The sequence below is a fragment of the Streptomyces sp. P17 genome (genome assembly GCF_032436805.1).
Taxonomy (GTDB): domain Bacteria; phylum Actinomycetota; class Actinomycetes; order Streptomycetales; family Streptomycetaceae; genus Streptomyces.
Window position 1 is genome coordinate 1 of record NZ_JAVRBF010000001.1, and the last position, 114,030, is coordinate 114,030.

106 protein-coding genes, 1 pseudogene and 2 riboswitches (1 of these 109 only partly in view) are annotated in these 114,030 nt (G+C 70.5%); of the genes and pseudogenes, 70 read left to right on the forward strand and 37 right to left on the reverse strand.

All coding sequences use genetic code 11. The annotated features are described in order from the left end of the window. The 3 genes from RMT89_RS00005 to RMT89_RS00015 form a co-directional block, all read left to right on the forward strand. A partial coding sequence (locus RMT89_RS00005) for a cbb3-type cytochrome c oxidase subunit I (protein WP_315881777.1) occupies positions 1–542 on the forward strand: 542 nt, incomplete at its 5' end. After that, complete coding sequence (locus RMT89_RS00010) at positions 539–937, forward strand: cytochrome c oxidase subunit 4 (protein ID WP_315881778.1); 399 nt, start codon at positions 539–541, stop codon at positions 935–937. The genes RMT89_RS00005 and RMT89_RS00010, both read left to right, overlap by 4 nt. A gap of 131 nt (positions 938–1,068) precedes the next feature. After that, the gene (locus RMT89_RS00015) at positions 1,069–2,331 is read left to right on the forward strand and encodes an Ig-like domain-containing protein (RefSeq protein ID WP_315881779.1); all 1,263 of its coding nucleotides are present in this window, start codon (positions 1,069–1,071) and stop codon (positions 2,329–2,331) included. Positions 2,332–2,347: 16 nt separating this feature from the next. On the opposite strand, the gene RMT89_RS00020 is transcribed toward RMT89_RS00015, so the two are convergent. Continuing rightward, positions 2,348–2,749, reverse strand: coding sequence for a hypothetical protein (locus tag RMT89_RS00020; RefSeq protein WP_315881780.1), 402 nt, complete (start codon positions 2,747–2,749; stop codon positions 2,348–2,350). A gap of 154 nt (positions 2,750–2,903) precedes the next feature. Here RMT89_RS00020 and RMT89_RS00025 point away from each other — a divergent pair, with 154 nt between their 5' ends. The 7 genes from RMT89_RS00025 to RMT89_RS00055 all read left to right on the forward strand — a co-directional run bounded on the left by RMT89_RS00025 (position 2,904) and on the right by RMT89_RS00055 (position 10,635). After that, positions 2,904–3,524 (forward strand): heme-copper oxidase subunit III, encoded by a 621-nt coding sequence (locus RMT89_RS00025; RefSeq protein ID WP_315881781.1) that lies wholly within the window; start codon positions 2,904–2,906, stop codon positions 3,522–3,524. A gap of 93 nt (positions 3,525–3,617) precedes the next feature. After that, positions 3,618–4,430: a c-type cytochrome gene (locus RMT89_RS00030; RefSeq protein ID WP_315881782.1), complete on the forward strand. Its 813-nt coding sequence runs from the start codon at positions 3,618–3,620 to the stop codon at positions 4,428–4,430. Then, positions 4,427–5,482, forward strand: a complete 1,056-nt coding sequence (locus RMT89_RS00035; RefSeq protein ID WP_315881783.1) for a Rieske 2Fe-2S domain-containing protein — start codon at positions 4,427–4,429, stop codon at positions 5,480–5,482. The genes RMT89_RS00030 and RMT89_RS00035 overlap by 4 nt, the downstream gene beginning before the upstream one ends. Further along, a complete protein-coding gene (locus tag RMT89_RS00040; protein ID WP_315881784.1) occupies positions 5,479–7,110 on the forward strand; it encodes a cytochrome bc complex cytochrome b subunit in 1,632 nt (543 codons plus the stop codon). Before RMT89_RS00035 ends, RMT89_RS00040 begins: the two co-directional genes overlap by 4 nt. Before the next feature lie 139 nt (positions 7,111–7,249). Continuing rightward, complete coding sequence (gene trpD, locus RMT89_RS00045) at positions 7,250–8,314, forward strand: anthranilate phosphoribosyltransferase (RefSeq protein WP_315881785.1); 1,065 nt, start codon at positions 7,250–7,252, stop codon at positions 8,312–8,314. A gap of 75 nt (positions 8,315–8,389) precedes the next feature. Further along, a riboswitch (SAM riboswitch) is annotated at positions 8,390–8,506 on the forward strand. A gap of 134 nt (positions 8,507–8,640) precedes the next feature. Then, complete coding sequence (locus tag RMT89_RS00050) at positions 8,641–10,002, forward strand: aminotransferase class V-fold PLP-dependent enzyme (protein WP_315881786.1); 1,362 nt, start codon at positions 8,641–8,643, stop codon at positions 10,000–10,002. Positions 10,003–10,332: 330 nt separating this feature from the next. After that, a complete protein-coding gene (locus RMT89_RS00055) occupies positions 10,333–10,635 on the forward strand; it encodes a PQQ-binding-like beta-propeller repeat protein (RefSeq protein ID WP_315881787.1) in 303 nt (100 codons plus the stop codon). Here RMT89_RS00055 and RMT89_RS00060 read toward each other — a convergent pair. Both RMT89_RS00060 and RMT89_RS00065 read right to left on the reverse strand, forming a co-directional pair. Continuing rightward, positions 10,632–10,913 (reverse strand): Lrp/AsnC ligand binding domain-containing protein, encoded by a 282-nt coding sequence (locus RMT89_RS00060; protein WP_250070320.1) that lies wholly within the window; start codon positions 10,911–10,913, stop codon positions 10,632–10,634. The genes RMT89_RS00055 and RMT89_RS00060 overlap by 4 nt on opposite strands. Continuing rightward, positions 10,910–11,647, reverse strand: coding sequence for a rhomboid family intramembrane serine protease (locus tag RMT89_RS00065; RefSeq protein WP_315881788.1), 738 nt, complete (start codon positions 11,645–11,647; stop codon positions 10,910–10,912). Before RMT89_RS00065 ends, RMT89_RS00060 begins: the two co-directional genes overlap by 4 nt. A 155-nt stretch (positions 11,648–11,802) precedes the next feature. Between RMT89_RS00065 and RMT89_RS00070 the strand changes: the two genes are divergently transcribed. From RMT89_RS00070 to RMT89_RS00090, 5 genes are all read left to right on the forward strand, one after another. Continuing rightward, entirely contained in the window at positions 11,803–12,042 is a 240-nt protein-coding gene (locus RMT89_RS00070) for a hypothetical protein (RefSeq protein WP_055541554.1), read from the forward strand. Positions 12,043–12,112: 70 nt separating this feature from the next. After that, positions 12,113–13,456: an NYN domain-containing protein gene (locus tag RMT89_RS00075; RefSeq protein WP_315881789.1), complete on the forward strand. Its 1,344-nt coding sequence runs from the start codon at positions 12,113–12,115 to the stop codon at positions 13,454–13,456. Positions 13,457–13,666: 210 nt separating this feature from the next. Further along, positions 13,667–14,704 (forward strand): NlpC/P60 family protein, encoded by a 1,038-nt coding sequence (locus RMT89_RS00080; protein WP_315881790.1) that lies wholly within the window; start codon positions 13,667–13,669, stop codon positions 14,702–14,704. Positions 14,705–14,932: 228 nt separating this feature from the next. Then, a complete protein-coding gene (locus RMT89_RS00085; protein ID WP_315881791.1) occupies positions 14,933–15,946 on the forward strand; it encodes an NlpC/P60 family protein in 1,014 nt (337 codons plus the stop codon). 43 nt (positions 15,947–15,989) lie between these two features. Further along, on the forward strand, positions 15,990–17,198 hold the full coding sequence (locus RMT89_RS00090) for a hypothetical protein (protein ID WP_315881792.1): 1,209 nt from the start codon (positions 15,990–15,992) through the stop codon (positions 17,196–17,198). Here RMT89_RS00090 and RMT89_RS00095 read toward each other — a convergent pair. Then, positions 17,171–17,716: a PadR family transcriptional regulator gene (locus tag RMT89_RS00095; protein WP_315881793.1), complete on the reverse strand. Its 546-nt coding sequence runs from the start codon at positions 17,714–17,716 to the stop codon at positions 17,171–17,173. The genes RMT89_RS00090 and RMT89_RS00095 overlap by 28 nt on opposite strands. 81 nt (positions 17,717–17,797) lie before the next feature. Between RMT89_RS00095 and RMT89_RS00100 the strand changes: the two genes are divergently transcribed. Further along, positions 17,798–19,087, forward strand: coding sequence for an MATE family efflux transporter (locus RMT89_RS00100; protein WP_315881794.1), 1,290 nt, complete (start codon positions 17,798–17,800; stop codon positions 19,085–19,087). Here RMT89_RS00100 and RMT89_RS00105 read toward each other — a convergent pair. After that, positions 19,048–20,283 carry a glycosyltransferase 87 family protein gene (locus RMT89_RS00105; RefSeq protein WP_315881795.1) on the reverse strand — a complete coding sequence of 412 codons (1,236 nt, stop codon included), beginning with the start codon at positions 20,281–20,283 and terminating at the stop codon, positions 19,048–19,050. The two genes, RMT89_RS00100 and RMT89_RS00105, sit on opposite strands and share 40 nt — an antisense overlap. A 119-nt stretch (positions 20,284–20,402) precedes the next feature. On the opposite strand from RMT89_RS00105, the gene RMT89_RS00110 reads away from it, so the two are divergent. Beyond that, positions 20,403–21,545 (forward strand): glycosyltransferase family 4 protein, encoded by a 1,143-nt coding sequence (locus RMT89_RS00110; protein ID WP_315881796.1) that lies wholly within the window; start codon positions 20,403–20,405, stop codon positions 21,543–21,545. A gap of 101 nt (positions 21,546–21,646) precedes the next feature. Next, positions 21,647–23,227, forward strand: coding sequence for a GMC oxidoreductase (locus RMT89_RS00115; RefSeq protein ID WP_315882001.1), 1,581 nt, complete (start codon positions 21,647–21,649; stop codon positions 23,225–23,227). 13 nt (positions 23,228–23,240) lie between these two features. Here RMT89_RS00115 and RMT89_RS00120 read toward each other — a convergent pair whose 3' ends face one another. Then, the gene (locus RMT89_RS00120) at positions 23,241–25,037 is read right to left on the reverse strand and encodes an AMP-dependent synthetase/ligase (protein WP_315881797.1); all 1,797 of its coding nucleotides are present in this window, start codon (positions 25,035–25,037) and stop codon (positions 23,241–23,243) included. A gap of 312 nt (positions 25,038–25,349) precedes the next feature. On the opposite strand from RMT89_RS00120, the gene RMT89_RS00125 reads away from it, so the two are divergent. The 6 genes from RMT89_RS00125 (at position 25,350) to RMT89_RS00150 (ending at position 30,270) form a co-directional block, all read left to right on the forward strand. After that, positions 25,350–26,165: a metallophosphoesterase gene (locus RMT89_RS00125; protein WP_315881798.1), complete on the forward strand. Its 816-nt coding sequence runs from the start codon at positions 25,350–25,352 to the stop codon at positions 26,163–26,165. A gap of 67 nt (positions 26,166–26,232) precedes the next feature. Beyond that, positions 26,233–26,670: an SRPBCC family protein gene (locus tag RMT89_RS00130; protein ID WP_315881799.1), complete on the forward strand. Its 438-nt coding sequence runs from the start codon at positions 26,233–26,235 to the stop codon at positions 26,668–26,670. Between the two features lie 39 nt (positions 26,671–26,709). Then, positions 26,710–27,864, forward strand: a complete 1,155-nt coding sequence (locus tag RMT89_RS00135) for an ArsA-related P-loop ATPase (RefSeq protein WP_315881800.1) — start codon at positions 26,710–26,712, stop codon at positions 27,862–27,864. A gap of 57 nt (positions 27,865–27,921) precedes the next feature. Further along, positions 27,922–28,410 (forward strand): DUF5304 domain-containing protein, encoded by a 489-nt coding sequence (locus RMT89_RS00140; RefSeq protein WP_315881801.1) that lies wholly within the window; start codon positions 27,922–27,924, stop codon positions 28,408–28,410. 121 nt (positions 28,411–28,531) lie between these two features. After that, a complete protein-coding gene (locus tag RMT89_RS00145) occupies positions 28,532–29,485 on the forward strand; it encodes an ROK family glucokinase (RefSeq protein WP_315881802.1) in 954 nt (317 codons plus the stop codon). Positions 29,486–29,550: 65 nt separating this feature from the next. After that, a complete protein-coding gene (locus RMT89_RS00150; RefSeq protein ID WP_315881803.1) occupies positions 29,551–30,270 on the forward strand; it encodes an endonuclease/exonuclease/phosphatase family protein in 720 nt (239 codons plus the stop codon). A gap of 154 nt (positions 30,271–30,424) precedes the next feature. Here RMT89_RS00150 and RMT89_RS00155 read toward each other — a convergent pair whose 3' ends face one another. Both RMT89_RS00155 and RMT89_RS00160 read right to left on the reverse strand, forming a co-directional pair. Then, positions 30,425–31,006 (reverse strand): hypothetical protein, encoded by a 582-nt coding sequence (locus RMT89_RS00155; protein ID WP_315881804.1) that lies wholly within the window; start codon positions 31,004–31,006, stop codon positions 30,425–30,427. Continuing rightward, the gene (locus tag RMT89_RS00160) at positions 30,999–31,778 is read right to left on the reverse strand and encodes an alpha/beta fold hydrolase (protein ID WP_315881805.1); all 780 of its coding nucleotides are present in this window, start codon (positions 31,776–31,778) and stop codon (positions 30,999–31,001) included. The genes RMT89_RS00155 and RMT89_RS00160 overlap by 8 nt, the downstream gene beginning before the upstream one ends. A gap of 149 nt (positions 31,779–31,927) precedes the next feature. On the opposite strand from RMT89_RS00160, the gene RMT89_RS00165 reads away from it, so the two are divergent. The 5 genes and pseudogenes from RMT89_RS00165 to RMT89_RS00185 all read left to right on the forward strand — a co-directional run. Further along, the gene (locus RMT89_RS00165; protein ID WP_315881806.1) at positions 31,928–32,689 is read left to right on the forward strand and encodes a lysophospholipid acyltransferase family protein; all 762 of its coding nucleotides are present in this window, start codon (positions 31,928–31,930) and stop codon (positions 32,687–32,689) included. 31 nt (positions 32,690–32,720) lie between these two features. Beyond that, positions 32,721–33,935: a MacS family sensor histidine kinase gene (gene macS, locus RMT89_RS00170; protein ID WP_315881807.1), complete on the forward strand. Its 1,215-nt coding sequence runs from the start codon at positions 32,721–32,723 to the stop codon at positions 33,933–33,935. Beyond that, positions 33,928–34,611 carry a response regulator transcription factor gene (locus tag RMT89_RS00175; protein ID WP_315881808.1) on the forward strand — a complete coding sequence of 228 codons (684 nt, stop codon included), beginning with the start codon at positions 33,928–33,930 and terminating at the stop codon, positions 34,609–34,611. The genes macS and RMT89_RS00175 overlap by 8 nt, the downstream gene beginning before the upstream one ends. Positions 34,612–34,719: 108 nt before the next feature. Beyond that, positions 34,720–35,748, forward strand: a complete 1,029-nt coding sequence (locus RMT89_RS00180) for a 6-phosphofructokinase (RefSeq protein WP_315881809.1) — start codon at positions 34,720–34,722, stop codon at positions 35,746–35,748. Between the two features lie 70 nt (positions 35,749–35,818). Continuing rightward, positions 35,819–36,374 (forward strand): annotated as a pseudogene (locus RMT89_RS00185) (NAD(P)-dependent oxidoreductase); the annotation flags it as partial. Here the strand turns inward: RMT89_RS00185 and RMT89_RS00190 are convergent. The 3 genes from RMT89_RS00190 to RMT89_RS00195 form a co-directional block, all read right to left on the reverse strand. Continuing rightward, positions 36,329–38,209, reverse strand: a complete 1,881-nt coding sequence (locus RMT89_RS00190) for an anthranilate synthase family protein (RefSeq protein ID WP_315881810.1) — start codon at positions 38,207–38,209, stop codon at positions 36,329–36,331. The pseudogene RMT89_RS00185 and the gene RMT89_RS00190 sit on opposite strands and share 46 nt — an antisense overlap. A gap of 117 nt (positions 38,210–38,326) precedes the next feature. Beyond that, complete coding sequence (locus RMT89_RS45820) at positions 38,327–38,389, reverse strand: trp operon leader peptide (protein WP_376395695.1); 63 nt, start codon at positions 38,387–38,389, stop codon at positions 38,327–38,329. Positions 38,390–38,399: 10 nt separating this feature from the next. Further along, positions 38,400–38,987: a TetR/AcrR family transcriptional regulator gene (locus tag RMT89_RS00195; protein WP_315881811.1), complete on the reverse strand. Its 588-nt coding sequence runs from the start codon at positions 38,985–38,987 to the stop codon at positions 38,400–38,402. A gap of 52 nt (positions 38,988–39,039) precedes the next feature. Between RMT89_RS00195 and RMT89_RS00200 the strand changes: the two genes are divergently transcribed. The 3 genes from RMT89_RS00200 to RMT89_RS00210 all read left to right on the forward strand — a co-directional run bounded on the left by RMT89_RS00200 (position 39,040) and on the right by RMT89_RS00210 (position 41,724). Next, positions 39,040–39,966, forward strand: coding sequence for a DUF2867 domain-containing protein (locus RMT89_RS00200; protein ID WP_315881812.1), 927 nt, complete (start codon positions 39,040–39,042; stop codon positions 39,964–39,966). Then, positions 39,963–41,315 (forward strand): class II 3-deoxy-7-phosphoheptulonate synthase, encoded by a 1,353-nt coding sequence (locus RMT89_RS00205; protein ID WP_315881813.1) that lies wholly within the window; start codon positions 39,963–39,965, stop codon positions 41,313–41,315. Before RMT89_RS00200 ends, RMT89_RS00205 begins: the two co-directional genes overlap by 4 nt. A 166-nt stretch (positions 41,316–41,481) precedes the next feature. Next, positions 41,482–41,724, forward strand: a complete 243-nt coding sequence (locus RMT89_RS00210) for a (2Fe-2S)-binding protein (RefSeq protein WP_315881814.1) — start codon at positions 41,482–41,484, stop codon at positions 41,722–41,724. Here RMT89_RS00210 and bfr read toward each other — a convergent pair. Next, on the reverse strand, positions 41,721–42,197 hold the full coding sequence (gene bfr, locus RMT89_RS00215) for a bacterioferritin (protein ID WP_015661040.1): 477 nt from the start codon (positions 42,195–42,197) through the stop codon (positions 41,721–41,723). The two genes, RMT89_RS00210 and bfr, sit on opposite strands and share 4 nt — an antisense overlap. Positions 42,198–42,383: 186 nt before the next feature. Between bfr and RMT89_RS00220 the strand changes: the two genes are divergently transcribed. After that, entirely contained in the window at positions 42,384–43,016 is a 633-nt protein-coding gene (locus tag RMT89_RS00220) for a sulfite oxidase-like oxidoreductase (RefSeq protein WP_315881815.1), read from the forward strand. Between the two features lie 198 nt (positions 43,017–43,214). On the opposite strand, the gene RMT89_RS00225 is transcribed toward RMT89_RS00220, so the two are convergent. The 5 genes from RMT89_RS00225 to thiO form a co-directional block, all read right to left on the reverse strand. Beyond that, complete coding sequence (locus RMT89_RS00225; RefSeq protein WP_315881816.1) at positions 43,215–44,084, reverse strand: deoxyribonuclease IV; 870 nt, start codon at positions 44,082–44,084, stop codon at positions 43,215–43,217. A 16-nt stretch (positions 44,085–44,100) separates the two neighbouring features. Further along, positions 44,101–46,026 carry a Stk1 family PASTA domain-containing Ser/Thr kinase gene (gene pknB / locus RMT89_RS00230; RefSeq protein WP_315881817.1) on the reverse strand — a complete coding sequence of 642 codons (1,926 nt, stop codon included), beginning with the start codon at positions 46,024–46,026 and terminating at the stop codon, positions 44,101–44,103. A 96-nt stretch (positions 46,027–46,122) separates the two neighbouring features. Continuing rightward, positions 46,123–46,917 (reverse strand): thiazole synthase, encoded by a 795-nt coding sequence (locus RMT89_RS00235; RefSeq protein ID WP_315881818.1) that lies wholly within the window; start codon positions 46,915–46,917, stop codon positions 46,123–46,125. 3 nt (positions 46,918–46,920) lie between these two features. Beyond that, the gene (gene thiS / locus RMT89_RS00240; RefSeq protein WP_250070350.1) at positions 46,921–47,121 is read right to left on the reverse strand and encodes a sulfur carrier protein ThiS; all 201 of its coding nucleotides are present in this window, start codon (positions 47,119–47,121) and stop codon (positions 46,921–46,923) included. Next, positions 47,118–48,275, reverse strand: a complete 1,158-nt coding sequence (thiO, locus tag RMT89_RS00245) for a glycine oxidase ThiO (protein WP_315881819.1) — start codon at positions 48,273–48,275, stop codon at positions 47,118–47,120. The genes thiS and thiO overlap by 4 nt, the downstream gene beginning before the upstream one ends. Then, positions 48,273–48,384: riboswitch (TPP riboswitch) on the reverse strand. Its footprint overlaps the gene before it by 3 nt. A 53-nt stretch (positions 48,385–48,437) precedes the next feature. Between thiO and RMT89_RS00250 the strand changes: the two genes are divergently transcribed. The 6 genes from RMT89_RS00250 (at position 48,438) to RMT89_RS00275 (ending at position 53,224) form a co-directional block, all read left to right on the forward strand. Next, positions 48,438–48,788 (forward strand): hypothetical protein, encoded by a 351-nt coding sequence (locus RMT89_RS00250; RefSeq protein ID WP_315881820.1) that lies wholly within the window; start codon positions 48,438–48,440, stop codon positions 48,786–48,788. Between the two features lie 86 nt (positions 48,789–48,874). After that, complete coding sequence (locus RMT89_RS00255; protein WP_315882002.1) at positions 48,875–50,038, forward strand: FAD-dependent oxidoreductase; 1,164 nt, start codon at positions 48,875–48,877, stop codon at positions 50,036–50,038. 52 nt (positions 50,039–50,090) lie between these two features. Beyond that, complete coding sequence (locus RMT89_RS00260; RefSeq protein WP_315881821.1) at positions 50,091–50,462, forward strand: Rv2175c family DNA-binding protein; 372 nt, start codon at positions 50,091–50,093, stop codon at positions 50,460–50,462. Between the two features lie 74 nt (positions 50,463–50,536). Continuing rightward, positions 50,537–51,184, forward strand: coding sequence for a thiamine phosphate synthase (thiE, locus tag RMT89_RS00265; RefSeq protein ID WP_315881822.1), 648 nt, complete (start codon positions 50,537–50,539; stop codon positions 51,182–51,184). A gap of 109 nt (positions 51,185–51,293) precedes the next feature. Next, a complete protein-coding gene (metF, locus tag RMT89_RS00270) occupies positions 51,294–52,217 on the forward strand; it encodes a methylenetetrahydrofolate reductase [NAD(P)H] (RefSeq protein ID WP_315881823.1) in 924 nt (307 codons plus the stop codon). Positions 52,218–52,273: 56 nt separating this feature from the next. Then, the gene (locus RMT89_RS00275) at positions 52,274–53,224 is read left to right on the forward strand and encodes a hypothetical protein (RefSeq protein ID WP_315881824.1); all 951 of its coding nucleotides are present in this window, start codon (positions 52,274–52,276) and stop codon (positions 53,222–53,224) included. A 74-nt stretch (positions 53,225–53,298) separates the two neighbouring features. On the opposite strand, the gene RMT89_RS00280 is transcribed toward RMT89_RS00275, so the two are convergent. From RMT89_RS00280 to RMT89_RS00295, 4 genes are all read right to left on the reverse strand, one after another. Then, positions 53,299–54,798 carry an NAD(P)/FAD-dependent oxidoreductase gene (locus RMT89_RS00280; protein WP_315881825.1) on the reverse strand — a complete coding sequence of 500 codons (1,500 nt, stop codon included), beginning with the start codon at positions 54,796–54,798 and terminating at the stop codon, positions 53,299–53,301. A gap of 448 nt (positions 54,799–55,246) precedes the next feature. After that, on the reverse strand, positions 55,247–55,876 hold the full coding sequence (locus RMT89_RS00285; RefSeq protein ID WP_315881826.1) for a TetR/AcrR family transcriptional regulator: 630 nt from the start codon (positions 55,874–55,876) through the stop codon (positions 55,247–55,249). A 23-nt stretch (positions 55,877–55,899) separates the two neighbouring features. Then, positions 55,900–57,984, reverse strand: coding sequence for a YhgE/Pip domain-containing protein (locus RMT89_RS00290; protein ID WP_315881827.1), 2,085 nt, complete (start codon positions 57,982–57,984; stop codon positions 55,900–55,902). Continuing rightward, entirely contained in the window at positions 57,956–58,687 is a 732-nt protein-coding gene (locus RMT89_RS00295; RefSeq protein ID WP_315881828.1) for an ATP-binding cassette domain-containing protein, read from the reverse strand. Before RMT89_RS00295 ends, RMT89_RS00290 begins: the two co-directional genes overlap by 29 nt. Positions 58,688–58,849: 162 nt before the next feature. On the opposite strand from RMT89_RS00295, the gene RMT89_RS00300 reads away from it, so the two are divergent. The 3 genes from RMT89_RS00300 to RMT89_RS00310 all read left to right on the forward strand — a co-directional run bounded on the left by RMT89_RS00300 (position 58,850) and on the right by RMT89_RS00310 (position 60,987). Then, complete coding sequence (locus tag RMT89_RS00300) at positions 58,850–59,407, forward strand: SAV_6107 family HEPN domain-containing protein (RefSeq protein ID WP_315881829.1); 558 nt, start codon at positions 58,850–58,852, stop codon at positions 59,405–59,407. Positions 59,408–59,550: 143 nt separating this feature from the next. Beyond that, positions 59,551–60,321, forward strand: coding sequence for a methyltransferase (locus RMT89_RS00305; RefSeq protein ID WP_315881830.1), 771 nt, complete (start codon positions 59,551–59,553; stop codon positions 60,319–60,321). A 276-nt stretch (positions 60,322–60,597) separates the two neighbouring features. Further along, the gene (locus RMT89_RS00310; RefSeq protein ID WP_015661060.1) at positions 60,598–60,987 is read left to right on the forward strand and encodes a DUF3040 domain-containing protein; all 390 of its coding nucleotides are present in this window, start codon (positions 60,598–60,600) and stop codon (positions 60,985–60,987) included. Between the two features lie 151 nt (positions 60,988–61,138). Here RMT89_RS00310 and RMT89_RS00315 read toward each other — a convergent pair whose 3' ends face one another. The 4 genes from RMT89_RS00315 to RMT89_RS00330 all read right to left on the reverse strand — a co-directional run bounded on the left by RMT89_RS00315 (position 61,139) and on the right by RMT89_RS00330 (position 66,704). Then, positions 61,139–63,520 (reverse strand): DUF3488 and transglutaminase-like domain-containing protein, encoded by a 2,382-nt coding sequence (locus tag RMT89_RS00315; protein WP_315881831.1) that lies wholly within the window; start codon positions 63,518–63,520, stop codon positions 61,139–61,141. Further along, positions 63,517–64,881, reverse strand: coding sequence for a DUF58 domain-containing protein (locus RMT89_RS00320; RefSeq protein WP_315881832.1), 1,365 nt, complete (start codon positions 64,879–64,881; stop codon positions 63,517–63,519). The genes RMT89_RS00315 and RMT89_RS00320 overlap by 4 nt, the downstream gene beginning before the upstream one ends. Next, positions 64,881–65,918 carry a MoxR family ATPase gene (locus RMT89_RS00325; RefSeq protein WP_315881833.1) on the reverse strand — a complete coding sequence of 346 codons (1,038 nt, stop codon included), beginning with the start codon at positions 65,916–65,918 and terminating at the stop codon, positions 64,881–64,883. The genes RMT89_RS00320 and RMT89_RS00325 overlap by 1 nt, the downstream gene beginning before the upstream one ends. Positions 65,919–66,155: 237 nt before the next feature. Beyond that, complete coding sequence (locus tag RMT89_RS00330) at positions 66,156–66,704, reverse strand: carbonic anhydrase (RefSeq protein WP_315881834.1); 549 nt, start codon at positions 66,702–66,704, stop codon at positions 66,156–66,158. A gap of 422 nt (positions 66,705–67,126) precedes the next feature. Between RMT89_RS00330 and rsmH the strand changes: the two genes are divergently transcribed. From rsmH to RMT89_RS00410, 16 genes are all read left to right on the forward strand, one after another. Then, the gene (gene rsmH / locus RMT89_RS00335; RefSeq protein WP_315881835.1) at positions 67,127–68,083 is read left to right on the forward strand and encodes a 16S rRNA (cytosine(1402)-N(4))-methyltransferase RsmH; all 957 of its coding nucleotides are present in this window, start codon (positions 67,127–67,129) and stop codon (positions 68,081–68,083) included. An 87-nt stretch (positions 68,084–68,170) separates the two neighbouring features. Further along, entirely contained in the window at positions 68,171–68,632 is a 462-nt protein-coding gene (locus RMT89_RS00340) for a septum formation initiator family protein (protein ID WP_315881836.1), read from the forward strand. 5 nt (positions 68,633–68,637) lie between these two features. Beyond that, complete coding sequence (locus RMT89_RS00345; RefSeq protein ID WP_315881837.1) at positions 68,638–70,599, forward strand: penicillin-binding protein 2; 1,962 nt, start codon at positions 68,638–68,640, stop codon at positions 70,597–70,599. A 163-nt stretch (positions 70,600–70,762) separates the two neighbouring features. Further along, positions 70,763–72,283, forward strand: a complete 1,521-nt coding sequence (locus tag RMT89_RS00350) for a UDP-N-acetylmuramoyl-L-alanyl-D-glutamate--2,6-diaminopimelate ligase (protein ID WP_315881838.1) — start codon at positions 70,763–70,765, stop codon at positions 72,281–72,283. 4 nt (positions 72,284–72,287) lie between these two features. Continuing rightward, complete coding sequence (gene murF, locus RMT89_RS00355) at positions 72,288–73,694, forward strand: UDP-N-acetylmuramoyl-tripeptide--D-alanyl-D-alanine ligase (protein WP_315881839.1); 1,407 nt, start codon at positions 72,288–72,290, stop codon at positions 73,692–73,694. Next, positions 73,691–74,764 (forward strand): phospho-N-acetylmuramoyl-pentapeptide-transferase, encoded by a 1,074-nt coding sequence (gene mraY / locus RMT89_RS00360; RefSeq protein ID WP_315881840.1) that lies wholly within the window; start codon positions 73,691–73,693, stop codon positions 74,762–74,764. The genes murF and mraY overlap by 4 nt, the downstream gene beginning before the upstream one ends. Further along, entirely contained in the window at positions 74,746–76,185 is a 1,440-nt protein-coding gene (gene murD, locus RMT89_RS00365; RefSeq protein ID WP_315881841.1) for a UDP-N-acetylmuramoyl-L-alanine--D-glutamate ligase, read from the forward strand. The genes mraY and murD overlap by 19 nt, the downstream gene beginning before the upstream one ends. Positions 76,186–76,282: 97 nt before the next feature. Then, positions 76,283–77,644 (forward strand): putative lipid II flippase FtsW, encoded by a 1,362-nt coding sequence (ftsW, locus tag RMT89_RS00370; protein WP_315881842.1) that lies wholly within the window; start codon positions 76,283–76,285, stop codon positions 77,642–77,644. Between the two features lie 6 nt (positions 77,645–77,650). Then, a complete protein-coding gene (murG, locus tag RMT89_RS00375) occupies positions 77,651–78,742 on the forward strand; it encodes an undecaprenyldiphospho-muramoylpentapeptide beta-N-acetylglucosaminyltransferase (RefSeq protein WP_315881843.1) in 1,092 nt (363 codons plus the stop codon). 25 nt (positions 78,743–78,767) lie between these two features. Further along, positions 78,768–79,562 carry an FtsQ-type POTRA domain-containing protein gene (locus RMT89_RS00380; RefSeq protein ID WP_315881844.1) on the forward strand — a complete coding sequence of 265 codons (795 nt, stop codon included), beginning with the start codon at positions 78,768–78,770 and terminating at the stop codon, positions 79,560–79,562. 285 nt (positions 79,563–79,847) lie between these two features. Further along, positions 79,848–81,038 carry a cell division protein FtsZ gene (gene ftsZ / locus RMT89_RS00385; RefSeq protein WP_315881845.1) on the forward strand — a complete coding sequence of 397 codons (1,191 nt, stop codon included), beginning with the start codon at positions 79,848–79,850 and terminating at the stop codon, positions 81,036–81,038. After that, complete coding sequence (gene pgeF / locus RMT89_RS00390; RefSeq protein WP_315881846.1) at positions 81,035–81,763, forward strand: peptidoglycan editing factor PgeF; 729 nt, start codon at positions 81,035–81,037, stop codon at positions 81,761–81,763. The genes ftsZ and pgeF overlap by 4 nt, the downstream gene beginning before the upstream one ends. Before the next feature lie 6 nt (positions 81,764–81,769). Continuing rightward, positions 81,770–82,489: a YggS family pyridoxal phosphate-dependent enzyme gene (locus RMT89_RS00395; protein WP_315881847.1), complete on the forward strand. Its 720-nt coding sequence runs from the start codon at positions 81,770–81,772 to the stop codon at positions 82,487–82,489. Positions 82,490–82,618: 129 nt separating this feature from the next. After that, positions 82,619–83,260 carry a cell division protein SepF gene (locus RMT89_RS00400; protein WP_315881848.1) on the forward strand — a complete coding sequence of 214 codons (642 nt, stop codon included), beginning with the start codon at positions 82,619–82,621 and terminating at the stop codon, positions 83,258–83,260. An 83-nt stretch (positions 83,261–83,343) separates the two neighbouring features. After that, positions 83,344–83,628: a YggT family protein gene (locus tag RMT89_RS00405; protein ID WP_007448661.1), complete on the forward strand. Its 285-nt coding sequence runs from the start codon at positions 83,344–83,346 to the stop codon at positions 83,626–83,628. Between the two features lie 53 nt (positions 83,629–83,681). Continuing rightward, positions 83,682–84,845, forward strand: coding sequence for a DivIVA domain-containing protein (locus tag RMT89_RS00410; RefSeq protein WP_315881849.1), 1,164 nt, complete (start codon positions 83,682–83,684; stop codon positions 84,843–84,845). Positions 84,846–85,021: 176 nt separating this feature from the next. On the opposite strand, the gene ileS is transcribed toward RMT89_RS00410, so the two are convergent. Continuing rightward, the gene (ileS, locus tag RMT89_RS00415) at positions 85,022–88,168 is read right to left on the reverse strand and encodes an isoleucine--tRNA ligase (RefSeq protein ID WP_315881850.1); all 3,147 of its coding nucleotides are present in this window, start codon (positions 88,166–88,168) and stop codon (positions 85,022–85,024) included. Positions 88,169–88,763: 595 nt separating this feature from the next. On the opposite strand from ileS, the gene RMT89_RS00420 reads away from it, so the two are divergent. The 5 genes from RMT89_RS00420 (at position 88,764) to RMT89_RS00440 (ending at position 93,617) form a co-directional block, all read left to right on the forward strand. Continuing rightward, entirely contained in the window at positions 88,764–89,828 is a 1,065-nt protein-coding gene (locus tag RMT89_RS00420; RefSeq protein ID WP_315881851.1) for a TraR/DksA family transcriptional regulator, read from the forward strand. Between the two features lie 60 nt (positions 89,829–89,888). Further along, positions 89,889–90,488 carry a signal peptidase II gene (lspA, locus tag RMT89_RS00425; RefSeq protein ID WP_315881852.1) on the forward strand — a complete coding sequence of 200 codons (600 nt, stop codon included), beginning with the start codon at positions 89,889–89,891 and terminating at the stop codon, positions 90,486–90,488. Positions 90,489–90,531: 43 nt separating this feature from the next. Next, complete coding sequence (locus RMT89_RS00430; RefSeq protein WP_315881853.1) at positions 90,532–91,476, forward strand: RluA family pseudouridine synthase; 945 nt, start codon at positions 90,532–90,534, stop codon at positions 91,474–91,476. Continuing rightward, positions 91,473–91,967 carry a GNAT family N-acetyltransferase gene (locus RMT89_RS00435; RefSeq protein WP_315881854.1) on the forward strand — a complete coding sequence of 165 codons (495 nt, stop codon included), beginning with the start codon at positions 91,473–91,475 and terminating at the stop codon, positions 91,965–91,967. Before RMT89_RS00430 ends, RMT89_RS00435 begins: the two co-directional genes overlap by 4 nt. A gap of 63 nt (positions 91,968–92,030) precedes the next feature. Then, positions 92,031–93,617, forward strand: coding sequence for a Na+/H+ antiporter (locus tag RMT89_RS00440; protein ID WP_315882003.1), 1,587 nt, complete (start codon positions 92,031–92,033; stop codon positions 93,615–93,617). Positions 93,618–93,627: 10 nt separating this feature from the next. Here RMT89_RS00440 and RMT89_RS00445 read toward each other — a convergent pair whose 3' ends face one another. Next, positions 93,628–94,740, reverse strand: a complete 1,113-nt coding sequence (locus RMT89_RS00445) for a mechanosensitive ion channel domain-containing protein (RefSeq protein WP_315881855.1) — start codon at positions 94,738–94,740, stop codon at positions 93,628–93,630. 95 nt (positions 94,741–94,835) lie between these two features. Here RMT89_RS00445 and RMT89_RS00450 point away from each other — a divergent pair, with 95 nt between their 5' ends. Then, the gene (locus RMT89_RS00450) at positions 94,836–95,426 is read left to right on the forward strand and encodes a dienelactone hydrolase family protein (protein ID WP_315881856.1); all 591 of its coding nucleotides are present in this window, start codon (positions 94,836–94,838) and stop codon (positions 95,424–95,426) included. Here RMT89_RS00450 and RMT89_RS00455 read toward each other — a convergent pair. From RMT89_RS00455 to RMT89_RS00475, 5 genes are all read right to left on the reverse strand, one after another. Beyond that, positions 95,408–96,397, reverse strand: a complete 990-nt coding sequence (locus RMT89_RS00455) for a zinc metalloprotease (protein WP_315881857.1) — start codon at positions 96,395–96,397, stop codon at positions 95,408–95,410. The genes RMT89_RS00450 and RMT89_RS00455 overlap by 19 nt on opposite strands. Before the next feature lie 245 nt (positions 96,398–96,642). Then, positions 96,643–98,304: an alkaline phosphatase D family protein gene (locus RMT89_RS00460; protein WP_315881858.1), complete on the reverse strand. Its 1,662-nt coding sequence runs from the start codon at positions 98,302–98,304 to the stop codon at positions 96,643–96,645. An 84-nt stretch (positions 98,305–98,388) separates the two neighbouring features. After that, positions 98,389–99,228 (reverse strand): thioredoxin domain-containing protein, encoded by an 840-nt coding sequence (locus RMT89_RS00465; protein WP_315881859.1) that lies wholly within the window; start codon positions 99,226–99,228, stop codon positions 98,389–98,391. A gap of 67 nt (positions 99,229–99,295) precedes the next feature. Beyond that, a complete protein-coding gene (locus RMT89_RS00470; RefSeq protein WP_315881860.1) occupies positions 99,296–99,991 on the reverse strand; it encodes a hypothetical protein in 696 nt (231 codons plus the stop codon). A gap of 68 nt (positions 99,992–100,059) precedes the next feature. Next, positions 100,060–101,385: a DUF2252 domain-containing protein gene (locus tag RMT89_RS00475; RefSeq protein ID WP_315881861.1), complete on the reverse strand. Its 1,326-nt coding sequence runs from the start codon at positions 101,383–101,385 to the stop codon at positions 100,060–100,062. A gap of 228 nt (positions 101,386–101,613) precedes the next feature. Here RMT89_RS00475 and dnaE point away from each other — a divergent pair, with 228 nt between their 5' ends. Next, positions 101,614–105,153, forward strand: a complete 3,540-nt coding sequence (gene dnaE, locus RMT89_RS00480; RefSeq protein ID WP_315881862.1) for a DNA polymerase III subunit alpha — start codon at positions 101,614–101,616, stop codon at positions 105,151–105,153. A gap of 86 nt (positions 105,154–105,239) precedes the next feature. On the opposite strand, the gene RMT89_RS00485 is transcribed toward dnaE, so the two are convergent. Continuing rightward, positions 105,240–105,404: a hypothetical protein gene (locus tag RMT89_RS00485; RefSeq protein WP_315881863.1), complete on the reverse strand. Its 165-nt coding sequence runs from the start codon at positions 105,402–105,404 to the stop codon at positions 105,240–105,242. A 222-nt stretch (positions 105,405–105,626) separates the two neighbouring features. Here RMT89_RS00485 and RMT89_RS00490 point away from each other — a divergent pair, with 222 nt between their 5' ends. The 4 genes from RMT89_RS00490 to RMT89_RS00505 all read left to right on the forward strand — a co-directional run bounded on the left by RMT89_RS00490 (position 105,627) and on the right by RMT89_RS00505 (position 109,577). Then, positions 105,627–106,844: an NYN domain-containing protein gene (locus RMT89_RS00490; protein WP_315881864.1), complete on the forward strand. Its 1,218-nt coding sequence runs from the start codon at positions 105,627–105,629 to the stop codon at positions 106,842–106,844. Positions 106,845–106,950: 106 nt separating this feature from the next. Next, positions 106,951–107,925, forward strand: a complete 975-nt coding sequence (locus RMT89_RS00495) for an ABC transporter ATP-binding protein (RefSeq protein ID WP_315881865.1) — start codon at positions 106,951–106,953, stop codon at positions 107,923–107,925. A gap of 100 nt (positions 107,926–108,025) precedes the next feature. Beyond that, positions 108,026–108,850, forward strand: a complete 825-nt coding sequence (locus tag RMT89_RS00500) for an ABC transporter permease (protein ID WP_315881866.1) — start codon at positions 108,026–108,028, stop codon at positions 108,848–108,850. Between the two features lie 34 nt (positions 108,851–108,884). Further along, positions 108,885–109,577, forward strand: coding sequence for a hypothetical protein (locus RMT89_RS00505; protein ID WP_315881867.1), 693 nt, complete (start codon positions 108,885–108,887; stop codon positions 109,575–109,577). A 115-nt stretch (positions 109,578–109,692) separates the two neighbouring features. Here RMT89_RS00505 and ybaK read toward each other — a convergent pair whose 3' ends face one another. The 4 genes from ybaK to RMT89_RS00525 form a co-directional block, all read right to left on the reverse strand. Beyond that, positions 109,693–110,214, reverse strand: a complete 522-nt coding sequence (gene ybaK, locus RMT89_RS00510) for a Cys-tRNA(Pro) deacylase (protein ID WP_315881868.1) — start codon at positions 110,212–110,214, stop codon at positions 109,693–109,695. Positions 110,215–110,222: 8 nt separating this feature from the next. After that, a complete protein-coding gene (locus RMT89_RS00515; protein WP_315881869.1) occupies positions 110,223–110,963 on the reverse strand; it encodes an LON peptidase substrate-binding domain-containing protein in 741 nt (246 codons plus the stop codon). An 11-nt stretch (positions 110,964–110,974) separates the two neighbouring features. Beyond that, entirely contained in the window at positions 110,975–111,988 is a 1,014-nt protein-coding gene (locus tag RMT89_RS00520; RefSeq protein ID WP_315881870.1) for a hypothetical protein, read from the reverse strand. A 118-nt stretch (positions 111,989–112,106) separates the two neighbouring features. Next, entirely contained in the window at positions 112,107–113,684 is a 1,578-nt protein-coding gene (locus tag RMT89_RS00525; protein WP_315881871.1) for an oxidoreductase, read from the reverse strand. A gap of 171 nt (positions 113,685–113,855) precedes the next feature. On the opposite strand from RMT89_RS00525, the gene hisD reads away from it, so the two are divergent. Continuing rightward, positions 113,856–114,030 carry the 5' end (the start) of a histidinol dehydrogenase gene (hisD, locus tag RMT89_RS00530; RefSeq protein WP_315881872.1) on the forward strand. The gene runs 1,151 nt beyond the window's last position, so 175 of the gene's 1,326 nt are visible here — the first part of the coding sequence; its start codon is at positions 113,856–113,858; its stop codon lies beyond the right edge, outside the window.

Consider the following 114,030-nt stretch of genomic DNA (forward strand, 5'->3'; position numbering starts at 1 on the left):
TGGCGCACTTCCACTACGTGGTGTTCGGCACCGTCGTCTTCGCGATGTTCTCCGGCTTCCACTTCTGGTGGCCGAAGATGACCGGGAAGATGCTCGACGAGCGGCTCGGCAAGATCACCTTCTGGACGCTGTTCATCGGCTTCCACGGCACCTTCCTGGTCCAGCACTGGCTGGGTGCCGAGGGCATGCCCCGTCGTTACGCGGACTACCTCGCGGCCGACGGCTTCACCGCCCTGAACACGATCTCGACGATCAGCTCGTTCCTGCTCGGCCTGTCGATCCTGCCGTTCTTCTACAACGTGTGGAAGACCGCCAAGTACGGCAAGAAGGTCGAGGTCGACGACCCGTGGGGCTACGGCCGCTCGCTGGAGTGGGCGACGTCCTGCCCGCCGCCGCGGCACAACTTCCTCACCCTGCCGCGGATCCGTTCCGAATCGCCGGCATTCGACCTGCACCACCCTGAGATCGCCGCTCTCGACCAGCTTGAGAACGCCCCTCACGGTGACAGGGCCCTGGCTGGCGGCAAGGAGGCCGGCAAGTGAAGATCCAAGGCAGGATGTTCATCTGGCTGAGCGTCTTCATCCTCACCATGGCGGTCGTCTATGGCGTGTGGTCGAAGGAGCCGGCCGGTACGACGGCCCTGTTCCTGGCGTTCGGTCTGTCCATCATGATCGGCTTCTACCTGGGTTTCACGGCCCGGCGGGTGGACGCCGGCGCGCAGGACGACAAGAACGCGGACGTCGCGGACGACGCCGGCGAGGTCGGCTTCTTCAGCCCGCACAGCTGGCAGCCGCTCTCCCTGGCCGTGGGTGGCGCGCTCGCCTTCCTCTCGGTCGCCATCGGCTGGTGGCTGATGTACTTCTCGGCCCCGCTGATCCTGGTCGGCATCTGGGGCTGGGTCTTCGAGTACTACCGCGGTGAGAACCGCACCCAGTAACACGCGCCGAGCGCTCGGGAGCCCGGACACTCCGTCAGGAGAGTCCGGGCTCCCTCTTTTGCCACGCCTTTTGTCCCTCGTACGGCTCACTCGGCGCGCCGCGCTTGACGCACCTTCCTAGCGTGAAGGGCATGAACCCAACTCCGCGCACCCGCACCGTCGTCGGCTGCACGCTGCTGGTGGTCGCACTCAGTGCGAGCGTCACCGCGTGCGGCAGCGACGGCAATCCGCTGTCGGCCGCGCCGTACGACGCGGCGGACCAGATCTCCTTCAACGGCCCCAAGGGCGACGGGAAGAAGGCCGACCCGGACAAGCCCCTTGAGGTCACCGCCGACGGCTCGGACGGCCGCATCACGGACGTCACGGCCATGGACGCCACAGGACGCTACGTCAGCGGCGAACTCTCCGCCGACGGCAGCCGCTGGCACAGCACCTCCCCGCTGGCCGCCAGCGCCCGCTACACGGTCCGGGTGTCCACCGAGGACGAGGACGGCGCCCCCGGCCGCCGTGTCCTCACCTTCGACACCGGCAAGCCGCTCACCAAGAAGCGGCTGGACGTCACCTTCGGCCCCAAGGCGGGCAAGTACGGCGTCGGCCAGCCCATCACGGCCGAACTGAGCAAACCAGTCAAGGACGAGGCCCAGCGAGCCGTCGTCGAACGGGCCCTCAAGGTCGAGTCCACGCCCGCCACCGAGGGCACCTGGAACTGGGTGGACGACAAGAAACTCCACTACCGCCCCAAGGACTACTGGCCCACCAACGCCACCATCCGGGTGCGCAGCAACCTGGAGGGCATCAAGGTCAGCGACCGCCTCTGGGGCGGCAGGGCCAAGCCGCTGACGATCACCACCGGTGACCGGATCCTCGCGGTGACGGACGCCTCGTCCTACTGGATGACGGTCTACAAGAACGGCGAGGAGATCAAGTCCATGCCGGTCACCACCGGCAAGCCCGGCTTCGAGACCCGCAACGGCGTCAAGGTCGTGCTGGGCAAGGAGTACTTCGTACGGATGCGCAGTACCAGCATCGGCATCTCGGAGGGCTCGGCGGAGTCGTACGACCTCCCCGTCTACTACGCCACCCGCGTCACCTGGAGCGGCGAGTACGTGCACGCCGCCCCCTGGTCCGTGGGCTCCCAGGGCTCCGCCAACGTCAGCCACGGCTGCATCGGCATGAGCACCGCCAACGCGTCCTGGTTCTTCAAGAACGTCCGAGAAGGCGACCTCGTCAAGGTCGTCAACTCCGACGGCAACACGATGGAACCCTTCGGCAACGGCTTCGGTGACTGGAACGTCGCCTGGAAGAAGTGGCGCAAGGGCAGCGCCCTGGTGGGCGGCAAGCCGGAAGGCCCCCGCCCGGAGGAAGCGGCAAGGCTCAGACCGGCGGCGGTCTGACCCCACCCACGTGCTCCTAGGCGCTCTGAAGCCTCTGGTTCCGCAGCAGAGAGGCCAACGCGGCCGCGAACTCCACTGGATCCACCGGCAGGGTCACCGCGGCCTCAGCCCGGCTCCAGGTCGCCAGCCACGCGTCCTGAGGCCGCCCGATGAGCAACAGCACCGGCGGGCAGTTGAAGACCTCGTCCTTGATCTGGCGGCACATCCCCATGCCCCCCATGGGCACGGCCTCGCCGTCCAGCACACAGACGTCGATCCCACCCTTGTCCAGCTCGCTCAGCACCGCCGCGGGCGTCGCACACTCCACGAACTCGACCAACGGGACATCAGGAGCCGGCCGCCTTCCGGAGGCAAGCCGCACCTGCTCGCGGGTGTTGGAGTCGTCGCTGTAGACCAGCACCGTGGCGGTCGGCTGCATTGTTCCTCCGAGACGTCAGCGTCGTACGGACCGGCCGGACAGGGCCGTTTGGGCGGATGTTACTCCCACGAACACCACGTCAACACCGGTTCGGACGCCCAAGACACTCCGAACGGCACCCCCCGGAGTGAGGGCGGGATAAGGGACCGACATAATGTCGGTCGTGGCGACAGCAACGACAGTAGAAACCGGGCACGCGCACCCGTCGGTCAATCGGCCGAACCTCACCAGCGTCGGAACCATCATCTGGCTGAGTTCCGAGCTGATGTTCTTCGCGGCCCTCTTCGCGATGTACTTCACCCTGCGATCGGTGACCGGTCCCGAGTTCTGGAGTGAGAAGGCAAGCGCCTTGAACTTCCCGTTCTCGGCGACCAACACCACGATCCTGGTGCTCTCCTCCCTCACCTGCCAGCTCGGCGTCTTCGCCGCCGAGCGCGGTGATGTGAAGAAGCTCCGGATGTGGTTCATCGTCACCTTCGTGATGGGTGCGATCTTCATCGGTGGCCAGGTCTACGAGTACACCGAGCTGGTGAAGAAGGACGGGCTCTCGCTCTCCTCCGACCCGTACGGCTCGGTCTTCTACCTGACGACCGGCTTCCACGGCCTGCACGTGACGGGTGGCCTCATCGCCTTCCTGTTCGTCCTCGGCCGCACCTACGCGGCCAAGAGATTCACTCACGAGCAGGCGACCGCCGCCATCGTCGTGTCCTACTACTGGCACTTCGTCGATGTCGTCTGGATCGGCCTCTTTGCCACGATCTACATGATCAAGTAGCTCGGGCCCGTTCCCGCGCGCTGCGAGCAGGCAAGCAAGCAAGCGCACATCCCAGAAGCATCGACGCAGAAGATCCTGACACCGGGGTAATCCGTGAAAAAGCTCTCCGCACGACGACGCCATCCGCTGGCGGCGGTCGTCGTCCTACTCCTCGCGCTGGCGGCCACTGGGGGGCTGTACGCCTTTGTCGCGCCCACGGGCAAGGCGCAGGCAGACGAAACCGCCCAGTCTCTCGCCATCGACGAGGGTAAGAAGCTCTACGCCGTCGGCTGCGCCAGCTGCCACGGAACCGGCGGTCAGGGCTCCTCCGACGGTCCGAGCCTGGTGGGCGTCGGCGCCGCGGCCGTGGACTTCCAGGTGGGCACCGGCCGGATGCCGGCCGCGACCTCCCAGAGCGCCCAGGCGCCGAGGAAGAAGGTCGTCTACACACAGGCCGAGATCGACCAGCTCGCGGCGTACATCGCCTCGCTGGGCGCCGGTCCGAACATCCCGACCGAGGCGGAGTACGGCCCCGACGGCGCCGACATCGCCAAGGGTGGCGAGCTGTTCCGCACCAACTGCGCGCAGTGCCACAACTTCACCGGCAAGGGCGGTGCGCTGACCGGCGGCAAGTTCGCGCCCACCCTCGAGGACGTCGACCCGAAGCACATCTACGAGGCCATGCAGACCGGCCCGCAGAACATGCCTTCCTTCCCCGACACCATCCTGTCGGAGCAGAACAAGAAGGACATCATCGCGTACCTCGACGCGGTCAACAGCGACGACACCGAGAACCCGGGTGGTCTGTCACTGGGCGGACTCGGTCCGGTCAGCGAGGGCCTGTTCGCGTGGGTCTTCGGACTCGGCGCGCTGATCGCGGTCGCCGTCTGGGTCGCCGCTCGGACCGCAAAGGCCAAGAAGTCATGAGTAGCCAAGACATTCCAGAAGAGAACCTGCCCGCAGGGCAGGACGCACACGGCGCGGTGAGCGTCGCGGACGACAAGGACCCGTTCGCGGACCCCGGCCTGCCGCCCCACGAGCCCCGGATCCAGGACATCGACGAGCGGGCCGCCAAGCGGTCCGAGCGCGCGGTGGCCATGCTGTTCACGGTGTCGATGCTGGCCACCATCGGTTTCATCGCCGCCTATGTGGCGATCCCGGCCGACAAGTCGGTCTACATCTTCCCGCTGGGTCACATCAGCGCGCTGAACTTCGCGCTGGGCATGACGCTGGGTGTCTCGCTGTTCTGCATCGGCGCGGGCGCCGTCCACTGGGCCCGCACCCTGATGTCGGACGTCGAGGTCGCCGACGAGCGGCACCCGATCGAGGCGTCGCCGGAGGTCAAGGCCAAGGTTCTGGCCGACTTCGCGGACGGCGCCAAGGAGTCCGCGATCGGCCGTCGCAAGCTGATCCGGAACACGATGTTCGGTGCGCTGGCCCTGTTCCCGCTCTCCGGTGTCGTCCTGCTGCGTGACCTCGGCCCGCTGCCCGGAACCAAGCTCCGCCACACCCTGTGGTCCAAGGGCAAGCTGCTCGTCAACATGAACACCAACGAGCCGCTGCGTCCCTCGGACGTCGCGGTCGGCTCCCTCACCTTCTGCAAGCCGGAGGGCCTGGAGGAGGACGACGAAGAGTTCCAGACCGAGATCGCCAAGGCCGCTTTGATGATCGTTCGGATCCAGCCGGACAACATCAAGGACAAGCGCGAGCTTGAGTGGTCGCACGAGGGCATCGTCGCGTACTCGAAGATCTGCACCCACGTGGGTTGCCCGATCTCCCTGTACGAGCAGCAGACGCACCACGCGCTGTGCCCCTGCCACCAGTCCACCTTCGACCTCTCCGACGGTGCCCGAGTGATCTTCGGTCCCGCCGGTCACGCCCTGCCGCAGCTGCGCATCGGCGTGAACGACGAGGGCTACCTCGAGGCGCTCGGCGACTTCGAAGAGCCCGTCGGTCCTGCATTCTGGGAGCGCGGATGAGTACCAACGAGAAGAACGAGCGGCGCGGTAAAGCGCCCGCCGGCGAGCGTGTCGCCGACTGGGCCGACGGCCGGCTCGGCATCTACGGCCTGGCCAAGGCCAATATGCGCAAGATCTTCCCCGACCACTGGTCGTTCATGTTGGGTGAGGTCTGCCTCTACAGCTTCATCATCATCATCCTCACGGGTGTGTATCTGACGCTGTTCTTCCATCCGTCGATGAACGAGGTGGAGTACACGGGCAGTTACGTCCCGCTGCAGGGACAGCTGATGTCCGAGGCGTTCAACTCGACCATGCGCATCTCCTTCGATGTGCGCGGTGGTCTGCTGATCCGGCAGATCCATCACTGGGCGGCGCTGATCTTCCTCGCCGGCATGTTCGTGCACATGATGCGCGTGTTCTTCACGGGCGCGTTCCGCAAGCCGCGTGAGATCAACTGGCTGTTCGGCTTCCTGCTGTTCGTCCTCGGCATGTTCACCGGCTTCACCGGTTACTCGCTCCCGGACGACCTGCTCTCCGGCACCGGTGTCCGCTTCATGGAGGGCGCGGTCCTGTCCGTGCCGATCGTCGGCACGTACCTGTCGTTCTTCCTCTTCGGCGGGGAGTTCCCGGGCGGCGACTTCGTGGCCCGCTTCTACTCGGTCCACATCCTGCTGCTGCCGGGCATCATGCTAGGTCTGGTGGTCGCCCACCTGATCCTGGTCGTCTACCACAAGCACACGCAGTACGCGGGTCCCGGCAAGACCAACAAGAACGTCGTCGGCATGCCGCTGCTGCCGGTCTACATGGCCAAGGCCGGAGGCTTCTTCTTCCTGGTCTTCGGTGTCATCGCGGCCGTCTCGGCGATCGCCACGATCAACCCGATCTGGACCATGGGCCCCTACCGTCCGGACCAGGTGTCCACCGGCGCCCAGCCCGACTGGTACATGGGCTTCTCCGAGGGTCTGATCCGTGTCATGCCGGGCTGGGAGATCAACTTCTGGGGTCACACGCTCGTCCTGGGTGTGTTCATCCCGCTGATGATCTTCCCGCTGGTCCTGGTCGCGATCGCGGTCTACCCGTTCATCGAGGCCTGGGTCACCGGCGACAAGCGCGAGCACCACATCCTGGACCGTCCGCGCAACGCGCCGACGCGTACGGCCTTCGGTGTCGCGTGGATCACCTGGTACATGGTCCTGCTGATCGGTGGTGGAAACGACCTGTGGGCCACCCACTTCCGCCTGTCGATCAACGCCATCACCTGGTTCGTCCGGATCGCGTTCTTCGTCGCCCCGGTCCTCGCGTTCGTCATCACCAAGCGGATCTGCCTCGGCCTGCAGCGCCGGGACAAGGACAAGGTGCTGCACGGCCGCGAGTCGGGCATCATCAAGCGCCTGCCGCACGGTGAGTTCATCGAGGTGCACGAGCCGCTCAGCCAGGAGCAGCTGCACACCCTCACCGCGCACGAGCAGTACAAGCCGGCCGAGATCGGCCCGTTGGTCGACGAGAACGGTGTCGAGCGCAAGGTGAAGGGCTCCGAGAAGCTGCGCGTCAAGCTCAGCAAGGCGTACTACGGCGAGGAAGCCCAGATTCCGAAGCCGACCGTCGAGGAGTACAAGGAGATCACGAGCGGCCACGGCCACCACTGATCGCTGCGCACGCCACGCCACGGCCGAAGGGCTCCGTCCGCTGTACGGACGGGGCCCTTCGCCGTGCCCCGGCCTGGATAGGGTGGGGGCACATCTTTCAGGTGCACACACCTCTGCTACGACACTCAGGAGCGGCCTTATGAGCGCTGTGACCCCCGCTGGAGGCGACACCGCGGCGGGCCGTTCCTGGCCCCGGTTGCTGAACGGCCTGCTGGAGGGGCGCGATCTGAGCGCCGACGACACGGCCTGGGCGATGGACCTGATCATGCGCGGCGAGGCGACCGACGCGCAGATCGCCGGGTTCGTGGTGGCGCTGCGGGCCAAGGGCGAGACCGTCGAGGAGATCACCGGCTTCGTCCGGACGATGTACGAGCACGCGAATGTGATCGAGGTGTCCGGCGACACCGTGGACATCGTCGGCACCGGCGGGGACGGCGCCAAGACCGTCAACATCTCCACGATGTCCGCGATCGTCGTGGCCGGCGCGGGCGCCAAGGTCGTCAAGCACGGCAACCGGGCTGCGTCCTCCGCCTCCGGCTCCTCGGACGTCCTGGAGAAGCTCGGGGTGAATCTGAACCTTCCCGTGCCCCGGGTGCCGTCCGTGGCCGAGGAGGCCGGGATCACCTTCTGCTTCGCGGCCAAGTTCCACCCCGCGATGCGGCACGCGGGCGCGGCGCGCGGGCAGTTGGGGATCAGGACGGTCTTCAACGTCCTCGGTCCGCTCACCAACCCGGCCCGGGTGCGGGCGCAGGCGGTCGGGGTCGCCGACCCTCGGATGGCGCCGATCGTCGCGGGTGTGTTCGCCGAGCGCGGCAACTCCTCGCTGGTGTTCCGCGGTGACGACGGCCTGGACGAGCTGACCACGACCTCGACCTCCCGGGTCTGGATCGTCCGGGACGGCAAGGTCACCGAGGAGTCCTTCGACCCGCGGGACGTCGGCATCGACCTCGTCCCGGTGGAGGCGCTGCGGGGCGCGGACGCGTCGTACAACGCGGATGTGGCGCGGCGCCTGCTGAACGGCGAGACCGGGCCCGTCCGGGACGCGGTCCTGCTCAACTCTGCGGCGGCCCTGGTGGCTCTCCACCCGACGGAGGCGCCCCTGGCGGAGCAGATCCGCACCGGCATGGCGAAGGCGGCGGAGTCGATCGACTCCGGCGCGGCCAAGCGGACATTGGAGCGCTGGGTGACCGCGAGCAACGCGTAGCGGTCACCGGTCGTCGTCCCGTAATCCGGACACGGGTTGCGGGGCGACGATCACTTCCCTTAAGTTCCTGTACCAGGTCATGAGTGACAGTCATGAGGCCCCGGCCGACTGTCCGGCAACCCTCCGTCCGTGGCGGGGTGCCCCGGGTGAAGACCAGGCCGTGAGCAGCAAGGCTCACGGCAAGCGCGGACCCCTCGCGATACACCAGGGGTCCTGGGTCGTTCGAGGGAGTCTTCCGTGAGCAAGCGAATGCGATAGGGCCGCCGAGCCCCGCCTCCGCACACCCCTTTTCGCTCATCTTCTCCGTCTGTCACGGGAGCTTCGCCATGTCTGTCTCCACCGCTGCCCTCGACCGTTCCGTTTGTTCCCCGCTGCCTGTTCTGGGCCGGGATGTCACCGTCCCGCTCGTCACCGGCGGCGAGGTCACGTACGCCGCGCTCGACTACGCCGCCAGCGCCCCCGCGCTCCAGCGGGTCTGGGACGACGTGGCCGCCTACGCGCCGTACTACGGCAGCGTGCACCGGGGCGCCGGGTATCTCTCGCAGCTGTCGACCGACCTCTTCGAGAACGCCCGCAAGACCGTCGCCGAGTTCCTCGACTGCCGCGCCGACGACCAGCTGATCTTCACCCGGTCCACCACCGACTCGCTCAACCTCCTCGCTGCCGCCCTCCCCGCCGACTGCCAGGTCTTCGTCTTCGAGACCGAGCACCATGCCTCCCTGCTGCCCTGGCGCGCCGCGAAGGTCACCTGCCTCAACGCCCCGCGCACCCCGCAGCAGGCCGTGGCGACCCTGGAGCGCGCCCTCGCCGACCGCGACCCGTACGGTCCGGCCCTGGTCTGTGTCACCGGCGCCTCGAACGTCACCGGGGAGCTGTGGCCGGTGCGGGAACTGGCCGCCGCCGCCCACGCGCACGGCGCCCGGATCGTCCTCGACGCCGCACAGCTCGCCCCGCACCACCCGGTCTCGGTCCAGGACCTGGACGTCGACTGGGTCGCCTTCTCCGGCCACAAGCTCTACGCCCCCTTCGGCTCCGGCGTCCTCGCCGGCCGCGCCGACTGGCTGCTCGCGGCCGAGCCCTACCTCGCGGGCGGCGGCGCCAGCCGTAAGGTCACCCGGCGTGCGGACGGGGGAGTGGACGTGGAGTGGCACGAGAGCGCGGCGCGCCATGAGGCCGGCTCGCCGAACGTCATCGGCGCCTACTCCATCGCCTCGGCCTGCAAGGCGTTGACGGACGCCGGATTCGACACCCTGGTCGCCCGGGAGCAGTACCTGATCGAGAAGGTCCGCGAGGGCCTCGCCGAGGTCCCCGAGGTCAGGATCCTCTCCCTGTTCGGCGACGACGCCCCGCGCGTCGGCGTCATCTCCTTCGTCGTCGACGGCTGGAACAGCTCCCACTTCGCCGCCGCCCTCTCCGCCGAGTACGGCATCGGCGTCCGCGACGGTCTGTTCTGCGCCCACCCCCTGGTCCGCACCCTGCTCGGCAGCGACCCGGGGACCCAGGGCGAGTGCGGCGCCCCCGAGGCGGCACCCGGCGAGAAGTCCCTGAACGCCATCCGGGTCAGCTTCGGCGCGGGCACCCCGGACGAGCACGTGGTGCGTTTCGTGACCGCGGTGCGCGAACTCGTCACCGACGGCGCGAAGTGGAACTACCGCACCGAGGACGGGCGTTGCGTCCCCGCGGTGTGATCCGCTGACGTACGCTCCGCGACGACGATCTGTCCCAGGTGCCCGAGGAGTTCCGGCCGCTGGTGGAGTCCTGTCTGCGCCCGGACCCGGCCGGACGGCCGGTGCCGGAGGCCGTCATGGCGGCCGTGGGACACACGGAGGCGTCGCTGCCCGCTGCCGTGCGACCGGGCTGGTTCACCGGCGGCGGTGCGCGGTGGGTGCGGGGGGACGACGCGGAGCGGATGAGCGGCGTCGAGTACGTGGCCCCGGTGACGGTGCCGGACGCGGTCGTATCGCCCGGCGGGGCGCCGCTGCCGCCGTCGCGCCGCGGTGTGCTGCGGGCCGTGGCCGGTGGGGCCGTGGTGGCCGCCGCCGGGGGCGTCGGCGGCTGGTGGTGGCTGCGGGATCCGGAGCGGGGCAAGAAGGTGGACTCGCCCTCGCGGCGGGGACTACGACCTCACCGAACCCGTCGTGTCGGGCGGCCGGATCTTCCTTCAGACCCCCGACGAGATCCACGCCCTGAACCTCAAGGGCAAGCGGATCTGGCGCTTCCCGCTCAAGGCCGGCTATCCGGTGTCGGCCCCCCTGATACGCGGCAACCGCCTCTACGTCACCTCGGAGGAGGGCGTGGCAGCCGCCGACCTCACGTCCTAGCCGTCGAGGCCGATCGCGAACGCCGCCTCCAGGTCGTGCTGGGAGTACGTCCGGAACGCCACGTGCGTGTCCGTGCCCTCCACGCCCGGGATCTTGCTGATGCGGCCGGGGATGACCTCGGCGAGGTCCTCGTGCTCCTTGACCCGGACCATCGCGATCAGGTCGTAGGTGCCGGTGACGGAGAAGACCTCGCTCACGCTGTCCAGCGAAGCGATCTGCTCCGCGATCTCGGGGATCCGGTCCACGCTGGTCTTGATGAGGACGATCGCGGTGATCACGGCTGGTTCTCTCCCTCGGGGGCCGGCGTCGCTGGGGTGGCCCTCACTCTAGTCGTACGGCCGAACCGCACCCAGGCGAAGCTGCAGCCCAGGCCGAAGCCCACGAGATGGGCCAGATACGCCACCCCGGGCCCGTTCGCGGCCCGCCCCGCCGCCAGCCACTGCAGGGCCGCCCAGAAGGGCAGCACCACCCAGGCCGGGAAGCGCAGCGGCAGGAAGAACAGGAACGGCAGCAGGCTCGTCACCCTGGCCCGGGGGAACAGCGCGAGGCAGGCGCCGAGGACCGCCGAGATCGCGCCGGACGCGCCCACCAGTGACTGCTCGGAGCCGGCGTTGGCGGCGGCGTAGCCCAGCAGCGCGAGATAGCCGCAGCCCAGATAGAAGAGGATGAACTGGACGCGGCCCATGCGCTCCTCGGTCAGCACGCCGAAGACGTAGAGGAAGAGCATGTTGCCCAGCAGATGCACCCAGCTGCCGTGCACGAAGAGCGCGGTGGCCGGGGTGAGGGCGGCGCGGGCGTGCCCCTCGAACAACCCGGCCGGAACCACGCCCCAGCGCCGGAAGTACGCCCGCTGCGCCGCGAGCAGCTCGTCGCCGGTGCCGTAGACCGGATTCAGCCCCGACGCCGGGCCGATCACGAAGATCAGCGTGCACAGGGCGATCAGTCCGTAGGTCACCGGCGCGGACGGCGTCCGGATCGTTCTGACGGTCTTGGCGCTCCAGTTGCTGATCATGAACACAGAGCATGACGTAATGGGGCGTACTCGAACAGAGCGCCTCGCCGCTGTGGACGGCCGAGCGGCGGGTACCCGCCAGGCCGTAGGGTTACGAGCCACAACCACCGGGGATGCCGGTGAGTCACCGACACTGGAAGGAAAGAACGGTCGCGATGACGGTTCCCCTGCCGACCGCCACCACGCGGTGGCGCTGCACGCTCTGCGGCAACCTCACCCGTTTCGATGTGACCCGCTCGTCGAAGGTCGTCGAGTACGTCCACCTCGACCTCGCCGGTGAGCCCAAGGTCGAGGAGCGCGAGGTGGTCAGTGAGACCATCGAGTCGGTGCGCTGCCGCTGGTGCAACGCCGTGGATCAGGTGGAACTCGTGGACAGGCCGGGCGCCGGCTCCTGAGCGGAGCGGGCCCCGCTCGGGCGATCCCCCAGGCCAGAGGGGGTCCCGCACAGGCATTGGGGTGAGACGGATGGTGGAGACCACGGGCGGGGGGCCGGGCGACGGCGCCGCTGAGGTGCTCGACCGTCCGCTGCCCGACGGAGTGCGCAGAAGAGTCGTACAGATCGTCTCCGACGGGTTCGGCGGCCTGACCGTCGGTGAACTGCCCGCCCAGCTGAGACAGTACGCCCGCTTCGCCCCGAACCGCCGTGCCAAGTTCGCCGGCAACGCCATGGCCGCCGCTCTGGAGACCGATCCGCTCTTCCGTCAGCGCATCGGGGAGAGGCTGAGAGAGGCCCAGCCGGAAATCACCGGCGCCCTCGACTCCGGCTCGCCGCCCCCGGCCGCGGATCCGCTCGACGTGGCGGCCGCGGCCTATGTGCTGCGGCCCACCGGCTGGGTCAAGCTCGTGACCGCGGCCGGCGAGGAGGCCCAGCGGGCCGACGCCGAGCGCGCCGACGAGGAGAACCGCGCCGAACTGGAGCGGCTGCGCGGCGAACTCGCCCAGGCCAGGGAGCAGATCCGGACCGAGACCGAGCGGCTGCGCACCGAGCTGGACGCGTCCAAGAAGGAAGCGGAATCGCTTCACCGCAAGCTGCGGTCCGCCGTCAGTGACGTCAAGCGCGGTGAGGCCGCGCTGCGCAAGGTGCAGAGCGAGATCGAGTCCGTACGCGCCGAGGCACACGGTCAGGTGTCCGCCGCCGAGAGCGAGTCCCGGCGGCTGAAGTCGCGCCTCTCGGAGGCGGAGGCCGCCCTGGAGGCCACCCGCAGGGCGGCGCGCGAGGGCCGCAGTGTCGAGGACATGCGGGTACGGCTGCTGCTGGACACCCTGCTCGACGCCACCCAAGGGCTGCGCCGGGAGCTGGCGTTGCCGCCGGTGTCGGTGCGTCCGGCCGAGACCGTGGACGCGGTCGAACCGGGACGTATGACCCCGAAGGACATCGCCGCACGGGCGTTGTCCGAGAACGACCCCGCCATCATCGACCAGCTGCTGGCGCTGCCCCAGGCCCATCTTGTCGTCGACGGCTACAACGTCACCAAGACCGGCTATCCCCAGATGCCGCTGGAGAAGCAGCGCCTGAGGCTCCTCGGGCAGCTCTCCCAGCTCGCCGCCCAGACCGGCGCCGAGGTGACCTGCGTCTTCGACGGGGCCGAGCTGGCCGCGCCGGTGCTGCTGGCGCCGCCGCGCGGGGTGCGGGTGCTGTTCTCCAAACCCGGAGTCACGGCCGATGAGTTGATCCGTCAGCTGGTGCGCGCCGAGCCGCCGGGGCGTCCGGTCATCGTCGTCTCGACCGACCGCGAGGTGGCCGACGGAGTCGCCCGGGCGGGCGCCCGGCCGGTGGCATCTGCGGTGCTTCTGAAGCGACTGTCCTGAAGGTCAACGTACAGACGCAATGCCCGAATTGACGGAACCGTCACGCAACGTAGCGTCAAGTGGGCATCACTGCACGTGGGTTGATGGTAAAGAATGCGGACCGTAACCGGGATAAATCGCCCACGGGTTTGAACTGATCACAGCTGTGTCACTAGGGTCTGCCTTCGAACCTGCGATCAGAAGATCATTCAGAAGAAGGAGTTCGCCTCCGTGGCGTCCCACCGTCGACCCAAGCAGCCGAGCCGCGCACGTGTGACCGTGCTGACCACCGCCGCTGCTGCCGCCGTGGCCATCAGCTCGCAGGCGGCCAACGCCGCGCCCAGCGAGAAGCCGAGCAAGGACGAGGTCAAGGCCAAGGTCGACAAGCTCTACCAGGAGGCCGAGCAGGCCACCGAGAAGTACAACGGCGCCAAGGAGAAGCAGGAGAAGCTCCAGAAGGAGATCTCCACGATCCAGGACAACGTCGCGCGGGGTCAGGAAGACCTCAACGAGATGCGCGACTCCATAGGCCTGGCGGCCGCCGCCCAGTACCGCACCGGCTCCATGGACTCCTCGGTCCAGCTCTTCCTCTCCTCCGACCCGGACGACTACCTCGACAAGGCGTCCACGCTCGACCAGTTGAGCAGCCAGCAGGTCGAGTCGCTGAAGAAGATCCAGGACAAGCAGCGTGAACTCGCCCAGGACCGCGCCGAGGCCACCGAGAAGCTCAAGGACCTTGCCTCCACCCGGACCGAACTGGGCAACAAGAAGAAGGAAGTCCAGGACAAGCTCGCCGAGGCGCAGAAGCTGCTCAACACCCTGACCGCCCAGGAGAAGGCGGCGCTGACGGCCGAGCAGGAGCGCGCCAGCCGCAGCAGCGAGCGCACCGCTCTCGGCTCCGGCGCCCCCGCCAGTGGCCGCGCCGCCGCGGCGTATGCCGCGGCCCAGAGCAAGATTGGCTCGCCCTACGTCTGGGGCGCCGCGGGCCCGAACTCCTTCGACTGCTCCGGTTTCACCTCCTGGGCCTTCGCCCAGGCCGGGGTGTCCATACCGCGTGTCTCCCAGGATCAGGCCATGATCGGCACGCGCATCAACTCGGTCGCCGATCTCAAGGTCGGCGACCTGGTCCTTTTCGCCAACGACCTGCACCACGTCGGCTTCTACGCGGGCAACGGGCAGATCCTGCACTCCCCGCGCACCGGCGCCTACGTCCGGTACGAGTCGATGAAGACCATCGGTGAGCCGTTCAGGTGGGGCGTCCGAGTCTGACGTCTCCCGACCTCCTCCAAGATCACCACAGTGCGCCGCCCGAACGGGCGAATTGCGACAACCCGCGCTGACCTCACGCCCCGCTCATGACCTGCGTCATAGGCGGGGCGTCACCGTGCGTGCCCACGGCGGTCGTTGGTCGGTGCCCCGTCGTGGGGCTACTCTCTGCCGCGTTTCCCCCTCGCCGGGGAAGGTCCTTGTCCGCCAGCGGAAGGGGTGCGGCTTCTCGTGGGGTCCCATCGTCGCCTTGTACCGTCCGGGTTCGACCGGGGCGCGAGCACCGCGCTCTGCGTCATCTCAGCCGCCGCGGCCGCGCTGGCAGCCGTACCCGCGCTCGCCGCGCCGCTCGACGACACCAAGGCCGAGGTGGACCGCCTCTACGAGGAGGCCGAGCAGGCCACCGAGGCCTACAACAAGGCCGATGAGCGTGCCGACTCGCTGCGCAAGGAGGTCGGCGTGGCGCAGGACCGGATCGCGCGGCAGCAGGAGCGCATCAACTCCATGCGGGAGGCGCTCGGTTCGCTGGCCGGAGCCCAGTACCGCTCCGGCGGGCTCGACCCCTCCCTGGCTCTGCTGTTCTCCGACGATCCGGACGACTATCTCGACAAGGCGTCCGTGCTGGACCGGATCAGCGCCCATCAGGCCGGTGAGCTGAAGGACCTTCAGGACGCGATGCGCGAACTCTCCCAGGAGCGGGCCGAGGCCTCCCGCAAGCTCGGGGAGCTGGAGAAGAGCCGCAAGGCCGTCGCGGCGCACAAGCGGACGGTGGAGGGCAAGCTCGCGAAGGCCCGGGCACTGCTGAACTCCCTGTCGTCCGCCGAGCGCGCCGCCTACGACCGGGCCTCCCGTTCCGGCCGCTCCGACATGCCCGACCTCGGGGGCGCCGTCCCGGCCTCGGGCCGTGCGGCCGCCGCGGTCGCCGCCGCCCGCTCGGCACTCGGCAGGCCGTACGTCTGGGGCGCCAACGGCCCCAGCGGCTTCGACTGTTCGGGCCTGATGCAGTGGTCGTACGCCCAGGCCGGCGTCTCCCTGCCCCGCACCTCCCAGGGCCAGCGCTCCGCCGGCCGCCAGGTCCCCCTCTCCCAGATCCAGCCCGGCGACCTCGTCACCTACCGCTCCGACGCCAGCCACGTGGCCATGTACATGGGCAATGGCCAGGTGATCCACTCGCCGTATCCGGGAGCGCAGGTTCGGTACGACCCGGTGGGGATGATGCCGGGGGCCACGGTCACCAGGGTGTGACGGGGGTCTGACCTCCGCGCTCTGATCCCCGTACGATCGCGGCATGGCTGGTCGAGGGCGGGCGTCCGGGTCCGGTGCGGTGATGGCGCTGTGTCTGCTGCTCGTCTCGCTCGTGGCGTGTGGCGGCCGGCCAAAGTCCGACAGCGCCCAGGACGCCGTACAGCGGGTGCTCGACCGGCGGGCCGAGGCGATCGTCGAGCACGATGAGTCGGCCTTTGTACGGACGGGCGCACAGAGCGGGTTCGACGATCTGCGGGCGGTGCCGTTCGCGGAGTGGTCGTACCGGGTGACCGGGCTCCGGCGCGCCGGGGACACCGCTGTCGCCGAGGCCGAGCTGCGCTATCGCATCGAGGGCAACGACCGCGCCCCGGTCACCGCCGCCCGCACCCTGGAGCTCGGCCTGGACGCGGGCGGCGCGTGGTACGTCGAGTCCGAGCGGCCCGCGAGGAAGGCCGCCGAACAGCTGTGGGACCAGGGCCGGGTGGACGTCGTCCGGGGTGAGCGCAGCATCGTGCTCGGGGTCGGACAGAAGGCCGGGCGGCTGAGCGCCTTCGCCGATCTGGCCGACCGGGCCGTGCCCGCGGTGACGCAGGCGTGGGGGACCGAGTGGCCGCGGCGCGTCGTCGTGCTCGTACCGGAGTCGCTGGAGGGGATGGCCGGGCTGCTCGGCTCGCCCGCCTCCTCCTACCGGGGCATCGCGGCCGTGACCACCGGCGAGACCGGCGCCCCCGCCGACGCGCCCGCGGACCGGATCATCCTCAACCCGGTCGCGTACGGCGTCCTCGGCCAGAGCGGCAAACAGGTCGTGCTCACCCACGAGACCACCCATGTCGCCACCCGCGCCCACACCAGCGCCGCCACCCCGCTGTGGCTCTCCGAGGGATACGCCGACTGGGTCGGCTACCTCGGCTCCGGCCGCACCCCCTCCCAGGCGGCCCCCGAGCTGTGGCGGGCGGTGACCGAGGGGGAGATCCCGGCGGGGCTGCCGACGGACGATGACTTCGGGTTCACCGGGGACGCGGCCGGTCTCGCGCAGGCGTACGAGAGCGGCTGGATGGCCTCCCGGATGATCGCCGACCGCTGGGGCGAGGTACGGCTCGGCGAGTTCTACCGGGCCGTCGGCGCGCACGAGAAGCGGCCCGGCGCGGTCGAGGACGCCATGGAGAAGGCGCTCGGGACGACCGTGGAGGACTTCACCGCGCAGTGGCGGGAGTATCTGCGCACTCAGTTCGGCGCATCGCGGTTCGGCTGATCGAGCACCTCGATGGCCTCGGCGAGCCACTCCCGCTCGGCGGCGCCAGTGGCCCGCGCGACCCGCAGCATGCCCTGCCGGAACAGATCGCCGGCCTCTTCCGCCCGCACCGGCTCTTCCCCCCGGTAGAAGAAGCTCGACGGCGCCTCCAGGAACTCCAGCCGCCGACGCAGTACTGCGGCCTGCTCACGCGGATCCGGCAGATGCCGTAGGAACGCCAGGACGGTGTTGAAGCGGACCTGGTCGGTGATCTCCGTCTGCTTGGGGTGGCGCAGCCGTTCCAGCAGGTCGGCGCGGCCCTCCTCGGTCAGCGACAGGATCCGGCGCGGGGCGGCGCTCGCGCCCGGCTCGGTGTGCTGGTCGAGCAGGCCCGCCTTGGTGAGACGGGTGATCGCCGGGTACAGGGCACCGTCGCTGACCGGCCGGACATGGCCGCTGAGCGCCTTGATGCGCTCCTTCAACTCATAGCCGTGCAGCGGCTGTTCGGCCAGGAAGCCCAGGATCGACAGCTCCAGCACCGATTCCTCCTTGCGGATGTCATGCCGCCCATGCTACCTCTAAGCGAGCTATCTCGAATCGAGGTATCTCCAGGGGGATCCATGAACGCTCACCGCAAGCAGCTCATCTCGCTCGCCCAGCCCGTCTACTTCTCGCTCCTGGCCTCCGTCGCCGCCGGGATCATCAACACTGTCTGGGTCTCCCGGCTCGGCGGTCCGGCCGTCGCCGCCGTGGCCGTCGCGACCAACACAGAGAACGTGCTGCTGGGCGTCGCGCTGGTCTTCGGCTCCGGCACGACCGTGCTGGTCGCGCACGCCAGGGGTGCCCGGGACCCGGCGGCGGTGCGGGCGGCCGTACGCGGAGGCTGGGCGGTGTACGCGCTGATCACGCCCGTGGTCGTGCTCGTCGGGCTGCTCCTGCGGGAGCCGCTGGCCCGGCTGGTCCTCGGCGGTGAAGGACCGGCCGTCCCGCTCGCCACCTCCTACTTCGCGATCTCCCTGCCCGGCATCGCCGTCTTCTTCGCCCAGACCCTGCTCGACGGCATCCTCAAGGGCACCGGCGACACCCGCACCCCGATGCGCCTCGCCCTCCTGGCCAACGGCCTGATCCTCGTCATCGACCCCTTCGCGATCCACTTCTACGGCGTGCAGGGCGCCGCCGCCACCACCGTCCTGTCCCGCTGCGTGGCCCTGGGCGCCGGCCTGCTCGCCCTGCGTCGGAAGGCGTTGCTCCGGGGGCCACGGGGCTCCTTCTCGCCGCGCCGGACCCTCGCCACCGGCCTGCCCATGGCCGCCGACTTCACCGTCCGGCAGACCGGAGCGCTGGCGCTGGTGGCGATCGTGGCCCGGCTCGGGGTGACCGCGGTGGCCGGGTACGCGATCGCGTACAAGGTCCTCTACGTCGCCACCATGGCCTTCTACGCCGTACGCCAGGCCGCCGCCATCCACACCGCGCACACCCGTGGCGCCGGACGCGACGAGCGGCGGGCGATCGGGCGGCAGGCGGTGCTGGTGTCCGGGGCGGTGGGGCTGGCGGCGGCCGTGCTGCTCGCCGTGACCGCGCCCTGGATCATGGCCGCCTTCGGCGCCGGGCCCGGGGTCGCCCACGAGGGCGTGCTGTTCCTGCGCTGCATCGGGCCCTACCTGCTGCTCATGGCCTGCGTCATCGCGCTCGGCGGGGTCTTCGAGGGCGGCGGCGGTGCGCCCGTGCTGCTGAGGGTGACGCTGTTCGGCACGGCCGTACAGCTGCCGCTGGCGTACGGACTGTCCGGGCTCGGGCTGCCGGGGGTATGTCTGGCGCTGGCGCTTGCCATGGCGGTGCAGTGGGCCTTGCTCCGGTGGCGTGCTCCGCGTCAGGAGGGGAGCGAGGTCTCCTTGGTGCGGGCGGCCTGAGCCGGCACCGGACCGGGCTCGGAGGCGGACACCGTGGAGCGCCACAGTTCGCGCGCTGCCAGGAGCGTGGCCAGGACCAGCAGGCCGTTGCGGAGGAACAGGAGGGTGATGCCGAGGGTGTCGCTGGAGACCACGTGCGAGAACCAGAGCGGGAACTCCAGCACCGTCACCAGGCACGCCGCCAGCACCAGAGCGACCGGCCACCCCATCCGCCCGCCCCGGAAGCACAGGCAGACCGCGGCGAGGCCGACCAGCCACACCATGTACTGCGGGCTGATCACCCGGCTGGTCGTGGTGAACATCAGCACCGCCACGAACGCCGCGTCCGCGAGCGTGTGCGGCAGGAACCGGGCCGCCTTGAACCGCCACAGCAGCAGCCAGCCGAAGGCGAGCCCGGTCAGCGCCAGGGCGGCCGTGCTGACGACGTCCACATACGGGCCGAGGAACTCCACCGAGCCGTAGTTCAGCAGCACCTGTCCGTCCCAGCCGAAGTGCCGGGCCACATGGAAGACGAGGGCGCCCAGCGACTCCACCTCGGTACCCCGGTCCCGCTGGAAGGTCAGGAACGCGAACGCGCCCGGCATCGCCACGGCGAACAGCGCCGCCAGCAGACCCGCGGTCAGCGCCGCCGACACCCAGGCCGAGCGCCTGCGGGCGGCGACGAGCAGCAGCACGGGCCACACCTTCAGCAGCGCCGCGAACGCCGTCAGCGCGCCCATCACCCGGGGGTGCCGGGCACCCGCCAGCAGCGCGGCCACGGCCACGGCGGTCACCATCACGTCGTACCGGGCGTACACCGTCGGGCCGAGAAGCGGGACGCCCACCGCCCAGACCCAGGCGCCGCGCAGGCTCCGGCCCCGGCGCAGGCCCGCGTGGAGCAGCAGGGCGAGGACCGCGAGATCGGCGGTGAAGGCGAGGACGAAGAAGGCGGAGGCGTAGTCCAGGTAGAACAGCAGCGCGGGGGAGAGGATCGCGAGGGCCGCGGCGGGCGGATACTGCCAGGTGACATCGTCCTGCGGGAACGTTCCGGTGCGCAGCACCTCGTACCAGCCCTGGTAGATCACGGACACGTCGGTGGTGACGTCGGGACCGGGGAAGACGTACACCTTGAACACGAAGAGCAGCAGAGCCGTCCTGGTCAGGGCCCAGACGACGAGCAGACCCGCCAAGGACCGCCGTGTGCCCGTCGTCTCCACCTGGTCCCCTGCCGCTCGCGTCCGCCTTGAGGGGAACATGATGTCCTGGGAAGCTGTGCGTCGGCCACCAGCGCGGCCGTGAGGCGGTGCGCGTGACGCCTCCGATAGGGTCGGCCGCGATGCACAAGACGCTCATCGTGACGAACGACTTCCCGCCCCGCCCCGGCGGCATCCAGGCCTTCCTGCACAACATGGCGCTGCGCCTGGACCCGGAGCGGCTGGTGGTCTACGCCTCCACCTGGAAGCGCGGCCGGGAGGGCGTCGAGGCCACGGCCGCCTTCGACGCCGAACAGCCCTTCACCGTCGTACGCGACTCCACGACGATGCTGCTCCCGACGCCGCAGGCGACCCGGCGGGCGGTCGGGCTGCTGCGCGAGCACGGCTGTACGTCGGTGTGGTTCGGGGCGGCGGCCCCGCTCGGCCTGATGGCCCCGGCGCTGCGCAGGGCCGGTGCCCAGCGCCTGGTGGCCACGACCCACGGCCACGAGGCCGGCTGGGCCCAGCTGCCCGCCTCACGGCAGCTGCTGCGCCGGATCGGGGACTCCACGGACACGATCACCTACCTCGGCGAGTACACACGCTCGCGGATCGCCGACGCGCTGAGCCCCGAGGCCGCCGAGCGGATGGTGCAGCTCCCGCCCGGCGTCGACGAGAAGACCTTCCACCCCGGGTCCGGTGGCGACCTCGTGCGGGCCCGGCTGGGGCTGACCGACCGCCCGGTGATCGTCTGCGTCTCCCGGCTGGTCCCGCGCAAGGGCCAGGACACCCTGATCCTCGCGATGCCGGGCATCCTGGCGAAGGAACCGGACGCGGTCCTGCTGGTCGTGGGCGGCGGTCCCTACGAGAAGGACCTGCGCAAGCTGGCCCACGAGACCCGGGTGGCCGACTCCGTCCACTTCACCGGCGCGGTTCCCTGGTCCGAGCTTCCCGCCCACTACGGCGCGGGCGACGTCTTCGCCATGCCCTGCCGCACGCGCCGGCGGGGCCTGGACGTGGAGGGCCTGGGCATCGTCTACCTGGAGGCATCGGCGACGGGCCTGCCGGTGGTCGCTGGCGACTCCGGCGGGGCGCCCGACGCGGTCCTCGACGGCGAGACGGGCTGGGTCGTGCGGGGCGGCTCGCCGGAACAGGCGGCCGACCGGATCGTCACGCTCCTGGGGGACGCGGAACTGCGCCGCAGGATGGGGGAGCGGGGCCGGGAGTGGGTCGAGGAGAAGTGGCGCTGGGACCTGTTGGCGGAACGGCTGAAGACCCTGTTGTAAAGCGTGCGGTGACTCTAGGCGGAAGGTGAAAATCCGCCCATGCTCCGCACATGACAGCAAAACTGATGCAGCGTCAGCTGACGAGACGTCATATCCTGGGCATGGTGGCCCTGCAGACCGCCGCCGCGTCCGGTCTCACCCGCATCGGTCTCCAGTCGGCGTCGGCCGTGGAGCCCGCCGCCGTGGACAACGCCCCGGCGATCGTGGTCGGTTCGGGCTACGGCGGTGCCGTCGCCGCCCTCCGCCTCGGGCAGGCAGGCATCCGCACGGTCGTCATCGAGATGGGCCGCCTGTGGAACACCGCAGGACCCGACGGCAAGGTCTTCTGCTCCACCGCCGCGCCGGACCACCGCTCCATGTGGTTCCGCACCCGCACCGAGGCCCCGCTCGCCACCTTCCTGTGGCTGGACGTCGTCAACAAGGACATCAGCCCCTACCCCGGCGTCCTCGACCGCGTCCACTTCGCCGACATGTCGGTGTACGTGGGCCGGGGCGTCGGCGGCGGCTCCCTGGTCAACGGCGGCATGGCGGTCACCCCGCTGAAGTCGTACTTCGCCGAGCAGTTCCCCACCGTGGACGCGGACGAGATGTACGGCACGTACTTCCCCCGCGCCCGCTCCATGCTCGGCGTCAACACCGTCGACCCGGCCTGGTTCGAGTCCACGGAGTGGTACCGCTTCACCAGGATCTCCCGCAAGCACGCGGCCAACGCCGGCCTGCGGACCACCTTCGTGCCGAACGTCTACGACTTCGGCTACATGCAGCGCGAGGCGGCCGGCACGGCGACCAGGTCGGCGCTCGCCGGAGAGGTGGTCTACGGCAACAACCACGGCAAACGCACCCTGGACAAGACCTACCTCGCCGCGGCCCTCGGCACCGGGAACGTCACCATCCACACCCAGGAGCGGGTCACCGCGATCAACAGGGCCGCCGACGGGTCGTACCTGCTCACCGCTCAGCGGATCGACAACGCCGGGACCGTCGTCGAGACCAAGGAGTACGGCTGCACCTACCTCTTCCTCGGCGGCGGCAGCCTCGGCACCACCGAACTCCTGCTGCGCGCGCGGGAGACGGGGGCGCTGCCCGCTCTCGACGCGAGCGTCGGCACCGGCTGGGGCACCAACGGCAATGTGATGCTCGGGCGGGCCAACCACCTGTGGGACACGGTGGGGGCGAACCAGGCGACGATGCCGGTGATGGGCATCGACGACTGGGCGAACAGCGCCAACCCCGTCTTCGCGGAGATCGCGCCGCTGCCGACGGGCCTGGAACACTGGGTCAGCCTCTATCTGGCGATCACCAAGAACCGGGAGCGGGCGTCCTTCTCGTACACGAACGGCGCGCTGGCGCTGGGCTGGACCGCGGCCCAGAGCGCGCTCTCGGCCGCCATGGCCAAGAAGCTGTTCGACCGGATCAACCGGGCCAACGCCACGATCTACCGGTACGACCTGTTCGGCTCGTCCAACCGGGCCTTCGCCGACGACTTCACCTACCACCCGCTGGGCGGCTGCGTGTTGGGGCGGGCGACCGACAACTACGGCCGGGTGAAGGGGTATGCGAAGCTGTACGTCACCGACGGCTCGCTCGTGCCCGGGTCGATCGGGGTGAACCCGTTCGTGACGATCACCGCGCTCGCCGAACGCACGATGGCGCGGGTCCTCGCCGAGGACACCGCGCCATAGCGACCGGCTGCGGTCACTTCGCGTAGATCGCCTCGATCTCCTGCGCGAAGTCCTTCGCCACCACGTTCCGCTTGAGCTTCAGCGACGGCGTCAGGTGGCCCGTCTCCTCCGTGAACTGGGAGGACAGAATGCGGAACTTCCGCACCGATTCCGCCTTGGACACCGCGGCGTTGCCGTCGTCGATCGCCGACTGGATGGCGGCCAGCAGGTCCGCGTCCTCGCGCAGCGACGCCGCGGTGGCATCCGCGGGCTTGCCGTGCTCGGCGGCCCAGCGGCCCAGGAACTCCTCGTCGATGGTGACCAGCGCGCCCACGAACGGCCGCCCGTCGCCCACCACCATGCACTCCGCGACCAGCGCGTGCGCGCGGATACGGTCCTCGATCACGGCCGGGGCGACGTTCTTGCCGCCCGCGGTGACGATGATCTCCTTCTTGCGGCCGGTGATCCTCAGGTAGCCGTCCTCGTCGAGGGTGCCGATGTCGCCGGAGTGAAACCAGCCGTCGGCCAGCGCCTCCTCGGTGGCGCCGGGGTTGTTCCAGTACTCCTTGAAGATGTGCTCGCCGTGCAGCAGCACCTCGCCGTCGTCGGCGATGCGCACCACCGAGCCGGGCAGCGGCTGGCCGACCGTGCCGATCTTCTGGCGGTCCCAGGGGTTGAAGGCGGTCGCCGCGCAGGACTCGGTCAGGCCGTAGCCCTCCAGCACCGTGAAGCCGGTACCGCGGAAGAAGTGACCGAGGCGCTCGCCCAGCGGGGCTCCGCCGGAGATGGCGTACTCGCCCCGGCCGCCGAGGACCGCGCGCAGCTTGCTGTAGACGAGCTTGTCGAAGACCTTGTGCTTGATCTTCAGGCCGACGGACGGACCCGAGGGGGTGTCCAGCGCGCGGCTGTAGGCGATGGCCGTGTCGGCCGCCTTGTCGAAGATCTTGCCCTTGCCGTCCGCCTGCGCCTTGGCGCGCGCCGAGTTGTAGACCTTCTCGAAGACGCGCGGCACACCGAGGATCAGCGTCGGCCGGAACTGGGCCAGCTCATCGGTGAGGTTCTTGATGTCCGGCAGACAGCCCAGCTTGATCGGCGCCATCATCGGCGCGATCTGCACCAGCCGGCCGAAGACATGCGCCAGCGGCAGGAACAGCAGCACCGAGCACTCGCCGGTACGGAACAGCGGGCGCAGCCGCTCGACCACGTTGCCGCACTCCGCGAAGAAGCTGCGGTGGGTGAGCACACAGCCCTTGGGGCGGCCGGTCGTGCCGGAGGTGTAGACGATCGTCGCCGGGTCGTCGGCCTTCGCCAGCGAGCTGCGCTCCTCGACCGTCCGGTCGCTGATGTCCTGCCCGAGCCGGCCCAGCTCCTCGATGCCGCCGGCCTCGATCTGCCAGACGTGCTTGAGAGCGGGCAGCCGGTCGCGCACCGACTCCACGGCGGCCGTGTGGTTGTCCAGCTCCGTGAGCACCGCGGTCGCGCCCGAGTCGCCGAGGATCCACTGCACCTGCTCCGGGGAGCTGGTCTCGTACACCGGCACGGTGACCGCGCCCGCCGACCAGATCGCGAAGTCCAGCAGGGTCCACTCGTAGCGGGTACGGGACATCAGCCCGACCCGGTCGCCCGGCTGCACTCCGGCCGCGATGATGCCCTTGGCGGCGGCGTGCACCTCGGCGAGGAAGGCCGTGGCCGTCACGTCCTGCCAGCTGCCGCCCGCCTTGCGGGCGATGACGGCGACGTCGGGATGCTGCGCGGCGTTTCTGCGGACGATGTCGGTCAGATTGCCGTCCGCGGGGACCTCGTACAAAGCCGGAAGGCTGAACTCGCGCAAGACTGCTGCTCCTCATAGGGCGCCGGCGCCACGACGTTGTGTGATGCGACGGTGCGGTCCAAGGCTCGGGCAGGTACCCAGGTATTTCGGTGGTTGAAATCCTGAGCACGACTGGACTGCCCGGACGTTACCCGCCGGTATGGCTTCTTCGACAGGGGGTCCCGGCGAGATGTTCGCTGCGTCACACGGATCGGTACCGCAAGAATGGGTGCTTCTGCGCGCACAGTAGTCGACGTGTTTGACGACTAGCCAGTAACCGCAGGTCCAGCCGCCACTGTTCACGCATGCCGCACACGCTTACGCTTGATCGCCATGGCATCCACACCAGCCGGTAACAGCAGGACGCGCGTTCACGTGGTCAGCGACGTACACGGCAACGTCCGTGACCTGGCCAGAGCCGGTGACGGTGCGGACGCTCTGATCTGCCTGGGTGACCTGGTCCTCTTCCTCGACTACGCCGACCACTCCCGAGGCATCTTCCCCGACCTGTTCGGCGCCGAGAACGCCGACCGTATCGTCGAACTGCGCACCGCCCGCCGCTACGACGAGGCCCGCGACTTCGGGGCCCGGCTGTGGGCCGGGATCGGCTCGGACCGCGGCGCGGTGATCGAGAAGGCGGTACGCAAACAGTACGCCGAGCTGTTCGCGGTGTTCCCCACGCCGACGTACGCGACCTACGGCAATGTCGACATGCCGCCCCTGTGGCCCGAGTACGCGGGCCCCGGCACGACCGTGCTGGACGGGGAGCGGGTGGAGATCGGCGGCTGGACGTTCGGCTTCGTGGGCGGGGGCCTGAGGACCCCCATGCGCACGCCGTACGAGATCAGCGACGAGGAGTACGCGGCGAAGGTCGAGGCCGTCGGGGAGGTGGACGTGCTGTGCACCCACATCCCGCCGGAGGTGCCGGAACTGGTCTACGACACCGTCGCGCGCCGCTTCGAGCGGGGGAGCAGGGCGTTGCTGGACGCCATCAGACGGACGCGGCCCCGCTACTCGCTCTTCGGCCATGTCCATCAGCCCCTGGTGCCCCGGATGCGCATCGGATCGACGGAGTGCGTGAACGTGGGGCACTTCGCGGGGACCGGGAAGCCATGGGCGCTGGAGTTCGACGGGTCGGGTGCGCGGTAGCCTTCACGCTGCACACACGTGCGCACGAGGACGGCATACCGGCCCCGCATCTGGAGGAGCCACGGCGATGGCGGAACACACCAGTTCGAGCATCACGATCGAGGCGGCACCGGCCGAGGTCATGGGGGTGATCGCCGACTTCGCTCGCTACCCGGACTGGACCGGCGAGGTGAAGGAGGCGGAGGTCCTGGTGACGGACGGCCAGGGCCGCGCCGAGCAGGTACGCCTTGTGATGGACGCGGGTGCGATCAAGGACGACCAGGTGCTGGCATACACCTGGACCGGTGAGCACGAGGTGTCGTGGACGCTGGTGAAGTCCCAGATGCTGCGGTCGCTGGACGGGTCGTACATCCTCAAGCCCGCGGGGTCCGGGGCGACCGAGGTCACCTATGTGCTGACGGTCGACGTCAAGATCCCGATGCTCGGGATGATCAAGCGCAAGGCCGAGAAGGTCATCATCGACCGGGCGCTGGCGGGGCTGAAGAAGCGGGTGGAATCGGCGTAGCCCCGGGCGGTGGGCGGGTCTCCGTTACCGTTCACCCTCATGCGCACCATCTTGATCACCGGTCCCGGTGGCAGCGGTCGTACGACGATCGCTGCCGCCACCGCGCTTGCCGCCGCCAGGGACGGTGAGCGGGTTCTTGTGCTGAGCGCCGACCGCGACGACACCCTCGGTGCCGTGCTCGGTGTGCCGACGGGGCCCGCGCCGGTGGAGGCCGGTGAGCGACTCACCGCCTGGCGGCCCGACTCCGCCGCCGGTTTCCGCGACGATCTCGCCGCCTTCCAGGAACGGGCCACCGCCGCTCTCGACCTCCTCGGCGCCTCCCGTCTTGACCCCGAGGAGGTCACCCCTCTCCCCGGCGCCGACGAGCTCACGCTCCTGCGCGCCCTGCGCGACGCGGCACTCCCGGAGCGGCACGACCTCCTCGTCGTGGACCTCCCCGCCACCGCGCACGCCCTCGCGCTCCTCGCCCTCCCCGAGGAACTGCGCCGCTACCTGCGACGGCTCCTTCCGCCCGAGCGGCAGGCGGCCCGCGCCCTGCGCCCCGTCCTCGGGCGGCTCGCCGGGGTTCCCATGCCCGCGGAGTGGCTGTACGAGACCGCGGCGCGCTGGGACGTCGAGCTGGCCGCCGCGGCAGCCGTCGTGGCCGACCGGCGCACCGCCGTACGCCTCGTCGCCGAGCCCGGACCCGCCGGCGCCGACGCCGTGCGCGGCGCCACCCTCGCCCTCGCCCTGCGCGGGCTGCGCCCCGACGTCCTGGTCGCCAACCGGGTCGTGCCCGAGGACTGGCCCGCGGGGCTCGTCGCCCAGCAGCGCAAGATCCTGGAGGAGTGGCGGGAGTCGTACGACGTCCAGGTCGTCCCCCACCTCGGACAGGACCCGCGCGGTGCCGACGACCTCGCGGCGCTCGGCGTCCCCGTCAACGCCCGGCCCTCCACTGTCGAGTGGCCCGTCACCGACAGCCTTGCCGACGACGGCGTGCTCGTGTGGAACATCCCGCTCCCCGGCGCCGTACGCGACGACCTCGACCTGGTCCGGCGCGGGGACGAACTCGTCGTCACCGCCGGGCCGTTCCGCCGTATCGTCCCGCTGCCCTCCGCCCTGCGCCGGTGCACCGTCGACGGGGCCGCGCTGCGGGACGGGGTGCTGCGGATCCGGTTCGCGCCCGACCCGCGGTTGTGGCCCGGGACCCGGTGAAGCCGGTACGCCCGTTCGGGTAACGTCGTAGAGACGAACCGTAGTCAGGAGTCCGTCATGAGCGAAGAGCTCCCGCCGTCCGACGCCGCCGGCAACGAGGCGCTCGACGAGGTACGGGCGAGCGACGCCGACGCGTGGGCGACGGCGTGCGCCGAGGACCTCGCCGCGGAGCAGGCCCGCCGCCGGGCCCGGTACGGCCCGCCCCCGGGCTCGGCCGCCGAGGAACTGCGCAAGTTCGTCGACGCCGTCAGCGACAAGCTGTCCTCCCTGCAGTCCCCGCTGTTCGGCGCGGTCGCCGGGCCCGCCGCCCAGCAGGTCGTCAAGCAGGTCGTGGAGCAGGCGAAGGCCGCCGTCGAGCCCGTCATCGAACGCAACCCGGACGTCTTCGACCACCTGGCGGCGGCCGGAAACGAACTGCTCGCCGCCTACCGCTCCGCCGTCCAGGCCCAGGAGCGCCGCTGGACCACCGGGGACGACCACGACCTGGAGGAGCGCCGGGACCGCGGCGACGACTCCGGTCCCGGCGAGCGCATCGACCTGGACTGACACCCGGCCGGTCCTCCAGGGACGCTCGAAGCCCGCGCTCGCAGGGCGGACGACTCGAACCTGACGGCAGGGCCTCGGGTACGGTTGGCCGTAGCGGGGCTCGACCGAAACTGAGGGATTCATGGGACTCACCATCGGCGTCGACATCGGCGGCACGAAGATCGCGGCCGGCGTGGTCGACGAGGAAGGCAACATCCTCTCGACCCACAAGGTGCCGACCCCGGGCACGCCCGAGGGCATCGTGGACGCCATCGCCTCCGCCGTCGAGGGCGCGCGCGCCGGGCACGAGATCGTCGGCGTGGGCATCGGTGCGGCCGGATACGTCAACCGTCAGCGCTCGACGGTCTACTTCGCGCCGAACATCGACTGGCGCCAGGAGCCGCTGAAGGAGAAGGTCGAGGCCCGCGTGGGCCTCCCGGTCGTCGTGGAGAACGACGCCAACGCCGCGGCCTGGGGCGAGTACAAGTTCGGCGCCGGCAAGGGCCACCGCAACGTCATCTGCATCACGCTCGGCACCGGTCTCGGCGGCGGCATCATCATCGGCAACAAGCTGCGCCGCGGCCACTTCGGCGTGGCCGCCGAGTTCGGCCACATCCGCATGGTCCCGGACGGCCTGCTGTGCGGCTGCGGCTCGCAGGGCTGCTGGGAGCAGTACGCCTCGGGGCGCGCCCTCGTCCGGTACGCCAAGCAGCGTGCCAACGCCACCCCCGAGCGCGCCGAGGTGCTGCTGGCGCTGGGTGACGGCACCCCCGACGGCATCGAGGGCAAGCACATCTCCGTCGCCGCCCGGCAGGGCGACCCGGTCGCCGTGGACTCCTACCGCGAGCTCGCCCGCTGGGCCGGCGCGGGCCTCGCCGACCTGGCCTCCCTCTTCGACCCCTCCGCGTTCATCGTCGGCGGCGGCCTCTCCGACGAGGGCGAGCTGGTTCTCGACCCGATCCGCAAGTCGTACAAGCGCTGGCTGGTGGGCGGCAACTGGCGCCCGGTGGCCGATGTGATCGCGGCCCAGCTGGGCAACAAGGCGGGCCTGGTGGGCGCGGCGGACCTGGCGCGGGAGCCGGACCCGGTCATGTAACTCCCTGACGGGGCGCGAGGCGTACTCCCCTCGCGCCCCGAGGCAGGGGGCGTACATTGATCCGCATGTCTGACGGTTCAGCCCTCCTCCGAGTCCTGAGCTACAACATCCGCTCGATGCGCGACGACACAGACGCCCTCGCCCGCGTCATCCGCGCCTGCGCCCCCGACCTGGTCCTCGTCCAGGAAGCCCCCCGCTTCTTCCGCTGGCGGAAGAAACTCGCCCGCCTGGCCCGAGCCGCCGACCTCGTCATCCTCACCGGCGGAGCCACCGCCGCGGGCCCCGCGATCCTGTGCGGCCTGCGCGCCACGGTCGAGCGCACCGAGGACGTCCTCCTCCCCCTCACTCCCGGCCTCCACCGCCGCGGCTTCGCGACCGCGGTCGTCCGGTTCGGCGGCGCCCGCGTAGGCGTCCTGAGCTGCCACCTCAGCCTCCAGAAGGACGAGCGCTACGACCAGGGCGGCATGCTCCTGGACCGCCTGGCCGCCCTGGGCGTGGAGCACGCGATCGCCGGCGGCGACCTCAACGAACGCCCCCACGGCCGCACCTTCGAGCGCCTCGCCGACAACCTCCAGGACTGCTGGGCCGTCGCCCCCTGGGGCAGCGAGTACACCTCGACCCCGACCGACCCGCACCAGCGCATCGACGCGATCTTCGCGACGAAGGGCATCGAAGTCCTCAGCTGCGGCGTCCCGCTGGACCAGCCCGGCATCACCGAGACGGATCTGAGGGCGGCCACGGACCACCTCCCGGTCCTGGCAGCCCTCCGAGTTCCCGCGTCCTAGCCACGGCCGCTGCTTGGCCTTGTCGGGCTCGTTCGGGTTGTCACCTCTCCTTCGCCGTTCGGCTGGATCGGGTTCCCTTTTCGCGCAGACGTCTTTTGCGCGGACGCGCGAGGGCCCGCCGGAGCAACTCCGGGCGGGCCCTGTCCCACGTATGTCAGACGACCGCTCCGCGCCCCGGATCGTCGTCGTCCTCGTCACCTGTCCGCATCCGCATCACCAGCGTGGCGAAGCCGCCCAGGAAGCCGCCGATCCCCAGCGTGGTGAGCCACCAGGTCATGTCCCAGCCCAGCAGCACCGCGAGCAGCAGCAGTATCGGCCCGCCGAGGACCGCCAGCCACGCGAACTTCGCCGTCGGGTCCGCCGCGGGCAGCGGCGGCGGCTCCGGCGGTACGAAGTGGCCCTCGTCGTCCTCGTCGAGGTCCTCGTCCTTCGGCTCGGGCGCGGAGTAGTCGCGCGGGCCGACGCCGGGCGCGAAGGCGACGGAGCCGCCCAGCGGCCTGACCGGCTCGGTCTTGGTGTCGCCTTCGGACCTGTCCGCCTTGTCGGCCTCGTCGTCGTTGGCCTCGGCCTCCAGCAGCGCCAGATCCTCGACGGACTTGAACGGCTTGGCGCCCGGCGGGTCCGGCGGCTCCTCGCCGAACCCGGCGACGATGGCCGCCCAGGCGGCGTCCTCGTCGAAACGGGCACCCTGGTCGTCCGGCTCGCGATCCTCGCGGTCGGAGTCGTGCTCAGCCACCTACGGCCGTCCCTTCCTTGCCGAGACCGGTTGCGATCCGGGTCATGAACGCGTGGCTCTCCTCGAAGATCCGGTCCGCGTCATGGTCCAACGTCGCCACGTGGTAGCTCTGTTCCAGCACGATCTCCGTCACATCCGCCGACGAGACCCTGCTGAGGACGCGGGCCGAGTCGGCCGGCGGCACCACGTGGTCCTGCGGACTGTGCAGGAGCAGCAGCGGCTGGGTGACCTGCGGCAGCTCGCCGTCGACCACTCGGAAGAAGTGCCGCAGGGAGTGCGCCGCGTGCAGCGGCACCCGCTCGTAGCCGAGCTCCTGGCTGCCCTCCTTGGCGATGTCGCTGGCGATGCCCTTCGTCGTCCGGACGAAGTGCCGGGCCACCGGGAGGGCGTGCGCGGCCAGGCCGTGCACCTTGTTGGCGGGGTTGACGACGACCACGCCGTCGATCGCGTCGCCGTGCTTGGCCGCCAGCCTGAGCGCCAGGGCGCCGCCCATGGACAGACCGGCCACGAACACCTGCGCGGAACGCTCCCGCAGGGCGCGCAGCTCGCGGTCCACTTCCGCGTACCAGTCCTGCCAGCCGGTGAGCTGGAGGTCCTCCCAGCGTGTGCCGTGCCCGGGCAGCAGCGGCAGCGAGACGGTCAGCCCGCGCTCGGCGAGATACTCCGCCCAGGGGCGCAGCGACTGCGGGGAACCGGTGAAGCCGTGGCAGAGGAGAACGGAGATCTCCCCGCCCTCATGGCGGTACGGCTCGGCTCCAGGAAGGACCGGCACCTTCGGTCTCCTGTTCATGAGGTCGGTTGCAGGTACTTCACCGTACGCGACCGCACTGACACCGACCAGGGTCGTAGGTCTCTTTGCGGGCGCTCCGGGTTAAGGTCTGACCGACAGACACAGGAGGCACTCGGTTGTTGTACGGCGCGATGAAGGTATCCATCGGGGGGCCGCTGAAGCTCGCCTTCAGGCCCTGGGTGGAAGGCATGGAGAACGTTCCCGGCGAGGGCCCCGCGATCCTGGCGAGCAACCACCTCTCGTTCTCGGACTCGTTCTTCCTGCCCGCGGTCCTCGACCGCAAGGTCACCTTCATCGCGAAGGCCGAGTACTTCACGACCCCGGGCGTCAAGGGCCGACTGACGGCCGCGTTCTTCAAGGGCGTCGGCCAGCTCCCCGTGGACCGCTCCGGGGCGCGCGGCGCGGGCGAGGCGGCCATCAAGAGCGGCATAGAGGTGCTGGAGCGCGGTGAGCTGTTCGGCATCTACCCGGAGGGCACCCGCTCGCCCGACGGCCGGCTGTACCGGGGCAAGCCCGGCGGCCTCGCGCGCGTGGCGCTCGCCACCGGGGCGCCCGTCATCCCCGTCGCCATGATCGACACGGAGAAGATCCAGCCGCCGGGCAAGGTCATGCCCAAGCTGATGCGTCCGGGCATCCGGATCGGCAAGCCCCTGGACTTCAGCCGCTACCAGGGCATGGAGCACGACCGCTTCGTCCTGCGCGCCCTGACCGACGAGGTCATGTACGAGATCATGAAGCTCTCCGGCCAGGAGTACGTCGACATGTACGCCACCGCTGCCAAGCGCCGGATCGCGGAGGCGGCCAAGGCCGAGAAGGAAGCGGAGAGGGCGGCCAAGGCCGCCCTCGCGAAGGCCGAGAAGGATCAGGCGGAGAAGGAAAAGTCCGAGTCCTAGACACGGCATTGCGATCCGGGGGGTGGGGGAGTTGGCCAAGCGCGAGAGAGTCCTGAGGATGTCGGTCGAGCAGCCGCTGTGGCGTGCGCTCAGGGGGTACCGGATCCTCACCCTGCTGTACGCGATCGGCCTGTTCGTCAGCGCCCACGACGAGTTCGCCCGCCCCTGGGTCGCCGTCGGCTACTTCGCCGTACTGACCGTGTGGACCTTCGCGACCCTGCCCCGGGTCACGAACGCCGCCGCCTGCACCAAGCGCTTCCTCGCCGCCGACCTGACCCTCGCGATCGTCGGCATCATGCTCACCCGGGTCGCCGACTCGGCCGCGCACATCGAGTCGGGCAGTCCGACGCTGCCGTCGATATGGACGGCCGGTTCGGTGCTCGCGTTCGCCATCAAGGGCGGCTGGCGCTGGGCGGCCTTCGCCTCCACTCTGGTCGCCGTCGCCAACCTCGTCCACCGTGGCGCCCCGACCCGGGACACCGTCCACGCGGTGATCCTCGTCTGGGTCGCCTCCATCGCCATCGGCTACGTCGTCGAGGTCGCCCGCGCCTCCGAGCGCACCCTCGCCCGCGCCCTGGAGATCGAGGCCGCGACCAGGGAACGCGAGCGGCTGGCCCGGGACATCCACGACAGCGTGCTCCAGGTGCTCGCCATGGTGCAGCGGCGCGGTGCCGTCATCGGCGGCGAGGCGGCCGAGCTGGGGAGGATGGCCGGCGAGCAGGAGGTGGCGCTGCGCACGCTGGTCTCCGGTGGTCTGACGCCCGTGTCGCGGGTGTCGGAGGACGCGGCGGAGGGCGCGGTCGTACGCGCCGTGCAGGAAGAGGCGGACGACGGCGGGCCGCTCGATCTGCGGGCGCTGCTCGCTCCCTACGCCGGGTCCCGGGTCAGCCTCGCCGAGCCCGGGGCGCCTGTCGTGCTGCCGCCGGCCTCCGCACGGGAGCTGGCCTCGGCCGTCGGGGCCGCCCTGGACAATGTCCGCAAGCACGCGGGCGAGCACGCGCGCGCGTGGATCCTGGTGGAGGACGAGCCGGACTGCGTCATCGTGACCGTCCGGGACGACGGACCGGGCATTCCCGAAGGGCGGCTCGCGCAGGCGGAGGGCGAGGGGCGGCTCGGGGTCGCCCTGTCGATCCGGGGGCGGCTGCGGGACGTCGGGGGCAGCGCGGAGCTGATCTCGGTGGCCGGGCAGGGCACGGAAGTCGAACTGAAGGTACCGAAGCAGTTGTCTCGGGGGATCCATGAGTGAGCAGCAGAGCGGCCCGATCAAGGTCATGGTGGTCGACGACCACCCCATGTGGCGCGACGCCGTCGCCCGCGATCTGGCCGAGTCCGGTTTCGAGGTGGTCGCCACCGCGGGCGACGGCGAACAGGCCGTGCGCCGCGCCAAGGCCGCGGGCCCCGACGTCCTCGTCCTCGACCTCAACCTCCCCGCCAAGCCGGGCGTCCAGGTCTGCAAGGAACTCGTCGGCCACAACCCGGCCCTGCGCGTCCTGGTCCTGTCCGCGAGCGGCGAGCACGCCGACGTACTGGAAGCGGTCAAGTCCGGCGCCACCGGCTATCTGCTGAAGTCGGCGTCCACGGAGGAACTCCTGGACGCGGTCCGCCGTACCGCCGTCGGCGACCCGGTGTTCACCCCGGGCCTGGCCGGCCTGGTCCTCGGCGAGTACCGGCGCCTCGCCTCCGAGCCCGCGCCCGCCGACCGGGACGCCGACCAGCCGGGCGCCCCGCAGCTCACCGAGCGGGAGACCGAGGTGCTGCGTCTGGTCGCCAAGGGCCTGAGCTACAAGCAGATAGCCGAACGTCTCGTCATCTCCCACCGCACCGTGCAGAACCACGTCCAGAACACCCTCGGCAAGCTCCAACTGCACAATCGCGTGGAACTCGTGCGGTACGCCATCGAGCGCGGGCTTGACGACGAGTAAACCAATCGCCCGACGATTCACCGGAATTGCGCCTCCGACCCATCCCTGAGTGACCTGGATCACTATTAGCGTGGCCTCACCAGGCAACCGCGGCGAAGGGACATTTCCATGCGGGTCGGAGTACTGACCGGAGGCGGCGACTGCCCCGGTCTCAACGCCGTCATCCGGGCCATCGTCCGCAAGGGCGTTCAGGAGTACGGCTATGACTTCACCGGCTTCCGGGACGGCTGGCGCGGTCCGCTCGACGGCGACACCGTGCGTCTCGACATCCCCGCCGTGCGCGGCATCCTGCCCCGCGGCGGCACCATCCTCGGCTCCTCGCGCACCAACCCCCTCAAGCAAGAGGACGGCATCAAGCGGATCAAGGAGAACCTCGCCAAGCAGGAGGTCGACGCGCTCATCACGATCGGCGGCGAGGACACCCTCGGGGTGGCCGCGCGGCTGTCGGACGAGTACGGCGTGCCCTGCGTCGGCGTCCCGAAGACGATCGACAACGACCTCTCCGCCACCGACTACACCTTCGGCTTCGACACCGCCGTAGGCATCGCGACGGAGGCCATCGACCGGCTGCACACCACCGCCGAGTCCCATATGCGCGTCCTCGTCGTGGAGGTGATGGGCCGTCACGCAGGCTGGATCGCCATCCACTCCGGCCTCGCGGGCGGCGCCAACGTCATCCTCATCCCCGAACAGCGCTTCGACATCGAGAAGGTGTGCGCCTGGGTGACCTCCCGCTTCAAGGCGTCCTACGCCCCCATCGTGGTCGTCGCCGAGGGCGCGATGCCCAAGGACGGCGACGTGGTGCTCAAGGACGAGTCGCTGGACTCCTTCGGGCACGTCCGGCTCTCCGGCGTCGGCGAGTGGCTGGCCAAGGAGATCGAGAAGCGCACCGGCAAGGAGGCCCGTACGACCGTACTCGGACACGTCCAGCGCGGCGGCACCCCCAGCGCCTTCGACCGCTGGCTCGCCACCCGCTTCGGCCTGCACGCCATCGAGGCCGTCCGCGACGGCGACTTCGGCAAGATGGTCGCCCTGCGCTCCACGGACATCGTCCGCGTCCCGATCGCGGAGGCGACGGCGAAGCTGAAGACGGTGGATCCGAAGCTGTACGAGGAGGTCGGGGTGTTCTTCGGCTGACCCGGCGGCACCCGGCTATGGGCCGTGTATTCGGCCCATAGCCGAGCAGAACGGGAGCAGTCGTGGAGATCTGGCCTTCGGTGTCCAGGCCGACGAGAAACCCCTGATCGAGCAGGCTTCCGCCGGCCACCACGACGTCCGCTGTCTGGACGTCTTCCTCAACGAGGACACCGCTCCCATCGCGGCCGGCTACGAGACCGTCTCCACCAGCGTCAACGCCGACCTCGGCGCGCGCGTCCTGGAGATCGCTGATGCCGGAGACCCGGCACCTGATCGACGCCGACGCCCTCAAGGCGATGCGGGACGACGCGATCCTGGTGAACTCCAGCCGCGGCGGCCTGATCGACACCGCGACCCTCGTCGCCGAACTGCGCGAGGGCCGCTTCCTGGGCGTCGGCCTCGATGTGTACGAGGCGGAGGCGGGCCTGTTCTTCCTCGACAAGTCCCTGGAGGCGACCGAGGACGACACCCTGGCCCCCCTGGTCACCTTCCCGAACGTCCTGGTCACCTCCCACCAGGCGTACTACACCGTCGACGCCGTCGGCCAGATCGTCGACGCCACGGTGAAGAACGTCCTGGACTACAAGGAGGGCCGCCGCTCGGAGAACGTGCTGGTGCCGCGGAGCCGACCCACCAGCTCCCGGACGATCGCGGCACCGTTCAGCGTCAGCACCGACTCGGGGTGGAACTGCACTCCGGCGAAGCCGGGCCCCCGCAGCGCGTGCACCTCGTACGACGCACTCCGGCTGACCTCGACGCCGTGCGCGGCCAGTTCCCCGGCCGTGTCGTCGTCGCAGCGGGCCACGAAGCTGTTGTAGAAGCCGACGGTCTCCGGCCGCCCGAACAGATCGACCGACGTCTGCGCGCCCTGGTACGGGACCTCCTTGCGGACGATCTCAAGGCCCAGTTCGGCCGCGATCAGCTCGTGCCCGAGGCAGACGCCGAGGACGCCGTGCCGGTGGTTCCGGATCACCTCGGCGGTCAGGTCCCGCAGAAAGCGCATCTTCGGGTCTTCCAGGTCGGAGGGGTCGCCGGGACCGGGGCCGAGGACGAGTGGACCGTCGTGCGCGAGGACGGCTTCCTTGAGGCACGGTTCGTCGTACCGCCGGACAGTGACATCGAGCCCGCTGGACCGCAGCACGTGCGCGAGCATCGCGGTGAAGGTGTCCTCGCCGTCCACCACCAGGGCGTGTCCGCTCAGCTCCTCGGCCCGCTCCTGCATCCGCAGCCAGAACGGCGCGAGGGAAGCCCGGCGCCCGTCGAGGGCGGCACGCACGCGTGGGTCGTCGGCGAGGCGTACGCGCGCGTGCTCCTCACGCGGCCGGGACGGACGTACGCCCAAAGCCGCCAGTACACCCGCCGCCTTGGCGTGGGTCTCCGCGACCTCGCTCTCCGGGTCCGAGCCACGGACCAGGGTCGCGCCGACGGGGACGCGCAGGTGGCCGTCGGCCGAGATGTCGGCGGTGCGGATGAGGATGGGGGAGTCGAGGGTCTGGGCGCCGCCGGAATCCCGGCCCAGCAGCGCGAGCGCCCCCGCGTAGTAGCCGCGCCCGCCGACTTCGTGCCGCTCGATGACCCGGCAGGCGTTCTGCACGGGTGAGCCGGTGACGGTGGCCGCGAACATGGTCTCCTTGAGGACCTCCCGTGCATCCAGCGAGGACTTCCCGCGCAACTCGTACTCCGTGTGCGCGAGATGGGCCATCTCCTTCAGCCGGGGCCCGACCACCACTCCGCCCATGTCCCCGACGGTGCACATCATCTTGAGCTCCTCGTCGACGACCATCGACAGCTCCTCGATCTCCTTGCCGTCGGCGAGGAAGCCGAGCAGATGCTCGGGGGTGGGGCCCTCGGCGGGATAGCGGTACGTCCCACTGATCGGGTTCATGACGACGGTGCCGCCGGACATCCTCACGTGGACCTCGGGGCTCGCCCCGGCCAGCGTCCGCTCCCCGGTGTGCACGACGAACGTCCAGTACGCGCCCCGCTCGCCTTCGAGCAGCCGCCGGAACAGGGCGAGGGCGTCGGCGCGGGAGAACCCCGGGATGTCCCCCTCGTACGTCCGCCGGATCACGAAGTTCGCGCCCTCGCCCCGCCCGATCTCCTCGCGCAGCACGCGCCCGACGATCCCGGCGTACTCCTCGTCGCCGACGTCGAAGCCGCCGGCCTCCACGTGGACGTCGCGGCCGGGGAGCTGAGCGAGGGCCTCGTCCAGAGCCAGGGTGTGGGTCTCCTCGGGCGACAGCACCGTCAGGGGCGTCCCGTCGTCGCGGACGTCGAAGCCCCGCTCGCGGATCTGGCGGAAGGGGACGAGCGCGAGGCCCTCGTCGGGGAGGTCGGCGAGCCGGTCGCAGGAGTGGACCGGGCCGAGGAACACCTCCACGGTGTTCTCGTCATGGCCCGGGGTGCGGCGGCGCAGCAGGGCGAACGGGCGGGGATCGTCGAGCAGATCGAGCAGCTGCATGGGTCCGGTTCCTTCTCGGCTGGGGAGCTCGCTGGGAGTTCACTTGCGAGGAACGGACCCGGAAAACACCGAAGGCCGCCCCTCGGGCGGCCTTCGCGAAGTCTTGCGTACGCGCAGTCAGTGGGCCGCCGGAGAAGCGGTCCACCACCAGTTCTGGTTCTGGGTCGAGTGCGCGAACATGCGCCCGACCCTAGCGCATCAGCAGCAGATCGAGGGCGCCGTCGAGATAGCGCGTCAGCGCCTCGCCCTCCGGGAGCGTGGCCGGGACGGCGTGGCCGAGCTGGGTGTGGCCCAGGTACACGCTGTAGGCGAGCAGCCCGCGTCGCCGTGCCTCCGGCTCGGGAAAGCCGGCCTCGGTGAAGAGCTGGGCGACGTAGGCGACCCGGCGTTCGGTGACGCGGGCGAGGACGGTGGCGACGCGCGGGTCGTCGGCGGTGGCCAGCAGCGAGACCTCCAGCGGGTCCTCGGCCGAGGACCGGATGGCCTCGGCGAAGAGGAGGCGCAGCCGCCGTTCCGGATCGGGCTCCCGCTCCAGCTCGTTGATGATCCCCTCGGTCTCGGTCTCCGCCCAGCGATCGAGCGCGGCCTCGATCAGCGCGTCCCGGTTGGCGAAGTGCCAGTAGAAGCTGCCTTTGGTGGTGCCGAGCCGGGTGGCCAGCGGTTCCACGGCCACGGCCGCGAGCCCGCCCTCGCTCATCGCGACGAGCGCGGCGTCGGCCCAGTCCCGGGCGCTCAGCCGGGCCTTGCCCGGGGACTTGCGAGGGAGGCGTTGCACCATGACCGTACGGTACCGTACGGTTGACCATACGCCACCGTATGGAGGTGCTCCGATGGGCACTGTGCGCAACGTTCACGACCGCATCCTCGCCGCGCCCGCCGAGCGGGTGGGCGCCCTCCTGGACCGGCTCGCCGCCCCCGACGACCCGCTCTTCCCGAGCCCCGCCTGGGCCCCGGTCCGCTTCGACCGGCCGCTCGCCGTCGGCGCCGCCGGCGGACACGGCCCGGTGCGCTACACGGTCGCCGAGTACGACCCCGGCCGCCGCGTCCGCTTCGCCTTCGACCCGCCCGGCACCGGCTTCCACGAACTGTCCGTCGAGCCGCTGGGTCCTGACCGCTGCCGCATACGGCATCTCCTGGAGCAGGACCAGCCGCTGGGGGAGCGTCTCGGCTGGCTGCTCGCGGTGCGCGCGATGCACGGCAACGTCATCGAGGAACTGTTCGACAACGCCGAGCCGGCCGCCACCGGCACCGTCGCCCGACCTGTGCGCCGAGGCCGGTACGTCCGCCTGCTCCAGCGGCTCACCTGGGACCGCCCGGAAGCCGTCGAGGTGCCCGAAGGAGCCGCCCTGCTGCGTGCCGCCTTCCCCGAGACCGACTACGCCGACGCCTACGCCCTGGAGCTGCGCCCGGGCATGCCGACCGACCCGGCGGCCTGGGAGGGCACACTCCGGGGCACCCCGGTCGTCGGCCGCTCGGACGACGAGGTTCTGCTCGGCCAGGACGCCGGTCATCTCGACTACCGCGCCTCGCTCCTGGTGGACGTGAAGGCGCGGAGGGTGACCCTCGGGTCGGTGGTCCGGATCCACCACAGGCGCGGCCGTCTCTACTGGTCAGTGGTCCGTCACGCCCACCCCTTCATGGCCCGGCTGATGCTCCGCCGCACCCATCGACAGCTCGCCCTGAAAGCTCCCGGGGCGTCTCAGTTGGTGAGCCAGGGAATGGACGATGGACACAACCCCGTAATGTTGACGTCGTGACCGTGAACGCTAAGACCAGCGCAAGCGCTGGCAACACCTGGCGAGACCTGCCCGCGGCGCAGCAGCCCGAGTACCCCGACACCGAGGCTCTGCGCGCAGTGATCGCGGACCTCGAGTCGTATCCGCCGCTCGTCTTCGCGGGCGAGTGCGACCAGCTGCGCGCCCGGATGGCGGCCGTCGCCAAGGGAGAGGCGTTCCTGCTCCAGGGTGGCGACTGCGCCGAGGCCTTCGACGCGGTGTCCGCCGACCAGATCCGCAACAAGCTCAAGACCCTGCTCCAGATGGGCGCCGTGCTGACGTATGCCGCCTCGGTGCCGGTGGTCAAGGTCGGCCGGATCGCCGGCCAGTACTCCAAGCCGCGCTCCAAGCCGACCGAGACCCGCGACGGCGTGACCCTGCCGACCTACCGCGGCGACTCCGTCAACGGCTTCGACTTCACCGAGGCCGCCCGCATCCCGGACCCCGAGCGCCTGAAGCGGATGTACAACGCCTCCGCCTCGACGCTCAACCTGGTGCGCGCCTTCACCACCGGCGGCTACGCCGACCTGCGCCAGGTGCACGCCTGGAACCAGGACTTCGTGAAGTCGTCCCCGTCCGGCCAGCGCTACGAGCAGCTCGCCCGCGAGATCGACAACGCGCTCAACTTCATGCACGCCTGCGGGGCCGACCCGGAGGAGTTCAAGACGGTCGAGTTCTACTCCTCGCACGAGGCGCTGCTGCTGGACTACGAGTCCGCCCTGACCAGGGTCGACTCCCGCACCGGCCGGCTCTACGACGTCTCCGCGCACATGGTGTGGATCGGTGAGCGCACCCGGCAGCTGGACCACGCGCACATCGAGTTCGCCTCGAAGATCCGCAACCCGATCGGCATCAAGCTCGGCCCGACGACCACGGCCGAGGAGGCGCTGCAGTACATCGAGCGCCTGGACCCGGACCGCGAGCCGGGCCGGCTGACCTTCATCGTCCGCATGGGCGCCGACAAGGTCCGCGACAAGCTCCCGGAGCTGATCGAGAAGGTCACCGCCTCGGGCGCCACCGTGGCCTGGGTGACCGACCCGATGCACGGCAACACCTTCGAGGCGGCCTCCGGCCACAAGACCCGCCGCTTCGACGACGTGCTCGACGAGGTCAAGGGCTTCTTCGAGGTCCACAAGTCGCTGGGCACGCACCCGGGCGGCATCCATGTCGAGCTCACCGGTGACGATGTCACCGAGTGCGTGGGCGGCGGCGACGAGATCTTCGTCGACGATCTGCACCAGCGTTACGAGACGGCCTGCGACCCGCGTCTGAACCGCAGCCAGTCCCTTGACCTGGCCTTCCTGGTCGCGGAGATGTACAGGGACCAGTAGCCGGTTCGGCTGTTACCAAAGAGCGCAGTGGGGCGCGGATCACATACGATCCGCGCCCCACGCCACTTTCATGGCTCCTGTGTGCCGGGTAAGGTTAGGTTAGCCTCACCGATCAACGGGCATGCGGTTACATCGGTACGGCACCACTTATCGATCCCGGCGGGAGGTGAACCGCGTGTACGTCTGCAGTTGCTTCGGCATCACCGAGCAGCAGGTGAAGAAGCACGCGGAGGGCGGCGCCTGCACACCTCGCCAGATAGCCTCGGCCTGCAAGGCAGGCACCGACTGCGGTTCGTGTGTACGCCGGATCCAGGCGCTGCTGGGCCGGGGCGCGTGCCCCCGCCGTGAGCTGACCGACCAGGGCCGTCCGGTCCTCGCCGAGCTGGAAGAGCTGGAAGAAGCCGCTTAGCTCGGCTGCTCGATCTGCTGCGCGAGGTAGAGCGCCTCACCGAGCTTGTCGATCAGCTCCAGTTGCGTGTCCAGATAGTCGATGTGGTGCTCCTCGTCCTCCAGGATCGACTCGAAGATGTTCGCGGACGTGATGTCGCCCTTGGTGCGCATCACCTCGATCCCGCGCTTGAGGCGGTCGATCGCCTCCACCTCCACCTGCCGGTCCGCCTGGAACATCTCGGTGACCGTCTGGCCGACCCGCACATGGAACAGCCGCTGGTAGTTCGGCAGGCCGTCCAGCATCAGGATGCGCTCGGTGATCTTGTCCGCGTGCTTCATCTCGTCGATGGATTCTTCACGCGTGTACTTGGCGAGCTTGGTCCAGCCCTTGTTGTCCTGGATCCGGTAGTGCAGCCAGTACTGGTTGATCGCCGTCAGCTCGCCGGTGAGCTGCTCGTTGAGGAATTCGATGACCTCGGGGTCGCCCTGCATCGCAGAGGCTCCTTCCAAGAGAACGGGGGAACTGGCAGGTTGCGCCGCATCCTTGCACCGGCATCGAAGATCGTCCAGTAAGTCTTCACTTAGTAAGTAAGTGCATGCTTACTTCGATTTGACCGCTTTGTTGCTTTGAGCGGCAGCTGGTCAAGTGCACTGCCCCGGGTCTGTCAGGATGGAGACATGGGTCAGCCGGTGGAGCGCGAATCTGGAGGAGCGGTACAGCCGGAGCTCCCGCCGGGGCAGCGCCTGCAGCGCGGCTGGCCGGTCACCCACTACGGACCGGTCCCCAAGTTCCGCCCCGAGCGCTGGGAGTTCAGGGTCTTCGGCGCCACCGCAGACGGTGAGAAGCACTGCTGGACCCATGAGGAGTTCGCGGCCCTGCCGTACACCACCGTCGTGGCCGATCTGCACTGCGTCACCAAGTTCAGCATGCTCGGCGCCGAGTGGGGCGGAATCCCCGCCCGGACCATCCTGGAGCTCGCCCCGCCCGCCGATGCCGTCACCCACGTGATGGTGTGGGCGGAGTACGGCTTCAGCTCCAACCTGCGCCTTGAGGATTTCGCCGCCGAGCGGACCATCTTCGCCACCCACAAGGACGGCGAACTGCTCACCGCGGAACACGGCTTCCCGCTCCGGCTCGTGGTGCCTCACCTGTACGCCTGGAAGGGCCCCAAGTGGGTCCGGGGCGTGGAGTACATGACCGCCGACCGTCGCGGCTTCTGGGAGGAGCGCGGCTACCACAACATCGGCGACCCGTGGAAGGAACAGCGCTACTCCTACCAGGAGGAGCCGGGGGACGGGCCGGAGCTCTAGGGGGTGTTTTGAAAGTCCTGTGCGGTGCCCGCGGTGTTCGGTGCGTGCCCTCGGCGTGCCGGACGAAGGCCCTCGTACTGGACGTACTTGGGTCTTTGGCCGGTGCGGCGAGGGTGCGTGCCGGGCGCCGTGGGTGCTGTGCGGGACTTTCAAAACACCCCCTAGTTGCCTCTGAGCTTCTTCAGCCGTCTCTGAGCTTTAGCCGTCTCTGAGCTTTTTCAAGCGCTCCACGTCCGCCGCGTGCCCCTCCTTGCCGCCGGGCGTCTCGATGATCAGCGGTACGCCCTCGGTGGCCGGGTGGGTCATCAGGGCCCGGAACGGGTCCTCGCCGATATGGCCGGAGCCAATGTTCTCGTGCCGGTCCTTGTGTGCGCCGACCACATCCTTGGAGTCGTTGGCGTGGATCAGCTTCAGCCGTCCCTCGCCGACCGTGTCCACCAGCAGATCCAGGGTCTGGTGCATGCCGTTCGGGCCGGTCAGATCGTGTCCGGCGGCGAAGATGTGGCAGGTGTCCAGGCACACGCCGAGCTTCGGATGGGCGTCCAGCGCCTCGAAGTAGGGCCCGAAGTCCCAGGTGCGGGAGCACAGCGAGTAGCCCTGGCCGGCCGTCGACTCCAGCAGCAGGTACGGGTCGTCGTCGTGGGTCAGCTCGTCCAGCAGCGGCAGCAGGTACTCCCGTACCTGCTTCAGTGCCACCGAGCGGTCTCGGCCGCCGGTCGCGCTGCCGGTGTGCACGACCACGCCCAGCGCCCCGATCTCCCGCCCGCGCCGAAGCGAGTGGCGTAGCGACTCCACCGACTTCTCGACGGTCGCCTCGGTGTGCGAGCCGAAGTTGATCAGGTACGGGGCATGGACGTACGCCGGGATCGACTCCTGCGCGCAGGCCGCGCGGAACTCCTCGTCCTGCCGCGGGTTTCCGGCCGGCGTGGCCCAGCCGCGCGGGTTGGCGACGAAGACCTGCACGGTCTCGGCCTTGAGGTCGCGGGCGTAGGTCAGGCCCACGGAGTTCAGGCCGCCGGCCACGGGGACATGGCCGCCGACGGGATTGCGGAGCTGCTGAACGGTCATCTGTGCGTACGTCCCGTCAGCGGATCTCGATGGTGATCGTCGAGCCCTTGGGCGCGGTGTCACCGCCGTCCACGGACTGGCTCTTGACCGTGTCGCCGAACAGCCCGAGCAGCCCGCGGTCCTCGTCGACCTCGAAGCCCGCCGCCTCCAGCTCGGCCTTGGCGTCGTCGACCTTGTCGCCCACCACGTCCGGGACCTCGACCATCTCCGGGCCCTTGGACAGCGTCAGCGTCACCGTGTCGCCCGCGACGGCCTGGGTGTCGGGCTGAGGCGTCTGCTGGGCCACCGCGCCCTTGCCGACCTCGGAGGAGTTGACCTCCTCGGCGGCGACCTCCACCTTCAGGCCCGCATCCTCCAGCTCGGCCCTGGCGTCCGCCAGGCTCTCGCCGGTGACGTCCGGCACGTCGACCGGGGCGCCCTTGCTCACGACGAGCGCGACGGCGGAGCCCGAGCGGCGCTCGGTGCCGGCCTCGGGGTTCGTCGAGATGACCATGCCCTTGAGGACGGAGTCGCTGAACTCCCGGGTCACCATGCCCGGCTCCAGACCCTCGGTCCTCAGCAGGGCCCGTGCCTTGTCCAGGCGGTGGCCCACCAGGTCGGGGACCTTCACGACCTGCGGGCCCTTGGAGACGACCAGGTTCACCGAGTCGTTCTGCCGTATGCGGCTGCCGACGGCCGGATCGGTGCTGATGACCTGGCCGCGCTTGACGGTGTCGCTGAAGGCGCGCTCGACCTTGCCGACCTCCAGACCGGCGTCCTCCAGCCGGTCCTTGGCCTTGGCCTCGGTCTGGGTCAGCAGCGCCGGGACCCGGGTGAACTGGCCGGAGTTGATGTACCAGACGCCCGCGCCGACACCGAGGACGAGCAAAGCGGCGACGACGAGGGCGAGGGGGCCGCGCCGGGACCCCCGGCGTCTCGTCGGCGGGAGCGGGGCAGGGGACTGCAGACGGCTGGTGTGGGAGAAGCGGTCCTCGTCCTCGTTGACCGGCAGCGGGCGCGGCACCGTCAGCGAACGCGGGATCACGCTGGTGCGGTCCTCGGCGTTGTCGTGCTCGGCGGAGAGCGCCTGCGGGGGCATCGCGTCCAGCTGGTCCGCGCTGAGCGCGGCACGCGTCTGACGGGCCTCGGCGAGCAGCGCGACCGCGTCGTGCGGGCGGACGTCCCGGGTGCGCGCGGTGGCCGAGGCGACCAGCGCGTCGAGCTCGTACGCCAGCCCGGGCACGCGGGCCGAGGGCGGCGGGACGTCCTCGTGAAGGTGCTTGTAGAGCACGATCGCGGGGGAGTCCCCGTCGTGCGGCTTCTCGCCGGTGAGCATCTCGTACAGCACGACACCGCACGCGTACACGTCGACGCGGGCGTCCGCGGCGCCTGGCTGCTCTATCTGCTCGGGCGCGAGATAGGAGACGGTGCCGAGGACGGAACCGGTGGTGTTGGTGACGGAGTCCACGGACCGTACGAGGCCGAAGTCGGCGACCTTCACCCGGCCGTCGTCCCCTATGAGCACGTTCTCCGGCTTCATGTCCCGGTGCACGAACCCGGCGCGGTGCGCGGCGCCGAGCGCGGCGAGCACCGGCTCCAGGATGTCCAGGGCGGCCCGGGGCTGCAGCGCCCCGCGGTCGCGCAGCACGTCACGCAGGGTGCAGCCGGCGATGTACTCCATGGCGAGGTAGACGTACGACCCGTCCGTCCCCTGGTCGAAGACCTGCACGACGTTGGGGTGCGCGAGCCGGGCGACCGACTTCGCCTCCCGGATGAACCGCTCCACGAAGGTGGCGTCGGCCGCGAGCCCCGGGTGCATCACCTTCAGCGCGAGCACACGGTCGAGCCGGGTGTCCACGGCCCGGTAGACCGTGGCCATCCCACCGACGGCGATCCGCGCCTCGACGCGATAACGTCCGTCGAGCACCTGCCCGACCAGCGGGTCCTGAAGGGTCGTATCCACGCAGGCGAGTGTACGAGCAGCGACTGACACCCCTGGCTTCCAGTCCGGGATAGGAGCGGGACTGAAGCCGTCCTGTGACGCAACCCACTTGGCCGTTCAGAATGCGGGACGTTCGGGGTCCAGCACCGCCCTGCCCTCCGCCGGAGACGACGCCTCCGCGAAGTGGCGCCGCGGGATCCGGCCCGCGCGGTACGCCAGCCGTCCCGCCTCCACCGCGTGCCGCATCGCGTCGGCCATCAGGACCGGCTCCTTCGCCCGCGTCACCGCCGAGGCGAGCATCACACCCGCGCACCCCAGCTCCATCGCCAGCGCCGCGTCCGAGGCGGTACCGGCCCCGGCGTCCAGGATCACCGGCACGCGCGCGTGCTCCACGATCAGCTGGAAGTTGTGCGGGTTGCGGATCCCGAGCCCGGAGCCGATCGGGGACCCCAGCGGCATGATCGCCGCGCAGCCGACGTCCTCCAGTTTGCGGGCCAGCACCGGATCGTCGTTCGTGTACGGCAGTACGGTGAACCCGTCGTCGACCAGCGTCTCGGCCGCGTCCAGCAGCTCGATGGGATCCGGCAGCAGCGTCCGCTCGTCGGCGATGACCTCCAGCTTGATCAGATCGGTGCCGAGCGCTTCGCGCGCGAGGCGTGCCGTCAGGACGGCTTCCCCCGCCGTGAAGCACCCCGCCGTGTTCGGCAGCACCCGGATGCCCAGCTTCTCCAGCACCGACAGCACCGAGCCGTGCACCGAGGCGTCCACCCGGCGCATCGCGACCGTCGTCAGCTCCGTCCCGGACGCGACCAGCGCCCGCTCCAGCACCTCAAGGGAGGGCGCACCGCCCGTACCCATGATCAGGCGGGACGAGAAGGACGTACCGCCGAGGACAAAGGGATCGTCGGCCATAGGTCAGCCTCCTTGGACGGCGGTCAGGACCTCGACCCGGTCCCCCTCGGAGAGGGACGTCGAGGACCACTGCGCGCGCGGGACGACGGTTTCGTTGAGCGCGGCGGCCACGCCGGAGGGCGCCGCGGTGAGGGACTTCACGAGCGTGTCGAGAGCCGTGCCCGGCTCGATCCGCCGACGCTCGCCGTTGACCGAGATGTTCATACGGGCTGCTCCGTGAGTGCGAACCGCTTCGGGCTGAACGGACGGGCCTCGTCCGGGAGTTCACCGGTGACCAGGGCGTGCGCGAGGGCGTCCCCGGTGACCGGGGTGAGCAGCACGCCGTTGCGGTAGTGCCCGGTCGCCAGCAGCAGCCCGTCGAGCTCGGTCGGGCCCAGCAGCGGCGCGTTGTCGGGGGACCCGGGACGCAGCCCCGCGCGGGTCTCCGTCAGCGGCAGCTCGGTGATGCCCGGCATCAGCTCGTGCGCGTCGCGCAGCAGCTCGTACACGCCTCCCGCGGTCACCGTCGTGTCCCAGCCCAGCTCCTCGCTGGTCGCCCCGACGACCAGCTCGCCGTTCTCCCGGGGCACGAGGTAGACCTGGCTGCCGCGCACCACCGCGCGCACGGTCCGGCTCAGGAACGGCGCGTGCCGCTTCGGCACGGTCAGCCGCAGCACCTGCCCCTTCACGGGCCGTACGGGAGGCAGTACGTCCTCCGGGACGCCCGCGAGCCGCCCACTGAGGCTGCCGGCCGCGAGGACCACCTGCCCGGCGCCGAGAGCGGTGCCGTCGTCGGTCACGCAGCCCGCAGCCCGTCCCTGGGCGACGGACAGCCGGGACGCCCACGCCCGGTGGAAGACCACGCCCGCCCGCTCGCAGGCCGTCACCAGCGCCCGCGCCAGGCGCCGCGGGTCGATCTGGTGGTCGCCGTCCACCCGGAGCCCGCCCCGCACACTCGGCGCGAGCATCGGCTCCAGACGCCGGCAGTCCCGCCCGGACAGCCACTCGGAGTCGAGCCCCGACTCCCGCTGCAGGGCGTGCAGTTCCCGCAGATGCGCGCGGTCGTCGGCGTCGAGGGCGACCGCGAGCGTGCCGCACTGCCGGTAGCCGAGGTCCTGTCCGGTGAGCTCGGTGAGCTCGGCCGCGAACTCGGGGTAGCGGCGGGCCGAGGCCAGATTCAGGCCGAGCAGCGTCTGCTCGCCGTAGTGCAGTTCCGTGACGGCGGCCAGCATGCCCGCGGCCACCTGGGCGGCGCCGCCGCCCGGTTCGGGGTCCACCACGGCCGTGGTGAACCCGCGCTGTGCGGCCCGCCACGCCGTGACCAGGCCGATGATTCCGCCCCCGAGGACGAGGACGTCTGACGAACGCGTAGGCGACATGGGCGTCCAGCCCCTCCCTTCGCCGGCATGACCCGGATCAGGTTCGTACGGTCGGAGGCCGCCAGCCTCCCTCTCAGCCCGGTGCGTCCGGGCTCCCGCGAGTGCTTGTACGGTGGCCACCCTAGCCCGTGGTTCCGCGCCTCTGTAAGGGAGCCCTTTGCCGTGCCCCGCTCGCTCGACGGCCTCGTCCTCGCCCCTGTCGCCGACCAGGCCCCAGGTCAGGTGGGTACGCGGACCCGGTTCACCTACCACGAGAAGGACGGGGAGATCTGGGCCGAGTACGCGGGCGGCGATGTCGTACGCGGGCATCTGGTGGGTACGCGGGAGGGCGACCGGCTGGACTTCCGGTATGTGCAGCTCAAGCGGGACGGGACCACGTCGTCCGGGCACTGTGTGTCGACGGTCGTGGAGCTGCCCGACGGGCGGCTGCGCCTTGAGGAGACCTGGGAGTGGGAGTCGCAGCCGGGAAACGGGACCAGCGTTGTGGAGCAGGTCACGCGGCACGACGGCTGACTGACAAATTGTCAGTTGTCTATGGTGATCAGGTGAGCGAGCAGACGACGACGTCGCAGCGGCGGGTGGTGGTGGTCGGCGCGGGCATGGCCGGCGTCCAGACCGCGGTCGCCTTGCGGGAACAGGGCTTCACGGGCTCGGTGCGGGTGATCGGCGCCGAACCCCACCAGCCCTACGACCGGCCCCCGCTGTCCAAGGCCGTCCTGCTCGGCAAGGCCGAGGGATCCGCCTTCGACGTGGACTTCGAGGCGCTCGGCATCGAACTCGGCCTCGGCCGCGAGGTGCTGGGCGTGCGCCCCGCCGACCATGAACTGGACACCGCCGAGGGGCCCGTCCCGTACGACGTCCTCGTCCTCGCCACCGGTGCCGAACCGATCCGGCTGCCGGGGGCCGAGGGTATTGCCGGAGTGCATCTGCTGCGCACCCTGGACGACGCCGAGAGGCTGCGGCCCGTGCTCGTCCGGCAGCACGACATCGTGGTCGTCGGCGCGGGCTGGATCGGCGCCGAGTTCGCCACGGCCGCGCGCGAGGCGGGCTGCTCGGTGACGGTCGTCGAGGCCGCGGACCGGCCGCTCGCGGGGGCGCTGCCCGCCGAGGTGGCCGCGCCGATGGCCGCCTGGTACGCCGACAGCGGTGCCGAGCTGCGCACCCACGCGCGCGTGGCGCGCGTCGAGCCCGGCGCGGTGGTCCTCGACGACGGCTCGCGACTGCCCGCGGGCGCCGTCGTGGTCGGCATCGGCGCCCGTCCCGTCACCGCCTGGCTGGCCGGTTCCGGCATCGAGCTCGGTGCGCAGGGCGAGGTGGTGGCCGACGACCATCTGCGCACCTCCGCGCCCGGCATCTACGCGGTCGGCGACTGCGCCTCCTTCCCCTCCGCCCGGTACGGCGAGCGTCTGCTGGTCCACCACTGGGACAACGCCCTGCAGGGGCCGCGCACGGTCGCCGCCGACATCATCGGCGAGGCCCCCCTGGTCTACGACCCGGTCCCGTACTTCTGGTCCGAGCAGTTCGGCCGCTTCGTCCAGTACGCAGGCCACCACGCCTCGGCCGACATGACCCTGTGGCGCGGCGACCCGACGGGCCCGGCCTGGACGGTCTGCTGGCTGCGCGAGGGCCGTCTGGTGGCCCTGCTGGCCGTGGGCCGGCCCAGGGATCTGGCGCAGGGACGCCGGCTGATCGAATCGGGCACCCGCATGGACCCGGCCTTGCTGGAGGACCCGGCGAGGCCGCTGAAGAAGGCGACGGCCTAGCACGGACCGGCCTGGCTTCCTGTTGTCAGTGCGGGATGGCAGGCTTGGTTCTGTGACCGAGATTGACGCAAAGATCGATGCTCTCGTCCCCGCCTGGCTCACCCTCCCCGACATCGCCGAACAGCTCGGCGTCGAGGTGACGCGTGTGCGGCAGCTGGTCAAGGACGGCCAGCTCATCGCCGTACGCCGTGGTGAGAACCGCGCGCTGCACGTCCCCGCCGCCTTCATCGACGGGGCCGAGCGGAAGGTCGTCAAGGGCCTGTCCGGGACCCTGACGCTACTGCGGGACGACGGCTTCACCGACGAAGAGATGCTGGAGTGGCTCTTCACCCCCGACGAGAGCCTGCCCGGCACCCCCGCGCAGGCCCTGAGCGAGAATCGCGGCACGGAGGTGAAGCGCCGCGCCCAGGCGCTCGCCGTCTGAGCACTGATCGACACCAGGTGTACGGGCCGCGGGGCGCCCGAGGCCCGTACACCACCGACAACGGGGGGACACGTATGCCCGACACCGCACGCGACCGGTTCAGCGACGCGCGGCTCTATCTGTGCACGGACGCCCGCAAGCGCCAGGGCGACCTCGCCGAGTTCCTGGACGCGGCCCTGGCGGGCGGTGTCGACATCGTGCAGCTGCGCGACAAGGGCATGGAGGCCGCCGAGGAGCTGGAGCACCTGGCGGTCTTCGCCGACGCCTGCGCGCGGCACGGCACGCTGCTCGCGGTCAACGACCGCGCGGACGTCGCCCACGCCGCCGGGGCCGATGTCCTGCACCTGGGCCAGGGCGACCTCCCGGTGTCCGCCGCCCGCGCGATCCTCGGCGAGGACGTCCTGACCGGCCGCTCCACGCACGCGGAGTCCGAGGCCGAGGCGGCCGCCGCCCAGGAGGGCGTGGACTACTTCTGCACCGGCCCCTGCTGGCCCACTCCGACCAAGCCCGGCCGCCATGCCCCCGGCCTGGATCTGGTCCGGCACACCGCCGCCCTCGGCACCGACCGCCCCTGGTTCGCCATCGGCGGCATCGACCTGGGCAACCTCGACGAGGTGCTGGAAGCGGGCGCCCGCCGGGTCGTCGTCGTACGGGCGATCACGGAGGCGGACGACCCCGGGGCCGCGGCGGCGGAGTTCGCGAAGCGGCTGCGGCAGGCGTAGCGGCCCTCAAGCGGCGCCGTTTGTCCAAGGGCTGGACAACAACCCGACAATTCGGGCAAATATCCGGCATCCGGTTGGGGGACCGTCGCCCCCTGACTAACCTGCGGGTATGGCCCTCGGCACCGCATCCACCAGGTCGGACCACGCTCGTACCGTGCGCGAGATGCTCGCGACCGGCAAGACGACGTACTCCTTCGAGTTCTACGCCCCGAAGACCCCGAAGGGCGAGCGGAACCTGTGGAACGCGCTGCGCCGGGTCGAGGCCGTGGCGCCCGACTTCGTCTCCGTGACCTACGGCGCGGGCGGCACCACCCGCGCCGGCACGGTGAAGGCGACCGAGGCCATCGCCTCCGACACCACGCTCACCCCGATCGCCCACCTCACGGCCGTCGACCACTCGGTGGCCGACCTGCGCAACATCATCGGGCAGTACGCCGACGCCGGGATCCGCAACATGCTCGCCCTGCGCGGCGACCCGCCCGGCGATCCCATGGGCGACTGGGTGCCGCACCCGCAGGGCCTGACCTACGCCGCCGAACTCGTCGAACTGATCAAGGCGTCCGGCGACTTCTGTGTGGGCGTCGCGGCCTTCCCCGCGATGCACCCGCGCTCCGCGGAGTGGGAGACGGACGTCCGGCACTTCGTCGACAAGTGCCGGGCCGGCGCGGACTACGCGATCACCCAGATGTTCTTCGAGCCGGAGGACTATCTGCGGCTGCGTGACCGGGTCGACGCGGCGGGCTGCGCGACCCCGATCATCCCGGAGATCATGCCGATCGCCAGCGTGAAGACGCTGGACCGCATCCCGTCCCTCACCAACGCGGCCTTCCCGGCGGCTCTGAAAGAGCGGATCCTCACAGCCAAAGACGATCCGGCCGCTGTACGCTCCATGGGAATCGAGTTCGCCACGGAGTTCTGCGCGCGGCTGCTGGCCGAGGGAGTGCCCGGACTGCACTTCATCACGCTCAACAACTCCACGGCGACACTGGAGATCTACGAGAACCTGGGCCTGCACCATCCTCCGCAGGCCTAGACCGGCCGCACCGCTGTACGACACACTGCGTAACGGCCACTGGGAGAGGGGCGTACATGGGCTGGACGGTCCTCTACATCGCGTTCGGCATCGTCGCGCTGTGGCTGCTCGGTGAGGTGCTGCTGCAGTACAAGGCACGCCTGCGCTGGCGGCTGCTCGCTTTCGTCGGCTTCCTGGGCGTCGTGCTCGGGGTGCTGATCCCGTCCGTGATCGTCATCGCGCTGGGCGCGGCGGCCTTCGCGGTCGGGCAGACCTACGTCACGCTGTCCTTCCGCCGCGGCTTCGCCTCCGGCTGGGTGGTGAACGCTCCGGCGCTGGGCGGCTCCAAGCGCCGCCGCGGCGAGCCCGAGTACCAGGACCCGGCCCTTGAGGTCTCCGACCTCCAGGCGGGCGAGGGCGACTACGGCGACGAGGGCGGCTACGGCCGCGACAACGCCGGCTACGGCCAGGACGACGCCTACGACCGCGACGACGTCTTCACCCCCTCGCGCGCGGCGGGACCCTCGGCCGCCGAGACCACCTCGGTCTACGAACCGCAGCCCCTGCCGGACGACACCGGCTCCTACGGCGTCTACGGCACCACCCCCGACCCCTCCTACGCGGCGGCGGACCAGCCCCAGGACCAGTACGCGACCGCGTCCCAGGGCACGGACCAGGGTTACGGCTACGACGGCTACACCGGGTACGACCAGCAGCAGTACGGCTACGACACGACCGGGCAGCAGCAGTACGCCGCCTACTCCGACCCGTACATCGGCACCCAGACCTATGGCGGCGGCTCGTACGACGCGGGTTACGCCCAGCAGTACGGCCAGCAGGGCTACGCCCAGGACCAGTACGTCACCGGCACCTACACCGGCGAGACGACCCCGCCCGGCGGGGTGTGGGTTCCGCAGCAGCGCAGCACCGACGACCCCTACGGCGGCGAACTCCCGCCGGAGCAGCCGTACCCGTACCAGGGCGGCCAGGGGCAGCAGGGCGGGTACGACGAGCAGTACCGCTTCTGATCACTGCCGAGACCAGTACTGCTTTCGATCACTGTCGATGACCAGTACTGCTTTTGATCACTGCCGGGGCCCGGTCACTGCGAGCCCTGGAAGTCCGGTCCCTCCACGATCAGTCCGGCGACCAGCGCACCCGACATGCCCGCGTGAGGGAGGCCGCCGCCGGGGTGCGACCAGCCGCCGACGCTGAACAGGCCCGGTATCCGCGTGCTGTTGGCCGGGTACAGGAAGGTCCCCTCCGCCGCGGCCAGCGCGGGTGCGGGCACCGCGCCGCCCTCGGCGCCCGTCTCCGCCTCGGTGTGCACCGGCGTACGGACCTCGCGCCACAGCGTCCGCTCACGCAGGCCCGGTAGCGCGCGCTCGGCCGCCTCGACCATCCGGTCCGCGAAGGAGTCGGCGGCGCCGGGCGCGGTCCAGTCGTACAGCGTCCGGGAGGGCACCGTCGCCGTGAGTACCACCGACTCGTGCTCCTCGTCGGGTCTGAGGGCGGGGTCGTCCGGGCGGTCGACACGGACCGTCGGCCGCGCGGGCGGCTCACCGAGCCCGAGGGCGCCCAACTCGGCACCCCGGTCCGGGGCGTGGACCACCGTCCGGAGCGCGGCACCCGCCTCGCGCGCACCGCGCAGCGCCAGGCAGACCACGACCCGGCCGCTGCTCACACCCTCCGGCCTGGGCTCGACGTCCGCCACGCCGTACACCTCATGCCCGGTCAGGCCCCAGGGCCTCGTACCGACCACGAGGTCCGCCTCCGCCACCGTGCCGTCCGCGAGTTCAAGACCCGCCGACCGGCTCTCCTTCTCCAGCACCCCGGTCACCTCGGCGCCGAAGTGGAACTCGACCTTCCGGGCCAGGCACCGCTCATACACCGCACGCGCCAGCTCCCGCATCCCGCCGAGGACGTACCAGGTGCCGAAGGCGTGTTCCATGTACGGCAGGACCGCCGCGCTCGCCGGGGTGACGTCGGGATCCAGGCCGTATCCGAGCGCATGGCTCTCCAGCAGGGCGGTCAGCCGGGGGTCGCGCAGCTCCCAGGCGCCGATCTCGGCGAGCGTGGCGGCCCGGCGGGCGCGCAGCAGGCGCTTGTGCGGGACCGCCGGATAGGGCTCGCGCCCGGCCAGCACCTCCCAGTTGGGCCACAGGGGCTCCTCCAGGAGCGGTCTGCGGCTGCGGTCCCAGGCCTCGCGGGCCCGGACCAGGAAGTCGCCCCAGCGTCCGCCCGCGCCCGACCCGAGCGCCTCGTCCAGGGCCGCGACGACTCCCGCGCGCGAGGCGTTCGGCAGCGAGACCTCGGTGCCGTCCGCGAAGACATGCCGCGAGGACGGGTCGACCTGGACCAGCCCGACGCGGTCCTCCAAGGGCTCCTTGCCGGTCTTGACGAACAGATCGCGCCAGACGGCGGGCAGCGTCAGCAGACCGGGGCCGGTGTCGAAGGAGAAGCCGTCCCGCTCGAAGCGGCGCACCGCTCCGCCGTACGTCTCCGTACGCTCGTACACCGCCACCCGGTGGCCCGCGACGGCCAGCCGGGCCGCGGCCGCCATCGCGCCCATCCCGGCGCCGATCACCGCAATCCGTGCCATGCCAGGGACTTTATCCGCCACCACTGACAGTCACGGCGGCGGAGGTCCGCCCGGCGTTCGGGGGAGTACCGGCACGGACGCGTTCGTCGCCAGTGGGCGACAGGCCGGCCTGGGCCTGCGTGCGCAGGTCTGAGTACGTGTACCTAGGCGGTGAGATGAGTACGCGCGCGGATGGGCCGCGACCTGCGTGAACGAGAGAGTGGAGGCACGGAGAAGGGGCACGGCTCCGGTACCGGCGACACGGGGCGCCGGAACGGAGCCGCCCTGGATCCGCTCCTTCCGCCGGCCCGCGTGCCGGCGGAAGCGAGACACGGGGAACCCGGGGGAACGACCGGACGGGGGACCAACGGGGGAAACGGGGGAGCACGAAGGAAAGCGCCGGTTCGCGGTGGCCCGTGGGGGACGTGGCCATCTCGGACCGGCGCTTCTCGTCTGCGCGCGGAGCCGGTCAGCCCCGGCCGCTCACCCGCCCCTGGAGCAGCCGCGACAGCGCCGCGTGCACATCGTCCAGGGAGCGCTCCGGCTGGAAGGACTGCCAGTCCAGGGCCGCCACCAGGACCATGCCGACCAGCGCGGCGGCGGACAGCGGGACGTCGATCTCGTCGCTGAACTCGCCGTTCGCCACACCGTCGCGCAGCACGCCCTCCACCACGGCGACGACCTCCTGCCGGACCACCATGAGCGTGGACTGCCAGGCCCGGTTGGTGCGCCACAGCTCGGCCACGTAGAGCTGGGTGAAGGACGGGTAGGCGGCGATGAAGCCGAGCCCCGCGCGGATCATCGCGTCCAGGGCGTCGACCTTGGTGCCGCCGTCCCGGTCCGTGCGTTCGGCCGCCTCTTGGAGGGAGGTCTTGAGCAGACCCACGCCGTGCCGCAGCAACTCCTCGAAGAGGACGGACTTGCTCGCGAAGTTGTAGTAGACCGTGCCCTTCGCGACCCCGGCCCGCTCGGCGATCTCGTCCACCGTGGTGGCGGAGAAGCCCTGCTCGGCGATGAGCGTGACGGCGGCCTCGTAGAGCTTCTGCCGGGTGGCCTCACGGCGGGTGCTGCCGCCCGACGCGGCGCTGCTGCTTTCCATGGCCATGATTGTCCCGCGCGCGGTCACAGGCTCAGCTCCGGGTGCAGCCGGTCGAGGGTCCACACCTGGCGGCGGCGCGCCGACAGCGCGGTCAGCGCGAGGGCTCCCGCGGTGAAGGCGACGAGCACCACGCACGCGTGCCAGACCGGGCCCAGACCGCCGCCCGTGATGAGCCTTCTGAGGGCCTCGACGACGTAGCTCATCGGCAGGAAGGGGTGCAGTGCGTTGAAGAAGGCCGGACTGGTCTGGACGGGGTACGTGCCGCCCGCGGACGTCAGCTGGAGCATCAGCAGGGCGAGCACGAGGATCCTGCCCGCCGCCCCGAACCGGGCGTTCAGCCACTGCACGAGGGACGCGAAGCAGGCCGTGACCAGGAACAGGAAGCCCACCGTCCCGGCCGCGCGGGCCATCTGGAGCCCGACCGCCCAGTGCAGCACCGCCATCAGGGCCACCGTCTGGAGCACCCCGATCGCCACCACAGGGAGCCAGCCCGCCAGCGCGATCCGCCACGCCGAGGCGCCCGCCGCGAGCGCGCGCCGGTTCATCGGCGCGATCAGCATGTACGCCACCATCGTGCCGACCCACAGGGACAGCGGGATGAAGTACGGGGCGAATCCGGTGCCGTAGTTGGGCGCCTTGTTCAGGTCCTCGGAGACCAGCCGGACCGGGTCGGACATCACCTCGGTGCGCTCGTCGCGGTCCCGCTTCTCGTAGTCGGGGATCTGCTCGGCGCCGTCGTGCAGCCCGTCCGAGAGGTCACCGGAGCCGTCGACGAGCTTGTACAGGCCCGCCTTGAGGTCCCCCGCGCCCGTCTGGAGGTCGCCGACGCCCTTGTCCAGGTCCGTGGCCCCGGTCTTGGCGGTGCCGAGCCCGGAGTGGAGCTTCTTGGCACCGGCGGCGACCTTGGCGGCGCCCTCGTTCAGGTCGTTGATCTTGGTGACGGCGTCGTCGAGGTCCTCGGAGAGGCGGGGCGCGCGGTCCGCGAGGGCCTGGGCCTGCTTCTCCAGGGTGGCCAGGTGCTTGTCGAGCTTGTCCAGGCTGCCGTCCTGGTCGCTGATCAGCGTGTTGACGTCGTCGGCGATGACGGCCACGTCGGCGGCGGCGTCCTTGGCCGTCTTCAGGTCGGCGCAGGCGGTGCCGGGCAGTACGGCGTCCTCGCAGCGCGCCTTGTAGACGGCGCTCAGGTCGTCGGATGCCTTGCGGGCGTTCTCGGCGGCGGTCGGCGCCCGCTCCACCAAGGCGTCGAGGTTGTCGCGGATCGCCCCGGAGGCGTCGGCGACCAGCTGGGCGGTGTCGCCGATCGTCTTCTCGTTGCCCTTCAGGAACGGACCGACCTTCTCGGCGGTCGCGTTGACCTTGTCGGCGAGCGTCTGCGTGCCCTCGGCGACCTTCTTCGAGCCGTCCTCCAGATCGCCCGCGCCCTTGTTGAGCTTCGTCAGCCCCTTGACCAGCTTGCCACTGCCGCTCTTGGCGTCCTTCAGCCCGTCGGCGAGGTCCCGCGAGCCCTTCTCCGCCGTCCCGATGCCGCTCTCCAGCTTGTCGGCGCCCTTGGCGGCCTTCACCGTCGCGCCGTGGATGTCGGAGAAGGAGAGGAAGATCCGGTCCAGGAAGGACCGCGAGGCCTTCGTCGAGGCCGCGTCGCGGACCTCGCTGAAGACCGTCCGGGAGATCTGCCCGACGATGTAGTTGTTGGCGTCGTTGGTGCGCACCTGAAGGGCGCCGGTCTCCGGGGAGTCGCCCGAACTGGACGCGATCCTCTTGCTGAAGTCGGCCGGCAGGGTCAGCGACAGGTAGTACCTGCCGTCCTCCACGCCCGCGCGTGCCTCGTCGGCGCTCACCTCCTGCCAGTCGAAGACCTCGCTCTCCCGCAGGCCCTCAACGATGTCGTCGCCCGCCGCGATCTTCTTCCCGTCGGCCTTCGCACCCCGGTCGTCGTTCACCAGCGCCACCGGAATCCGGTCCAGACGGCTGTACGGATCCCAGAACGACCACAGATACAGGGCGCCGTACAGCAGGGGCAGCACCAGCAGCGCGACCATGGCGGCACGCGGCAGCTTCCCCCGCCCGAAGCGCCGGATCTCAAGCGCGGCCAGCTTCGGCGAGCGCATCGGCGGGCACCTCCTTCGTTCCTTCGGTCGCTACGACGACGGCCCCCTCCGGAGCCTCACTGCACACCGCCACCACCGTCGTCCCGGCCTCGGCGATCGACTTCAGCAGCGCCCAGACCTCGGCCCGTTCGGCGTCGGAGAGCTTGAGGTCGGTGTCGTCGACACCCAGCAGCCGCGGCTCGCCGATCAACGCCAGCGCCACGGACAGCCGCAGCGCCTCCACCCGCTCCAGATCGCGTACGGCGGTCCTGGAGCCCTTGGGCAGGGCCTCCCGGTCGAGTCCGGCCGCGGCCAGGGCGCGGTCGATCCGCAGCCGGGTCTGCGTCCCACGCTCCCCGCGCGGGCGCAGCAGACCCCGCAGCGAACCGCCGAACCGGCGCTGGAGCAGCGCCCGTTCGTGCAGATGCTCGGCGACGGTGAGCGCCGGGTCGAGATCGGTGACGCCCGGGACATGCGCGAGGGCGCTGACGTGCCGCGCCGCCGAGAGCTGCTTGGGCAGCCCGGCCTCGCCCACGGTGGCCGTGCCCTCGGTGGGTTTCATCCGTCCGGTGAGCGCGAGCAGCAGGCAAGTGCGCCCGGATCCGGACGCTCCCTCCACCGCGATCAGTGAGCCCGGCTCCGCCTCGAAGGAGACCCCGCGGAACGCCCATCCGCGGGGTCCTTCGAGGCCGAGGCCCCGGGCCGTGACGCCGACTCCGGCCATCACGGCTCCCCCTCCCCTAGTTTGAACTGACTGGTCAGTGCAAAAACTAACCCGAACTGCCGATCGAAGCAAAAGCCCAGGTCAGAACGGATTGTCAGTGCCATACCTCACGATGGGCACATACGGCACCCGTGCCGTCACACAGACGACAGGAGGTTCGTCATGGCCAGCTACCACGCAGCCGCCGCCCGCCGGCGCCGCGCCACCGGCCCTGCCCCCTCACTGACCGGCCCGGCGAGCGATGTGCACCCCGTGCTGCGCCGGGCCACGGCCCCGCCCGCCGCCCTCGATCTGCTCGCCCAGGCCCGCGCCGGACTCGACGAGGCCGCCGTCCTGGAGACCCCCAACGAGCGCTATGCGACGGCCCACCTCGCCGCCCTGCGCACCGCCGCCGCCGTGCTCGCCGCGCGAGGCCGCCCGGAACCGTCCTCCCGACGCCGCGCCCGCATCAGGAGCGCCTGGGAAGTGCTCCCCGAGATAGCGCCCGAGCTCACCGAATGGAGCGCGCTGTTCGCCTCGGGGGCCCGGCGCCGCGCCCGGGCCGAGGCGGGCATCCAGGGCGCGGCCAGTCGCCGGGACGCCGACGACCTGATACGCGACGTGGCGATGTTCCTGCGCCTCGTCGAGCGGATGCTGGTCCTCCAGCCGGTGCTGCCTCAGCCCCGCCAGGACACCGGCGAGAGGCAGGGGGAGGAGCGAGGATTTCCGGACGCCGGCTGACGGCACCGCGGTGACCAGGACCGGCATCGGAGGCAATAGGGTGGGACACGCCTGAAGCCGTCCCGCTCCGGTACTCCGGGCCGGTCGGCACCCCGTTCGCTCCGCCGTACCAGAGGCGGTGCCGCGCCGAGGAGTCAACTGCCGTGTCGGACCCGAGCCGCCCCCGCGCCTCTCTCCGTACCGCCGTGGTCTGGGAGGTCCTCCAGGAGGCCCTCGACCGCCAGGTCAAGGCCACCGGCCGGGAGGCGCTGGACGTTCTCGACGCCGGAGGCGGCAGCGGCAAGTTCGCCGTGCAGGTCGCCCGCCTCGGCCACCGCGTCACCGTGGTCGACCCCAGCCCCAACGCCCTGTTCGCGCTGGAGCGCCGCGCCGCCGAGGCCGGTGTCGCCGACCGGGTCCAGGGTGTCCAGGGTGATGCCCACGGCCTGTTCGACGTGGTCGAGCGCGGCGGCTACGACGCGGTGCTGTGCCATGGCGTCCTGGAGTACGTGGACGACCCGGCCGAGGGCGTCCGCAACGCCGTGGCCGCCCTGCGCCCCGAGGGCGTCCTCAGCCTGCTCGCGGCCGGTCTCGGCGGCGCCGTGCTCGCCCGCGCCCTCGCCGGTCACTTCAAGGAGGCCAAGCAGGCCCTGGAGGACCCGAACGGCCGCTGGGGCGCCGGTGACCCCGTGCCGCACCGCTTCACCGCCGAGCAGCTCACCGCCCTGGTCGAGGCCGCGGGCCTGCGCGTCGGCGCCGTGCACGGCGTCCGGGTCTTCGCCGACCTGGTGCCCGGCGTCCTGGTGGACACCGAGCCCGGCGCCCTGGAGGCGCTGCTGAAGCTGGAGGAGGCGGCGGCCGAGGTGCCCGCCTTCCACTCCGTTGCCACACAGCTCCATGTGCTCGGCGAGACCCAGGGGACCTCCGAGACCTGAGCCGGCTCCCGAGGCGCGGCGCTGATCAGGGACTTGGCTGCACATGGAGTACGCCACAGGCCCCCCGATCGGGCGCGCAGCGCCGTATGATCGAGGGAGACCGCTCGGCATGACGGGTCGGCTGCTGGGGAATGCAGATCTCAGCGAGCCGGGACGTCCATGACGGATCCCGGTTGGCAATTGGCGTAGAGGGGCGGGTTTCACGGGGGCGATTCCCTGCCTATCCTGAAGGGACCCCCCGGGTCGCCCCGGCGACTGCACGATGAGGAGGACTCCGTGCCGCTCTCGGAGCACGAGCAGCGCATGCTCGAGCAGATGGAGCGAGCGCTGTACGCCGAAGATCCCAAGTTCGCGACAGCGCTTGAGGGAAGCGGGCTGCGCACGTACACCCGTCGCCGGGTGTACCAGGCGGTGGCCGGCTTCCTCGTGGGTATCGCGCTCCTCATGGCTGGAATGGTCGCCAAGCAGGTCTGGCTCAGCGTGGTGGGATTCCTCGTCATGCTGGGCTGTGCGGTACTCGCCGTGACCGGTTGGCGCAAGGCCCCCAAGCCGGGTGAACAGCCGGCGGGCGGTCAGCAGGCCAGCCGTCAGGGTCGGACCAAGCGCTCCATGATGGACCGGATCGAGCAGCGCTGGCAGCGGCGCCGCGACGAACAGGGCCACTAGCGCACGAGCCGCAGCTCCTGGACACAGGTGAGGGGGCGACCACCGCGGGTGGTCGCCCCCTCACGCACGCGTTCACACCGGCAGTCGACGGGACTGACGAAGACAAAGGCCCGGGCGGGACGATCCCGCCCGGGCCCTGTCGTTCCAGGTCTCAGCTCTGCTGCCCCGACGGTTTCCGCACGGGCGGCCGGGTCGCGGACACCCGCGCCTTGACCCCGGTCCACCACGCGGCCGTCGCCCACACCACACGCACGGTCGAACGCGGCATGAACAGCGCTCGAAGCCGCGTGCCCCGGCTGAGCGTGGTCCGCAGGGAGGCGACCACCCGGCGCACATCCTCGGCGAGCCCCGCCGTGGGACGCGGCCTGGGGGCGTACAGCACTTGCTCCACGGCGTCCGCCACCCGGTGCACGGAGGCCGCGGCCTCCGGGCCCAGATGCCCCAGCCGTACGATCCGGGCCGCCGCCTTGCGCGGGGTCTGTGACTCGTCCGGCGCGATCCCGAAGTCCCACGCCGTGTCGGTCAGCTCCTGCCACACCGCCAGGATGTGCGGCGCCACATCGGCCTCACCGCGGCCGTGCCCCCCGAGCCGTACCACCCGGGTGCGCAGCCGCCACAGCATGGGTGACAGCGGGATCAGCAGGGCCGCGAGCCCGGCGAGGGACCAGGCCAGCACGACGTACCACTTCGGGCCGTCGTCGTCCTTGGCCAGCGCGGCCTGCGGGGACTCACTCGCGCACAGCTCCGGGTTGCCGCCCGCCGCGCAGCTCTCGCTCTCCGAGGGCGCCGCGCTGGGGGCCGAGCTCGCCGACTGGCTCGGCCGCGCCACATCCGGCAGGGTGCTGCCGGGCGTGTCCGTCTGGGTGTACGACGGAACCGAGCCCCGGGACGGGGTCGGCTCGAAGCGGGTCCAGCCGACGCCCTCGTAGTACAGCTCGGGCCAGGCGTGGGCGTCCTTGAGGCCCACCGACACCGTGCCGTCGCCCTGCGGGGTGCCGGGCGCGAAGCCCACCGCCACCCGGGCGGGTATGCCCAGCGAGCGGGCCATCGCCGCCATCGAGAAGGCAAAGTGGACGCAGAAGCCCTGCTTGTCCCGCAGGAAGCGGACGATCGCCTGCGAGCCGGTGCCGGCCTGGACCTCGGTGTCGTACTGGAAGCCGCCGGTGACGGTGAAGTACTCCTGGAGCTTGACCGCCTGCTCGTAGTGGTTGTTCGCGCCCTCGGTGACCTCGCGCGCGGTCTGCGCCACCTCCTCCGGCAGCGAAGACGGCAGCTTGGTGAACTCCCGCTTGATGGCCGCCGGCGGAGCCGGAGCGTCGGCGAGCTGCTCCGCCGTCGGCTGCACATCGAGGCTGCGCACGGTGTACGTCATGCCGCGGGTGTTCTGGCCGTGGTCGCCGACGAGGGTCATGCCGAGCGGTTCGTAGCGCCAGTTGCCCTCGATGTCCACGCCGCTGGGCGGATAGGGCATCGGCAGCCAGTCCTGGGCGTACCAGTTCGCGGCCGAGATGCGGGTCTCGACCTCCGCGCGCTTGATGTCGGGGCTGAGGCCGATGGGGGTGGGGAACTCCTGCGGCACCGAGGTGATGTTCCGCTTGGACGGCTTCCAGGTGGTGCCGTCGAAGTCGTCCAGGGACACGATCCGCAGATACAGGTTGGACAGGTCGTCGGTGTTGGTGCGCAGGGAGAGGACCTGGCGGTCCTCGTCGACGTTCAGGCTGTCGCGCAACGACACCAGCGGGTTCACCGCGGAGATGGTGCCGCCGCCGCCGGATCCGCCGCCCACTCCGGTGCCGGTGGCGTCCAGCAGACCGCCGTTCATCGCGGGCAGCCCGAGCGGCACCACCAAGGCGATGCCCAGGGCGACCACGCCGATCCGCCGCCCGGTGCGCACCGGTGCGACCGCGCCGCTGGGCTCGCCGCTCGGGGTGCGCGGGGCGCCGCCGAAGACCCGGCCCCACTGCGAGAGCCGGTCCCGGCCCTCGGCCAGCAGCAGCATCAGATAGCCGGCCGCCGCGACCAGGAACCACAGCCAGTCGGCACCGCCGTCGGAAAGGCCCGCGGCGACCGAGTACAGCGCGAGCAGCGGCAGCCCGGCCGGGGCCGCGCTGCGGAAGGTCACCGCGAGGGTGTCCACCGCGAGCCCGATGACCAGCACTCCGCCGACGAGCATCAGCCGGATGCCGTCGGACAGCGGCGCCGGGATGGCGTACCTGCCGACGTCGTCCGTGCCTGTCTGGAGCAGGTCGCCGAGGTGGGTGATGGCCTCCGGGCCCGGAATCAGCCCGAGCAGCGCCTGCTCCCGGGCGAAGGTCAGGGTCAGCAGCATCAGCGTGACCAGCGCCTGCGCCGCCACGGTCAGTGCCCGGGCCAGCGGCACCCGGCGGGCCGCCATGCCCACGCCGGTCTGTACGGCCAGCAGGAAGACCGCCTGGAAGAGCCAGGTGGCCTCCTCGACGAGCGGCAGCAGGGCGCAGGCCGCGGCCAGTGTGGCCACGGCGGCGCACAGCGCCAGTCGTGCCCGCCCGCTCATGACGGTCCCTCCCCACCAGTCGCGGCGACGACGCCCGCGCGCTCACGGTCCGCCTGCCGCCACAGCTCCTCCAGGGAAGCGCCCCGCGGCACGCTCAAGGCCGTCCAGCCCGCCTCCCGCAGCATCCGCAGCCGCTCCTCGCTCCTGTCCAACGGCCCGGCCACGTCGGTCGGTTCCCGCACCCAGGTCTCGCTGTCCAGCAGGAAGGCGACCGCGCCCCCGCTGCGCTGGCGCATCTTGGCGGCCACCGCGGCCTGCTCCTCGTCGAGGTCGCCGAAGAACGCCACCAGCAGCCCCTCGTTCCCGCCGCGCAGCACGTCGTACGCGCGGGACAGGCCGGTGCCGTCGGAGTGGTCGATCACCGCGAGGGTGTCCATCATCAGCCCGGCCGCGTCCGCCGACTCCTGGTTGGCACCGGCGAAACCGTCGGCGCCCTCAGCGGGCACGGAGCTGCCGGTGTCCGTCAGCAGCCGTACCGAGAAGCCCCGCTCCAGCATGTGAACGAGGGCGGAGGCGGCGCCCGACACGGCCCACTCGAAGGCCGAGTCCGGGCCCGCGCCCTGGAAGGCCAGTCCCCGGGTGTCCAGCAGTACCGTGCAGCGGGAGCGCTGCGGCTGTTCCTCGCGGCGCACCATCAGCTCGCCGTAGCGCGCGGTCAGGCGCCAGTGCACCCGGCGCAGATCGTCGCCGTAGCGGTAGCCGCGCGGGATCACGTCGTCCTCGCCGGCCAGCGCCAGCGAGCGCTGCCGTCCGTCGCCGTACCCCTTGGCCTCGCCGGTCAGCCGCACCGGCGGCAGCGGCTCCACGCGCGGGATCACCGTCAGGGTGTCGTACGTGGAGAACGACCGGGTCAGCTCGCACATGCCGAAGGGGTCGCTCAGGCGCAGCTGGAGCGGGCCCAGCGGGTAGCGGCCGCGCAGGTCGGAGCGGACGCGGTAGGACACCTCACGGCGGCCGCCCGCCTCCACCCGGTCCAGCACGAAGCGGGGGCGCGGGCCGAGGACGTACGGGACCCGGTCCTGGAGCATCAGCAGGCCGGTGGGCAGCCGCGAGACGTTGTCCATCCGCAGATGGACCCGGGCCTCGCTGCCGGCCGGCACGCGCGCGGGGGAGAGCCGGCGGCTGCCGGCGACCCGGTAGCGCGTGCGGTAGAGCACGGTGGCGCAGACCAGGGGCAGCACCGCGAGCAGCAGCCCCACCCGCAGCAGGTCGCTCTGCCCGAGGACGTACGCGCAGATCGCGGCCGCCACACCGGCGGCCAGGAAGGAGCGGCCGCGGGTGGTCAGACCGGCCAGCGCGGTGCGCACCCCGCCCTGCTCGCCCCGGTCGGCCTCCGCGTGCCCCGTCCCCCCGGTGCTCATCACAGCCTCCGCGGCGGCTGCTGGGGATAGGCCGGGGCGCCGCGGCCGAGGCCTCCGAAGCCGCTCTGCTGGGGCGCGGCGGGTACCGGGGTGCGCTGCAGGATCTCCTGGACGACCTGCTCCGCCGTACGGCGGTTGAGCTGGGCCTGTGCGGTGGGCAGCAGCCGGTGGGCCAGGACGGTCACGGCGAGGGCCTGCACATCGTCCGGCAGGGCGTACTCCCGGCCGCTCAGCGCCGCGGACGCCTTCGCCGCGCGCAGCAGATGCAGCGTCGCGCGCGGGGAGGCGCCGAGTCTGAGGTCGGGGTGGGTACGCGTGGCGGCGACCAGGTCCACGGCGTAGCGGCGGACCGGTTCGGCGACATGGACCCCGCGGACGGCGTCGATCAGCTTCACGATCTCGTGCGCGTGGGCCACCGGCTGGAGGTCGTCCAGCGGGTTCACCCCGCCGTGGATGTCGAGCATCTGCAGCTCGGCGTCCGCGCTCGGGTAGCCGATGGAGACACGGGCCATGAAGCGGTCGCGCTGGGCCTCGGGCAGCGGATAGGTGCCCTCCATCTCGACCGGGTTCTGGGTGGCCACCACCATGAAGGGGCTGGGCAGCTCGTAGGTCTGCCCGTCGATGGTGACCTGTCGCTCCTCCATGGACTCCAGCAGCGCGGACTGGGTCTTGGGCGAGGCGCGGTTGATCTCGTCGCCGATCACGATCTGCGCGAAGATCGCGCCCGGCTTGAACTCGAAGTCCCGTCGCTGCTGATCCCAGATGGACACACCCGTGATGTCCGAGGGCAGCAGGTCGGGGGTGAACTGGATACGCCGTACCGAACAGTCGATCGACCGTGCCAGCGCTTTGGCCAGCATTGTCTTGCCCACGCCGGGGACATCCTCGATCAGAAGATGTCCCTCGGCGAGCAGCACGGTCAGCGAAAGCCGTACGACCTCGGGCTTGCCCTCGATCACTCCCTCCACCGAACTGCGGACTCGCTCGACGGTGGCGGTCAGATCAGTGAGGCTCGCTCGATCGTCATAGGTCGTCACCCGGCCCTCCTCGGCCCGTTCTTTCCGGGCCGACGCTCTGCGATGCGGACCGGCCCACCCCGAAACACGGACACCACACGTGAAAAGTTCCGTGTGACGCCACACCCGCATTCTTGCTGCCGTTACCGATTCGTGTCACTCGCCTGTGGACAACTGCCTGCGATATGTCGGGTCTTACCGCCTTTTGGGCACCCCGGAGCAGGAAATCAACAGCGAAACGACAGCTTCGACGGGAGGTTACGCGGGGTCGATCTCGCGCAGAAGGCCGGTCCGCACGTCGAAGACGAAGCCGCGGACGTCGTCCGTGTGCACCAGGAACGGCGAGGTCCGCACCCGCTGCATGGACTGCCGTACGTCCTGGTCGACGTCCCGGAAGGCCTCCACGGCCCAGGCCGGGCGCTGGCCGACCTCCATCTCCAGGTCGTGCCGGAACTCCTCGGTGAGGGTCTCCAGACCGCAGCCGGTGTGATGGATGAGCACGACGCTGCGGGTACCGAGCGCGCGCTGGCTGATGGTGAGGGAGCGGATCACGTCGTCGGTGACCACGCCGCCCGCGTTGCGGATGGTGTGGCAGTCGCCGAGCTCCAGGCCGAGTGCCTTGTGCAGGTCGAGCCGGGCGTCCATGCAGGCCACCACGGCGACGTGCAGAACGGGACGGGCGTCCATGCCCGGGTCGGTGAACGCGGCCGCGTACCGCTCGTTCGCCTCGACGAGACGGTCGGTGACCGTGCCGCCATCGGCTATGGCGCCTTGGGGACCCGCGGGAACCGATGCAGATGTCGTCATACCTATGACGGTACTGGTCACCTCCGATCCCAGCAGGATGTGAGAGGGGACAAAGAACGTCATTGAGCCCTGTTGTGAGCTAACCCACAAGGGTGGCGCGAGTGCGCCTGTAGGAGTGAATTTCCCCGGCGCCCGGCTTCACGCCGACCCCGGGCCGCGACGCGCAGGCCGGTTGATTGACCGCGAGACAGGGTGGACTAAAGTGACGCGAAGCGGGAGGCGAGGTCTCCCTGCTGGACTGAACTTCCCGTAGGACCCGGCGCGCCCGCCGGAGATCTACCCACGTGCGCGGCGCGTACGTACGGCTCGGCCTCCTCCCGCTTCCGGCCGGCTGACGCTCTTGGCGCCGGCAGGCCTCCCCTTCACCGGGGGAGGGCGGGGACCCGGCAGTGCGTACCGCCCGCCGGACCTGAGAGGGCCCCTTGAGCAACAGTCGACATGTCCCGGTGATGCTCCAGCGGTGCCTGGACATGTTGGCCCCCGCCCTCCAGGCCCCCGGAGCGGTCGTCGTCGACTGCACCCTCGGCCTCGGCGGCCACAGCGAGGCCCTGCTCCAGCGGTTCCCCGAGGCCCACCTCGTCGCCCTGGACCGGGACAAGGAGGCCCTGCGCCTGTCCGGCGAGCGACTCGCCCCCTTCGGCGAGCGGGCCACCCTGGTGCACGCCGTCTACGACGAGCTGCCCGGCGTACTGGACCGGCTCGGCATCGCGCGCGTGCAGGGCGTCCTCTTCGACCTCGGTGTCTCCTCCATGCAACTCGACGAGGCCGACCGCGGCTTCGCCTACGCCCAGGACGCCCCCCTGGACATGCGCATGGACCAGACGACCGGCATCAGCGCCGCGGAGGTCCTCAACACCTACCCCGCCGGGGAACTCGTGCGGATCCTGCGCGCGTACGGCGAGGAGAAGCAGGCCAAGCGGATCGTGGCCGCCATCGTCCGTGAGCGCGAGAAGGACCCCTTCTCCAACAGCGCGCGGCTCGTGGAGCTGATCCGGGACGCGCTGCCCCAGGCCGCCAAGCGCACCGGCGGCAACCCGGCCAAGCGCACCTTCCAGGCGCTGCGCATCGAGGTCAACGGCGAGCTCTCCGTGCTGGAGCGGGCCATCCCGGCCGCCGTGAAGTCCCTCGCCGTCGGCGGGCGGATCGCCGTGCTGTCGTACCACTCGCTGGAGGACCGGCTGGTGAAGCAGGTCCTCGCGGCCGGGGCCGCCACCACCGCGCCGCCGGGGCTGCCCGTCGTCCCCGAGCAGTACCAGCCGCGGCTCAAGCTGCTCACACGCGGTGCCGAACTTCCCACCGAGGAAGAGGTCGCCGAGAACCGTCGGGCGGCACCGGCGCGGCTGCGCGGGGCGGAGCGCATCAGGGAGGACGTCGAGTGAGCCATCCGGACGGGCGGGTGCGTGGGTGTGAAACCTGGACGTGGCCCCGGTCGTGCAGGTTGGAAAACCGAACCCGGGGGAGGGCGAGTGAGTAGGAAACCCGAACTGAGGGGCAGGGCCGCCCGGCTCGCGCGGCTCTTCCCGACGGGACGGGGCCAGGCCGCCCGTACCCCCTTCGTCCTCCTCGTCGTCCTGCTCCTCGGCGGCGGTCTGATCGGACTGCTGGTGCTGAACTCCGCCCTCAGCGAGGGCGCGTTCCGGCTCGACGACCTCCAGAAGGAGACCAAGAGCCTCACCGACGAGGAACAGGCGCTCCAGCGGGACGTCGACGCCTACTCGGCCCCCGACGCCCTCCAGCGCCGGGCCCGTGAGCTCGGCATGGTGCCGGGCGGCGACCCCGCCTTCCTCGACCCCGACGACGGCACGGTCAAGGGCGTTCCCTCGCCGGCCCCCGCCGCCGCTCACCAGACCGCCGTGTACAACCCGCTCGTCCTGGCCCCCGAGGCGTTCGCGACCACGCCCTCCACCCCCACGACCCCCGGCAGGTGACGGAAGTGGCCGACTCAGGCAAGCAACCGCCGCGCCGCCGTGTGCCCGGACCCGCACGGCCCGACCGCCCCGGCGGCCGGCGCACCCCGGGCGCCGGCGCGCGCCCGGCCCGCCGCCCGGCGCCGCCGCGGCCTCGCCCCGCGGCCCCCGTCGCCCTGAAGCTGGGCAGCCCCCGCCCCCGGCTGCGCATGGTCAGCCTGGCCCTGACCCTCGTCCTGATCGCCTTCGTGGTCCGCCTCCTCCAGGTCCAGGCCGTCGACGCCAGCACGTACGCCGCCAAGGCCGAGAAGAACCGGTACGTCGGCTACACGCTGGCCGCCGAGCGCGGCGGTATCACCGACCGCAACGGCGTGGCCCTTGCCGCCAGCGTGGACGCGTACGACATCACGGCCGACCCCACGATGTTCACGCGCAAGTCGCTGAAGGCCGGCGACGGCCCCGAGCAGGCCGCCGCCCTGCTCGCCCCGATCCTCGGCCAGGACCAGGCCGCCCTGACCAAGAAGCTCAGGGCGAAGGGCCAGTACGTCCTGCTGTCCCGCAGGCAGACCCCGCAGGTCTGGAAGCAGATCAAGGACCTCAAGAGCGCGCTGGCCACCAAGGCGGAGACCGACCCGAGCACCGTCAACGTCCTCGCGGGCGTCTTCTCGGTCGCCAGCAGCAAGCGCGTGTACCCCAACGGCGACCTCGCGGCCGGGATACTGGGCTGGGTCAACTACGACGGCAAGGGCGGCGGCGGAGTCGAGCAGCAGCTCGACAAGGAACTCGCCGGCGAGGACGGCAAGATCCGTTACGCCCAGTCCGGCGGCCGCCAGGTGCCCACCGCCGGCTCCACCGAGACGCCCGCCGTGCCCGGCAGCGACGTCGAGCTCACCATCGACCGCGACATCCAGTGGGCCGCGCAGAACGCGATCAGCGAGCAGGTGGCGGAGTCCAAGGCCGACCGCGGCTATGTGATCGTGCAGGACACGAAGACCGGCGAGATCCTCGCCATGGCCAACTCGCCCGGCTTCGACCCCAACGACCTCTCCGAGGCCGACGCGAACTCCCTGCACAACTGGAGCCTGGAGGACGCCTACGAGCCCGGCTCCACGGCCAAGGTGCTGTCGATGGCCGCCGTACTCGAAGAGGGCGTGGCCACGCCCGACACGCATGTCGTCGTACCCAACCGGCTGCACCGCGGCGACCGGCTCTTCAAGGACGACATCAACCACCCGACCTGGTACCTCACGCTCAACGGCGTGCTCGCCAAGTCCAGCAACATCGGCACCATCCTGGCCACCGGACAGCTGGGCAAGACGCAGCAGGAGTCCAACCAGGTCCTCTACTCCTATCTCCGCAAGTTCGGCCTCGGCAGCTACACCGGGCTCGGCTTCCCCGGCGAGACCAAGGGCATCCTCGCGCCGCCGGACCAGTGGTCGACCTCGCAGCAGTACACGATTCCTTTCGGCCAGGGCGTGTCCGTCAACGCGATGCAGGCGGCCTCCGTCTACTCGACGATCGCCAATGGCGGTGTCCGCGTCGAACCCACCCTGGTGCGCGGCACGAAGGGGCCCGACGGACGCTTCACTCCCGCCCCGAAGCCCGGGAAGAAGCGGGTCGTGAGCGCGAAGACGGCGAAGACGCTGGCCCGGATGCTGGAGTCGGTCGTGGACGACGAGGAAGGCACCGGAACCAAGGCGCGCATCCCCGGCTACCGGGTCGCGGGCAAGACGGGCACGGCCAACCGCGTGGATCCGGCCACCGGCAAGTACCGCGGCTACACCTCGTCGTTCGCCGGATTCGCGCCCGCCGACCAGCCGCGGATCACCGTGTACTGCGCCATCCAGAACGCCACCAAGGGCAACTACTTCGGCGGCCAGATCTGCGGACCCGTCTACAAGCAGGTCATGGAGTTCGCCCTGAAGACCCTCCAGGTCCCGCCGACCGGGGCACCGGCCGCCAAGCTCCCGGTCACCTTCACGCCCTGAACAGCCCCGAGCAGCCAGGAACCACCTCGTGACAACGATCACCCCCGATCCCGGGAACCAAGGACCGTCCGCCGCCTCGCTTCGCTCCGAGGCGGGTGGGCCCGGTACGCTCACCGCCGTGCCACACGCTGATCAGTCCCAAACCACCCAGAAGGGCGCACCCGTGACATATCCCGGGCCGCCCAGGCCGGTCCAGGTCTCCGCCACACCCCTCGCGGAGCTCGCCGGCCAGCTGGGTGCCGCAAGGCCGGGTCAGGACGCGGAGGTCACGGGCATCACCCACGACTCGCGCGCCGTCCGTCCCGGCGATCTGTACGCCGCTCTGCCGGGCGCCCGGCTGCACGGCGCCGACTTCGTCACCCAGGCCGCGGGCCTCGGCGCGGTCGCCGTGCTCACCGACCCGACCGGCGCCGAACGCGCCGCCGCCACGGGCCTGCCCGTGCTGGTCGTGGACGACCCGCGCGGACAGATGGGCGAACTGGCGGCCACGATCTACGGTCACCCCGGCCGCGATCTGCTCCAGATCGGCATCACCGGCACCTCCGGCAAGACCACCACCGCCTATCTCGTCGAGGGCGGCCTGAAGACGGTCAGGTCCACCGGTCTGATCGGCACGGTCGAGATGCGCATCGGCGACGAGCGCATCAAGTCCGAGCGCACCACCCCCGAAGCCACCGACCTCCAGGCACTCTTCGCCGTCATGCGCGAACGCGGTGTCGAAGCGGTCGCCATGGAGGTCTCCAGCCACGCGCTGGTCCTCGGCCGGGTCGACGGCTGCGTCTTCGACATCGCCGTCTTCAACAACCTCAGCCCGGAACACATGGAGTTCCACTCCGACATGGAGGACTACTTCCGGGCCAAGGCGCAGCTGTTCACGCCGAAACGCAGCCGACTCGGCGTCGTCAACCTCGACGACGAGTACGGCCGCCGGCTCACCAAGGAAGCCACGGTCCCCGTCGTCACCTTCTCCGCCGAGGGCCACCCCGACGCCGACTGGCGCGCCGAGGACGTCCAGGTCGGGCCCATGGACTCGACGTTCACCGTCGTCGGCCCGAAGGGCGAGCGGATCAGCGCCCGCTCGCCGCTCGCCGGCCCGTTCAACGTGGCCAACACCCTCGCCGCGATCGTCTCCCTGGCCGTCGCGGGCCTCGACCCGCAGTCCGCCGCAGACGGCATCGCCGCCGTCCCCGGGGTCCCCGGCCGCCTGGAGCGGGTGGACGCGGGCCAGCCCTATCTCGCGGTCGTCGACTACGCCCACAAGACCGACGCCGTCGAATCGGTCCTGCGGGCCCTGCGCAAGGTCACCGAGGGCAAGCTGCACATCGTGCTCGGCTGCGGCGGTGACCGGGACAGGACCAAGCGCGAGCCGATGGGCGCCGCCGCGGCCCGCCTCGCCGACACCGCCGTACTCACCTCCGACAACCCCCGCTCCGAGGACCCCCTCGCGATCCTCGCGACCATGCTCCAGGGCGCGGCGTCGGTGCCGGCGCACGAGCGCGGCGAGGTGCAGGTCTTCGAGGACCGGGCCGCCGCCATCGCCGCCGCCGTCGCCCGGGCCGAACCCGGGGACACCGTGCTGGTCGCGGGCAAGGGCCATGAGCAGGGCCAGGACATCGCCGGGGTGGTGCGTCCCTTCGACGACCGCCAGGTGCTTCGCGAAGCTATCCAGAAGACCCAGGGATGAACTTGTGATCGCCCTCTCTCTCGCCGAGATCGCAGAAGTCGTCGGCGGGCAGACGTACGACATACCGGATCCGTCGGTACGGGTCACCGGACCGGTCGTCCGGGACTCCCGTGAGGCGGGGCCCGGCAGCCTCTTCGTCGCGTTCGTCGGTGAGCGCGTCGACGGCCATGACTTCGCGGCGCAGGTCGTCGAGGCGGGCGCGGTGGCCGTACTGGCCTCGCGGCCCGTCGGCGTGCCCGCGATCGTCGTGGACGACGTCCAGGCGGCCCTCGGTGCCCTCGCCCGGCACGTCGTCCGGAAGCTCGGCACCCCCCTCGTGGCGCTGACCGGCTCCGCGGGCAAGACCAGCACCAAGGACCTGATCGCCCAGGTGCTCCGGCGCAAGGCGCCGACGGTGTTCACGCCCGGCTCGCTCAACAACGAGATCGGGCTGCCGCTGACCGCCCTGTCGGCCACCGAGGAGACCAGGTTCCTCGTGCTGGAGATGGGCGCCCGGGGCATCGGCCACATCCGCTATCTCACCGAGCTCACGCCCCCGAAGATCGGCCTCGTGCTCAACGTCGGCACCGCCCACATCGGCGAGTTCGGCGGCCGGGAGCAGATCGCGCAGGCCAAGGGCGAACTCGTGGAAGCTCTTCCGGAGGACGGGGCCGCGATCCTCAACGCGGACGACCCCTTGGTACGGGCCATGGCCTCCCGTACGAAGGCGAAGGTGATCCTTTTCGGAGAGTCCGGCGAAGCGGACGTACGCGCCGAGAACGTGCGACTCACGGACAGCGGACAGCCTGCCTTCATGCTTCACACACCCTCCGGTGCAAGCGAAGTGACCATGCGCCTGTACGGTGAGCACCACGTGTCGAACGCGCTCGCCGCGGCCGCCGTCGCCCACGAGCTGGGCATGTCCGCGCAAGAGATCGCCACCGCGCTCTCCGAGGCGGGCTCCCTCTCCCGCTGGCGTATGGAGGTCACCGAGCGCCCGGACGGCGTGACCATCGTCAACGACGCCTACAACGCGAACCCCGAGTCCATGCGAGCCGCCCTGCGCGCGCTCGCGGCGATGGGCAAGGGGCGGCGGACCTGGGCGGTGCTCGGCAAGATGGCCGAGCTCGGGGACGAGGCGCTCGCCGAGCACGACGCGGTCGGACGGCTCGCCGTCCGGCTCAACGTCAGCAAGCTCGTCGCGGTCGGGGGCAGGGAAGCGTCCTGGCTGCAACTGGGCGCATATAACGAGGGTTCGTGGGGTGAGGAGTCGGTGCACGTGTCCGACGCACAGGCGGCGGTCGACCTGTTGCGCAGCGAGTTGCGCCCGGGGGACGTCGTACTCGTGAAGGCGTCCCGGTCGGTCGGCCTTGAGAGCGTGGCGCAGGCGCTCGTCGAGACCGGTGCCGAGGGTGAGGTTGCCGCCCGATGATGAAGCAGATCCTGTTCGCAGGAGTCATTGGCCTCTTCCTGACGCTGATCGGCACCCCGCTGCTGATCAAACTCCTCGCCCGCAAGGGCTACGGCCAGTACATCCGCGACGACGGTCCGCGCACGCACGGCAGCAAGCGCGGTACGCCGACCATGGGTGGTATCGCCTTCATCCTGGCGACTGTCGCCGCGTACTTCCTGTCGAAGCTCATCACGGGCAAGCCGCCGACCTACTCCGGTGTGCTGGTGCTCGGCCTGATGGTCGGCATGGGCCTGGTCGGTTTCCTCGACGACTACATCAAGATCGTCAAGAGGCGTTCGCTGGGTCTGCGGGCCAAGGCGAAGATGGCCGGACAGCTGCTCGGCGGTATCGCCTTCGCCGTGCTCTCCCTGCAGTTCGCGGATGCCCGCGGCAACACCCCGGCCTCCACGAAGCTTTCGTTCATCACGGACTTCGGCTGGACGATCGGTCCGGTGCTGTTCGTAGTGTGGGCACTGTTCATGATCCTCGCGATGTCGAACGGCGTGAACCTCACCGACGGCCTCGACGGACTCGCGACCGGCGCCTCGGTGCTGGTCTTCGGCGCCTACACCTTCATCGGCGTGTGGCAGTACCAGGAGTCCTGCGCCAACGCGCAGACCCTGACCAATCCGAACGCCTGTTACGAGGTCCGCGACCCACTCGACCTCGCCGTGGTCTCCGCCGCGCTGATGGGCGCCTGCCTCGGCTTCCTGTGGTGGAACACCTCGCCGGCCAAGATCTTCATGGGTGACACCGGTTCGCTGGCGCTCGGCGGTGTGCTCGCCGGCCTCGCGATCTGCTCCCGCACCGAGCTGCTGCTCGCCATCCTCGGCGGCCTGTTCGTCCTGATCACCATGTCGGTGGTCATCCAGGTCGGCTCGTTCCGGCTCACCGGGAAGCGCGTCTTCCGGATGGCGCCACTCCAGCACCACTTCGAACTCAAGGGCTGGTCCGAAGTCCTTGTGGTGGTCCGCTTCTGGATCATCCAGGGCATCTGTGTGATCGTCGGACTGGGCCTCTTCTACGCGGGATGGGCAGCGGAAAAGTGACCTCCTCGGAGCCTCTCGACTGGCAGGGCAAGCACGTCACCGTCGCCGGGCTCGGCGTCTCCGGCATCCCGGCGGCCAAGGTGCTGCACGGCCTGGGGGCGCGGGTCACCGTCGTCAACGACGGCGACGACGCACGCGCGCGTGAACAGGCCGCGGAACTGGAGGCACTGGGCATCACGGTGCGCCTCGGTGACGGCTCCACCCTGCCCGAGGGCACCGGACTCGTCGTCACCGCGCCCGGATGGAAGCCGGACAAGCCCCTGTTCACGGCGGCCCGCGCGGCCGGCCTGGAGATCTGGGGCGACGTCGAACTGGCCTGGCGGCTGCGCGGCCCCGACGCCGCGCCCTGGCTCGCCGTCACCGGCACCAACGGCAAGACGACGACCGTGCAGATGCTCGCGTCGATCCTGAAGGCGGCGGGCCTGCGCACGGCCGCCGTCGGCAACATCGGCGTCTCCCTGCTGGACGCGGTCCTCGGCGACGAGGAGTACGACGTCCTCGCGGTCGAACTCTCCAGCTACCAGCTCCACTGGGCGCCCTCCCTGCGCGCCCACTCCGCCGCCGTCCTCAACCTCGCCCCCGACCACCTCGACTGGCACGGCTCCATGGAGGCGTACGCCGCCGACAAGGGCCGTATCTACGAGGGTAATCGCGTCGCCTGTGTCTACAACGTCGCCGACAAGGCGACCGAGGACCTGGTGCGCGAGGCGGATGTCGAGGAGGGCTGCCGGGCCATCGGCTTCACGCTCGGCACCCCGGGCCCGTCCCAACTCGGCGTCGTGGAGGGCATCCTGGTCGACCGCGCCTTCGTGGAGAACCGGCAGAAGAACGCCCAGGAGCTCGCCGAGGTCTCCGACGTCAACCCGCCGGCCCCGCACAACATCGCCAACGCCCTTGCGGCGGCGGCCCTCGCGCGCGCCTTCGGGGTGCCCGCCAAAGCCGTACGCGACGGCCTCAGGGCCTTCACCCCGGACGCCCACCGCATCGCGCATGTGGCGGACGTGGACGGCGTCGCGTACATCGACGACTCCAAGGCCACCAACACCCACGCCGCGGAAGCCTCGTTGGCGGCCTACGAGTCGATCGTGTGGATCGCGGGCGGCCTTGCGAAGGGTGCCACCTTCGACGAGCTGGTCGCCAAGTCGGCAAAGCGACTTCGCGGGGTCGTCCTGATCGGCGCCGACCGGGCGCTGATCCGCGAAGCCCTCGCGCGACACGCCCCGGAAGTACCGGTCGTGGACCTCGACCGGACCGACACTGGGGCGATGCTCGCGGCTGTCCAGGAGGCCCGGCGGCTCTCGACCGCGGGCGACACGGTGCTGCTGGCCCCGGCCTGCGCCTCGATGGACATGTTCGCCAACTACAACAAGCGCGGTGACGCGTTCGCGGAGGCGGTCCGCGAACTCGGAGCCGGCGCCTGACGGCGGGTCTCGGCTACTTAGGGTGCTTCGGGACCCTTGGAGGGACGGGTGACTCGGATGTGGCTCGGGTTGGGTGGGTGCGTGCGAGGAGCCGGTGATGTCCAGTAGCCGTACGGGCCGCCCCCCGGCCCAGCGAGCCGGCCGCAGCCCAGCCGCACCCCGGCCCCCGCGCGAGAATCCCCTCCTGCGGCTCTACACACGCGCGAAGAAGGCCTGGGACCGGCCGCTGACCGCGTACTACCTGATCCTCGGCGGCAGTCTGCTGATCACCGTGCTCGGTCTGGTGATGGTCTACTCGGCCTCCCAGATCAAGGCGCTGCAGATGTCGCTGCCCGGCTCGTACTTCTTCCGCAAACAGCTGCTGGCCGCCCTCATCGGCGCCGGACTGCTCTTCGCCGCCTCCCGGATGCCGGTCAAACTGCACCGGGCGCTGGCCTACCCGATCATCGCGGGCGCCGTCTTCCTGATGGCGCTGGTGCAGGTGCCGGGGATAGGAGTCTCGGTCAACGGCAACCAGAACTGGATCTCCGTCGGCGGCCCCTTCCTGCTCCAGCCCAGCGAGTTCGGCAAGCTGGCGCTGGTGCTGTGGGGCGCGGACCTGCTGGCCCGCAAGCAGGACAAGAAGCTGCTGACCCAGTGGAAGCACATGCTGGTACCGCTGGTCCCGGTCGCCTTCATGCTGCTCGGGCTGATCATGCTCGGCGGCGACATGGGTACGGCGATCATCCTGACGGCGATCCTGTTCGGCCTGCTGTGGCTGGCGGGAGCCCCGACCCGGCTGTTCGCCGGGGTGCTCGCGATCGCCGGTCTGATCGGCCTGATCCTGATCAAGACCAGCCCGAACCGTATGACCCGCCTCCAGTGCATCGGCGCCACCGACCCCGGCCCGGGTGACGCCTGCTGGCAGGCCGTGCACGGGATCTACGCCCTCGCGTCCGGCGGAATCTTCGGATCCGGGCTCGGTGCGAGCGTGGAGAAATGGGGGCAACTCCCCGAAGCCCACACCGACTTCATCTTCGCCGTCACCGGTGAGGAACTGGGCCTGGCGGGGACGCTGTCGGTGCTCGCCCTCTTCGCGGCTCTAGGCTATGCGGGTATCCGCGTGGCCGGACGCACGGAGGACCCCTTCGTGAGGTATGCCGCGGGAGGTGTGACCACCTGGATCACCGCGCAGGCGGTGATCAACATCGGTGCGGTGCTCGGTCTGCTGCCGATCGCCGGTGTCCCCCTCCCGCTGTTCTCCTACGGAGGGTCCGCCCTGCTGCCGACCATGTTCGCCATCGGGCTGCTGATCGCCTTCGCACGCGACGAGCCCGCTGCGCGGGCGGCGCTTTCGATGCGGCAACCCCGCTTTGGTAGAAAACGGGGGGCTGGGGGCTCTGCTGCCACCAGGGAGCCTCGGAGATGGAACACGATGCGACGGCGTGCCTCGGTGGCGCGTTCGTCCGGAGAGCGGTGAATTTCGGTGCATGTCGTACTCGCCGGCGGAGGAACCGCGGGCCACATCGAGCCCGCGCTCGCCCTCGCGGACGCCCTGCGCAGGCAGGACCCGACCGTGGGGATCACGGCCCTGGGCACGGAGCGGGGTCTGGAGACCAAGCTCGTTCCGCAGCGCGGTTACGAGCTGGCGCTGATCCCGGCCGTACCGCTGCCGCGCAAGCCGACCCCCGAGCTGATCACCGTCCCGGGCCGGCTGCGCGGCACGATCAAGGCCGCCGAGCAGATCCTGGAACGCACCAAGGCGGACGCGGTCGTCGGCTTCGGCGGCTATGTGGCGCTGCCGGGCTACCTCGCCGCCAAGCGCCTCGGTGTGCCGATCGTGATTCACGAGGCCAACGCCCGCCCGGGCCTCGCCAACAAGATCGGTTCGCGGTACGCCGCCCGGGTCGCCGTCTCCACCCCGGACAGCAAGCTGCGGGACGCCCGCTACATCGGCATCCCGCTGCGCCGCTCCATCGCCACCCTGGACCGGGCCGCCATGCGCCCCGAGGCCCGCGCGATGTTCGGGCTCGACCCGAACCTGCCGACCCTGCTCGTCTCCGGCGGCTCGCAGGGCGCCCGGCGTCTCAACGAGGTCGTCCAGCAGGTCGCGCCCTGGCTCCAGCAGGCCGGGATCCAGATCCTGCACGCGGTCGGCCCGAAGAACGAACTGCCGCAGGTGCACCAGATGCCGGGAATGCCCCCATACATCCCGGTAAGTTACCTGGATCGGATGGACCTCGCGTACGCGGCGGCCGACATGATGCTCTGCCGCGCGGGCGCGATGACCGTCGCCGAACTCTCCGCCGTCGGGCTCCCGGCCGCCTATGTCCCGCTGCCCATCGGCAACGGCGAACAGCGGCTGAACGCCCAGCCGGTGGTCAAGGCCGGCGGCGGACTGCTGGTCGACGACGCGGAACTCACCCCCGAGTGGGTGCAGCACAACGTCCTGCCCGTGCTCGCCGACCCGCACCGGCTGTACGAGATGTCCCGCGCCGCCGGTGAGTTCGGCCGCCGGGACGCCGACGACCTGCTCGTCGGCATGGTGTACGAGGCGATCGCCTCGCAGCGACGCTAGGACCGTATGACGGAGGGCAGGAAGCGTGGCCGGATCGACGACCGCCGAGCGCGGTGAACGTCAGCAGGAGTCGTCCGGCCCGCCTCCCGCTCGGCGGGCGCGGCCTCCTCGGCTTCGTATGATCATCATCCTTGCCGTCGCGCTCGTGCTTCTCGGGGCAGGCGGCGTCTGGGCGTTGTACGGGTCGAGCTGGCTGCGCGTGGAGCGGGTGACGGTGTCGGGGACCCGGGTGCTGACGCCCGAGCAGGTGCGTGAGGCCGCCGATGTGCCGGTCGGATCGCCGTTGGTTTCCGTCGACACCGATGCCATCGAGGCGCGACTGAGGCGGAAACTGCCGCGAATTGACGTGGTGGACGTGGGCCGTTCCTGGCCGGATGGAATCGGGCTGAAAGTGACCGAGCGAACCCCGGTTCTGATTGTGCAAAAGGGCAAAAACTTCATCGAAGTGGACGATGAAGGTGTCCGATTCGCCACGGTTTCTGAGGCACCGAAAGGCGTTCCCGCACTGGAATTGACGCTCTCCCCGTCCAGCTCCGCCGCCGCGAGCCTGCGCCGCTTCGGCGAGGACCGGCTGGTGCGGGAGGCGGTCAAGGTCGCCGATGCCATTCCGGCCGCCGTCGCGCGGGACACCCGGACCGTCAAGGTCCGTTCCTACGACGACATCTCGCTGGAGTTGGCCGACGGCAGGACCGTCGACTGGGGCAGCGCCGAGAAGGGCGCGGCGAAGGCTCGCACACTCCTCGCTCTGATGAAAGCCTCGCCGGATGCCGGGCACTTCGATGTCGGGGTTCCCACCGCCCCTGCGTCATCGGGGAGTTGACGCACATCCGCGCAGGCCAGCACCCTGGTTGGGCACTGCTACGGCTGATCACATAGGGTGAAAAGAAAAACGGGAGGTTCGGCGTGTTCGTTGAACGGGCGCCACTTGTCGACTTAGTGTCCTGTTCAGAAGACTCCAAGGAACGGACACACTGGTAACCCTAAACTTCAGCGTTAGGGTTCGGGTCGGCGAAACGGACCGTCCCATTCGGCATCAGTCGTCGGATCGAGGCAGCAGTGCTTCTCCGGTTCGGCGACACGTAACTCGAGGCGAGAGGCCTTCGACGTGGCAGCACCGCAGAACTACCTCGCAGTCATCAAAGTCATCGGTGTCGGCGGCGGTGGTGTCAATGCCATCAACCGGATGATCGAGGTCGGTCTCAAGGGCGTCGAGTTCATCGCCATCAACACTGACGCACAGGCGCTGTTGATGAGCGACGCCGACGTCAAGCTCGACGTCGGCCGTGAACTCACCCGCGGACTCGGCGCCGGAGCCAACCCGGCCGTCGGCCGCAAGGCCGCCGAGGACCACCGCGAGGAGATCGAGGAGGTCCTCAAGGGGGCCGACATGGTCTTCGTGACGGCCGGTGAAGGCGGCGGCACCGGCACCGGCGGCGCGCCCGTCGTGGCCAACATCGCCCGCTCCCTGGGAGCCCTCACCATCGGCGTGGTCACCCGCCCGTTCACCTTCGAGGGACGGCGCCGCGCGAACCAGGCGGAGGACGGCATCGCCGAGCTCCGCGAAGAGGTCGACACCCTCATCGTCATCCCGAACGACCGACTGCTCTCCATCTCGGACCGCCAGGTCTCGGTGCTCGACGCCTTCAAGTCGGCCGACCAGGTCCTGCTCTCCGGTGTCCAGGGCATCACCGACCTCATCACCACGCCCGGTCTGATCAACCTCGACTTCGCCGACGTCAAGTCGGTCATGTCCGAGGCCGGTTCGGCCCTCATGGGCATCGGCTCGGCCCGCGGCGACGACCGTGCGGTGGCCGCGGCCGAGATGGCGATCTCCTCGCCGCTGCTGGAGGCGTCCATCGACGGCGCCCGCGGCGTCCTCCTCTCCATCTCCGGCGGCTCCGACCTCGGTCTCTTCGAGATCAACGAGGCCGCCCAGCTGGTCAGCGAGGCCGCCCACCCCGAGGCCAACATCATCTTCGGCGCGGTCATCGACGACGCCCTCGGCGACGAGGTCCGGGTCACCGTGATCGCGGCCGGCTTCGACGGCGGCCAGCCGCCGTCCAAGCGGGACAACATCCTCGGATCGTCCTCGGCCAAGCGCGAGGAGCCCACTCCGGTACGGCAGACCGAGAGCCGTCCGTCCTTCGGCTCGCTCGGCAGTGTCACGCCGAAGGAGGAGCCGGCGCCCGCTCCCGAGCCGGCCGCCGACCTCCCGGTCGCCCCGCCGGTCCCGCCGTCCCGGTCCTACTCGGACAGCGCGGCCGAGGAGCTGGACGTGCCGGACTTCCTGAAGTGATAGGACAGCGCGACACCGTGAACGGCGCGCACTTCGCCTTCACCGACAGGTGGGGCGGGGTGAGCGCCGTTCCGTACGAGGAGCTCAACCTCGGCGGGGCGGTCGGCGACGACCCCGGCGCCGTACGGACCAATCGCGAGCTGGCCGCCAAGTCGCTCGGGCTCGACGCCGACCGGGTTGTCTGGATGAACCAGGTGCACGGCAACGACGTCGTGGTGGTCGACCGGCCCTGGGGGGAACACTCGGTGCCGCGGGTCGACGCGGTCGTCACCGCCGACCGGGGGCTCGCCCTCGCCGTCCTCACCGCCGACTGCACGCCCGTCCTGCTCGCCGACCCCGTCGCCGGCGTCGTCGCCGCGGCCCACGCCGGCCGGCCCGGGATGGTCGCCGGAGTCGTCCCCGCCGCGCTGCGCGCGATGATGGAACTGGGCGCCGAGCCGTCCCGGATCGTCGCCCGCACCGGGCCCGCCGTCTGCGGCCGGTGCTACGAGGTGCCGGAGGAGATGCGGGCCGAGGTGTCCGCCGTCGAGCCGGCGGCGTACGCCGAGACGAGCTGGGGTACGCCCGCGGTCGACGTGACCGCCGGAGTGCACGCGCAGCTCGACCGGCTCGGGGTGCGCGACCGGGAGCAGTCGCCGGTGTGCACCCGGGAGTCGGGCGACCACTTCTCGTACCGCCGCGACCGGACCACGGGCCGGCTCGCGGGCTATGTCTGGCTGGACTGATGGGGCATGACGGAACGTAAGGACGAACTCGCCGGAAACCTGGCGAAAGTGGAGGAGCGCATCGCCACGGCATGCGCGGCCGCCGGCCGTAAGCGCGAGGAGGTGGCCCTGATCGTGGTCACCAAGACCTACCCCGCGAGCGATGTGCGGATCCTGTCGGAACTCGGTGTGCGCCATGTCGCCGAGAACAAGGACCAGGACGCGGCGCCGAAGGCCGCGGAGTGCTCCGATCTGCCCCTTGCTTGGCACTTTGTCGGTCAGCTTCAGACCAACAAGGTGCGATCCGTGGTCGGTTACGCGGATCTCGTGCAGTCCGTCGACCGTTCCAAGCTGGTGACGGCTCTCTCCAAGGAGGCCGTACGGGCGGAGCGCGAGGTGGGCTGTCTCATCCAGGTCGCGCTGGACGCCGGTGAGCGGGAGCGAGGGGAGCGCGGTGGTGTGGCGCCGGGCGGCGTCGAGGAGTTGGCCGACCTGATCGCCGGCGCTCCGGGACTGCGGCTCGACGGATTGATGACAGTCGCACCCTTGACCGGAGAGTACGCGGGACGTGAACTTGCGGCGTTCGAGCGGTTGATGGATTTGTCGACCGACCTGCGCCGAGCCCATCCGGCTGCGAACATGGTCTCGGCAGGAATGAGTGCGGACCTCGAACAGGCCGTGGCGGCCGGAGCGACACATGTGCGCGTCGGCACCGCGGTACTCGGAGTCCGCCCGAGGCTCGGGTAACGTCGCCAGGAAGTCGGACCACAGCAGAAAATATGGTCATTACCGCTGAATAGCGGGCGTAACGACCTCGTGGATCGCGGGCACTTGGCAGTCGTCAGCCGATCCACCACAGAGCGGAGGACTCAGAGCATGGCCGGCGCGATGCGCAAGATGGCGGTCTACCTCGGCCTCGTGGAGGACGATGGGTACGACGGCCGCGGTTTCGACCCCGACGACGACTTCGAACCCGAACTCGACCCCGAGCCCGAGCGGGACCACCGACGGCACGAGCCGTCCCACCAGTCGCACGGTTCACATCAGTCCCAAAGGGACGAATCGGTACGAGTGGTGCAGCCGTCGGTGCCGCGCGACCCGGTGCCCCGCGCCGCTTCGCTCGCCGCGGAATCCGGGCGCCCGGCGCGCATCGCGCCCGTGGCATCCATCACACAAGAACGTCAAAGCCTAGAGAAGAACGCGCCGGTGATCATGCCCAAGGTCGTGTCGGAACGAGAGCCGTACCGGATCACCACGCTTCACCCGCGGACCTACAACGAAGCCCGTACCATCGGGGAACACTTCCGTGAGGGCACGCCGGTGATCATGAATCTGACTGAGATGGATGACACAGACGCCAAGCGACTTGTCGACTTTGCGGCCGGTTTGGTGTTTGGTCTTCACGGCAGCATCGAGCGGGTGACGCAGAAGGTGTTCCTGTTGTCGCCTGCTAACGTCGATGTCACGGCGGAGGACAAGGCCCGCATCGCAGAGGGCGGGTTCTTCAACCAGAGCTGAGACGCACAACCGGAAATGCAGTACAGAGCAACACAACGCAGTACCGCAGCAGCACGGAACATGGGGAGAGGGAAGCAAGGGTCATGAGCGTGGTCCTGGATGTCGTCTACATCGCGCTGATGTGCTTCCTCATCGTGCTGATCTTCCGGTTGGTCATGGACTATGTCTTCCAGTTCGCCCGCTCGTGGCAACCCGGCAAGGCGATGGTGGTCGTTCTGGAGGCCACCTACACTGTCACTGATCCACCGCTCAAGCTTCTGCGGCGGTTCATTCCGCCGCTGCGTCTCGGGGGCGTGGCGCTCGACCTGTCCTTCTTCGTACTGATGATCATCGTCTACATCCTGATCTCGATCGTGAGCCGGCTGTGAGCGATGTGAACTACCGTCTTGCCGAATGCCGACGACTACGTTGAGGTGAAGAGATGCCGTTGACCCCCGAGGACGTGCGGAACAAGCAGTTCACGACCGTCCGCCTCCGAGAAGGCTATGACGAGGACGAGGTCGATGCCTTCCTCGATGAGGTCGAAGCCGAACTGACCCGCCTGCTCCGCGAGAACGAGGACCTGCGCGCCAAGCTGGCCGCGGCCACGCGCGCTGCTGCCCAGAACCAGCAGAACATGCGCAAGCCTCCGGAGCAGCCGCAGGACCAGCAGCAGGGTATGCCCCAGCAGGGTGGTATGCCTCAGCAGGGTGGTATGCCTCAGCAGGGCATGCGGGGCCCGGGCGCCCCGGTGCCGGCCGGCATATCGGGCCCGCCGCAGCAGCAGATGGGTGGCCCCATGGGTGGCCCGCCCCAGCTGCCGAGCGGTGCCCCGCAGCTGCCCGCCGGTCCCGGCGGTCAGGGTGGCCCGCAGGGTCCCGGTCCGATGGGCCAGGGTCCCGGTCCGATGGGTCAGCCCCCGATGCAGCAGCAGATGGGCGGTCCGATGGGCGGCCCCATGGGCGGTCCGATGGGCGGTCCGATGGGCGGCCCCGGTCAGGGCCCCGGTGGCGACAGCGCCGCCCGTGTCCTCTCGCTGGCCCAGCAGACCGCCGACCAGGCGATCGCCGAGGCCCGCTCCGAGGCCAACAAGATCGTCGGCGAGGCGCGTTCGCGTGCCGAGGGTCTTGAGCGCGACGCTCGTGCCAAGGCCGACGCCCTTGAGCGGGACGCGCAGGAGAAGCACCGCGTCGCGATGGGCTCCCTGGAGTCCGCTCGCGCCACGCTGGAGCGCAAGGTCGAGGACCTGCGCGGCTTCGAGCGCGAGTACCGCACGCGTCTGAAGTCCTACCTGGAGTCGCAGCTGCGTCAGCTGGAGACCCAGGCCGACGACTCGCTGGCCCCGCCGCGCACCCCGGCCACCGCCTCGCTGCCGCCGTCCCCGGCGCCGTCGATGGCTCCCGCCGGTGCCGGTGCCCCGTCGTACGGCGGCAACCAGGGCATGGGCGGCGGCCCGGGTCAGGCCGGCCCCTCCTACGGCGGTCAGCAGCAGATGTCCCCGGCGATGACCCAGCCGATGGCGCCGGTGCGTCCGCAGGGTCCGTCCCCGATGGGTCAGGCTCCCTCGCCGATGCGCGGGTTCCTGATCGACGAGGACGACAACTGACAGCGAGTAGTACGCCGTAGGCGTCGGCAGCGTTCAGGGCGGGGCCCCGGAATTCGATCCGGGGCCCCGCCCTTTTTACGCGTGTTGACGGAGGTGTTCGTCACTGTGGGACGACGGTGGGACGACGAAGGCCCGGCCCCCTCGCTCGGGGAGACCGGGCCCTCGGGCTGCCGGGGTTACGCCTTGCGCAGGCGGAACGTCAGGGACAGGCCCTCGTCGGTGAACGGGGTGCCGTAGCTGTCGTCCGCCTCGCCCTGGGCGAAGTCGGTGGCCAGGACCTCGTCGGCGATGAGCTCCGTGTGCTCTGACAGGGCCGCGATCGTCGCCGGGTCCGTCGCCGTCCAGCGCAGCGCGATGCGGTCGGCCACGTCGAGGCCGCTGTTCTTGCGGGCCTCCTGGATCAGGCGGATCGCGTCCCGGGCCAGGCCCGCGCGGCGCAGCTCCTCGGTGATCTCCAGGTCCAGGGCGACCGTGGCGCCCGAGTCGGACGCCACCGACCAGCCCTCGCGCGGGGTCTCGGTGATGATCACCTCGTCCGGGGCGAGGGTGATCGTCTCACCGTCGACCTCGACCGACGCCGTGCCCTCGCGCAGCGCCAGGGACAGCGCGGCCGCGTCGGCGTTCGCGACGGCCTTCGCGACGTCCTGGACGCGCTTGCCGAACCGCTTGCCCAGGGCGCGGAAGTTGGCCTTGGCGGTGGTGTCCACCAGACTGCCGCCGACCTCGGAGAGGGACGCCAGCGACTCGACGTTCAGCTCCTCGGTGATCTGCGTGTGCAGCTCGGGGTTGAGGGAGCCGAAGCCGGTCGCCGCGACCAGCGCGCGCCTCAGCGGCTGGCGGGTCTTCACGCCCGACTCCGCGCGCGTGGCGCGGCCGAGCTCCACGAGCCGGCGGACCAGGACCATCTGCTTCGACAGCTCCGGGTCGATCGCCGTCAGGTCCGCCTCCGGCCAGGACGCCAGGTGCACGGATTCCGGGGCGCCGGGGGTGACCGGGACGATCAGGTCCTGCCAGACCCGCTCGGTGATGAACGGGGTCAGCGGGGCCATCAGCTTGGTGACCGTCTCGACGACCTCGTGCAGGGTGCGCAGCGCCGCCTTGTCGCCCTGCCAGAAGCGGCGACGGGAGCGGCGGACGTACCAGTTGGACAGGTCGTCGACGAACGCCGAGAGCAGCTTGCCGGCGCGCTGGGTGTCGTACGCCTCCAGGGACTGGGTCACCTGGTCGGTCAGCGCGTGCAGTTCGGACAGCAGCCAGCGGTCCAGGACCGGGCGGTCGGCCGGGGCCGGGTCGGCCGCGGAGGGCGCCCAGTTCGACGTACGGGCGTACAGGGCCTGGAAGGCGACCGTGTTCCAGTACGTGAGGAGCGTCTTGCGGACGACCTCCTGGATGGTGCCGTGGCCCACGCGGCGGGCCGCCCACGGGGAGCCGCCGGCCGCCATGAACCAGCGGACCGCGTCCGCGCCGTGCTGGTCCATCAGCGGGATCGGCTGCAGGATGTTGCCCAGGTGCTTGGACATCTTGCGGCCGTCCTCGGCGAGGATGTGGCCGAGGCAGACCACGTTCTCGTACGACGACTTGTCGAAGACCAGCGTGCCGACCGCCATCAGCGTGTAGAACCAGCCGCGGGTCTGGTCGATGGCCTCGCTGATGAACTGCGCGGGGTAGCGGCTCTCGAAGAGCTCCTTGTTCTTGTACGGGTAGCCCCACTGCGCGAAGGGCATCGAACCCGAGTCGTACCAGGCGTCGATGACCTCCGGCACGCGCGTGGCCGTCTTGGCGCACTGCGGGCAGCCGAAGGTGACGTCGTCGATGAACGGGCGGTGCGGGTCGAGGTCCGACTGGTCCGTGCCGGTCAGCTCGGTGAGCTCCGCGCGGGAGCCGACGACCGTGAGGTGGTCGTCCTCGCAGCGCCAGATCGGCAGCGGGGTGCCCCAGTAGCGGTTGCGGGACAGCGCCCAGTCGATGTTGTTCTGCAGCCAGTCACCGAAGCGGCCGTGCTTGACCGTCTCCGGGAACCAGTTGGTGTTCTCGTTCTCCTGGAGGAGGCGGTCCTTGACGGCGGTGGTGCGGATGTACCAGGACGGCTGCGCGTAGTAGAGGAGCGCGGTGTGGCAGCGCCAGCAGTGCGGGTAGCTGTGCTCGTACGGGATGTGCTTGAACAGGAGGTCGCGCTGCTGGAGGTCCTCGGTGAGCTTTTCGTCCGCCTTCTTGAAGAAGACGCCGCCGACCAGGGGGACGTCCTCCTCGAAGGTGCCGTCCGGGCGGACGGGGTTGACGACCGGCAGACCGTAGGAACGGCAGACCTTGAGGTCGTCCTCACCGAAGGCGGGGGACTGGTGGACCAGACCCGTACCGTCCTCGGTGGTGACGTAGTCGGCGTTGACCACGTAGTGGGTTGCGCCGTCAGTCTCCGGGAACTCGACCAGCTCGAAGGGGCGTTGGTAGGTCCAGCGCTCCATCTCGGCACCGGTGAAGGACTGGCCGGTGGTCTCCCAGCCCTCGCCGAGTGCCTTGGCGACCAGCGGCTCGGCGACGACGAGCTTCTCCTCGCCGTTGGTCGCGACGACGTAGGTGACCTCGGGATGGGCGGCGACCGCGGTGTTGGAGACCAGCGTCCAGGGCGTCGTCGTCCAGACCAGGAGCGCGGCCTGGCCGGCCAGCGGACCGGAGGTGAGCGGGAAACGGACGTACACGGACGGGTCGACGACCGTCTCGTAGCCCTGCGCCAGTTCGTGGTCGGACAGGCCGGTGCCGCAGCGCGGGCACCAGGGGGCGACGCGGTGGTCCTGGACCAGCAGGCCCTTGTTGAAGATCTCCTTCAGCGACCACCAGACGGACTCGATGTACTCGGGGTCCATCGTGACGTAGGCCTCTTCGAGGTCGACCCAGTAGCCCATGCGGGTCGTCAGCTCGGAGAAGGCGTCGGTGTGCCGCAGCACGGACTCACGGCACTTGGCGTTGAACTCGGCGATGCCGTACGCCTCGATGTCCTTCTTGCCGCTGAAGCCGAGCTCCTTCTCGACCGCCAGCTCCACCGGGAGGCCATGGCAGTCCCAGCCCGCCTTGCGGGCCACGTGATAGCCGCGCATGGTGCGGAAGCGGGGGAAGACGTCCTTGAAGACGCGGGCCTCGATGTGGTGGGCGCCGGGCATGCCGTTGGCGGTGGGCGGGCCCTCGTAGAACACCCACTCCGGGCGGCCCTCGGACTGCTCCAGGCTCTTGGCGAAGATCTTGTGCTCGCGCCAGAAATCGAGCACGGCGTGCTCAAGGGCGGGCAGGTCGACCTGGGCGGGCACCTGGCGGTACGTCGGCGTTGTCATCTGCGAGCTTCCTCCGGCGGACTTGCTGCCTTCCGTCCGGAGGGACGAGAGCTACGTCTTTCGTTACGCCGTTTTCGGCGCGCTCCCGCGGTACCACCCTCCTTGGCCCGCCGACGCTCCGTGTGCCTCGGTGAGCCCCCTCATTGGGGTCGCGATGCCGGGTCTACTGGCCCTTGCGGGGCGTTCTTCCGGCGGCTCCGGGGTGATCTTCACCGCGCGCTCGCCCCCGGGCTCCCACCGTCCCCGGGTCGCTCTGGGCTGCGTACGCCGCTACTCGTCCCCATCCACGCTTCTCGCTCCGCCCAGTGTACGGCGCCGCGGGGACAGCGGCCGACCGGTTTTTCCGGCGTCCTGGGGCGAGGGCCGGGGGTGGCCTGCGGTGACCCGAATGGCGCGGTACGGGTGTTCGGATTCTGGGACGCCCGGCCCGGCGGATTACCCGGCGGGGAGCTGGGCAATACGCATGCAGGTCGGCCGCGCGGCATCCGCGAGGCGGCGAATCGGGCGGTGTGCCCCATTGCCGCGGGACTCAAGTCGATTTATCGTCCCAGCACGATTCGCGAGCAAGATCACAATATGTGAAGGGGCCGCGGCCATGGTGGCGAAGAAGACCGCCGTACAGCAGTCGGCGTCCGGCAGGTCCACAAAAGCCTCCGGTGGTGCGGCCAAGGATCCGAGCGGGAAGAAGAGCACGCATGGGGGGTCCGCCGGGCGGTCCGGGGAGGCCCCCAAGCCGGTGAAGACGGTGCGCGGGGACGGCACCGACGCCGGGAAGACGAGGGTGGCGAAGAAGGCGGTCGCAGAGAAGACCGTCGCGAAGAAGGCGGCCGCGAAGAAGGCCGCTGCCAGGAAGGCGACGGCTTCGGAAGCGGCTCCTGCGAAGAAGGCGGCCGAGGAGGAGGCGGCGGGGAGACCGGCGGCCAGGAAGTCGGCCGGGAAGAAGGCGGCCGCCAAGAAGGCCGTAGCGAAGAAGACCGTGGCGAAGAAGACCGTAGCGAAGAAGGCCGCGGCCGAGGAGGCCGTGGCCAAGAAGGCACCGGCCAAGAAGGCACCGGCCAAGAAAGCACCGGCCAGGAGAGCCGTGGCCGAGAAGAGCACCTCCAAGAAGAGCGCGGCCAAGAAAAGTACGGCCAAGAAGGCGGGCGCGGCCGAGGCCGCGGAGCAGACGGGAGCCACGACAGTGGTTGCGAAGAAGACTCCTGGCACGGCCACGGCGGCGAAGACCGCCGTTCCCAAGGCACGTCTCGCCGCGGCGGTGGAGCCGGGCGAGCTCGCGGTGCGCCCCGGTGAGGACCCCTGGACCCCCGAGGAGGTCGAGGAGGCGCGCGCCGAGCTGCTCTCCGAGGGGGAGCGGCTCAGGAACGAGCTCACCTCCTCCGAGCAGGCGCTCGCCGGTCTGATGCGTGACTCGGGGGACGGTGCCGGCGACGACCAGGCCGACACCGGAACGAAGAACATCACGCGGGAGCAACAGCTGGCGCTCGCCGCCAACGCGCGGGAGATGCTGACCCAGACCGAGCGCGCCCTGGAGCGGCTGGACGCGGGCACCTACGGTCTGTGCGAGAACTGCGGGAACCCGATCGGCAAGGCCCGTATGCAGGCCTTCCCGCGCGCGACCCTGTGCGTGGAGTGCAAGCAGAAGCAAGAACGCCGGTACTGAGGGCCGGTCGGGCGTGGCGTACCCTCGTCCTCAGTCAGGCACCTAGGCTGAGGGACTCACGTGGCAGAGGCGGAGCGCATCATCGGTACGCCGGATTCCCCGGACGGGGCTGAGGCCGAGCCGGAGCAGTCATCCAGTCCGCGGGGGCCGGAGGGCGGCGAGGCGCGGCCCAAGGGGAAGCGGCGGATCGCCGTGCTGTTCGCGGTCGCCGCCTTCGCGTACGCCCTCGACCTGATCAGCAAGATGATCGTGGTGGCCAAGCTGGAGCACCAGGAGCCCATCGAGGTCATCGGGGACTGGCTGAGGTTCGAGGCGCTCCGCAACGCCGGTGCGGCCTTCGGCTTCGGCGAGGCCTTCACCGTGATCTTCACGGTAATCGCGGCGGCAGTGATCGTGGTGATCATCCGGCTGGCCCGCAAGCTGTACAGCCTGCCCTGGGCGCTCGCGCTCGGCCTGCTGCTCGGCGGTGCGCTGGGCAATCTCACCGACCGGATCTTCCGCTCGCCCGGCGTCTTCGAGGGCGCGGTCGTGGACTTCATCGCGCCCAAGCACTTCGCGGTGTTCAACCTCGCCGACACGGCGATCGTGAGCGGCGGCATCCTGATCGTGCTGCTGTCGTTCAAGGGGCTCGACCCCGACGGCACCGTCCACAAGGACTGAGCGGGCGGTCGGGACTGTCTCACCCGTCCGGCATACTCGACGGGTGAGCACGATTCCCGAGATCCGAACCCTGCCCGTGCCCGACGGCCTGGAGGGCGAGCGCGTCGACGCCGCCATCTCCCGCATGTTCGGCTTCTCCCGTACCAAGGCCGCGGAGCTCGCCGCGGCGGGCAAGGTGCTCGTCGACGGCACGGTGGTCGGCAAGTCCGAGCGGGTGAGCGGCGGTGCCTGGCTTGAGGTCGAGATGCCGCAGGCGCCCGCGCCCGTGCAGGTGGTCGCCGAGCCGGTCGAGGGCATGGAGATCGTGCACGACGACGATGACGTGGTCGTGATCGTCAAGCCGGTCGGGGTCGCCGCGCATCCGTCGCCGGGCTGGACCGGGCCGACCGTGATCGGCGGGCTCGCGGCCGCCGGGTACCGGATCTCGACGTCCGGTGCCGCCGAGCGGCAGGGCATCGTGCACCGGCTCGACGTCGGTACGTCGGGGCTGATGGTCGTCGCCAAGTCCGAGCGCGCCTACACCTCGCTCAAGCGCCAGTTCAAGGAGCGCACGGTCGACAAGCGCTACCACACGCTGGTCCAGGGGCACCCCGATCCGACCAGCGGCACCATCGACGCGCCCATCGGCCGGCACCCCAACCACGACTACAAGTGGGCGGTCACGGCCGACGGCAAGCCGTCCGTGACGCATTACGACCTCATCGAGGCGTTCCGCGCGGCCTCCCTGCTCGATGTGAAGCTGGAGACCGGCCGCACCCACCAGATCCGCGTCCACATGGCCGCGCACCGCCACCCCTGCGTCGGCGACCTGACCTACGGCGCCGACCCGACCCTCGCCAAGCGCCTGCGGCTGACCCGGCAGTGGCTGCACGCCGTCCGGCTCGGCTTCGAGCACCCCGGTGACGGACAGTGGGTGGAGTTCTCCTGCGACTACCCGGAGGACCTTCAGCAGGCCCTGGACCAGGTGCGCGAGGAGACCTACGGATGACTTCCCCGTCGTACGCCGTGCGGGTCGCCGAGGAGGGCGCCGACCGTGAGGCCTGCTTCGCGGTGCGCCGCGAGGTCTTCGTCGTCGAGCAGGGTGTGCCCGAGGAGATCGAGTATGACGCCTACGACGCCGTGGCGGTGCATGTGCTGGCGGTGCGGGAGGACGGGGTGCCGCTCGGTGCCGGGCGGCTGTTGTACGGCGAGGCGGCGGCTTCGAAGGTCGACGGCGACCTGACCGTGGGCTCGCTCGGGCGGCTCGCGGTGGCCAAGGCGGCGCGTGGTCTGGGGGTCGGCGCGGCGCTGGTGCGGGCCATCGAGGACGCGGCACGCGCGCGTGGGCTCAGGGCGGTGGATCTGCATGCGCAGACGCAGGCGCTGGGCTTCTACGAGCGGTTGGGGTACGAGGCGTACGGGCCGGAGTTCCCCGACGCGGGGATACCGCATCGGGCCATGCGGCGCGCTGTGCAGCCGAGGGCGCCGAAGCGCCGGTGAGGGCAGGGGCGTGGCAGGCTTGAGGTCTGTCCTGTGGACGCCGATCCCCCCGGAGCGCTGACCGTGGATCAGTTGGCCCTGTTGTTCCTGCTGTTGCTCGGGGCCGTGGTGAGTGTCCCGGCGGGGGACCGGCTCGGGGTGCCGGCGCCGGTGCTCATGACCCTGCTCGGGATGGTGCTGGCCCTGCTCGACTTCGTGCCCGACGTCGAGGTGCCGCCCGAGCTGATCCTGCCGTTGCTGTTGCCGCCGTTGCTCTATGCCGCGGTGCGGCGGACCTCCTGGCGGCAGTTCGCCGCCAATCTGCGGCCGATCTTTCTGCTGGCCGTGGCGCTGGTGTTCGTGACGACCGTGTGCGTGGCCGTCGTGGCCAACGCGATCATTCCCGGGCTGCCGATCGCCGCCGCCGTCGCGCTCGGCGCGCTGGTCGCGCCGCCCGACCCCGTCGCCGCCACCGCCGTGGCCGGGCAGCTCGGGCTGCCGCGGCGGCTGGTGTCCATCCTGGAGGGGGAGGGGCTCTTCAACGACGTCACCGCGATCGTGCTCTACCACGTGGCCATCGCGGCCGTCGTCAGCGGGACATTCTCGTTCTGGCAGGCCGGACTCGATCTGGTGCTCTCCGCCGTCGTGGCGCTGATCGTCGGGCTCGTCCTGGGCTGGGGCGCGAACCGGCTGATGGACCTGCTCGGGGACGCGACGCTCCAGATCGGGCTGACGCTGCTGGTGCCGTACGCCGCGTATGTGCTGGCGGAGGAACTGCGCGGGTCCGGGGTGCTGGCCGTCCTGACCACCGCGCTGTTCCTCGCCGAGTACGCCACCGACGCGGACGATGTGATGACACGGCTCGCCGGGCACACCTTCTGGGAGGTCGTCGACACGCTCGTCACGGGCGTGGCCTTCGGGCTGATCGGTCTTGAGCTGCACAACGCCGTGCGCACGGCCTCCGGACGATGGGGCGAGCTGCTGGGGTGGGCGGCGGCGATCGTGGGCGTCGTGGTGTTCGTACGGCTGCTGTGGCTGCTGCCGGCCACCTGGCTGACCAAGCGGTTGCACGCCCGGCGGGACCATGACGAGGACATCCCGATGAGCTGGCGGGAGACCGTCGTGATGTGGTGGTCGGGGATGCGCGGGGTGGCCTCCGTGGCGCTGGCGCTGGCGATCCCCCTGACGGTGGACGACGGCTCCGCGTTCCCCGACCGGGACGAGATCGTGTTCATCGCGTTCGGCGTGATCATGGGGACGCTGGTGCTGCAGGGGCTGACCCTGCCGTGGCTGGTGAAGCGGCTCGGGGTGCGGACGGACACGGCACGGGAGAAGGAGTTCGAGAAGGCGCTCGCCGTACGGGCGGCGAAGGCCGCGAAGCGCAGGCTCCGGGAGATCGAGTCGGTGGAGGAGCTGCCGGAGGAGCTGTCCGAGCAGATGCTGCGACGGGCCTTCGACATCGGCATGCGGATCAGTCCCGACATGGCCGAGGAGGAACGGCGGGAGGCCCATGAGCAGCGGGTGCGGCGGCTGAAGCGGGCACGGCGGATCCAGGGGGAGATGCTCAGCGCCGCCCGGCACGAGGTGCTGGCGGCGCGGAGCGAGCCGGGGGCCGATCCTGAGGTGGTGGATCGGGTGCTACGTCATCTTGACGTACGCAGTCTGCGGTGAGCCCCCTGCTTCAGTGGCCCGTCCTCGGGGGTTCATGAATGCGCCGGGCGGATGAGCCGTCCGGCGAGCGGGTCGGGGTGGGGAAGCCCGGTGGCAGGACCGCGTCCGCCGTGTTGACCCGGGGGAGGGCGTGCGGGTGGGCCGTGGACAGCCAGCTGATCATCTGTTCGCGCACCGCCACCCGTACCGTCCAGATGTCGTCCGCGTCCTTCGCCGTCACCAGCGCACGTACCTCCATCGTGCTCGGGGTGGAGTCCGTGACCGACAGATCACAGGCGCGGCCGTCCCAGGCCGGGCACTCGCGCAGGATGTCGCGGAGCTTCTCGCGCATCAGGTCCACCGGTGCCGAGTGGTCGAGGTGCCAGTAGACGATGCCGGTCATCTGGGCGCCGCCCCGGGACCAGTTCTCGAAGGGCTTGGCGGTGAAGTACGACACCGGCATCGTGATGCGGCGCTCGTCCCAGGTGCGGACCGTGAGGAAGGTCAGCGTGATCTCCTCGACGGTGCCCCACTCGCCGTCCACAACGACCGTGTCCCCGATGCGCACCATGTCCCCGAAGGCGATCTGCAGCCCGGCGAACATGTTGCTCAGCGTCGACTGGGCGGCCACGCCCGCGACGATGCCGAGGATGCCCGCCGAGGCCAGCAGGGAGGCGCCGGCGGCGCGCATCGCGGGGAAGGTGAGCAGCATCGCGGCCACCGCGACCACGCCGACGACCGCCGCCACCACGCGTGTGATGAGCGTCACCTGGGTCCGTACCCGCCGGACCCGGGCCGGGTCGCGGTGGACGCGCGCGTAGCGGGTGTACGTCGTCTCCACGACCGCCGCCGCGATCCGGATCACCAGCCAGGCCGCCGAGCCGATCAGCACCAGCGTCAGTGTCTGGCCGATCCCGACCCGGTGCTCCTCCAGCAGCTGCGCAGAGTCGTACGACCCTCTCAGCAGGGCCGTGCACAGCACCAGCTGGTAAGGGATGCGGGCCCGGCGCAGCAGGCCCCACAGGGGCGTCTCGGAGTGCCGGCGGTCGGCCTTGCTCATCAGCAGGTCGGTGACCCACCCGATGAGCAGGGTGAGGACGACCGAGCCACCGATCACGAGCAGCGGGCGGAGTACGTTCTCCATGCCTTCGAACGTAACCGGCTTGAGGGGGTGATGAACATGCGGCCTCGTGAGACGCCGCCCACGGCACTGTCGTACCCGGCTGGCACCATGGCCTCATGAACATCATGCTCTTTCACTCGACCTACGGCCCGCGCCCCGCGGTGGGCCAGGCCGCGGACCGGCTGCGTGAGGCCGGTCACGAGGTGTGGACGCCGGACCTCTTCGAGGGCCGTACGTTCGACACCGTCGAGGAGGCCAGGGCGTTCAAGGACGAGATCGGCAAGGACGAGCTGCTCAAGCGGGCCGTGCTGGCCGCCGCCCCCTATTCCGACCGGGGCCTGGTGTACGCCGGGTTCTCGCTCGGCGCCTCCATCGCGCAGACCCTGGCCCTCGGCGACGACAAGGCGCGCGGACTGCTGCTTCTGCACGGCACCTCCGACCTCGCGCCGAACGCCTCGGTGGACGAGCTGCCGGTGCAGCTGCATGTCGCCGAGCCGGACCCCTTCGAGACCGACGACTGGCTGAGCGCCTGGTATCTGCAGATGGGCAGAGCCGGAGCCGACGTGGAGATCTACCGGTACGCCGGGGCCGGTCACCTGTACACCGACCCCGACCTGCCCGACTACGACGCCGAGGCCGCCGAGGCCACTTGGCGGGTGGCGCTCGGCTTCCTGGACTCGCTCTGGGCTCAGCCGGCCGCCCGGTAGGCCGCCCAGTTCTGCTGCATGCGCGTCACCTGACCCGCGGTGAACTGGTACATGCAGGCGTCGTACGTGTAGTCCATGAAGTTGTGGATCGGGTCGACGCCCGCCTTGCGGGTGCAGGTGTCCCGGCCCACGGGGCACTCGTAGGCGGCGCTCTTCTCGGCGGGGGTGTCCTCGACGTAGTCGCCGTTGCCGTTACAGCCGCCCTGGAAGGTGTGGTACAGGCCCATCCAGTGGCCGACCTCGTGGGTGCCGGTGTCGCCCTCGTTGTAGTTGGTGGCCGAGCCGCCGGGCAGCGAGGCGTCCAGCATGACCACGCCGTCCATCGAGGGGCTGGACTGGTAGGAGCTGGGGAAGGTGGCCCAGCCGAGCAGTCCGCCGCCGAGGTTGGCGGTGTAGATGTTGAGCGCGTTCGCGCCGCCCTCGCGCAGGGCGGACTTCATCGCCTTCTCCTCCGCCGAGCCGTAACCGACGTTGTACCAGGCCGCGTTGTCGGTGTAGTCGGTGCCGGCCAGCGTGAACTGGTAGCCGGAGTCGGTGTTTCCGCTGCCCTGGCCGGCGAACGCGGCATTGAGGACGTTCATCTGGGCGGTGATGTCGGCGGAGCTGAGCTTGCCGGTTGTGCCGTCGTGGATGACGTGGAAGTACACCGGGATCGTCGTCGAAGCGGCGGCGGCGAGGCTGCGGTTGCCCGAGGCGGGCAGCTTGTCGAGCTTCTTCTTCAGATCCTCGTCCATCGCCTGGGCCTTGGCGGCGCTGATCTCGTTGGGCTCGGCGACGGATTCGCCTTTCCCGGGGCGGGCCTCGCGGGCGGCGGCGGGGGCGTTCGTGTCGGCGCAGTCGGCGGCCGGAGCCTGGGCCGCCGCGATGCCGGTGGGGGCCGACAAGGGAGTGAGCAGCAAGGTTCCGGCCACGACGGCCGCGCTGAGAAGGCGTCTGCGCGTAGAGGGGGTTATCCGGGCAAGCGCACGCATGCGGACTCCTGGCTGATGCGTTGGGGAGGACGGACACAGGGGTCTTCCTGGCCGCCGCCCGGAGATTACGTGTACATGCCTAGGTCAGCAGAGAAACGTTTCGGCCAATCGAGTTCTCGACAAACGGGGGTGAATGCAGGCCTCCGGCGGGGTGGTGGCCGGGGTCCGGCGGGTGGTGTGGCCGGAGTTGCATCGCGGCTCACACCACCCGCCGGTGGCTGGAAATCGACTCTGAAACGCGGGTTTTACACGGGGTCGTACGTCCGCTCGACCTTCTGCGTGCCGCTGCGGGTGCGGTACGAACGGGCCCAGGACGCCGTCGCGTCGGCCTTCGTACGGTCGGACAGGACGTAGTAGTCCATCTGCGCGCGGTCGGACGTGATGTCCAGGACGCCGAAGCCGTGGCGGTCGGTGTCGACCCAGTGGACATGCCGGTTGGCGGCCCTGATGATCGGCGAGGCCAGCGCGGAGACCGTGCCCTCGGGGACCTTCACGATGTCGTCGAGGTTGTCGGAGGTCACCGAGGTGACCACGAACTCCGTGGCGGCCGTGGCGGACAGCGGGTACGTACCGGCGTTCACCGGAACGTCGTTGGCCCACGCCATGTGGATGTCGCCGGTGAGGAACACCGTGTTGCGGATGGCGTTGGAGCGCAGGTGGGCGAGGAGTTCACGGCGGTCGTCCGTGTAGCCGTCCCACTGGTCGGTGTTGAGGGCGAGGCCCTCCTTCGGCAGCCCGAGCAGCTCGGCGAGCGGCTTGAGGAGCTCGGCGGAGAGCGAGCCGATGGCGAACGGCGAGATCATCACCGAGTTGCCGACAAGACGCCAGGTGGTGTCGGAGGACTTCAGGCCCGCCTTCAGCCAGTCGAGCTGGGCGCGTCCGGTGAGGGTGCGCTCGGGGTCGTCCACGTCGCCGTTGCCGACGGAGGCCTGCTGTGAGCGGAAGGACCGCAGATCCAGCAGCGAGAGGTCGACGAGCTTGCCGAAGCGCAGCCGTCGGTAGGTGGTGCCGGCGATCGCCGGGCGGACCGGCATCCACTCGAAGTAGGCCTGCTTGGCGGCGGCCTGGCGCGCGGCGTAGGTGCCCTCGGCGCCCTCGGTGTGGTTCTCGGCACCGCCGGACCAGGCGTCGTTGGCGATCTCGTGGTCGTCCCAGATCGCCACGCACGGCGCGGTCGCGTGCAGGGCCTGGAGGTCGGGGTCGGTCTTGTAACGCCCGTGCCGGGTGCGGTAGTCGGCGAGCGTGAGGATCTCGTGCGCCGGCGCGTGCTGCCGTACGACGGTGTCGCGGGTGCCGTACTCGCCGGTGCCGTACTCGTAGATGTAGTCGCCGAGATGCAGCCAGGCGTCCAGGTCGCCGCGGACCGCGAGATGGCGGTACGCCGAGAAGTAGCCGGCCTCCCAGTTGGCGCAGGAGACCACGCCGAAGCGGAGGTTGGCCACGGCCGCGTCCGCCGCCGGCGCGGTGCGGGTGCGCGCCGCCGGGGAGTCGGTGCCGCCCGCGGAGAAACGGAACCAGTAGTCGGTGGCGGGCCGCAGGCCGCGGATGTCCGCCTTGACCGTGTGGTCGGAGGCGGCGGTGGCCTGGGTGGAGCCCTTGGCGACGATGTGCGTGAACGCCTTGTCGGTGGCGACGGTCCAGCTGACCTCGGTGTCCGGGCCGAGCCCGGAACCGGGTATCGCCTCCGGGGCCGGGGTCACGCGGGTCCACAGCAGGACGCCGTCGGGCAGCGGGTCGCCGGAGGCCACGCCGTGCAGGAAGGCGGGGGCGTCGGTGGCGGCCTTCGCGGGTATCGCGGCGGCGAGGGGGCCTGCCAGGACAGCAGTGGCCGCCGCGGCCTTGACGACCGTACGGCGGCGCGGGGCAAGGGTGTTGAGCGGCTCGGGTGATCTGTATCGACTGGTCACGAGCGATCAGGTTACTGACCGGTATGAACGAGAGCGGGCGAACTCGTAAAAGTTCGCCCGCTCTTCGTCTCTTGGTGGGTCGGGTCAGCCCTTCAGGGCCCCGTCCACCAGTGTGTTGAACTCCTCCACCGTCATCGGGGGGTTGCCCTGGTCGGTGGTGAGCATCTTGCCGTCCATGACGAAGCTGGGGGTGCCGGTGACCTTGTCCTTGTTGGTGTCGAAGGTCTTCGACATGGCCAGCGCCCAGGCGTCGTAGGTGCCGTTCTTCACCGCGTTCTGGAACTTGGTGTTGTTCTTCAGGGCGTCGACGGTGTTCGCGATCTCGATCAGGTAGTCGTCGTCCTTGAACTTGTCGTCCGACTCCTCCGGGTGCCACTTCGCCGAGTACAGCGCCGTCTTGTACTGGAGGAAGGCCTCGTCGCTGACGTTCAGCGCGGCGCCGAGGGCGCTCATCGCGCTCTTGGAGCCCTCGCCGTTGCTGCCGACCTTGCCGTCGCCCAGCTGGTCGCCGTCGAGGAAGGTGCCGCCGACGAACTGGATCTTGTACTTGCCGTCCTCGATGTCCTTCTCGACGGTCGAGCCGACCTTCTGCTCGAAGGCGGCGCAGACGGGGCAGCGCGGGTCCTCGTAGACCTTGAGGGTCTTCTTGGCGCTGTCCTTGCCGATGATGACGGTCGTGCCGTTCGTGCCCGTGGTGTTGGCCGGGGCGACGACCTTCTCGTCCTGCACGGCCTCCCAGTGGCCGGGCTTGTTGGACTGGACGACGGCGTAGCCGATGCCGCCGGCCGCGGCCAGCACGCCGACGACCGAACAGGCCACGACGACCTGCCGCTTGACCTTGGCCCTCTTCGCCTCGCGCTCGCGCTCGGCGCGCAGCCGCTCGCGCGCCGCCGACTTCGCCGCCTGGTTGTTCCGCTTGCTCATATGGGTTCGCTCCATGGGACGCGCACACGTCGTGTGTGCGGAATATGTAGGGGTGGACTGCTGGTGCTCAGGCGATGGCGGCCGAGCACGGCGGTCCACGCCGTCCCAAGGAGTGCACGAGGATCCGCTCACGGGCGGAGGTGGTACGGCGGTCGAGGCGCGGCAGGCGCCGGACGGACCGGGCCGGCCGTACCGTCACGGCGGCCACCGCCAGCAGCAGCGGCCGGAAGGTGGTGGCCGCGACCGCCCGCAGCAGCTGGGCCAGCGCGCGCTCGCCGTGGCGCAGCCAGGCGGCGGCGAGCAGGCCGACCGAGACATGAGCGCCGAGCAGCAGCCAGGCGGTCTGGGGGTCGGCGTGCTCGAGGAGGGCCGCGAGCCGGTCGGTGCCGGTCTTCTCGGTCAGCGCGGTCAGCGCGGTGCCGACCTGGGTGCCGTCACCGCACAGCACGTCCAGACCGAACGAGCGCAACGGCCCCGCGACGGGGCCGCCCGCGGCGCCGTAACACGCGTGCTGGCCGGTGGTGAAGACGGTGTCGGCGGCCAGCTCCAGCGGGATCAGGAGGGCGGCGATCCGTCCGAAGCCGCGCTCGCGCCCGGCCAGCGCGTAGGCGACCACGAACACGGTGGCGGCGACCAGGGCCACCGTGTTCAGCGGCAGGGGGACCCGGGACAGCAGCACGTGCGACGCGGTGCTGAGCGTCACGACGAGTGCCGTGAACAGCGCCGCGCGGAGCGCTCGTAGCTGGGTTCCGGATATGTCCATAGCGTCAGAGAGTTTGTCATGGAGGGCTGTAAGGGAACCCTAAAGGGCTCCTGTGAGCGCTCCTCGGGTCACAGCCCCGGGATGCGGCCGTTGCGGAAGAGGTCCACGAAGATCTGGTGGTCGGCACGCGCGCGTGCGCCGTAGTCGTGCGCGAAGCTCACCAGGACGTCCGCGAAGCCGTCCTCGTCGGCGGCGATGGCCGCGTCGATGGCCCGCTCGGTGGAGAACGGCACCAGGGACTCGCCGGAGGTGTCGTCGGCCGCCGAGTGCATGGAGGCCGTGGCCCGGCCGAGGTCGGCGACGACCGCCGCGATCTCCTCCGGGTCGTCGATGTCGCCCCAGTCCAGGTCCACGGCGTACGGCGAGACCTCCGCGACCAGCTGACCCGCGCCGTCCAGCTCGGTCCAGCCCAGCCACGGGTCGGCGTGTGCCTGGAGCGCGCGCTGGGAGATCACCGTGCGGTGCCCCTCGTGCTGGAAGTAGTCACGGATCGCCGGGTCGGTGATGTGCCGGGAGACGGCCGGCGTCTGGGCCTGCTTGATGTAGATCACGACATCGTTCTCCAGGGCGTCGCTGTTGCCCTCCAGAAGGATGTTGTACGACGGCAGACCGGCCGAGCCGATGCCGATGCCGCGGCGGCCCACGACGTCCTTCACGCGGTAGGAGTCGGGGCGGGTCAGGGAGGACTCCGGGAGCGTCTCCAGGTAGCCGTCGAAGGCGGCGAGCACCTTGTAGCGGGTGGCGGCGTCCAGCTCGATGGAGCCGCCGCCCGGGGCGAAGCGGCGCTCGAAGTCACGGATCTCGGTCATCGAGTCCAGCAGCCCGAACCGGGTCAGCGCGCGGGCGTCGCGCAGGGCGTCCAGCAGCGGGCCCTCGGCGGTGTCCAGGGTGAAGGGCGGCACCTCGTCGCTCTTGGCGCCGGTCGCCATCGCGTGGATCCGCTCGCGGTACGCGGCCGCGTACACCTCGACCAGCTCGGTGATCTGCTCGTCGCTGAGCGCCTTCGCGTACCCGATGAGCGCCACGGAGGCGGCGAAGCGCTTCAGGTCCCAGGTGAAGGGGCCGACGTATGCCTCGTCGAAGTCGTTGACGTTGAAGATCAGCCGACCCGTGGAGTCCATGTACGTGCCGAAGTTCTCCGCGTGCAGGTCGCCGTGGATCCACACGCGCGAGGTGCGCTCGTCCAGGAACGGGCCGCCCCGCTTCTCGGGGTCGAGATCGTGGTAGAAGAGGCACGCCGTCCCCCGGTAGAACGCGAACGCCGAGGCCGCCATCTTCCGGAACTTCACACGGAACGCGGCCGGGTCGGCGGCCAGGAGCTCGCCGAACGCGGTGTCGAAGACGGCGAGGATCTCCTCACCGCGGTGCTCGTCGCTGAGCTTCGGGACCGACATCGCTGGGTGCCTCCTGGTGCAGTGCATGTACGACAGCGTCTCTGCCGTTTCCAACGCACGACGGTACGTCGGAGTGCCCGCTCCCCGTCACCCGGCCACCATCCCCTCATCGAGGCGCCGCGCGCCACAGTGTTCGTCTCAAATGTCAGTGCCGCGGCATAGACTTCGACGCTGACCCCAGCACTGTCCGCCAGCCCGTCGCCGAGTGTTTCCCCTGGAGGCCGCACCGTGTCAAAGCCGCCGTTCACGCACCTGCACGTCCACACCCAGTACTCGCTGCTGGACGGTGCCGCGCGGCTGAAGGACATGTTCAACGCGTGCAACGAGATGGGCATGACCCACATCGCGATGTCCGACCACGGCAACCTCCACGGCGCGTACGACTTCTTCCACTCCGCGAAGAAGGCCGGGGTCACCCCGATCATCGGGATCGAGGCGTATGTCGCCCCCGAGTCCCGGCGCAACAAGCGCAAGATCCAGTGGGGCCAGCCGCACCAGAAGCGGGACGACGTCTCCGGTTCGGGTGGTTACACCCACAAGACGATCTGGGCGGCCGACGCGACGGGTCTGCACAACCTCTTCCGGCTCTCCTCGGACGCGTACGCCGAGGGCTGGCTGCAGAAGTGGCCCCGGATGGACAAGGAGACCATCGCCCAGTGGTCCGAGGGGCTCATCGCCTCCACCGGCTGCCCCTCCGGCGAGCTCCAGACCCGGCTGCGCCTCGGCCAGTACGACGAGGCGCTGAAGGCCGCGGCCGACTACCAGGACATCTTCGGCAAGGACCGCTATTTCCTGGAGCTGATGGACCACGGCATCGAGATCGAGCGCCGGGTCCGCGACGGACTGCTGGAGATCGGCAAGAAGCTCGGCATCCCGCCCCTGGTCACGAACGACTCGCACTACACGTACGCGCACGAGGCGGGGGCGCACGACGCCCTGCTGTGCATCCAGACCGGCAAGAACCTCTCCGACCCCGACCGCTTCAGGTTCGACGGCACCGGCTACTACCTGAAGTCCACGGACGAGATGTACGCCATCGACTCCTCGGACGCCTGGCAGGAGGGCTGCCGCAACACGCTCCTGGTGGCCGAGCAGGTCGACACCACGGGCATGTTCGAGAAGCGCGACCTCATGCCCAAGTTCGACATCCCGGAGGGCTACACCGAGGTCACCTGGTTCAAGGAGGAGGTCCGCCGCGGCATGGAGCGCCGCTTCCCGGGCGGCATCCCCGAGGACCGGCAGAAGCAGGTCGAGTACGAGATGGACGTCATCATCCAGATGGGGTTCCCGGGCTACTTCCTCGTCGTCGCCGACTTCATCATGTGGGCCAAGAACAACGGCATCGCCGTCGGCCCCGGCCGAGGCTCCGCGGCTGGCTCGATCGTCGCCTACGCCCTCGGCATCACCGACCTCGACCCGATCCCGCACGGCCTGATCTTCGAGCGGTTCCTCAACCCCGAGCGCGTCTCCATGCCCGACGTCGACATCGACTTCGACGAGCGCAGGCGCGTCGAGGTGATCAGGTACGTGACGGAGAAATACGGCGCCGACAAGGTCGCCATGATCGGCACCTACGGCACCATCAAGGCGAAGAACGCCATCAAGGACTCCGCGCGCGTGCTGGGCTACCCGTACGCGATGGGCGACCGCCTCACCAAGGCCATGCCCGCCGACGTCCTCGGCAAGGGCATCCCGCTCTCCGGCATCACCGACCCGCAGCACCCCCGCTACTCGGAGGCCGGCGAGATCCGGTCGATGTACGAGAACGAACCGGACGTGAAGAAGGTCATCGACACCGCCAAGGGCGTCGAGGGCCTGGTCCGGCAGATGGGTGTGCACGCGGCCGGCGTGATCATGTCCAGCGAGACCATCACCGACCATGTCCCGGTCTGGGTCAGGCACACCGACGGCGTGACCATCACGCAGTGGGACTACCCGAGCTGTGAGTCGCTCGGCCTGCTGAAGATGGACTTCCTCGGCCTGCGCAACCTCACGATCATGGACGACGCCGTCAAGATGGTGAAGGTCAACAAGGGGATCGACATCGATCTCCTCAGCCTCCCGCTCGACGACCCCACGACCTTCGAACTGCTCCAGCGCGGCGACACCCTCGGCGTCTTCCAGTTCGACGGCGGCCCCATGCGCTCGCTGCTGCGTCTGATGAAGCCGGACAACTTCGAAGACATCTCCGCCGTGTCGGCCCTGTACCGCCCGGGCCCGATGGGCATGAACTCGCACACGAACTACGCGCTGCGCAAGAACAAGCAGCAGGAGATCACTCCGATCCACAAGGAGCTGGAGGAGCCCCTCGAAGAGGTCCTGGCCGTCACCTACGGCCTGATCGTCTACCAGGAGCAGGTGCAGAAGGCCGCCCAGATCATCGCCGGGTACTCGCTCGGCGAGGCCGACATCCTGCGCCGCGTCATGGGCAAGAAGAAGCCCGACGAGCTGGCCAAGAACTTCACCATCTTCCAGGCCGGCGCCCGCAAGAACGGCTACAGCGACGAGGCGATCCAGGCCCTGTGGGACGTGCTGGTCCCCTTCGCCGGCTACGCCTTCAACAAGGCCCACTCGGCCGCGTACGGACTGGTCTCGTACTGGACCGCCTACCTCAAGGCGAACCACCCGGCCGAGTACATGGCCGCGCTGCTGACCTCCGTCAAGGACGACAAGGACAAGTCGGCGATCTACCTCAACGAGTGCCGTCGTATGGGCATCAAGGTGCTCCCGCCGAACGTCAACGAGTCGGTGCACAACTTCGCCGCCCAGGGCGACGACGTGATCCTCTTCGGCCTGGAGGCCGTGCGGAACGTCGGTACGAACGTCGTCGAGTCGATCATCAAGAGCCGCAAGGCCAAGGGCAAGTACGCCTCCTTCCCCGACTATCTCGACAAGGTCGAGGCGGTCGCCTGCAACAAGCGCACCACCGAGTCGCTGATCAAGGCGGGTGCCTTCGACACCCTGGGGCACACCCGCAAGGGCCTCACCGCGCAGTACGAGCCGATGATCGACAACGTGGTCGCGGTCAAGCGCAAGGAGGCCGAGGGCCAGTTCGACCTCTTCGGTGGCATGGGCGAGGAGGAGAGCAGCGAGCCCGGCTTCGGCCTGGACGTCGAGTTCTCCACCGACGAGTGGGACAAGACCTATCTGCTCGCCCAGGAGCGGGAGATGCTCGGTCTGTACGTCTCCGACCACCCGCTCTTCGGCCTGGAGCATGTGCTGTCCGACAAGGCCGACGCGGGCATCGCCCAGCTCACCGGAGGTGAGCACGCGGACGGCGCGGTCGTCACCATCGGCGGCATCATCTCGGGCCTCCAGCGCAAGATGACCAAGCAGGGCAACGCCTGGGCCATCGCCACGGTCGAGGACCTGGCCGGTTCCATCGAGTGCATGTTCTTCCCGGCGACGTACCAGTTGGTGTCCACCCAGCTCGTCGAGGACGCGGTGGTCTTCGTCAAGGGCCGCCTCGACAAGCGCGAGGACGTGCCGCGCCTGGTCGCGATGGAGCTCCAGGTCCCCGACCTGTCGAACGCCGGCACCAACGCACCCGTGATCCTCACCATCCCGGCCACCCGGGTCACCCCGCCGATGGTCAGCCGCCTCGGCGAGATCCTCAGCCACCACCGGGGCGAGAGCGAGGTCCGCATCAAGCTCCAGGGCCCGACCAAGACGACCGTGCTGCGCCTGGACCGGCACCGGGTCAAGCCCGACCCGGCGCTCTTCGGCGATCTGAAGGTGCTGCTCGGACCGTCCTGCCTGGCCGGCTGAGCCGTGGACAGGGGAGAGGGGCGCATCCGCGTGTCGGGTGCGCCCCTCGTCCTGTGCCTGGGCTTCAACGGCCCATTATGAAGATGTCAGTTGTGACCGAACTTCTTCTGCTTGCCCTTGCGCGCGATGTCGCTCGGCGTCACGTGGGACATCCGCTGCTCGGCCTGCGCCTCCATCGAGGACTGCTGGGCCTGCTGCTGGCCGCGCTCGGACTGCGGCTGCTTTCGGTCACGGTTCTTGTTCTTGGCCATGGTGATGCCTCCTGTGGGGGATCTAGGGGCCAGGGCCGCGACCAGATTCACATAGGCTTACAAAGAACGCATTTCGGGCAATTACCGTCCGTGACGGCGCTCGTTCGAGCCGGTCACCCCGAAACGCCACGCCGAAGATCGAGTTCCGGCCGTTAACCTTCGCGCGGTCGGGCAGACTCGAAGGAAGCCCGAAGCAAACCTCCCGGAAAGAGGGTGGATCGCGTGGACCGCTGCATCGTCCTGGTGGACGCCGGGTATCTGCTGGGGGCCGCCGCCTCTCTCCTCGCCGGAGAACCTTCCCGCTCCCGGATCACCGTCGATCACACCGCCCTCATCCAGGGCCTGCGAGAACGCGCCGAATCGGACACCGAGCGCCCGCTGCTGCGCATCTACTGGTTCGACGGCGCGCCCGACCGCGTCCCGCAGCCCGAACACCGCAGGCTGCGCGTGATGCCGCGGGTGACCGTACGGCTCGGCGCACTGACCCGCAGCGACGGACGCTGGGCCCAGAAGGGCGTGGACGCCGCGATGCACGCCGAGCTCACCGAGCTGGCCCGCAACCGCGCCTGCTCCGACGTCGTGCTCGTCACCGGCGACGGCGATCTGCTGCCGGGCATGATGGCCGCCAAGGAACACGGCGTGGCCGTCCATCTGTGGGCCGTCCAGGCCGCCGACGGCGACTACAACCAGTCCGAGGACCTGGTCGCCGAGGCCGACGAGCGGCGCGTGCTCGACCGTACGTGGATCACCAAGGCCGTACGCGCCAAGGAGCTCGGCGGGATCTGCGCGCCGCCGCCCGTGCCCCGGCCCGAGATCGCCGCGATCCTCTCCGCGCCGCTGCCCGACTCCGCGCTCGCCGGGACCGAGCGGCGCACCGACGAGCGGGAGCACCGCGCGCCGGCCGCCGCGACGGAGAACGGCACGCAGGAGCGGGTGCCGGCGCCGAAGGGTGTGCCCACGCCGAAGGATCTGGCCGCCCTGCGCGCGCCCGGCGTACAGCCCGCCGTGCCTCCCGCGAGCGCGACGCTCCGGTGGTCCTCCGACAAGGGCTGGGTGGACCGGCCCGGCACCGCGGCCGAGCCGCCCGAGGTCGCCTCCATGCCGACCCTGGCCCAGCTGACCACGGCGGAGCAGCGATGGGCCGACCGCGAGGAGGACATCACGACCGTCGGAGGGGATCCGTACGAGGTCGGACAGGTCTTCGCGCGGCGGTGGATGGGGCGGCTCGGGGACCAGGGCCATCTGCAGAAGCTGTCCGGGATGTATCCGCGGATTCCGCACCGGATCGACGGGGAGCTGCTGCGGTACGCGGCCCGGTTCGGGCTGCTCGCCCACAAGGACGACCAGATCGACGAGCACGACCGGTATGCGATCCGGGCCGGGTTCTGGCGGGAGATCGATGTGCGCACCGCCGCGGAGCACGCCCCGGCGGGGGAGTGAAACGGCACATACGCCGCCCCGAGGACGAGCAGAAGTTCCCGACCCCGTAGTCTCATCCCTTGTGAGTACGCGCGCGGCACAGGCACTTCGGCCCAGTGGTGATGTCGTGTGCGCCGTGCGCGGGCTGACCAAGACCTATCCGGCGGTACGGGGACGGCGCGGCACACCCGCCACTCCCGAGGTACGGGCCACCGATGACGTACGGCTGGACATCCGGCGCGGTGAGATCTTCGGGTTGCTCGGGCCGAACGGCGCCGGAAAGACCACGCTCGTACGCCAGCTCACCGGGCTGATGCGGCCCGATCGCGGCAGCGTGGAGATTCTCGGGCACGACATCGTGCGGCACCCGGAGCGGGCCGCGCGGATCCTCGCCTACCTCGGGCAGGAGTCGACCGCCCTCGACGAGCTCACCGTCTCCCTCGCCGCCGAGACCACCGGACGGCTGCGCGGCCTGGACGTCCACGTGGCGCGGGCCGAGCGGGACGCCGTACTGGCGGAACTGGGCCTGACCGAGCTTGCCGGGCGGCCGCTGAAGAAGCTGTCCGGGGGGCAGCGGCGGCTCGCCTGTTTCGCCGCCGCGCTGGTCGGCGCGCGCCCGCTGCTCGTGCTCGACGAGCCGACCACCGGGATGGATCCCGTGGCGCGGCGCGCGGTCTGGTCCGCCGTCGACCGGCGGCGCGCCGAGCAGGGGACGACCGTACTGCTCGTCACCCACAACGTCATCGAGGCCGAGACCGTCCTGGACCGGGTCGCCGTGCTCGACCGGGGGCGGGTGATCGCCTGTGACACCCCGGCCGGGCTCAAGGAGCAGGTCGCCGGGGAGGTCCGGGTCGACCTGGTGTGGCGTGACGCGGCGCCGCTGCACGTTCCCGAGGTGGCCGCACTGCAGGACCGGGTCGTGGAGTCGGGCCGCCGCTGGACGCTGCGGCTCGCCCCCGAGGAGGCGCGCGCGGTCGTCGCCACCGTCACCGGCGGGGCCGCCTTCTCCGCCCTCGACGACTTCACCCTCGCCACTCCCAGCCTGGAGGACGTCTATCTGGCGCTGGGCGGGGCCGCGCGGCAGGGGTTGGTGAAGGCTTGAGCGCCACTGGGTCGGGGTCGAGCAGGACGGCCTTGAATACTGCGGACGTCGCATCCGTACGGAACGGGACCACCGCCGGAGCGAAGAGGAGCAGCGCCACGTGAGTGTCGTACCCGCCGAGGTTCTGCCGGCCGGCGCACTGGCCGCGGACGAGTCGCCCGCCACGGACGCGGCCGAGCTCGGGCCGCGGGCCCGGCTGTGGCCGTCGCTGTGCGCCGTGTACCGGGCGCAGCTGTCCCGTGCGCGGGTCGCGCGGATTCCGCTGCTGTTCGTGGCGACCTTCCAGTCCATCGGGATCATGACCCTGATGCGCGGGGTCGTGGACGGCGGGGACGAGGCGCGGGCCGTGGTGGCCGGGTCGTCGGTGCTGGTCGTCGCCTTTGTCGCGCTGAACCTGCTCGCCCAGTACTTCGGGCAGTTGCGGGCCAGTGGGGGGCTCGATCATTACGCGACGCTGCCGGTGCCGCCCGCGGCGGTGGTGCTCGGGGCCGCGGGGGCGTACGCCTCCTTCACCGTGCCCGGGACGGTGGTCACCGCCGTGTTCGGGTGCGTGCTGTTCGGGTTGCCGCTGGCGCATCTGTGGGTGCTGGTCGCGGTGATTCCGCTGGCGGGGGCGGCGCTGGCGGGGCTCGGTGCCGCGCTGGGGCTGCTGGCGCCTCGGCCGGAACTGGCGACCGTCCTGGGACAGCTGGGGATGTCCGCCGCGCTGCTGCTGGGGGTTCTGCCTGCCGAGCGGATGCCTGAGGCGGTGCGATTCGCGCGGGATCTGCTGCCTTCGACGTACGGCGTGGAGGCCTTCGCCCGGACCTTCGGGGAGAGTCCCGACTGGGCCTTCGTGCTCGGTGATCTCGCCGTGTGCGGGGTGGTCGGGGTCGTGTCCCTCGCCGCTGCCACCTGGGCGTACCGTCGGGCGGCCGTCCGGTGACGCGCCGCACAGGCGGGCCTGGCACGATGTCAGGGTGACCGCACCGCTGACTCCACCACCGCCGCCCCGTGACCACTCTGCCAACAGTGCGTGGCAGCAGCCGCCTGTGCCTGACGGCGGGCACGGGCCTTATGCGTACGGGCTGCCCCCCTCGCACGAGGAGGACGGGCCCGGGATGAAGACCGAGGTGCGGGAGGCCGCCGTGATCACGGTGGTCGTGGCGGTGACCGGGGTGCTGCTCGGGGTGCTGTGGTGGTGGCTGGCGCCTCGGGTGCCGTTGGTGGGGGACGTGGTCGACGGGGGCTGGGTCGTCTATCTCAAGGACACCGAGGGGGAGCAGGCCGTGGGCGTGGACGGGACGTTCACGTTGCTGGCGCTGGCGTTCGGTGCGGTGAGCGCCCTGGGGGTGTTTCTGGTCCGGCGGCGTGGGGGTGTGCCGTTGGTGGTCGCGCTGGCCGTCGGGGGGTTGTTGGGGTCGCTGCTGGCCTGGCGGGCCGGGGTGTGGCTCGGGCCCGCGCAGGATGTCATCGCGCATGCCAGGGATGTGGGCAAGGGGGTGACGTTCTCGGCGCCGTTGGAGCTCGATGCGAAGGGGGCGTTGCTGGTGTGGTCCGTGGCGGCGCTTGTGGTGCATCTGGGGCTGACGGCGTTGTTCGGGCCTCGGGATCCGGATCCCTATGAGCAGCAGCAGCGGCCGAAGGATGGGTACGGGGCGCCGCAGGCGTAGTTCTCTCGCCCCCGCCGCCCCCATGCCCTCTACGCCGGGCGCCTGCCGTGGTTGGCTCGGCCCTTCTTCATGCGCCATTTGCGTTTCCGCGTCTTCTTCGACATGTCCCCTCTGCTTAACCGAGGAGAGGGCGTCCGTCGAGGGGCTGGACGCGCCCGATGGGGGCCAGATTCGCCTCCGTGAGGGTTGCCAGGTCCGTGGGAGAGAGTTCGATCTCCAGGCCCCTGCGGCCCGCCGAGACGCAGATCGTGGGGTGGGTGGCCGCTGAGGCGTCCAGGACCGTCGGCAGCTTCTTGCGCTGGCCCAAGGGGGAGATGCCGCCCCTGACGTAACCCGTGGTGCGTTCTGCCAGGGTCGGGTCGGCCATCGTGGCCTTCTTGCCGCCCACCGCCGCCGCCAGCGCCTTCAGGTCCAGCTGGCCCGCCACCGGGACCACCGCCACCGTCAGCTTGCCGTCCACCTCCGCCACCAGCGTCTTGAAGACCCGGTCGGGGGAGACACCCATCGCCTCCGCGGCCTCCTCGCCGTAGGAGGGATGGGACGGGTCGTGCTCGTAGGCGTGGGTCGTGAAAGTGACGCCCGCCGTGGTCAGGGCCACCGTCGCCGGCGTGCCTGCCGACTGTCGCTTCTTCGCCATCGCTCGCCTCAGTTCAGACTTGTCGGCGTGCGCGTCAGGTCCGCCGCCGGCAGTGACGGCAGGCTACGGATGATCGACGTCTCCGCGCGAAGGAGTTTCAGCTCGTCCCGCAGCCGGGAGGCGGTGTCGGGGGCCTGGAGCAGGCGTTGCTTGGTCGGGACGTCATGCATCATCGCCGCCGCCACGAGGTAGGACACGACCGACGGTTCGTCCGGGAGGTCCGCCCCCGTCGCCAGGGAGCGTTCCCGGGCTCCGGCCAGGCGCTTCTGGTACTGGCGGAACGCGCGCAGCACTCCTTCGGCCAGTGCCCCCGCCTCGTCGCCCTGGTCCTCCGGCAGCTCCTCAAGATCCGCCGTCAGGAACGGGCCCGTCGCGTCCACCGACAGCAGCCGTACCCGCGTGGTACCCGTCGCCAGTACCTCGAACGTGCCGTCCGCCCGCTCCCGGATCGTCGCCGCGTCCGCCAGGCAGCCCGTCGAGTGGAAGGACTTGATGGGCTCGGGGCCGAAGCCCGCCGCGGGCCCGCGCTGGGGCAGCGCCGTGGGGTCGGGCATGCCGGGCGCGCTCGGTGCCACCTCGTGCCCGTCGCGGATCGCCACGACGGCGAACCGGCGCGGTTCCTCGTCGGGGGTCTTCAACAGATCGCGCATCATGGCGCGGTAGCGCTCCTCGAAAATGTTCAGAGGGAGCACCAACCCCGGGAACAGCACCGAGTTCAGGGGGAAGAGCGGGAGCCGGACGGTGGTCACGACGCAAGAGCCTAATGGTCGCCGGCGCGGGTGCGTCCGCGGTGCCCGGTCATCGGACGGCCGGAAGGGGCCCGCAGCTCGTCCCGTACCCGCAGACAGTCGCCCAGCGGGTCATCGGAAAAGCGGTCCCAGGGGAAGGACGTGGCGTACGGGCCGGTCAGCCGCACCTGCTCCAGCGCGTCCGCCGCGCGGTCCAGCCGTACCAGGACGTACGTCAGCAGATTGCGTATCTCCGCCGGCCACGGATCCGCCGCCGGGAGCCCCGCCGACAGCGCCATCGCCCGGTCCGCCGCCTCGTCCAGCTGCACCCGCGGCACCTCGGGGCCGCAGCCGTCGGTGAGATACGCGAAGGCCGCCCGCACCGGCAGCGCCTGTACGAGGGAGCCGGGCGGGGCGTCCTGCGCGGCGCGGTCGGCGAAGTCCAGGCACTCGCGGTGCGAGCCGTGCCAGGAGGACGCCAGATAGCGCAGGGCCGCCACATGGCAGCCGTAGTGGTGCGGGGCCCGGCGCATCGCCGCCTCCCACAGCTCCTCGACGTACCGCGGTCCGGTCCGCGCGCCGCGCGCGTGGTCCAGGGCGATCCGCCAGGGCACCGGGTCGCGGTCGTCGCCGTGTGCCGCGGCCGTGACCAGCGGGCTCACCTCGCGCAGCAGCTCGGCCCGGGCCGGTGACTGCCAGGCGCGGTCCACTCTCAGCTGCGCGTCGACCACCAGGCGGTCGGGGTCGCGCGGGGCGGCGGCGCGCCAGGCCTCGAACCACTCGGGGCGGGCGTGGGCGAAGGCCGCGAGCCGGGCCGTGTACCGGTCGCGGTGCTCCCACTCGCCCGCGGCGCGGGTGGCGGCGAGCAGCGCTCCGGCCGGCCCGTGGTCGCCCTGCGCGGCCGCGACCAGCGCGGGGCCCAGCCGTGCGTCGGGCACGTCCAGCAGCACCTCGTCGTCGGCGCGGGCACCGGCGACGGGGGGCGCGGTCCTTGTCATCCGCGGCCCGCGGATGAACGGCAGCAGCAGAGCCATGGTGTCGACCATTGAAAAGCCGCAGGTCGAAACCGCGCCAGAGGCTCCGGGCAACTCATGGAAAGTTGTACGGCCGCCGGTCAAGGACCGGTAAAAAGGACCGCTCGGCGGGCCGCTGCTGAACGTGAGGTCAGTTCCTGCGCAGCAGCCGGGTCGCCCCCGCCGCCACCGTCGTCGCCAGGATCCAGCCCAGAAGGATCATCGCCGCCGCCAGCCACTGCCAGCCGCCCTTCATCTGCCAGAAGCCCACCTGGCCCAGGTCGATGACCGGAAGCAGCAGGTCCAGGGCGAACAGCGTCGGGTTCCACTCGGGATGCTCGCCACGCTTGATGGGCCGATGACCGGCCTGCGCGAAGGCCACCGAGCTCGCCGCCCACAGCACCGCCATCCACACCGCGGCCCGGCCCGGCCGGTACCCGTAGGCGACCGTCCAGTCCTGTGCGTACCCCCAGAACTTGGCGGCGATCGGCAGGCTCTCGCGGCGTCGGCGCTGCTTGGCGAGGAGCACCTCGCGGGCGTCCTCGTCCTCACCGCCGGCCCGCAGCACCGTGGCGAGCCGTTCGTACGGCTCCGGGTTGTACTCGGCGGTCGCCGCGGCCACCCAGTCCAGCCGCTCGGCCAGCGGGAAGGGTCCGCGCGGCACCAGGTTCTCGTAGGAGAAGCCGCCCATGTGCAGCCGCCCGGGGCCCGGCCAGGCGTCCGCGCGGTCCATCAGGTTGACGATCCGCGCCCCCGACAGCACGACCGTGCCGCGCGCCGGATGCTCCCCGAGGAAGCGCAGTTCCGGTGTCTGGATCCGGCGCAGCGACAGCTCCTGCTCGTCGGTGAAGGTGAACCGGGCCCGCTCCATGTCGACCGCGTCCCCGAACCGCCCGTCGTCGAGCCGCACCCCGCCCTCGCACTCGAACCGCTGGATCCGGGTCCCGCGGGCCGGGGTGGTGCCGCTCAGCAGCGGGTCCCCTACGCCCGCCGGAGTCAGGTACAGCGAGCGCTCCACGGTGAGCTGGGGGGCGTTCAGCGCCAGCCGGGTGTACGGGTTGACCAGCCGCGCGCCCCGCAGGCTCAGCGAGACGCCGATCTTCGCGCTGCGCAGGCTCATCTCACCGTGCGACTCCAGCAGTTCGGCCTGGAGATCCTGCCCCACGGTCATGCCGTCCCCGGCGATCGAACGGCCGCTGCGGTCGCGGTACACGATGGCCTGGTTGAGCAGCAGATCGGTGCCGACCTGGGCGTCGGTGAGCCGGATGCCGTTGTGGAAGCGGCAGCGCGGCAGATGCAGATCGCCCTCGGTGTGCACCCGGGCCGCCTCAAGCCGCGGCACCGAGCAGTCCACCAGACGCACGGTCGTGAACCGGGCCTCCGGCAGCAGCACGTCCCGCTCGAAACGGCAGCCGCGCATCTCGACGTACGGCGCCACCGTGCCGCCCGCCAGGTCCAGGGAACCGCTGATCCGCACGCCGGCGAGTTTCAGGGACGACACCCGGCCGGCCAGCGCGGGCGGTCCGTCCAGCAGCAGCCAGCACACGATGCGGGCCCGCACGGTCCGCTCGGGCCCCCACGGATGCCCGCCGTGAGGATCGTCGACGACCGTGTCGCCGCTGCTCAGGTCATACACGCTGCCGTTGCGGAAGGCCTGCCACATGCCGGCCTCGGCGGCGGTCAGATCGTCCGGCAGGTCTCCGTCGCGGATGCCGGCCCCCTCGGTCACGGTGTTCCCTTCCTCCCCGGCTGCTCATGGGTTTCGTACAACCGTTCATGCCCGCTGAGTGACGGACGGAACGCCAGCTGTGAAGGGGATCTTCCGGCTGGCGCATGCGGTCTGTATCAGCCATTGATACGCGCGGACGACGGCCGATCCCGGTCTGAGACAATTGACGGCGTGATCTCCCGAATCGATCTGCGCGGCGACGCCCTCCCCGAGGGCCCCGCCCTGCGCGACCTGCTGCCCCGAGCCGACTTCGACGTTCAGGCCGCCCTGGAGAAGGTGCGTCCGATCTGCGAGGCCGTGCATCATCGGGGCGACGCGGCGCTGATCGACTTCGCCGAGAAGTTCG

Coding starts and splice junctions, on each gene's coding strand:
- RMT89_RS00015 (WP_315881779.1), top strand. CDS start 1,069: ATGAACCCAACTCCGCGCACCCGCACCGTCGTCGGCTGCACGCTGCTG.
- RMT89_RS00020 (WP_315881780.1), bottom strand. CDS start 2,749: ATGCAGCCGACCGCCACGGTGCTGGTCTACAGCGACGACTCCAACACC.
- RMT89_RS00025 (WP_315881781.1), top strand. CDS start 2,904: ATGTCGGTCGTGGCGACAGCAACGACAGTAGAAACCGGGCACGCGCAC.
- RMT89_RS00035 (WP_315881783.1), top strand. CDS start 4,427: ATGAGTAGCCAAGACATTCCAGAAGAGAACCTGCCCGCAGGGCAGGAC.
- RMT89_RS00040 (WP_315881784.1), top strand. CDS start 5,479: ATGAGTACCAACGAGAAGAACGAGCGGCGCGGTAAAGCGCCCGCCGGC.
- trpD (WP_315881785.1), top strand. CDS start 7,250: ATGAGCGCTGTGACCCCCGCTGGAGGCGACACCGCGGCGGGCCGTTCC.
- RMT89_RS00050 (WP_315881786.1), top strand. CDS start 8,641: ATGTCTGTCTCCACCGCTGCCCTCGACCGTTCCGTTTGTTCCCCGCTG.
- RMT89_RS00065 (WP_315881788.1), bottom strand. CDS start 11,647: ATGATCAGCAACTGGAGCGCCAAGACCGTCAGAACGATCCGGACGCCG.
- RMT89_RS00070 (WP_055541554.1), top strand. CDS start 11,803: ATGACGGTTCCCCTGCCGACCGCCACCACGCGGTGGCGCTGCACGCTC.
- RMT89_RS00075 (WP_315881789.1), top strand. CDS start 12,113: ATGGTGGAGACCACGGGCGGGGGGCCGGGCGACGGCGCCGCTGAGGTG.
- RMT89_RS00090 (WP_315881792.1), top strand. CDS start 15,990: ATGGCTGGTCGAGGGCGGGCGTCCGGGTCCGGTGCGGTGATGGCGCTG.
- RMT89_RS00100 (WP_315881794.1), top strand. CDS start 17,798: ATGAACGCTCACCGCAAGCAGCTCATCTCGCTCGCCCAGCCCGTCTAC.
- RMT89_RS00110 (WP_315881796.1), top strand. CDS start 20,403: ATGCACAAGACGCTCATCGTGACGAACGACTTCCCGCCCCGCCCCGGC.
- RMT89_RS00115 (WP_315882001.1), top strand. CDS start 21,647: ATGGTGGCCCTGCAGACCGCCGCCGCGTCCGGTCTCACCCGCATCGGT.
- RMT89_RS00125 (WP_315881798.1), top strand. CDS start 25,350: ATGGCATCCACACCAGCCGGTAACAGCAGGACGCGCGTTCACGTGGTC.
- RMT89_RS00130 (WP_315881799.1), top strand. CDS start 26,233: ATGGCGGAACACACCAGTTCGAGCATCACGATCGAGGCGGCACCGGCC.
- RMT89_RS00135 (WP_315881800.1), top strand. CDS start 26,710: ATGCGCACCATCTTGATCACCGGTCCCGGTGGCAGCGGTCGTACGACG.
- RMT89_RS00140 (WP_315881801.1), top strand. CDS start 27,922: ATGAGCGAAGAGCTCCCGCCGTCCGACGCCGCCGGCAACGAGGCGCTC.
- RMT89_RS00145 (WP_315881802.1), top strand. CDS start 28,532: ATGGGACTCACCATCGGCGTCGACATCGGCGGCACGAAGATCGCGGCC.
- RMT89_RS00150 (WP_315881803.1), top strand. CDS start 29,551: ATGTCTGACGGTTCAGCCCTCCTCCGAGTCCTGAGCTACAACATCCGC.
- RMT89_RS00165 (WP_315881806.1), top strand. CDS start 31,928: ATGAAGGTATCCATCGGGGGGCCGCTGAAGCTCGCCTTCAGGCCCTGG.
- RMT89_RS00175 (WP_315881808.1), top strand. CDS start 33,928: ATGAGTGAGCAGCAGAGCGGCCCGATCAAGGTCATGGTGGTCGACGAC.
- RMT89_RS00180 (WP_315881809.1), top strand. CDS start 34,720: ATGCGGGTCGGAGTACTGACCGGAGGCGGCGACTGCCCCGGTCTCAAC.
- RMT89_RS00190 (WP_315881810.1), bottom strand. CDS start 38,209: ATGCAGCTGCTCGATCTGCTCGACGATCCCCGCCCGTTCGCCCTGCTG.
- RMT89_RS00195 (WP_315881811.1), bottom strand. CDS start 38,987: ATGGTGCAACGCCTCCCTCGCAAGTCCCCGGGCAAGGCCCGGCTGAGC.
- RMT89_RS00200 (WP_315881812.1), top strand. CDS start 39,040: ATGGGCACTGTGCGCAACGTTCACGACCGCATCCTCGCCGCGCCCGCC.
- bfr (WP_015661040.1), bottom strand. CDS start 42,197: ATGCAGGGCGACCCCGAGGTCATCGAATTCCTCAACGAGCAGCTCACC.
- RMT89_RS00220 (WP_315881815.1), top strand. CDS start 42,384: ATGGGTCAGCCGGTGGAGCGCGAATCTGGAGGAGCGGTACAGCCGGAG.
- RMT89_RS00225 (WP_315881816.1), bottom strand. CDS start 44,084: ATGACCGTTCAGCAGCTCCGCAATCCCGTCGGCGGCCATGTCCCCGTG.
- RMT89_RS00235 (WP_315881818.1), bottom strand. CDS start 46,917: ATGGCCGACGATCCCTTTGTCCTCGGCGGTACGTCCTTCTCGTCCCGC.
- thiS (WP_250070350.1), bottom strand. CDS start 47,121: ATGAACATCTCGGTCAACGGCGAGCGTCGGCGGATCGAGCCGGGCACG.
- thiO (WP_315881819.1), bottom strand. CDS start 48,275: ATGTCGCCTACGCGTTCGTCAGACGTCCTCGTCCTCGGGGGCGGAATC.
- RMT89_RS00255 (WP_315882002.1), top strand. CDS start 48,875: ATGGCCGGCGTCCAGACCGCGGTCGCCTTGCGGGAACAGGGCTTCACG.
- thiE (WP_315881822.1), top strand. CDS start 50,537: ATGCCCGACACCGCACGCGACCGGTTCAGCGACGCGCGGCTCTATCTG.
- metF (WP_315881823.1), top strand. CDS start 51,294: ATGGCCCTCGGCACCGCATCCACCAGGTCGGACCACGCTCGTACCGTG.
- RMT89_RS00275 (WP_315881824.1), top strand. CDS start 52,274: ATGGGCTGGACGGTCCTCTACATCGCGTTCGGCATCGTCGCGCTGTGG.
- RMT89_RS00280 (WP_315881825.1), bottom strand. CDS start 54,798: ATGGCACGGATTGCGGTGATCGGCGCCGGGATGGGCGCGATGGCGGCC.
- RMT89_RS00285 (WP_315881826.1), bottom strand. CDS start 55,876: ATGGAAAGCAGCAGCGCCGCGTCGGGCGGCAGCACCCGCCGTGAGGCC.
- RMT89_RS00290 (WP_315881827.1), bottom strand. CDS start 57,984: ATGCGCTCGCCGAAGCTGGCCGCGCTTGAGATCCGGCGCTTCGGGCGG.
- RMT89_RS00295 (WP_315881828.1), bottom strand. CDS start 58,687: ATGGCCGGAGTCGGCGTCACGGCCCGGGGCCTCGGCCTCGAAGGACCC.
- RMT89_RS00300 (WP_315881829.1), top strand. CDS start 58,850: ATGGCCAGCTACCACGCAGCCGCCGCCCGCCGGCGCCGCGCCACCGGC.
- RMT89_RS00315 (WP_315881831.1), bottom strand. CDS start 63,520: ATGAGCGGGCGGGCACGACTGGCGCTGTGCGCCGCCGTGGCCACACTG.
- RMT89_RS00320 (WP_315881832.1), bottom strand. CDS start 64,881: ATGAGCACCGGGGGGACGGGGCACGCGGAGGCCGACCGGGGCGAGCAG.
- RMT89_RS00330 (WP_315881834.1), bottom strand. CDS start 66,704: ATGACGACATCTGCATCGGTTCCCGCGGGTCCCCAAGGCGCCATAGCC.
- mraY (WP_315881840.1), top strand. CDS start 73,691: ATGATGAAGCAGATCCTGTTCGCAGGAGTCATTGGCCTCTTCCTGACG.
- murD (WP_315881841.1), top strand. CDS start 74,746: ATGGGCAGCGGAAAAGTGACCTCCTCGGAGCCTCTCGACTGGCAGGGC.
- ftsW (WP_315881842.1), top strand. CDS start 76,283: ATGTCCAGTAGCCGTACGGGCCGCCCCCCGGCCCAGCGAGCCGGCCGC.
- RMT89_RS00395 (WP_315881847.1), top strand. CDS start 81,770: ATGACGGAACGTAAGGACGAACTCGCCGGAAACCTGGCGAAAGTGGAG.
- RMT89_RS00400 (WP_315881848.1), top strand. CDS start 82,619: ATGGCCGGCGCGATGCGCAAGATGGCGGTCTACCTCGGCCTCGTGGAG.
- RMT89_RS00405 (WP_007448661.1), top strand. CDS start 83,344: ATGAGCGTGGTCCTGGATGTCGTCTACATCGCGCTGATGTGCTTCCTC.
- RMT89_RS00410 (WP_315881849.1), top strand. CDS start 83,682: ATGCCGTTGACCCCCGAGGACGTGCGGAACAAGCAGTTCACGACCGTC.
- ileS (WP_315881850.1), bottom strand. CDS start 88,168: ATGACAACGCCGACGTACCGCCAGGTGCCCGCCCAGGTCGACCTGCCC.
- RMT89_RS00420 (WP_315881851.1), top strand. CDS start 88,764: ATGGTGGCGAAGAAGACCGCCGTACAGCAGTCGGCGTCCGGCAGGTCC.
- RMT89_RS00435 (WP_315881854.1), top strand. CDS start 91,473: ATGACTTCCCCGTCGTACGCCGTGCGGGTCGCCGAGGAGGGCGCCGAC.
- RMT89_RS00445 (WP_315881855.1), bottom strand. CDS start 94,740: ATGGAGAACGTACTCCGCCCGCTGCTCGTGATCGGTGGCTCGGTCGTC.
- RMT89_RS00450 (WP_315881856.1), top strand. CDS start 94,836: ATGAACATCATGCTCTTTCACTCGACCTACGGCCCGCGCCCCGCGGTG.
- RMT89_RS00455 (WP_315881857.1), bottom strand. CDS start 96,397: ATGCGTGCGCTTGCCCGGATAACCCCCTCTACGCGCAGACGCCTTCTC.
- RMT89_RS00465 (WP_315881859.1), bottom strand. CDS start 99,228: ATGAGCAAGCGGAACAACCAGGCGGCGAAGTCGGCGGCGCGCGAGCGG.
- RMT89_RS00470 (WP_315881860.1), bottom strand. CDS start 99,991: ATGGACATATCCGGAACCCAGCTACGAGCGCTCCGCGCGGCGCTGTTC.
- RMT89_RS00475 (WP_315881861.1), bottom strand. CDS start 101,385: ATGTCGGTCCCGAAGCTCAGCGACGAGCACCGCGGTGAGGAGATCCTC.
- RMT89_RS00485 (WP_315881863.1), bottom strand. CDS start 105,404: ATGGCCAAGAACAAGAACCGTGACCGAAAGCAGCCGCAGTCCGAGCGC.
- ybaK (WP_315881868.1), bottom strand. CDS start 110,214: ATGGCGAAGAAGCGACAGTCGGCAGGCACGCCGGCGACGGTGGCCCTG.
- RMT89_RS00520 (WP_315881870.1), bottom strand. CDS start 111,988: ATGGTCGACACCATGGCTCTGCTGCTGCCGTTCATCCGCGGGCCGCGG.